The 115,092-nt window shown below is 60.8% G+C and carries 99 protein-coding genes (1 of these 99 only partly in view); 51 read left to right on the top strand and 48 right to left on the bottom strand.

The features are described from left to right. A protein-coding gene (locus AC0IXA_RS18090; protein ID WP_281119407.1) for a class I SAM-dependent methyltransferase crosses the window boundary here: on the bottom strand, positions 1-49 show its 5' end (the start). It extends 1,490 nt beyond the left edge of the window; only the first 49 of its 1,539 coding nucleotides appear in the window; the start codon lies at positions 47-49; its stop codon lies beyond the left edge, outside the window. 338 nt (positions 50-387) lie between these two features. On the opposite strand from AC0IXA_RS18090, the gene AC0IXA_RS18085 reads away from it, so the two are divergent. Then, positions 388-2,307 (top strand): tyrosine-protein phosphatase, encoded by a 1,920-nt coding sequence (locus tag AC0IXA_RS18085; protein WP_471814182.1) that lies wholly within the window; start codon positions 388-390, stop codon positions 2,305-2,307. A gap of 36 nt (positions 2,308-2,343) precedes the next feature. Here the strand turns inward: AC0IXA_RS18085 and AC0IXA_RS18080 are convergent, their stop codons facing one another. Both AC0IXA_RS18080 and AC0IXA_RS18075 read right to left on the bottom strand, forming a co-directional pair. Beyond that, positions 2,344-3,471 (bottom strand): mechanosensitive ion channel family protein, encoded by a 1,128-nt coding sequence (locus AC0IXA_RS18080; RefSeq protein WP_073475008.1) that lies wholly within the window; start codon positions 3,469-3,471, stop codon positions 2,344-2,346. Between the two features lie 165 nt (positions 3,472-3,636). After that, positions 3,637-4,620 (bottom strand): helix-turn-helix transcriptional regulator, encoded by a 984-nt coding sequence (locus tag AC0IXA_RS18075; RefSeq protein ID WP_471814180.1) that lies wholly within the window; start codon positions 4,618-4,620, stop codon positions 3,637-3,639. Positions 4,621-4,805: 185 nt separating this feature from the next. Between AC0IXA_RS18075 and AC0IXA_RS18070 the strand changes: the two genes are divergently transcribed. Next, positions 4,806-5,630 carry an AraC family transcriptional regulator gene (locus AC0IXA_RS18070; protein WP_471814178.1) on the top strand — a complete coding sequence of 275 codons (825 nt, stop codon included), beginning with the start codon at positions 4,806-4,808 and terminating at the stop codon, positions 5,628-5,630. 71 nt (positions 5,631-5,701) lie between these two features. Then, the gene (locus AC0IXA_RS18065) at positions 5,702-6,088 is read left to right on the top strand and encodes a cupin domain-containing protein (RefSeq protein ID WP_125926132.1); all 387 of its coding nucleotides are present in this window, start codon (positions 5,702-5,704) and stop codon (positions 6,086-6,088) included. Positions 6,089-6,407: 319 nt separating this feature from the next. On the opposite strand, the gene AC0IXA_RS18060 is transcribed toward AC0IXA_RS18065, so the two are convergent. Continuing rightward, positions 6,408-6,800 carry a helix-turn-helix domain-containing protein gene (locus AC0IXA_RS18060; RefSeq protein ID WP_039758866.1) on the bottom strand — a complete coding sequence of 131 codons (393 nt, stop codon included), beginning with the start codon at positions 6,798-6,800 and terminating at the stop codon, positions 6,408-6,410. Between the two features lie 214 nt (positions 6,801-7,014). Here AC0IXA_RS18060 and AC0IXA_RS18055 point away from each other — a divergent pair, with 214 nt between their 5' ends. After that, on the top strand, positions 7,015-7,476 hold the full coding sequence (locus AC0IXA_RS18055; RefSeq protein WP_039759017.1) for a Rid family hydrolase: 462 nt from the start codon (positions 7,015-7,017) through the stop codon (positions 7,474-7,476). Here the strand turns inward: AC0IXA_RS18055 and AC0IXA_RS18050 are convergent. Both AC0IXA_RS18050 and AC0IXA_RS18045 read right to left on the bottom strand, forming a co-directional pair. Then, positions 7,473-8,480, bottom strand: a complete 1,008-nt coding sequence (locus AC0IXA_RS18050; RefSeq protein WP_125926186.1) for a LysR family transcriptional regulator — start codon at positions 8,478-8,480, stop codon at positions 7,473-7,475. The two genes, AC0IXA_RS18055 and AC0IXA_RS18050, sit on opposite strands and share 4 nt — an antisense overlap. A 287-nt stretch (positions 8,481-8,767) precedes the next feature. Beyond that, a complete protein-coding gene (locus AC0IXA_RS18045; protein WP_471814175.1) occupies positions 8,768-9,379 on the bottom strand; it encodes an LbetaH domain-containing protein in 612 nt (203 codons plus the stop codon). Between the two features lie 110 nt (positions 9,380-9,489). Here AC0IXA_RS18045 and AC0IXA_RS18040 point away from each other — a divergent pair, with 110 nt between their 5' ends. Further along, the gene (locus AC0IXA_RS18040) at positions 9,490-9,789 is read left to right on the top strand and encodes a hypothetical protein (protein WP_471814173.1); all 300 of its coding nucleotides are present in this window, start codon (positions 9,490-9,492) and stop codon (positions 9,787-9,789) included. Between the two features lie 43 nt (positions 9,790-9,832). On the opposite strand, the gene AC0IXA_RS18035 is transcribed toward AC0IXA_RS18040, so the two are convergent. The 4 genes from AC0IXA_RS18035 to AC0IXA_RS18020 all read right to left on the bottom strand — a co-directional run bounded on the left by AC0IXA_RS18035 (position 9,833) and on the right by AC0IXA_RS18020 (position 13,866). Continuing rightward, positions 9,833-10,735: a bestrophin family protein gene (locus tag AC0IXA_RS18035; protein WP_056784990.1), complete on the bottom strand. Its 903-nt coding sequence runs from the start codon at positions 10,733-10,735 to the stop codon at positions 9,833-9,835. Between the two features lie 88 nt (positions 10,736-10,823). Beyond that, the gene (locus tag AC0IXA_RS18030; RefSeq protein ID WP_471814171.1) at positions 10,824-11,366 is read right to left on the bottom strand and encodes a P-loop NTPase family protein; all 543 of its coding nucleotides are present in this window, start codon (positions 11,364-11,366) and stop codon (positions 10,824-10,826) included. A gap of 84 nt (positions 11,367-11,450) precedes the next feature. Beyond that, positions 11,451-12,761: an NTP/NDP exchange transporter gene (locus AC0IXA_RS18025; protein ID WP_471814169.1), complete on the bottom strand. Its 1,311-nt coding sequence runs from the start codon at positions 12,759-12,761 to the stop codon at positions 11,451-11,453. 58 nt (positions 12,762-12,819) lie between these two features. Further along, the gene (locus AC0IXA_RS18020) at positions 12,820-13,866 is read right to left on the bottom strand and encodes an SDR family oxidoreductase (protein WP_471814167.1); all 1,047 of its coding nucleotides are present in this window, start codon (positions 13,864-13,866) and stop codon (positions 12,820-12,822) included. Positions 13,867-14,011: 145 nt separating this feature from the next. Between AC0IXA_RS18020 and AC0IXA_RS18015 the strand changes: the two genes are divergently transcribed. Beyond that, complete coding sequence (locus AC0IXA_RS18015) at positions 14,012-14,932, top strand: LysR family transcriptional regulator (protein ID WP_471814165.1); 921 nt, start codon at positions 14,012-14,014, stop codon at positions 14,930-14,932. A 307-nt stretch (positions 14,933-15,239) separates the two neighbouring features. After that, entirely contained in the window at positions 15,240-16,064 is an 825-nt protein-coding gene (locus AC0IXA_RS18010; protein ID WP_471814163.1) for a PDZ domain-containing protein, read from the top strand. Between the two features lie 603 nt (positions 16,065-16,667). Here the strand turns inward: AC0IXA_RS18010 and AC0IXA_RS18005 are convergent. After that, the gene (locus AC0IXA_RS18005) at positions 16,668-17,180 is read right to left on the bottom strand and encodes a nuclear transport factor 2 family protein (protein WP_471814161.1); all 513 of its coding nucleotides are present in this window, start codon (positions 17,178-17,180) and stop codon (positions 16,668-16,670) included. 272 nt (positions 17,181-17,452) lie between these two features. Between AC0IXA_RS18005 and AC0IXA_RS18000 the strand changes: the two genes are divergently transcribed. The 4 genes from AC0IXA_RS18000 (at position 17,453) to AC0IXA_RS17985 (ending at position 20,245) form a co-directional block, all read left to right on the top strand. After that, the gene (locus AC0IXA_RS18000; RefSeq protein WP_471814159.1) at positions 17,453-18,346 is read left to right on the top strand and encodes an AraC family transcriptional regulator; all 894 of its coding nucleotides are present in this window, start codon (positions 17,453-17,455) and stop codon (positions 18,344-18,346) included. A gap of 375 nt (positions 18,347-18,721) precedes the next feature. Next, positions 18,722-19,021, top strand: coding sequence for a metal-sensing transcriptional repressor (locus tag AC0IXA_RS17995; RefSeq protein WP_016774379.1), 300 nt, complete (start codon positions 18,722-18,724; stop codon positions 19,019-19,021). 7 nt (positions 19,022-19,028) lie between these two features. Continuing rightward, positions 19,029-20,165 (top strand): nickel/cobalt efflux protein RcnA, encoded by a 1,137-nt coding sequence (locus AC0IXA_RS17990; RefSeq protein ID WP_471814156.1) that lies wholly within the window; start codon positions 19,029-19,031, stop codon positions 20,163-20,165. Beyond that, complete coding sequence (locus AC0IXA_RS17985) at positions 20,144-20,245, top strand: YHYH domain-containing protein (protein WP_110599553.1); 102 nt, start codon at positions 20,144-20,146, stop codon at positions 20,243-20,245. The genes AC0IXA_RS17990 and AC0IXA_RS17985 overlap by 22 nt, the downstream gene beginning before the upstream one ends. An 84-nt stretch (positions 20,246-20,329) precedes the next feature. Here AC0IXA_RS17985 and AC0IXA_RS17980 read toward each other — a convergent pair whose 3' ends face one another. Continuing rightward, positions 20,330-20,692, bottom strand: a complete 363-nt coding sequence (locus tag AC0IXA_RS17980) for a DUF6124 family protein (protein ID WP_341637750.1) — start codon at positions 20,690-20,692, stop codon at positions 20,330-20,332. Between the two features lie 546 nt (positions 20,693-21,238). Between AC0IXA_RS17980 and AC0IXA_RS17975 the strand changes: the two genes are divergently transcribed. From AC0IXA_RS17975 to AC0IXA_RS17960, 4 genes are all read left to right on the top strand, one after another. Continuing rightward, positions 21,239-22,561: an APC family permease gene (locus AC0IXA_RS17975; protein WP_160768952.1), complete on the top strand. Its 1,323-nt coding sequence runs from the start codon at positions 21,239-21,241 to the stop codon at positions 22,559-22,561. Between the two features lie 134 nt (positions 22,562-22,695). Further along, on the top strand, positions 22,696-23,322 hold the full coding sequence (locus tag AC0IXA_RS17970; protein WP_160768953.1) for a TetR/AcrR family transcriptional regulator: 627 nt from the start codon (positions 22,696-22,698) through the stop codon (positions 23,320-23,322). Between the two features lie 324 nt (positions 23,323-23,646). Beyond that, complete coding sequence (locus tag AC0IXA_RS17965) at positions 23,647-24,756, top strand: efflux RND transporter periplasmic adaptor subunit (protein ID WP_471814153.1); 1,110 nt, start codon at positions 23,647-23,649, stop codon at positions 24,754-24,756. Then, positions 24,753-27,812, top strand: a complete 3,060-nt coding sequence (locus AC0IXA_RS17960) for an efflux RND transporter permease subunit (protein ID WP_471814151.1) — start codon at positions 24,753-24,755, stop codon at positions 27,810-27,812. Before AC0IXA_RS17965 ends, AC0IXA_RS17960 begins: the two co-directional genes overlap by 4 nt. Here AC0IXA_RS17960 and AC0IXA_RS17955 read toward each other — a convergent pair. Continuing rightward, positions 27,790-28,725, bottom strand: a complete 936-nt coding sequence (locus AC0IXA_RS17955; protein WP_471814149.1) for an NADP-dependent oxidoreductase — start codon at positions 28,723-28,725, stop codon at positions 27,790-27,792. The two genes, AC0IXA_RS17960 and AC0IXA_RS17955, sit on opposite strands and share 23 nt — an antisense overlap. A 60-nt stretch (positions 28,726-28,785) precedes the next feature. Then, entirely contained in the window at positions 28,786-29,217 is a 432-nt protein-coding gene (locus AC0IXA_RS17950) for a DoxX family protein (protein ID WP_471814147.1), read from the bottom strand. Between the two features lie 295 nt (positions 29,218-29,512). Between AC0IXA_RS17950 and AC0IXA_RS17945 the strand changes: the two genes are divergently transcribed. Continuing rightward, complete coding sequence (locus tag AC0IXA_RS17945) at positions 29,513-30,346, top strand: oxidoreductase (protein WP_471814145.1); 834 nt, start codon at positions 29,513-29,515, stop codon at positions 30,344-30,346. 150 nt (positions 30,347-30,496) lie between these two features. Next, complete coding sequence (locus tag AC0IXA_RS17940) at positions 30,497-31,687, top strand: MFS transporter (RefSeq protein ID WP_471814143.1); 1,191 nt, start codon at positions 30,497-30,499, stop codon at positions 31,685-31,687. On the opposite strand, the gene AC0IXA_RS17935 is transcribed toward AC0IXA_RS17940, so the two are convergent. Further along, a complete protein-coding gene (locus AC0IXA_RS17935) occupies positions 31,681-32,280 on the bottom strand; it encodes a LysR substrate-binding domain-containing protein (protein ID WP_471814141.1) in 600 nt (199 codons plus the stop codon). The genes AC0IXA_RS17940 and AC0IXA_RS17935 overlap by 7 nt on opposite strands. Between AC0IXA_RS17935 and AC0IXA_RS17930 the strand changes: the two genes are divergently transcribed. Further along, positions 32,224-32,682 carry a hypothetical protein gene (locus tag AC0IXA_RS17930; protein ID WP_471814139.1) on the top strand — a complete coding sequence of 153 codons (459 nt, stop codon included), beginning with the start codon at positions 32,224-32,226 and terminating at the stop codon, positions 32,680-32,682. The two genes, AC0IXA_RS17935 and AC0IXA_RS17930, sit on opposite strands and share 57 nt — an antisense overlap. 236 nt (positions 32,683-32,918) lie before the next feature. Further along, positions 32,919-33,134: an Atu4866 domain-containing protein gene (locus tag AC0IXA_RS17925; RefSeq protein ID WP_056786820.1), complete on the top strand. Its 216-nt coding sequence runs from the start codon at positions 32,919-32,921 to the stop codon at positions 33,132-33,134. A gap of 45 nt (positions 33,135-33,179) precedes the next feature. Here AC0IXA_RS17925 and AC0IXA_RS17920 read toward each other — a convergent pair whose 3' ends face one another. From AC0IXA_RS17920 to AC0IXA_RS17900, 5 genes are all read right to left on the bottom strand, one after another. After that, a complete protein-coding gene (locus AC0IXA_RS17920; RefSeq protein WP_056785061.1) occupies positions 33,180-33,737 on the bottom strand; it encodes a flavin reductase family protein in 558 nt (185 codons plus the stop codon). A 137-nt stretch (positions 33,738-33,874) separates the two neighbouring features. Further along, positions 33,875-34,780, bottom strand: coding sequence for a LysR family transcriptional regulator (locus AC0IXA_RS17915; protein ID WP_024012654.1), 906 nt, complete (start codon positions 34,778-34,780; stop codon positions 33,875-33,877). An 84-nt stretch (positions 34,781-34,864) separates the two neighbouring features. Beyond that, positions 34,865-35,431: a GNAT family N-acetyltransferase gene (locus AC0IXA_RS17910; RefSeq protein WP_471814136.1), complete on the bottom strand. Its 567-nt coding sequence runs from the start codon at positions 35,429-35,431 to the stop codon at positions 34,865-34,867. Positions 35,432-35,517: 86 nt separating this feature from the next. Next, the gene (locus tag AC0IXA_RS17905) at positions 35,518-36,522 is read right to left on the bottom strand and encodes an NAD(P)-dependent oxidoreductase (protein WP_471814134.1); all 1,005 of its coding nucleotides are present in this window, start codon (positions 36,520-36,522) and stop codon (positions 35,518-35,520) included. Positions 36,523-36,636: 114 nt separating this feature from the next. Further along, positions 36,637-38,460, bottom strand: a complete 1,824-nt coding sequence (locus AC0IXA_RS17900) for an NAD(P)-binding domain-containing protein (RefSeq protein WP_471814132.1) — start codon at positions 38,458-38,460, stop codon at positions 36,637-36,639. A gap of 246 nt (positions 38,461-38,706) precedes the next feature. On the opposite strand from AC0IXA_RS17900, the gene AC0IXA_RS17895 reads away from it, so the two are divergent. Then, on the top strand, positions 38,707-40,596 hold the full coding sequence (locus AC0IXA_RS17895) for a sigma-54-dependent Fis family transcriptional regulator (RefSeq protein WP_186569025.1): 1,890 nt from the start codon (positions 38,707-38,709) through the stop codon (positions 40,594-40,596). Positions 40,597-40,834: 238 nt separating this feature from the next. Next, complete coding sequence (locus tag AC0IXA_RS17890) at positions 40,835-41,431, top strand: trypsin-like peptidase domain-containing protein (RefSeq protein ID WP_122750270.1); 597 nt, start codon at positions 40,835-40,837, stop codon at positions 41,429-41,431. Here the strand turns inward: AC0IXA_RS17890 and AC0IXA_RS17885 are convergent, their stop codons facing one another. The 9 genes from AC0IXA_RS17885 to AC0IXA_RS17845 form a co-directional block, all read right to left on the bottom strand. Beyond that, positions 41,432-42,619, bottom strand: a complete 1,188-nt coding sequence (locus tag AC0IXA_RS17885) for an HlyD family type I secretion periplasmic adaptor subunit (RefSeq protein WP_445941205.1) — start codon at positions 42,617-42,619, stop codon at positions 41,432-41,434. Positions 42,620-42,624: 5 nt separating this feature from the next. Next, positions 42,625-44,787 carry a type I secretion system permease/ATPase gene (locus AC0IXA_RS17880; protein ID WP_341637739.1) on the bottom strand — a complete coding sequence of 721 codons (2,163 nt, stop codon included), beginning with the start codon at positions 44,785-44,787 and terminating at the stop codon, positions 42,625-42,627. Beyond that, positions 44,784-46,220, bottom strand: coding sequence for a TolC family outer membrane protein (locus AC0IXA_RS17875; RefSeq protein ID WP_341637738.1), 1,437 nt, complete (start codon positions 46,218-46,220; stop codon positions 44,784-44,786). The genes AC0IXA_RS17880 and AC0IXA_RS17875 overlap by 4 nt, the downstream gene beginning before the upstream one ends. Before the next feature lie 43 nt (positions 46,221-46,263). Further along, positions 46,264-57,987: a BapA/Bap/LapF family large adhesin gene (locus AC0IXA_RS17870; protein WP_471814129.1), complete on the bottom strand. Its 11,724-nt coding sequence runs from the start codon at positions 57,985-57,987 to the stop codon at positions 46,264-46,266. A gap of 407 nt (positions 57,988-58,394) precedes the next feature. Beyond that, complete coding sequence (locus AC0IXA_RS17865) at positions 58,395-59,354, bottom strand: alpha/beta hydrolase (RefSeq protein WP_341637736.1); 960 nt, start codon at positions 59,352-59,354, stop codon at positions 58,395-58,397. 61 nt (positions 59,355-59,415) lie between these two features. After that, complete coding sequence (locus AC0IXA_RS17860; protein WP_071171997.1) at positions 59,416-60,444, bottom strand: transketolase family protein; 1,029 nt, start codon at positions 60,442-60,444, stop codon at positions 59,416-59,418. Continuing rightward, complete coding sequence (locus AC0IXA_RS17855) at positions 60,441-61,289, bottom strand: transketolase (RefSeq protein ID WP_095179688.1); 849 nt, start codon at positions 61,287-61,289, stop codon at positions 60,441-60,443. Before AC0IXA_RS17855 ends, AC0IXA_RS17860 begins: the two co-directional genes overlap by 4 nt. Positions 61,290-61,306: 17 nt before the next feature. After that, complete coding sequence (locus AC0IXA_RS17850) at positions 61,307-62,605, bottom strand: MFS transporter (protein ID WP_073474915.1); 1,299 nt, start codon at positions 62,603-62,605, stop codon at positions 61,307-61,309. A 100-nt stretch (positions 62,606-62,705) separates the two neighbouring features. Further along, positions 62,706-63,455 carry an SDR family NAD(P)-dependent oxidoreductase gene (locus AC0IXA_RS17845; protein WP_341637735.1) on the bottom strand — a complete coding sequence of 250 codons (750 nt, stop codon included), beginning with the start codon at positions 63,453-63,455 and terminating at the stop codon, positions 62,706-62,708. 194 nt (positions 63,456-63,649) lie between these two features. Between AC0IXA_RS17845 and AC0IXA_RS17840 the strand changes: the two genes are divergently transcribed. The 4 genes from AC0IXA_RS17840 (at position 63,650) to AC0IXA_RS17825 (ending at position 65,696) form a co-directional block, all read left to right on the top strand. After that, positions 63,650-64,567, top strand: coding sequence for a LysR substrate-binding domain-containing protein (locus AC0IXA_RS17840; RefSeq protein ID WP_024012668.1), 918 nt, complete (start codon positions 63,650-63,652; stop codon positions 64,565-64,567). Between the two features lie 82 nt (positions 64,568-64,649). Continuing rightward, positions 64,650-64,874, top strand: coding sequence for a DUF2188 domain-containing protein (locus AC0IXA_RS17835; RefSeq protein WP_341637734.1), 225 nt, complete (start codon positions 64,650-64,652; stop codon positions 64,872-64,874). Between the two features lie 49 nt (positions 64,875-64,923). Further along, entirely contained in the window at positions 64,924-65,454 is a 531-nt protein-coding gene (locus AC0IXA_RS17830; RefSeq protein ID WP_341637733.1) for a hypothetical protein, read from the top strand. After that, positions 65,454-65,696 carry a hypothetical protein gene (locus AC0IXA_RS17825; protein WP_016774412.1) on the top strand — a complete coding sequence of 81 codons (243 nt, stop codon included), beginning with the start codon at positions 65,454-65,456 and terminating at the stop codon, positions 65,694-65,696. The genes AC0IXA_RS17830 and AC0IXA_RS17825 overlap by 1 nt, the downstream gene beginning before the upstream one ends. A gap of 201 nt (positions 65,697-65,897) precedes the next feature. On the opposite strand, the gene AC0IXA_RS17820 is transcribed toward AC0IXA_RS17825, so the two are convergent. Continuing rightward, a complete protein-coding gene (locus AC0IXA_RS17820) occupies positions 65,898-66,800 on the bottom strand; it encodes a LysR family transcriptional regulator (protein ID WP_471814124.1) in 903 nt (300 codons plus the stop codon). Positions 66,801-66,934: 134 nt separating this feature from the next. Between AC0IXA_RS17820 and AC0IXA_RS17815 the strand changes: the two genes are divergently transcribed. From AC0IXA_RS17815 to AC0IXA_RS17805, 3 genes are read left to right on the top strand one after another with little or no spacing between them, the layout of a single operon-like run. Beyond that, positions 66,935-67,963, top strand: a complete 1,029-nt coding sequence (locus tag AC0IXA_RS17815) for an alpha/beta hydrolase (RefSeq protein ID WP_471814122.1) — start codon at positions 66,935-66,937, stop codon at positions 67,961-67,963. Between the two features lie 24 nt (positions 67,964-67,987). Continuing rightward, a complete protein-coding gene (locus AC0IXA_RS17810) occupies positions 67,988-68,425 on the top strand; it encodes a cyclophilin-like fold protein (RefSeq protein WP_471814120.1) in 438 nt (145 codons plus the stop codon). A 12-nt stretch (positions 68,426-68,437) separates the two neighbouring features. Beyond that, entirely contained in the window at positions 68,438-69,199 is a 762-nt protein-coding gene (locus AC0IXA_RS17805; protein ID WP_471814118.1) for a carboxymuconolactone decarboxylase family protein, read from the top strand. A gap of 39 nt (positions 69,200-69,238) precedes the next feature. Here the strand turns inward: AC0IXA_RS17805 and AC0IXA_RS17800 are convergent, their stop codons facing one another. After that, a complete protein-coding gene (locus AC0IXA_RS17800) occupies positions 69,239-70,237 on the bottom strand; it encodes a cupin domain-containing protein (protein ID WP_460154546.1) in 999 nt (332 codons plus the stop codon). 62 nt (positions 70,238-70,299) lie between these two features. Between AC0IXA_RS17800 and AC0IXA_RS17795 the strand changes: the two genes are divergently transcribed. Next, a complete protein-coding gene (locus tag AC0IXA_RS17795; RefSeq protein ID WP_471814116.1) occupies positions 70,300-71,526 on the top strand; it encodes an MFS transporter in 1,227 nt (408 codons plus the stop codon). Positions 71,527-71,531: 5 nt separating this feature from the next. Here the strand turns inward: AC0IXA_RS17795 and AC0IXA_RS17790 are convergent, their stop codons facing one another. Next, a complete protein-coding gene (locus tag AC0IXA_RS17790) occupies positions 71,532-72,155 on the bottom strand; it encodes a TetR/AcrR family transcriptional regulator (protein ID WP_016774418.1) in 624 nt (207 codons plus the stop codon). Positions 72,156-72,284: 129 nt separating this feature from the next. On the opposite strand from AC0IXA_RS17790, the gene AC0IXA_RS17785 reads away from it, so the two are divergent. Beyond that, a complete protein-coding gene (locus tag AC0IXA_RS17785; protein ID WP_016774419.1) occupies positions 72,285-73,502 on the top strand; it encodes an MFS transporter in 1,218 nt (405 codons plus the stop codon). Positions 73,503-73,520: 18 nt separating this feature from the next. Here the strand turns inward: AC0IXA_RS17785 and msrA are convergent, their stop codons facing one another. The 4 genes from msrA to AC0IXA_RS17765 form a co-directional block, all read right to left on the bottom strand. Further along, positions 73,521-74,027 carry a peptide-methionine (S)-S-oxide reductase MsrA gene (gene msrA / locus AC0IXA_RS17780; RefSeq protein ID WP_016774420.1) on the bottom strand — a complete coding sequence of 169 codons (507 nt, stop codon included), beginning with the start codon at positions 74,025-74,027 and terminating at the stop codon, positions 73,521-73,523. Between the two features lie 123 nt (positions 74,028-74,150). Then, on the bottom strand, positions 74,151-74,936 hold the full coding sequence (gene sseB, locus AC0IXA_RS17775; RefSeq protein ID WP_471814113.1) for an enhanced serine sensitivity protein SseB: 786 nt from the start codon (positions 74,934-74,936) through the stop codon (positions 74,151-74,153). A 35-nt stretch (positions 74,937-74,971) separates the two neighbouring features. Continuing rightward, positions 74,972-75,433: an NUDIX hydrolase gene (locus tag AC0IXA_RS17770; protein ID WP_471814111.1), complete on the bottom strand. Its 462-nt coding sequence runs from the start codon at positions 75,431-75,433 to the stop codon at positions 74,972-74,974. 542 nt (positions 75,434-75,975) lie between these two features. Next, positions 75,976-78,102, bottom strand: coding sequence for a TonB-dependent receptor family protein (locus tag AC0IXA_RS17765; protein ID WP_471814109.1), 2,127 nt, complete (start codon positions 78,100-78,102; stop codon positions 75,976-75,978). 189 nt (positions 78,103-78,291) lie between these two features. On the opposite strand from AC0IXA_RS17765, the gene ppk2 reads away from it, so the two are divergent. The 5 genes from ppk2 (at position 78,292) to cydB (ending at position 82,842) form a co-directional block, all read left to right on the top strand. Then, on the top strand, positions 78,292-79,107 hold the full coding sequence (gene ppk2, locus AC0IXA_RS17760) for a polyphosphate kinase 2 (protein ID WP_471814107.1): 816 nt from the start codon (positions 78,292-78,294) through the stop codon (positions 79,105-79,107). A 715-nt stretch (positions 79,108-79,822) separates the two neighbouring features. Beyond that, complete coding sequence (locus AC0IXA_RS17755) at positions 79,823-80,038, top strand: hypothetical protein (RefSeq protein WP_016774424.1); 216 nt, start codon at positions 79,823-79,825, stop codon at positions 80,036-80,038. Between the two features lie 23 nt (positions 80,039-80,061). Next, on the top strand, positions 80,062-80,451 hold the full coding sequence (locus AC0IXA_RS17750) for a VOC family protein (protein WP_125927951.1): 390 nt from the start codon (positions 80,062-80,064) through the stop codon (positions 80,449-80,451). 3 nt (positions 80,452-80,454) lie between these two features. After that, on the top strand, positions 80,455-81,828 hold the full coding sequence (locus AC0IXA_RS17745; protein WP_471814104.1) for a cytochrome ubiquinol oxidase subunit I: 1,374 nt from the start codon (positions 80,455-80,457) through the stop codon (positions 81,826-81,828). 12 nt (positions 81,829-81,840) lie between these two features. Then, positions 81,841-82,842 carry a cytochrome d ubiquinol oxidase subunit II gene (cydB, locus tag AC0IXA_RS17740; RefSeq protein ID WP_471814102.1) on the top strand — a complete coding sequence of 334 codons (1,002 nt, stop codon included), beginning with the start codon at positions 81,841-81,843 and terminating at the stop codon, positions 82,840-82,842. A gap of 3 nt (positions 82,843-82,845) precedes the next feature. On the opposite strand, the gene AC0IXA_RS17735 is transcribed toward cydB, so the two are convergent. Next, on the bottom strand, positions 82,846-85,455 hold the full coding sequence (locus tag AC0IXA_RS17735) for a bifunctional diguanylate cyclase/phosphodiesterase (RefSeq protein WP_471814100.1): 2,610 nt from the start codon (positions 85,453-85,455) through the stop codon (positions 82,846-82,848). A 220-nt stretch (positions 85,456-85,675) separates the two neighbouring features. On the opposite strand from AC0IXA_RS17735, the gene AC0IXA_RS17730 reads away from it, so the two are divergent. Then, positions 85,676-87,880: an OsmC domain/YcaO domain-containing protein gene (locus AC0IXA_RS17730; RefSeq protein WP_341637720.1), complete on the top strand. Its 2,205-nt coding sequence runs from the start codon at positions 85,676-85,678 to the stop codon at positions 87,878-87,880. A 120-nt stretch (positions 87,881-88,000) separates the two neighbouring features. Here the strand turns inward: AC0IXA_RS17730 and AC0IXA_RS17725 are convergent, their stop codons facing one another. From AC0IXA_RS17725 to AC0IXA_RS17715, 3 genes are all read right to left on the bottom strand, one after another. Beyond that, the gene (locus AC0IXA_RS17725; RefSeq protein ID WP_122507051.1) at positions 88,001-88,495 is read right to left on the bottom strand and encodes a PaaI family thioesterase; all 495 of its coding nucleotides are present in this window, start codon (positions 88,493-88,495) and stop codon (positions 88,001-88,003) included. 8 nt (positions 88,496-88,503) lie between these two features. Continuing rightward, positions 88,504-89,661, bottom strand: a complete 1,158-nt coding sequence (locus AC0IXA_RS17720) for a GGDEF domain-containing protein (RefSeq protein WP_471814097.1) — start codon at positions 89,659-89,661, stop codon at positions 88,504-88,506. Positions 89,662-89,766: 105 nt separating this feature from the next. Further along, the gene (locus AC0IXA_RS17715) at positions 89,767-90,015 is read right to left on the bottom strand and encodes a hypothetical protein (RefSeq protein ID WP_400553888.1); all 249 of its coding nucleotides are present in this window, start codon (positions 90,013-90,015) and stop codon (positions 89,767-89,769) included. A 165-nt stretch (positions 90,016-90,180) separates the two neighbouring features. Between AC0IXA_RS17715 and AC0IXA_RS17710 the strand changes: the two genes are divergently transcribed. Together AC0IXA_RS17710 and AC0IXA_RS17705 are read left to right on the top strand one after the other, a co-directional pair. Beyond that, a complete protein-coding gene (locus tag AC0IXA_RS17710) occupies positions 90,181-90,822 on the top strand; it encodes an ATPase (RefSeq protein ID WP_471814245.1) in 642 nt (213 codons plus the stop codon). Between the two features lie 86 nt (positions 90,823-90,908). Beyond that, entirely contained in the window at positions 90,909-91,250 is a 342-nt protein-coding gene (locus AC0IXA_RS17705) for a hypothetical protein (RefSeq protein WP_024012691.1), read from the top strand. A gap of 817 nt (positions 91,251-92,067) precedes the next feature. Here AC0IXA_RS17705 and AC0IXA_RS17700 read toward each other — a convergent pair. The 4 genes from AC0IXA_RS17700 to AC0IXA_RS17685 form a co-directional block, all read right to left on the bottom strand. Further along, a complete protein-coding gene (locus AC0IXA_RS17700) occupies positions 92,068-93,024 on the bottom strand; it encodes a 2-hydroxyacid dehydrogenase (RefSeq protein WP_471814094.1) in 957 nt (318 codons plus the stop codon). A gap of 31 nt (positions 93,025-93,055) precedes the next feature. After that, positions 93,056-93,814 carry an SDR family oxidoreductase gene (locus AC0IXA_RS17695; RefSeq protein ID WP_471814092.1) on the bottom strand — a complete coding sequence of 253 codons (759 nt, stop codon included), beginning with the start codon at positions 93,812-93,814 and terminating at the stop codon, positions 93,056-93,058. Between the two features lie 34 nt (positions 93,815-93,848). After that, the gene (locus AC0IXA_RS17690; protein ID WP_471814090.1) at positions 93,849-94,541 is read right to left on the bottom strand and encodes a fumarylacetoacetate hydrolase family protein; all 693 of its coding nucleotides are present in this window, start codon (positions 94,539-94,541) and stop codon (positions 93,849-93,851) included. A gap of 99 nt (positions 94,542-94,640) precedes the next feature. Next, positions 94,641-95,990 carry an MFS transporter gene (locus AC0IXA_RS17685; protein WP_110645684.1) on the bottom strand — a complete coding sequence of 450 codons (1,350 nt, stop codon included), beginning with the start codon at positions 95,988-95,990 and terminating at the stop codon, positions 94,641-94,643. 542 nt (positions 95,991-96,532) lie between these two features. Between AC0IXA_RS17685 and AC0IXA_RS17680 the strand changes: the two genes are divergently transcribed. Beyond that, entirely contained in the window at positions 96,533-97,465 is a 933-nt protein-coding gene (locus tag AC0IXA_RS17680; protein ID WP_024012697.1) for a helix-turn-helix transcriptional regulator, read from the top strand. Positions 97,466-97,473: 8 nt separating this feature from the next. Here the strand turns inward: AC0IXA_RS17680 and AC0IXA_RS17675 are convergent, their stop codons facing one another. The 4 genes from AC0IXA_RS17675 to AC0IXA_RS17660 all read right to left on the bottom strand — a co-directional run bounded on the left by AC0IXA_RS17675 (position 97,474) and on the right by AC0IXA_RS17660 (position 102,809). Then, positions 97,474-98,667: a GAF domain-containing sensor histidine kinase gene (locus AC0IXA_RS17675; protein WP_122601807.1), complete on the bottom strand. Its 1,194-nt coding sequence runs from the start codon at positions 98,665-98,667 to the stop codon at positions 97,474-97,476. Positions 98,668-98,794: 127 nt separating this feature from the next. Further along, entirely contained in the window at positions 98,795-100,963 is a 2,169-nt protein-coding gene (locus tag AC0IXA_RS17670) for a TonB-dependent siderophore receptor (protein WP_471814087.1), read from the bottom strand. Between the two features lie 270 nt (positions 100,964-101,233). Next, complete coding sequence (yghU, locus tag AC0IXA_RS17665) at positions 101,234-102,073, bottom strand: glutathione-dependent disulfide-bond oxidoreductase (protein WP_341637711.1); 840 nt, start codon at positions 102,071-102,073, stop codon at positions 101,234-101,236. Between the two features lie 232 nt (positions 102,074-102,305). After that, the gene (locus tag AC0IXA_RS17660; RefSeq protein ID WP_341637710.1) at positions 102,306-102,809 is read right to left on the bottom strand and encodes a cupin; all 504 of its coding nucleotides are present in this window, start codon (positions 102,807-102,809) and stop codon (positions 102,306-102,308) included. Between the two features lie 179 nt (positions 102,810-102,988). Here AC0IXA_RS17660 and AC0IXA_RS17655 point away from each other — a divergent pair, with 179 nt between their 5' ends. The 12 genes from AC0IXA_RS17655 (at position 102,989) to AC0IXA_RS17600 (ending at position 114,977) form a co-directional block, all read left to right on the top strand. Further along, entirely contained in the window at positions 102,989-104,776 is a 1,788-nt protein-coding gene (locus AC0IXA_RS17655; protein ID WP_471814084.1) for a thiamine pyrophosphate-requiring protein, read from the top strand. Positions 104,777-104,786: 10 nt separating this feature from the next. Next, positions 104,787-105,524 carry a DUF72 domain-containing protein gene (locus AC0IXA_RS17650; RefSeq protein ID WP_471814082.1) on the top strand — a complete coding sequence of 246 codons (738 nt, stop codon included), beginning with the start codon at positions 104,787-104,789 and terminating at the stop codon, positions 105,522-105,524. A gap of 74 nt (positions 105,525-105,598) precedes the next feature. Then, positions 105,599-106,486: a Dyp-type peroxidase gene (locus AC0IXA_RS17645; protein ID WP_071172020.1), complete on the top strand. Its 888-nt coding sequence runs from the start codon at positions 105,599-105,601 to the stop codon at positions 106,484-106,486. A gap of 9 nt (positions 106,487-106,495) precedes the next feature. After that, positions 106,496-107,461 (top strand): Gfo/Idh/MocA family protein, encoded by a 966-nt coding sequence (locus tag AC0IXA_RS17640; RefSeq protein WP_460154544.1) that lies wholly within the window; start codon positions 106,496-106,498, stop codon positions 107,459-107,461. A 127-nt stretch (positions 107,462-107,588) separates the two neighbouring features. Next, complete coding sequence (locus AC0IXA_RS17635; protein ID WP_341637707.1) at positions 107,589-108,341, top strand: GntR family transcriptional regulator; 753 nt, start codon at positions 107,589-107,591, stop codon at positions 108,339-108,341. Continuing rightward, positions 108,338-110,068, top strand: a complete 1,731-nt coding sequence (locus tag AC0IXA_RS17630) for a fumarate reductase/succinate dehydrogenase flavoprotein subunit (RefSeq protein ID WP_341637706.1) — start codon at positions 108,338-108,340, stop codon at positions 110,066-110,068. Before AC0IXA_RS17635 ends, AC0IXA_RS17630 begins: the two co-directional genes overlap by 4 nt. 27 nt (positions 110,069-110,095) lie before the next feature. Further along, on the top strand, positions 110,096-110,341 hold the full coding sequence (locus tag AC0IXA_RS17625) for a 4Fe-4S dicluster domain-containing protein (RefSeq protein WP_003225615.1): 246 nt from the start codon (positions 110,096-110,098) through the stop codon (positions 110,339-110,341). A gap of 211 nt (positions 110,342-110,552) precedes the next feature. Further along, complete coding sequence (locus tag AC0IXA_RS17620) at positions 110,553-111,977, top strand: ABC transporter substrate-binding protein (RefSeq protein ID WP_341637705.1); 1,425 nt, start codon at positions 110,553-110,555, stop codon at positions 111,975-111,977. 135 nt (positions 111,978-112,112) lie between these two features. Then, entirely contained in the window at positions 112,113-112,895 is a 783-nt protein-coding gene (locus tag AC0IXA_RS17615; protein ID WP_471814243.1) for an ABC transporter permease, read from the top strand. After that, on the top strand, positions 112,895-113,743 hold the full coding sequence (locus tag AC0IXA_RS17610; protein WP_471814077.1) for an ABC transporter ATP-binding protein: 849 nt from the start codon (positions 112,895-112,897) through the stop codon (positions 113,741-113,743). The genes AC0IXA_RS17615 and AC0IXA_RS17610 overlap by 1 nt, the downstream gene beginning before the upstream one ends. Then, positions 113,740-114,702 (top strand): HEAT repeat domain-containing protein, encoded by a 963-nt coding sequence (locus tag AC0IXA_RS17605; RefSeq protein WP_341637702.1) that lies wholly within the window; start codon positions 113,740-113,742, stop codon positions 114,700-114,702. The genes AC0IXA_RS17610 and AC0IXA_RS17605 overlap by 4 nt, the downstream gene beginning before the upstream one ends. Next, positions 114,699-114,977, top strand: coding sequence for a DUF971 domain-containing protein (locus AC0IXA_RS17600; protein WP_341637701.1), 279 nt, complete (start codon positions 114,699-114,701; stop codon positions 114,975-114,977). The genes AC0IXA_RS17605 and AC0IXA_RS17600 overlap by 4 nt, the downstream gene beginning before the upstream one ends. Positions 114,978-115,092 lie beyond the last annotated feature (115 nt).

Here is a 115,092-nt window from a genome sequence, read left to right as displayed (position 1 = left end):
AGGTGTAGCCTTCGTCGGTGAAATAACCTTCGTTCCAGGCGTTGCTCATGGGTACAGCCTCTTGTTCTTGAAAGTGATGGCAGTCTTATAAGGGGTTGGCATTGCGCGCGACAAATTGAAAAAACGGATACTTCCCCAAACCCTGTGGGAGCGAGCCTGCTCGCGAAAGCTTTTTTTCAGTTTGAATATAATCGGCTGACACGCCGCTTTCATGAGCAGGCTCGCTGCCACAGGGATCTTCAACATATCCAAGCAGGATTGATGGACCGATCACGCACTCCACGGCCCATTCGCGCAGGCATTTTGTAGCCAGCCGAAACTGTCATATTCCCTCCCACTCGTCTGCCCATAGTGACCAGCCCAACGCTGATTTCATGAGGCTGCACTGTGTTCCAACGTCTTCTGTGTTCGCTGTCCGTTCTGAGCCTGTCCATCGCCGCTGCCCACGCGGCCGAGCCTGTCACCCTTGATACGCCGCGCTTGTCCGGCATCGACAACTTTCGCGACATCGCCGGCATCACCACCGCGTACTCCACCACCCACGACGGCGTGATGCGCAGCGGCGTGTTCTACCGCTCCAACGCATTGACGCCGTCGGCGACGGATCTGGCGACGCTCAATGGTCTCGGCATCAAAGCCATTTACGATTTGCGCACGCCCAGCGAAATTGCCGCCACGCCTGACACGATGATCAGCGGCGCGGCCTATCGCAATATCGACATCATCGGTAGCACCACCTCGGGTGCGGACATCACCAATATCTCGTTCCACAGCGCCGCCGAGGCCGTGGCGATGATGGAGGACACCAACCGCGCTTTCGTCAGCGATGCCGGCATGCGCGGGCAGTTCGGCCAGTTGTTCAATGAGCTGGCCAGTGTCGACGCCGCGCAGCTGTTCCACTGCACCGCCGGCAAGGACCGCACCGGCTGGACCGCCGCCGTGTTGCAGAGCATCGCTGGCGTCGATGAGGCGACGATCATGGCCAATTATCTGGCGACCAACGACTACACCGCCGCCCGTGTCGCCGCGACCGTGAAAGCGCTGCCGCCGAGCATGGCCGCTGTCTACGAGCCGCTGCTCGGGGTGCAGGCCAGTTACTTGCAGGCCGGTCTCGACCAGGTCGCCGCTGAGTACGGCAGCATGGACAACTACCTCAAGCAGGGCCTCGGTCTGTACCAGGAAACCATTTACGTACTGCGCGGCAAACTGGTCGAGTACAACAGCTTGCCGGGGCAGGCCGGGCTGGTCGGCAACGCCGCCGCTGGTGCCGAATTGCTGCGGCAGTTGCAGAACTCCGAGCTGTCCGGCACCTACAGCGCCTATAACTACTACCTGCAATCGGCGATCGACGCCGGCACTCTGGGCGGTGTCGAATCTCAAGTCGGCGGTCAGGTCCACGCCGATGCGGCCAGTTATCTATTGCGGCAGAACGCGATGATCGAACAAGCCGCTGCGCCGTTCGCCAGCGGCAGCGATTTGAAGGTCGGCCAATACCGCCTCTGGAGCACCGCGCTCGCCAGCTACGTCGGCACGGACGGCTCGGCCCACGCCGAGAGCAGCAACGAACACAGCCAGGGCCTGATGCTCGGCATCACCCAGCGCTTCAGCGAACAACTCAGCGCGCGCGGCAGCTTTGGCTACAGCAAGGGCAGCGTGGGCGGAGCGGGTGGCGAGGCCGATACGGACTTCACCTTCCTCAACCTCGGTGCGCGTTACGGCTTCATCAGCCTTGAGCGCGGCTTGTTTGTCGACGCCAACGCCAGCGCCGGTTACGTCGACTACGACAGCAAGCGCGAGCTTGGCGGTGGCCTCGGCACTGCCAAGGGCGACACTCACGGCAATCTCACTGGCGCGACCGTGGCGTTGGGTTATCGCCTGCCGCTGAGCAGCGTGATTGTCGAGCCGAGCCTGGGCTTTCGCGTCAGTCATCTCGACTTGCAAGGTTTCAAAGAGGAGGGCAGTGAGCTGGCGCTCGACGTCGATGGCATCGAGCAGACCCGCCGCAGCGCGGTGGCTAATCTCGACGTGTCATTTGCTCCGGTGACGATGGGTGCGTGGCAGTTGGTCCCGGGTGTTCGCGTGGGCTATGAACGTGCGCTCGGCAATCAGCAAGTCGACAGCGAAGGCCACCTGCTGGGGCTGGATATCGAGCAGCGCGCGGCGTTCGACAACCGCGACCAGTTCAGCGGCGGCGTTAGCTTGATGGCCAGCCTCGGCGCCCTGAGTGTGGGCGCTGAGGTCGGCGCCAACGGTGGCGGTGACAGCCATGGTTTCAATGGCGGACTCAAGGCCAGTTACGCGTTTTGAACACAGCGAGCCCGGCAAATTGCCGGGCTCTTGCGCTCAAGCATGCTGCGCACGCGAAGGTTGCTGTGTGCGTGCCGGCTGCGCGGTGGGTTCGGGCAGGGATGCGACATGCACGGTGCGCGCCGGGAAGGCGAACGTCGCGTCCAGCTCGGCCACCGCTTCCATGATTGCCAGATTGATGCGTTGCTGCACGTCCATGTAGACGTTGTAGCTGGCGTCCAGAACGATGTACACCGTTTCGAACTCCAGAGCGCTCTCACCAAAACTGCGGAAATGGCAACGGTCGAAGCGGGCCTGTTTTTCGTTCTTGATGATGCTTTCAACGCGTTGAGTGATCTGGCGGATCTGTTCGCTGGTGCACTCGTATGTCAGACGAAACTCGAACACCACTCGACGCTCCTGCAAGCGTTTGTAGTTCTGAATGGTGCTGCCGATCATGTCGGCGTTGGCCATGACAATCTGCTCACCGCCGAGACTGCGGATGCGCGTGGTCTTCAGGCCGACGTGCTCGACCGTACCGGCCAGCGTGCCGACGACGATGAAATCGCCCACCTCAAACGGCTTGTCGACGGCAATCGACAGCGAGGCGAACACGTCGCCGAGAATGTTCTGCACCGCCAGCGCCACCGCGATACCGCCGACACCGAGGCTGGCGACGAATGCAGTGATGTTGACGCCCAGGTTCGACAGCATCGCCAGCAGAATCACCGCCCACAGCAACACCTTGACGCCCCACAGGCTCAGGGTCGCCAGGGCGCTCGCCTGAAAAGTGCCGGTCGCGTTATGCCGCGAGAAATAACGATGCAACCCCAGCGCCAGCGCGCGGTTGGTCCACAGGCCGACCTGCAACGCCGCCACCACGAACCATAAACTGCTGACCCGCCCGAGCCAGCGCTCCGGCAAATCCAGCAAGCCGATGCCGACCAGAATCGATGCCAACAGCAGCAACGTGGTGCTGGTCGCCGCCAGCACTTCGCTGGCCATGTAAGTCAGATGCCCGTTGCCGGCGCTGGCCCGCGCCTGCACCTTGCGGAAAACGAAGCGGATCGCTGTGGTGGTCAGCAGATAACTGAGCGTCGCGGCGAGAAATGCCAGCACCCAGTTCGCCAGTGAAATTCCTAAAATCGTGTGAGCCGTGAAAAAGCCGATGAAATCCTCGGTCATGGAAACCCCCTTGCGAAGCCTGCACCGACGCGCGCAGAAACGCACCGTCGGTCGCAGCCAGGTAAACGCCGCTTGAATCGGCGGTGCCGTCAAACGACCTGTCTGGGTTAGTCGCCCTGAGATTCCTGCTGTTCAATCAAATGCAGGTTTCACCGGACCGAATGGTCAACGCCTGGCCTTCAACTCCGCTGGGCTTACGCCGTAAGCACTCTGAAAATACTGACAAAAGCGCCCGACATTGCTGAAGCCAAAACGCAACGCCACCTCCGTCACAGAGCCTGCATGCCCGCGCGCCAACGCCTCATAGGCGCGCTGCAAGCGCACCTGCCGCTGATACGCCACGATCGACATCCCGACAAAACGTCGAAAGCCTTCCTGCAACGCGCGCTGGCTGACATGGCTCAACCGCGCCAGATCCACGCCACTGACCAACTGCTGCGGATGCGCCTGAATAAACTCCATCGCCACCTTCACATGTCGCGGCGCCACACACGGCGCCGGCCCCCGTAATGCCTCGGTGAAGTTGTGCGGCCACGCCTCCAGCACCGCATCGATCAACATCTCGCGTAAGCGCGACGGCATCAGCGTGCCGCTGTTGATCAAGGCATCGAACTCAGTGCCCGTGGCCAGATCGATCAATGCCTTCAGGCCCTGAAATGCCGGGGTATTCAGATCCACGCTTGGCTCAAACACGATCTTCTGCACGACCGGTTTCTCCAGCAGCGCCGACAACCGCTCGGTGAGCTGCTGACGATTGATCGAAATCCCGTGGTGCGCGTGATCATCTACAAAGCGCATCGAACGGATATCCGCCTTGTCGATCGCCAGACCGACGTGCGCCATGCCAATGGATTCAGTGACGTGGTTAAAAACGATCTTGCCGGCGGTGGGGATGACGAAAGTGATTTCGTTCTGCGGGTCGGGGAGGGTGACGCTGAAATCGCCGTGGTAATGCATACGCCGAAAACTCACCCCGTCGTGCCGCCCGTAGACCCCGCCGATGATGATGTTGGAGGGCGGCGGCGGAGTATCGGCGTAGCGGTTTCCGAAGAGCCTGGAGAACAGGGCGCCGAAGTCGGAAGAGGTGAGGTTGTCGGAGCGCAGGATGATCTTTTGGCGGGGTGGGGAGGTGGCGGTGATGGGCGGCATTTTGGAATGCGGGCTCTTGGGGCGATGGCAGAGACTGGTAGAGCCTAGGGAACAGGCGTGACGGTTCAGTGACAGGACTGGAACCATGGACTGCTTTCAGGCAAAAGCAACAGCCAATACTTGCACTTGTATATTCTCGGCAGACGGATCACCACGACCGAACAGACTCGGGAACGTACGCATTCATGGATAGGAAAAAAGGCCAACCAGACAGCACTGACTGGGTCATCCGCAGTGTTCAACCAGGAGGAATCGAGCGTATTGAAGCGTGGTTCGGCAGCCACGGCTACGATCCTCATCGACATTACACCTACTCCATCGGCCGCACGTTGGCGGGCGTCCAGAGCTTTCACTATGTAGGCTCGTTGCGCCACGGTATCCCCGGCAATACGCTCGTGCTTCATCCAGACGAACTTCACGATGGTATGGCCGGGACTGATGCAGGCTTTCGTTATCGGATGGCTTACATTGATCCGGCAATGATTCAAAACATCCTGGGTGGCGAGCCCTTGCCTTTTATCACGGGGGGGCTTTCAAACGACCCACGGCTGTTCCATGCCAGTGAAACATTTGTGCAAGCAGTGGATCATCCGCTGGAAGCATTGGAGCAACAGGACGCGCTGTATGACTTGGCAATGGCGTTGCGTGCCGTCGCGGGCAAGCCGCGCGGGCGCAAGCGCCTGGATTACCGCGCAGCCGAGCGTGCCAGAGCGTTCATCCTGGAACACTTGGATTCATGCATCACGCTGGAGATGCTCGAGTGTGCCAGCGGGCGCGAACGCTGGAGCCTGTCACGCGACTTCAGAACGCTTTACGGTACGAGTCCTTACCGATTTGTCACCCTGCGCCGCCTGGACCGGTTCCGCTCATTGGTGGTTGAAGGTTTTACCCTGGTCGATGCAGCGCTCGTCGCGGGGTTTCACGATCAAAGTCATATGACGCGACATTTCACCCGCTGTTACGGCATCCCGCCCATGCGCTGGCTGGAACGATTGCGCGCCGCACGCTGAGTTGCAGGATCGTACAAGAGACCCTATTCCTTGCTCTATAGGCTGGCGACTTCAACCACAGAGGATTCGTCATGGCAGAGCTCCGTCATCAATATTCATCAGTTCCTGTAAACCTGGCACATAAGGCTTCGCTGATCGAACAACAATGGAGTCCCAGGGTTGTGGCAGAGATGAATGACTACCAGTTCAAGGTTGTGCGAATCGAAGGCGAATTCATCTGGCACTCGCATCCTGAGACCGATGAAGCATTTCTTGTTTTGGAAGGCACCTTGCGCATTGATCTGCTGGAAGGCTGTGTCTATGTGAATCCAGGTGAACTCTATGTGGTACCCCGCGGCGTGGAACATCGCACGGCTGCCCAAGGTGAAGCCAAGCTGATGATGATCGAGCCGCGAGGCATCTTGAACACGGGGCATGAAGATGGCGAAAGAACGGCTTTGAACGACGTCTGGATATAATCCAACGCACATCCTGTGCAATGTCTGCGCAGAGTTGCAATTGCTGACCTGACCAGCAGCTATGAGTTAAAAGCGGGTTCTGACTTCTCATGCAAAGATTGTTATGAGAAAGGACCATGGACTTGATTATCGATTTGATAGGTCATCGGATTGGCGTGTTCGTGTTGGACTTAATGAATGACGGCCGTTTCAAGGTAGAGAGTGGTTTAGCATGGGGTTGGGCAGTTGTCGTCGGCGGACTGATTCTGTTATCTCCATTCGCAGCATTCTGGGGTTAAATCTGCAAGTACGAATTAGCCCCGTTATGCAGCTCATCAAATCACAGCGCAGGCGATTGACTGTTCTGTTTCCAAGCCCTGGGAGTCACACCTTCGGTTTGCACAAATGTTCGACTGAAGTGAGACTGATCAAAGAAACCACATTCTAGTGCGATCTCTGCAACCAACAATCTTGACGTCTGAAGCAGCTGCTTGCCCCGTAGAATCCTTTGCTCTCGCATCCATTCTTTGGGTGAGACGAGAGTGCTTTTTTTGAACTGACGAGTGAAATGGCTGCGCGACAGCGCACACGCCTGTGCGATAGCTGCCACGGAGATATGTGCGTCCAGGTTATCGAGCATCAGCTGCTTGGCGCGCTGGATCTGCCAGGGTTTCAATTGTCCGGTTTGTTTAGCCGGATCCTTTTGTGAGGACGCGCATGTTTCCTTGTTCATCCTGATTCCTTTTTCCCATTAGCCGGTTGATCAGCTCAATCCAGCGGTCAGTCGATGGGAAAAATCTAACGGAAGGCGCGACGGGATGGGGGCGCAATTTTGCGCTACTGGAGGCGCAAAAATGCACATTCCCAGTCGCGTTCCCGATGCTAGCCTTTGCCTCCCGACAACTCGAATCGACATCATTCGATTCGTCATCTGCAAGGAGAAAGCAATGGCTGCCTCACAACCGCACGGCAAAAACACCGCTTACTGGGGAGTCTCATGGGAGGAGGGCTACGGCTATCCCCAGGCCAGAAAAGTCGGAAACGAGATCTATATCTCGGGTCAGTTCAACCACGATGAGGAGGGTAATCTCGTTGCTCCCGCGCCCCTGAATAGCGAGGGTAAACCCAGCGATTTCTCGTCGATAGGAGAGCAAATGCGCGCCTCCTACGACAATATCGCCAAGCTGCTCGCGCTCTATGGAGCAACCCTTGATGATGTCGTCGAAGAAACGCTGTACGTATTGGATATGGACGCGGCATTCGCCGTCGTAGGTGATGTGCGCAAAGCCGCATATCGCACTGAGCGGCCACAGTGCGCGAGCAATATCATCGGTGTATCCAGGTTGGCTCAACGTTCACAGCTGATTGAAATTGTCTGCAAAGCTGTCATCGGATCTCGCGCCGACTAAGAGACGCTCCCGGTTTCGCCCTGCGCAACCGGGAGATCCAATTGCCCTTCGATCAAAGGCTTTTGATGCGCTACGGCTGCTGCACAAAAAGTCATGAATGCTTTGACTCTCCATGACTTTCGAATGTCCTGATGCGTAAGCAGCCAGAGCTCGTCCTGTAGTTCGCGCACAACTGGCCCTACGCGTGTTAACCCAGGCGTAATGTCTCCCAGCATGCACGGAAGAAAGCCGTAACCAAGTCCTGCCGCAATGGCGACGCTCGCGGCCGCGACGGAGTCCGTACGATAAGAAATACAGTCGGCGCCGATTCTGTCTTCGACGTAGCTTTTGGCCTTCAGTCCACATAATCCTGCGGAATACGACACCCATCGCTGGCCTTCTGCGAAGGGGGTAGTAGTCGCGTGTTTTATGCTGCCATAAGGCGCCCATGCGATCGAAGCGAGCTTGCGCCCGACGAGACTTTCGGCAGGTTTTTTGGTCGCTCTTACCGCTACGTCAGATTCATCGCGGGCGAGACTTAACGTCTCGTTGCCGACCAGCACCTCGATGGCAATTCCTTCATTAAGCGCCTTGAAGTCGGCGATGATCGGCGTGAGGAAATACAAAAGCAGGGAGTCGCTGGTAGTGATCCGAAGCTTTCCCTGTGGCCCTTGACCTGCCCGAGAAACCCGACGTGTAACGCTGACGATATCAAGCTCGACGCGTTCGGCGAGCGCCCTTAACTCGATGCCTTCTGGCGTGAGCATGTACCCAGAGCGACGGTGGTCAAATAGGGCGACCCCAAGTGTCTTTTCCACTTGAGCCACGCGACGCGATACGGTGGATACATTGATCCCCAACCGTTTCGCTGTCGTGGCTCTATTACCGCATTCGCTTAGCGTTTTGATGATTCGCAAGTCGTCCCAAGAAAGCTGACTTACAGCATCGCTTAAATTCTGGGTGACGCCGGTTGGTACGGGCGGAGTGGTTGAAGCTTTTTTTGATGACGGTTTCACGCCAAGCATCCCAAACTTAGATTGCTCATCATACGAAATGGCTGGAGGTGAACCAAGAAATCGCGTACACAAGCAGACTTTGCCCAAGCATTCTGATTGAACAAGGTGTCAGTCGGTGGGGTGGCGAAGGTCGGATTTTTGCTATTGGCCGATTTCGGCCCAAAGCGGTCATCCTTTGTGCAAGAGGTGTTTGGGATCTGGGCCAGGAAAAATCGATGTTATGAAAGCGGGCATAACGGACGCGCCTATGAAGATGGATGCCATTGGCCGAAGACGTACTCTCGCCAAAATTGGTTTCACTCATAAGCAAACTGATCAATCAACCCCAGACGAGGAACACGTGTGTGGGGCCGCAACAAAGCGCCAGGAGCAATCACAGCGTTTGCGCCAATCTTGCAGCCATCACCCACTAGCGCTCCGAATTTGCTGACGCCTGTTTCGATCACCTGATTTTCGTGGCGGATCTGGATATCGGCTCCGTCCAGTTCGTTACGGTAGTTGGCGATGATCGCGCCGGCTTCAATATTTACCGCTTCGCCAATCAATGAGTCGCCGACGAAGTTGAAGTGGGCAAGCTTGCTGCCATCAAGCATGAAGGTACTTTTCAGCTCACAGCTGGGGCCAACGATGCAGTTTCTGCCGAGATACACACCACCGCGAAGATAAGCGCCCGCCGCCACGAAACAGCCCTCGCCGATGATGATTGCGCCTTTGAGAACGGCGCCTTGCTCAACGATGGCGGTTTCATGAATCGCACAATAGTCGTGGCGCCGGTATCCCGGGCCGAGCGTTTCAAGCAATTCCAGAATCCGGCTCTCGCAATCCTGAACCACCGCCCAAGGGGCAGCGGAGTTCACGCCCAGTAATGGCCATTGAGCGATGTAATCTTCGATTTTTGGCGATTTCATAAGAATCTTCCGAACAAGTGAGAGTGGGGCGTGGGTGGACTGTCGACGACTTGAACGACTCGCTATGCCTGCCAGTCGTACCTGTACAAGCATTTTCAAGGTACGGCGCAATGGATAAGACAATCACCGTGGATCAACTGGCAACCACTGATCTTGGATCAATCAACGAGATATGGCTCGGCGGGACCCATACTCAGTTATGCCTATGGCGTGCTGAACGAGTCTTCACCCACGAAATGCTCAGCGAGGGAACCCATGATCAGAATTTCCGACGCCTGTGTTTGCAGTTGGTTGACCCTGACGATCGAGACGCAGTGGCCCGTGTTGAGGCGATCGCGCGCGAACGACTGGAAGAAATGGGCAAGCAGGGCGAGTTTTACCCGGCCGAGGAGGCGGACACTCATCAATAATTGTTCTGCAACTGATGTAAAGCGCTGCTGCTAAAGCAGCGCCTCAAGCGTGCTCTTCAACCCTGCGTACATCCCCCAACGAATCACGCTGCATTGACTGCAAATTCTTTTCGATGGTTTCGCACAGCGCTTCCATTTGAATCTGATGTTCGCTGTGGCGAAACGGGCTTTGCAGATCGGTGCCGATGCGCTCGATGGCCAGCAGCATGAACCCGACCACAGTCGACGCCAGCGGCGTGAACCAGCCGAGGGATTCCACCAGACCTATCGGGACGATCAGGCAGAACAGCGAAATGAACAGCCGTGGGAAATACACATAAGGGTAGGGCAGCGGGGTATTGGCGATCCGCTCCATGCCGCCCTGACTGTTGGACAAGTCCACCAGGGTCGACTCGAGCCTCGCCAGGCGAATACTGTCCAGATGCCCGGCCTTGTATTCGCGAGCGAGCAGAGTCGCCGAGCCGGTGAGGATATCGTTGGCAAAGTTATTGGTTGTGCCACTGCGGGCGAATTCTTCGGCAGGAATAAACGCCCGCACCTCGTCGGGACATGGCTGGCCCTGTAGGTGCGCGGCGAGGCAATTCACGTAGGCGACGTGGCGGCGCAGCAGCGTGGATTTGACCGGATTAACCTCGCCACCTGCGTCGTCCAGCAGCGTCAGCACCTGCCGGGCGAAGCTGCGGGAATTGTTGATCATCGACCCCCACAGCGTCCGCGCTTCCCACCAGCGGTTGTAAGCGCTGCTGTTGCGAAAACTGATCAACACGATCAACGCTGAACCGAGCAAGGTCAGCGGCATCAACGGCAGGTTCAGCTTGGCGTTGAGAAACAGCATGAAGTCGACGGTGACGGCGATGTCCCAGAGCAGCAACCAGAACAAAGACCAGCCCACGTAACCCAGGGTCTTGATGATCAGACGGTATTTTTTGACGATGGCAGCTTTCAAACGGAAACCTCGTGGCGAGCAGTTTGCTTAAACGCTTAAGCTCGGACGATGCCTGGCACTGGCAGTTCCCTGGTGGAGCGGTCAGCCGTCAGTCAGTCTGCAAAGTCTGGCCCTGTGCAGGGCGAATGCTTTCAAGAAAAATCCTCGTCTCTCGATTGGACCGCAGATGAACTACCCGGCAAGCCGATGGCGCCGTTGACACGAATTGGCGCATTTTTGCTCGCGAGGTTTTTCTCGTCCGCCACATGAACTTTAGAAACTCCGGCAGGTTCGCCAGCTGTTCGGGGCAGTTTTCCGGCAAGTCAGGCCGAGACTGACCGTGGTTGAGCAGCGTTCTACGCAGGACGCGCAAGAATCGAAGCGGTGGCGATCGATCGATCCAGATCAGCAGATCTGCACGGGCGACGCGATTTTCCCAAGTGGTTGAATGGCCACCTTCGAATATCCAGCGCTCGCGCGCCTCGACCTCCAGGCAGAGTCGGGTCTTCTCATCCGGGCTTCGCTCGATCCAGCCTGGCTGCCAATGGATCGTGTCGATATGCACGACCGGCAACCCCGTGCGCTCACCAAGCCTGCGCGCCAACGTACTTTTGCCAGACCCAGGCTGACCAACAATCATCACCCGTTGCATCGAAGCTCCTTCTCGCTCTGCAAGCTGATTTTTTGGGCGGGCGATTCTACGGCAATGCCTGTCTCAGTCAATGACCCTTGAACGCTAGGCGGGGTTTTGCCGCGCCGCCGACAAACTGGCTCGGCGGTCCGCCCGTTCGCCGAGTCGCCATCCCAGCAGACCCCACAGCAGTGCACACAACGCGCCGACCAGCGCTGCCATGCCTGCACCCTGGCTGAGGGCGTCCAGCGCGCTTTTTGCCCAGGCACTGATGGCGTCGCCGGCGCGGTAGACCACGGTGTCGATGAAGTTCTTCGCCTTGTACTTGCTTTCGGCATCGAGCGGGGCAAACAGCATCTCTCGGCCTGGGCGCACGAAGGCGTATTCACCGATGCGGCGCACGATCATCAGCGCGGCGATCAGGCCAAAGCCGGGCGCGAAGATCAGTCCGATGAACCCGGCACACATGACCAGCGGCACCATGGCCAACAGCACGCCGACGCCGAGCCTTTGCGCGAGGCGTCCAGTGATGAACAGCTGACAGAGCAGGGCGCCCGCCTGCACGACAAAGTCGATGATGCCGAACACGCGCACCTGCGCCTCGCGGTCCGGGAAGTGTTCGGCGACGACGCGTGCCTGCTCGAAGTAAAGGAAGGTGGAGACTGTCGCCAGCAGCACCACAAAGCCGCAAATGCCGAGCAGATAGGGTGATTTCAAAACGGCCGTCATACCGCTGAACGGATTGCCCGGCAACGGCCTGCGAGGGCTTTCGCTCGGCGCGGCATCGGGGCGTCCTGCGCCACCCCGTTCACGCCAGCGCATCAGCTGGCGCTTGAACCACATCGCAGCGCCGAGCAGAACAGCGGCCAGCAGCATCAGGCCGGACTCACCCAGCGGACCGATCAGCAAGGCGCTCAGCGCAGGGCCACTCAGGCCGCCAACGCTGGCGCCCGCCGCGATGAACGCGAACAGACGTTTGGCCTGGGCACTGTCGAAGACATCGGCCATCAGGCTCCAGGCGACCGATACGACAAACAGGTTGTAGACCGATATCCACACGTAAAACACGCGCGCCAGCCACGGGCTTTCCTCGCCGAGGAACAAGGCGGCGAACAACAGCAGATTGGTGCAGAAGAACCCGTATACCCAGTCCACGAAATGCAGGCGCGGTACGTGTGCGCTGAGCCAGGCGAACAGCGGAACGGCCGCCAGCATGACCAGGAAGGTCGCGGTGAACAGCCACTGCAAGTTCTCGACGCCGGCAGAGATGCCCATCGATTCGCGGATCGGACGGAGCATGAAATAGCCGGCGAACAGGCAAACGAACAGCAGAAAACCGTTGAGCGCAGGGCGCAGCTCGTGAGCCTCGGCATTGATGATGGCGCCGGCGCGGTGGGCGAGAAGAGACGTATCCATGTTGCGCTCCTGTGGGAGTGGCGGGGCAATGGCACGGGGCCTGCCCCGTGCCGGGCGGTCAGCGGTAGGTGACGCCGGTCAGTCGCTCGGAGAGTTGCCACAGTGTGGCCGAATTCGAGCGATCGGCAGCGGCCGGCGGCATCTTGGCGAAGCCCAGCGGCCCGCGCTTCTCGTTATCACCGGTGGGGCCGTAGTAGGCGCCGCCGACCGCCTCCAGCGCCGTCGCCGCATACAGCGTGGGCAGCGCGCCCTGCGCTGCGGAATGATACAGGTCCCGCTCTACAGCCCATTGTTTGCCGAATTCACTGTCCAGGCCAGGCCCGCGGGCGATCAGTTCGGTCACGGCAACGCCGGGGTGCGCGGCGATGCTGCGTATCCCCCAACCGGCGGCATCGCTGCGCTGCTGCAGCTCAATACTCCACTTCAGAACCGCCAGTTTCGATTGGCTGTAGCTGGCAAAAGGGTCGTAACTGCGCTCAGCCTGCAGGTCATCGAAGTTCAGGTTTGCGCGCCCGGCGGCGATGCTCGACAGGCTGACCACCCGAGCATCGTCGCTTTTGCGTAGCAGGGGCATCAGCAGGCCGGTCAGGGCGAAATGCCCCAGATAATTGGTCGCCAGTTGCATCTCGTAGCCATCGGCGGAAACGCCTCGAACAGGCGGCGACATGATCGCGGCATTGTTGATCAGCACGTCGAGCCTCGGCAGGCGCCCTTGCAGACGGTTAGCGAGGTCGCGCACCGATTGCAGATTGGCAAGGTCCAGCGTTTCGAATTGCACGCGCGCCTCGGGCACGGCTTGCTTGATCTCCGTGATCGCTTCGCGGCCGCGCTCGGCGTTGCGTGCGGCGATGATCACCTCGGCACCGGCGCGCGTCAGGGCCAGCGCGTCTTCATAGCCCATGCCGCTGGTCCCTCCGGTCACCAGCACAATGCGGCCTTTCTGGCTGGGCATGTCGTGGGTTGACCAGTCCGGCTTCGGCTCCGTTCGGGGAGTCGCCTGCGCAGCCAGCGTGCCGGCCAGCGCGGAAATGGCGAACAGCATTCGGGTGGCCTTGAGGAGGCGTTGGGTCGCGGTATTGCTCGGCGTAGCGGGTGAATGGCTCATTGGGGAAATCTCATTCGCGGTACAGGTTCCCGGTTGGCGGGGCGAGTGAGCAGTATCGGTGTACGAATGCGCGAGGATAAGTCGGGCATTGGTGGATGGCCCGTACGGTATGGCGTACAGTCAGCCGCTTGCGGAGGAAGCGTTCATGCGTAAACCAAACCTTACCGATGTGTCGATATTTGCTGCGGTGGTCGAGGCGGGGGGATTTCGTGCTGCCGCGCAAAAACGCGGTTTGTCCGCCTCGTCGCTGAGCGATTGCATGCGCCGGCTGGAAAGCGACCTGGGCGTGCGCCTGCTCAATCGAACCACGCGCAGCGTCACGCCGACGGCAGCCGGCGAGCGTTTGCTCGAGCGCCTGCGCCCGGCCTTGCAGGAAATCGACGCCGCTTTCAACGATCTCGACGACGACGCTCAGCGCCCGGTCGGCACGCTCAAACTCAATGTGCCAGTGCCGGTGGCACGCTTTCTGTTACCCGACCTGCTGGCGCGTTTTCTGCGCCTTTATCCAGGGGTCAGTGTCGAAGTCGTCATGGACAACACCTTTGTCGACGTCAACGCTGGCGGGTATGACGCCGGCGTGCGCTATGAAGAGAGCCTGGCCAAGGACATGATCGTCGTGCCCATCGGCCCGCGTCGCCAACGCTTCGTTGCAGCCGCCGCCCCGGGCTATCTGGCTGAACGCGGTACGCCCACTCACCCTGAAGAACTGCCGGGCCATGACCTGCTTGGCCATCGCTTCGAGAGTGGCAAAGTCGGCGTATTCGAGTTCCATCGAGACGGCCGTATCGTGCGTATCCCGCCTCAGGGGCAACTGCTGACGTCGTCGCACGATCTGAAAATTCGCTCGGCCATCAACGGACTGGGCATCGTCTATACCTTCGAGGACTTCCTGCGCGAGCCACTCTCCGATGGTCGACTGGTGCCGATTCTCGAGGACTGGTGGCAGACATTCGACGGCCCGTTTCTTTACTACCACGGCCGCCGTCACATGCCTTCGCCGCTGAGGGCGTTTGTGGATTTTTTGCGGGCTGAGGGGCAGGTTGCGGATTTCGGCGCCGTTTCGTGAGGTTAATGCACGGTCTGCCAGCAGGGCGCCCGTGGCGACGGGCAGCAATCGGCCAAAAGCGGTCACTGGAACTTCCATGCCCGAGGGGATCGTGCTAGTGGGCCGTACGTCGCCAGTTTACTAACTACTGAGGAATCAGCGACGTTCAGGATGCCCGCTGTCTGCCTGGAAAGCTCTAGTAAATGTGATAGAAGTCCACCGCGTTGTCCACTTCGTCGCGGCCGCTCTATACGTTTCGCACTGAAATCATGTTAAATTGCCATTGCTAAGAATCTGGGATATCTAAACAAGTTTAGGGAAGAGAAAAGTGAAAAAACATGCAACCAAATTTATTGCGTTAGCTTTCTTTTATGTCGCACTATCTGGATGTGCAAACAACAACCCGTACACAAATTACTACTCCGTCCTGAACGGAGCCACTTCCGAAAATATAGCCAAAACTCGATCTGCCCCTCCACCAGAAACCCCACTGGTTGATAACGTTAGTCCTGAGCAAGGCCAAGAACGTCTGGACATGTGGGCTCGCAGAGGTTATATCGCTATTGGCAAGTCATCGTTCAACAGTCCCCAATCCATTCCTGAAAAATTTGCAGTCGATCAAGCAAGAGCCGTTAAGGCCGATCTGATTGTCATCAGGAGCCCTCAATACACGGGCAGTTATGCAACTTCGACAGCGGTCGTCAAGCCCACGATCAGTACAACAGAAGGATCGGCGCTACTGATGGGCGCTTCTGGCCACACCAATGCCATTGTCAAAGGGACGGGGACGACGCTCACTACAACCACCGATTACGTTCCGACAACAGAGCATCGGGCAGATTACGCCGCCGTTTACTTTATAAAGCAGACAGTCGTATTTGGAGTTCGCACAGCGGACCTGACGGACAAGGAACGCCAGGAGCGGCAGTCAAATCATGGCGTAAAAGCAACCATGGTCGCTGATGACTCTCCAGCTTACAATGCAGATATTCTCGTTGGGGATATACTGGAAACACTTGACAACGAAAAGATAAAAAACAGCAATCACTTGGGCGCCCTGATTGAAACAAAGGTAGGCAAGAAAGTTGTTGTCACCCTTAGTCGTAACGGAAAAATAATCACAAAGAGTATTCAGCTCAACAGTAAAACCTGAGGTATTGGGCTTACCTGTTCGGTGAATACGGGTCCGAAAAGCTTAGCCGCCACCACGTTATATATAACCAAGCCCTGATTACTCGGGGCTTTGCAGTTTTTATCGTTCACGAATATTCCGCGTCGCATTTACCTCGAGAGGAAGAGGTCCTCTGTATAAAACTTCTGATGCAGAAATGGGACCAAAAACCACAGAGCTGATCTCTCTGTGCTTGAGCAGCTTGCAAAAATGCCTGAAACGATGGAGATGCGCATTTGAGTCAATGGATGCGGAAGGCCAAACCCTCCTTGAAGATTCCGACTACTCCGGAATCACTTGCCTGCTGCCGAGCTATGGAGGCATGTGTTCGTTGAACGACCTGATTCTTGGACAGGCCTTTGCCGACGGTGTCTTTGCGTGAAGACCGGACCATCTCGAGTTGAACAACAGATTCAGCGAGTTGCGCAACCAGGCTGGCCAGCTCGCTGCCGAAATAAAGCGTTCACAGTAGCCATCGTGACAGGCAGCTTCTGGCCGAAAGCCGACATTCGACGACATGCCCACCTACGTAATATCTCGCAGCGTCTCGCGAGCAGATCCTCCAGTCGATCCTGGCGGGCTTATCTATTCAACATCGCCAGCTTCAAGCGGAATTCGCCTGATAACGTCGTCATAAGGCACCAGGTCGAGAAAGGCAGTGACCTCAACTGCCTGCAGATTTTGCATGCGCATGATCCATACGTAGCTGTTGCGATAAGGCGCGCCATCGGCTGCGGTGGCGGTGCCGTCCCAGTGCACGACGACGTCATCGCCTTCAGCCCAGATATCCGTCACCGTCGGGCGAACGGGCGAGGCGAGCCGTTTTGCGAAGGGTTGGACTGCGCGTTTCAGAAAGTCATCTCGGCCCCGATAAGTGCCTGCCGAGGGGCTCGTCCCCTTGATTGTCCAGATCACATCGGGAGCCAGCACATCTGTGAAGAACGTCCGGCCGCCTTGAGCCCACTGGTTGAACGCTTGCGCAATGAATTGGCGGTTGCGTTCCGTAGTCGGTTCGCTGGCCACGGCGGGCGCCGGCCCTGCGATGAGTGTAGTGAGGACCAGTGCTAGCGCTGTAGAGAGGCGTTGAACAAGCGTCATTTCCTGTGCTCCTTAATCTATCCGATGAGCCCCGTCGAGTTGGATGGGCCGTTGTTGTTATCTGTAAGCCGCTAGTTGCGTTTTCCCGCGCCGTCGCTCTATATGGGGCTTTGGCAAAGAATCGGCGCGGGTTTGGCCGGCAGTATCTCTGGGCTTCATTTGAAGTGTGACTTACGAGCGGAGGAGGGCTGTTGCAGGATCGTCCTGATTTCTTGCTTGATCATCCGATACCAGATGTCTAACCGCCGCATTCCGACGTTATGGAGTTGTGTTTGAATTCCCTTTCAAAGCTTGTCGATATCGTTGGTCGTCACGTCCGGGATGACGGCATTCACAGCACCGCGATTCCGGGTGTCAGCCTGATTCGTTCGGCTACGCCCACGATGCCTATGCCGGTGGTGTACGAGCCAACACTCTGCCTGGTCGCCCAAGGACGTAAACAAGCGATGCTGGGCACTACCGCCTATGTTTACGATCCGGCCAAGTACCTGATTGCATCGGTAGACCTTCCGGTGATGGGCTCGGTCATCGAGGCGAGTGAGGCTGTTCCTTATCTGTGCCTGGCGCTGGATCTCGATACCACTGTGTTGAGCGACCTTGCGCTGCGCCATCCGTTAAGAGAAGAGAGCGTCAGTGCACCGCCGGCAGGCATTACGCTCAACGATACGACTCCAGAACTGCTGGATGCTGCGGTTCGGCTGGCCGGGCTGCTCGACAGGCCTCGTGATATCGAAGCGCTCGCTCCGCTGGTGATTCGCGAAATGCTTTATCGCCTTCTAACCGAAAACGGCAACAGCATCATCAGGCAGATGGCGCAAGCAGACAGCCGCTTGAACCAGATCGCCAAGGCCATTGCCTGGCTGCGCAGCCACTACAACGAAGCGTGTCGGATAGATGAACTCGTCGAAATCGCCGGCATGAGCCGTTCTTCGTTTCACACGCATTTCAAGGCGATCACCTCGATGAGCCCGCTGGAGTTTCGCAACCAGTTGCGGCTACAGGAAGCACGTCGGCTGATGGTCACCGAAGCGGTCGACGCCGCAGAGGCCGGATATACAGTTGGTTACGAAAGTCCCTCGCAGTTCAGTCGGGACTACGCCCGCTTGTTCGGTATGCCGCCGGCGAAAGACGCCTGGCGGCTGCGCACGGACATGTGTGGAATTTGAATCCAGCGCTTTTCGTCGCGCAGAAAAAAACGAGGCCGCATTTGCGGCCTCGTTTTCAATGTGTTCCGGACTACTGTTTGACGCTCAGGTAATCGCCGGTCGTGGCTGGATGACGACTCTTCGCCGTGAGCATGATGGACGTCCTCAGCGCTCTCCCAGGCTGGCTGCCCCGAGGTGACTGACAACGAATAGGTATGCCCGGCCCAGGCCATGAACATGGCGAGAGCAAGCGCGATTACTACCGTCGTTGTCAGTGTTTTGCTGAACATGGCGTTAAAGGTTTCGACTCGTTGACAGGGCGTTCAAGCGATTTGCCTAATCCCCCCTGGGGGGATACGATGCCAGCGTAATTCATCGAGCCCTGAGACTCAACTCATGAGTGAGCACGAACACGACCACAGCCATCCCCACACCCACCAAAGTCATGAGGCGATCATCAAACGCCTCAAACGGGCGGACGGGCATTTGCGCGGCATCATCACCATGATCGAAGAAGGGCGTCAGTGCGTGGACATCGCTCAGCAGCTTCATGCAGTTGAGAAAGCGATCTGCCAGGCCAAACGAACACTCATCCAGGATCACATCGACCACTGCCTCGAAGATACCGTTTCGGCGCTAGGCAATGGCGAGCGCGCACCGCTGGAAGCCTTCAAACAAATCACCAAGTACCTTTAGGTCTGACATGCCCGATTTCGCTGAACTGTTGCAGCAAGGCGGGGCTCACGCCTGGCTGTATTTCCCGAGCGCGATTCTGCTCGGTGCCTTGCATGGCCTGGAGCCAGGTCATTCGAAAACCATGATGGCGGCCTTCATCGTGGCCATCCGTGGCTCGGTCAAACAAGCTGTTTTGTTGGGGGTGGCCGCAACGCTTTCGCACACCGCCGTGGTGTGGCTGGTCGCCATCGGCGGCATGTACCTGGGCAAAGGCCTGGATGCTGAAACCACTGAGCCGTATTTCCAGCTTGCGTCTGCTGCACTGATCATCATGATTGCCCTGTGGATGCTGTGGCGTACCTGGCGCGGTGAGCAGATGTTCAAGTTCGAGCAAAGCGATGCTCACCATCACGGCGAACACGACCATGGTCATCATGATGAAACGCACCGAATAGATACCGGCCATGGCCGTGTTGAACTGTCGATCTTCGAGGAAGGCCTGCCACCGCACTGGCGTCTGAAGACCCTGAGCGGACACGCCTGGGCAGCCTCGGATGTTCGCCTGACCACGACGCGTCCGGACGGCAGCAGCCAATCGTTCGCGTTCGTCGAGCGTGAAGGTTTTCTGCAGTCGACGGTGGATATTCCCGAACCGCACGAGTTCAGCGCTCGGTTGAGCCTTGGACATGCCGGGCATTCGCATGATTACGATCTGACGTTCCAGGAGCATGGTCACGGGCATGCGCATTCCGAACTCGAAGGCTTGGAGCTGTCGATTGATGGCTATCAGGATGCGCACGAACGTGCTCATGCCAACGACATCCGTAAACGCTTCACCAACCGCGAAGTGACCACGGGTCAGATCGTCATGTTCGGGCTGACTGGCGGCCTGATTCCTTGTCCGGCTGCCATCACTGTCCTGTTGCTGTGCCTGCAAGTCAAAGAAGTCGCGCTCGGCGGCATGCTCGTTCTGTGTTTCAGCATCGGCCTGGCGCTGACTCTGGTCACTGTCGGTGCCGCTGCGGCCATCGGTGCCAGACAGGCTTCCAATCGCTGGCCGTGGCTGGGAACCGTGGCGCGCCGCGCTCCTTATCTGTCCAGCGTGCTGATCATTGGCGTTGGCCTGTATGTCGGCTTTCATGGCTGGATCGGCCTGAGCGCATAAGACCCTTTGCGCACAGCGGTGGCACTGATGCAAAGGGTTGCCATCGCAACCATAAAACCAACGACTACCACTGCCACTGACGAGCAAAGAGCCCAGCGCAAGGCTCGGCTATCGAGGAGCGCGCGATGGGGGCAAGGCATTAGCGAACGCCTGCATCCTCAGAATTACTCCACCGGCACGACATTATCCAACGCCTGATTAACCGCGAGCTCGCCGAGCATCACTACCTGCGCGATACCTTGCAGTGTCTTGCGCGCAGATCCTTCAACCATTCCAATCACATCACTCAGCATTACCGAGGCAGAGCCTAGCGATTCGCTGGCGTTGACCAGCAGTTCTTCGGTGGCGATTTTCGGGTTGGCGAGGAACATGCTGCTGGTCTGGTAGGGCGTGGTTTTGAGGGTGTCGGTGGGTTTGAGGTAGTGGTCGAGGGCGCGGTCGGCGGCTTCGTGGAGTTTTTTTGAGTCGAGGGATTCGTAGGGGGAGGTTTCGTCTGACTGTGGCGGGTTTGGCGTGACTTTGAACATGGTGAAGCTCCATATGTGACCAAGGGAGCCATCACTCTCGCTACCAAACGAAGGGTGGTGGCCATACGAAGGTTGGTAGACCGGCCCACATGGAAAAACCGGCGCGCTCGAAAACGCCCTGCGCATGGCCACCATAAAACCGATGCGAAAGCATCTGCATAGGATGACGTTATGCGCCATGTGGAAAGCGGGCTACCAAACCCGATCACTGTTTTCAGTGACCGGCCAACGATAGAACCACGGCCCGAGGCGCACAAGCCGGCGGATTCTGGCGTAGTCGTAGGCAATGGCGCAAGGCGTTGTAGCTTGCTGGAATAGTCTGGATATCGGTTTTAAACGGGGTGTTTAGGGAATTGGTTTTGGCTGAGGTTTTGTGTTGATCGGGCTGGGGTCTTCGCGAGCAGGCTCGCTCCCACAGGTGTCGAGTTGGCAATGTTTATAGCGTCGTGCCGACAAGCCCCATCACACATTTTGAACTTTGCTTTCGGCGCCATTTCCATTGTTTGAGGTGACAACCCTCCAGCTCCTCCACACCTGAATCAAGGAATGACCGTGACGGCTCCCACTCATAAACCTGCTCTGCGCCGGGCAATCACTTTCCCGATGCTGTTTCTGTTTATTCTCGGCGATGTACTCGGCGCGGGTGTTTACGCCCTCGCCGGAACGATCGCGGGGGAGGTGGGCGGCGCGATTTGGGTTCCGCTGCTGATCGCGTTGTTCTTCGCCATGTTGACGGCAGGTTCCTACGCAGAGCTGGTGACCAAATATCCCCACGCCGGCGCGGCTTCGGTGTTCGCGGAAAAGGCCTTCAAGTCACCGCTCATTTCCTTCCTGGTCGGTTTCTGCATGCTGGCGGCTGCGGTCACCAGCGCTGCGGGTTTGTCGCTGGCGTTTGCCGGTGATTACCTCAACGCCTTCGTTGACGTATCGCCGCAGATTGCCGCCCTGGTGTTTCTCCTGGCGATCGGCCTGCTCAACGCGCGGGGGATCAAGGAGTCGCTTGGGGCGAATCTGGTGATGACCGTGATTGAACTGTCCGGGTTGATTCTGGTGATCGTGGCTGCAGTCTGGTATTTCCGCACAGGCGATGCGGATCTGGGACGGACGCTCACGTTCAAACCGGGCGTCAGTCCCGTGCTGGCGGTGCTGGGGGCGGCGTTGTTGGCGTTCTATTCCTTCGTCGGGTTCGAAACTTCGGCCAATCTGGCCGAGGAAATCAAAGACGTGCGCAAGGTTTACCCGCGCGCCTTGTTCGCCGCTTTGCTCACCGCTGGCGTGGTTTACATGGCGGTTGGCGTGGCAGCTTCTTCGGTGTTGCCTACCGAGAAGTTGGTGGCAACGTCGGCGCCTTTGCTCGAAGTTGTCCGCGCATCGACCCTCGCAATCCCGCCGGCGCTGTTCTCCTTTATTGCGCTGATCGCTGTGGCCAACGGTGCGTTGTTAACCATGATCATGGCCAGTCGATTGACTTATGGCATGGCCAACTTGGGGCTGTTGCCGGGTGTTTTGGGTGCGGTGCTGCCTCAACGCAAAACTCCGTGGGCTGCCATTGTCGCAACGACCTTGGTCGCTATTGCCCTGACACTCACAGGCACGCTGGCAACGCTGGCAGAGACGGTGGTGTTGCTGTTGCTGTTCGTTTTTCTGAGTACCAATGTGGCGGTGCTGGTTCTTCGTCGTGACAGGGTGGAGGAGGACCACTTTCGCGTGCCGACCTTTGTCCCGGTGCTTGCGATCGTGTCGTGTCTGGTGCTGCTCAGTCAGCAGGGGTGGGAAACGTGGTTGCGCGCGGGGGCGTTGATCATTGTCGGGATGTTGCTGCACGGCTTTTCTCGTATCAATTTTTCCGCGATCAGTAAGGCCGGGTAGTGCAGCAGCTTGGGGAATTGGTGTTGTTTGGGCGGGCGTATTCGCGAGCAGGCTCGCTCCCACAGTGGATGGGTGGTGGTTTTCAGAATGAGTCACACGTTGTCAGTCGGCGGGCGGGTGAGTAAGCTGCCGACATGAATCAGTCCTCAGTTTCCCCATCCTTCCCCGGCCCGCGTGGTCCCGTCGATCACGACATTCGTGATCAGATTGTCGCGGCGGCCAACGAGCATTTCAGCCAGTACGGCTACGCCAAGACCACGGTGTCCGATCTGGCCAAGGCCATCGGTTTCTCCAAGGCGTACATCTACAAATTCTTCGATTCCAAACAGGCGATTGGCGAAGCGATCTGCGCGAACTGTCTGGGGCAGATCGTTGCGGCGGTCGAGCAGGCGATCGACGAAGAAAACCTGACCCCTACCGAGCGTTTCCGTCGTTTGGTGAAAACCGTGATCGCTACGGGCGTGAACCTGTTCTTCAACGATCGCAAACTCTATGACATTGCCGCGTTTGCAGCGGGTGAGAACTGGCCAAGTGCGCAGCGTTACGATGCGCAGATCAAGCGCTTTATCACCGACATTGTCCGCGATGGTCGCGAGGCCGGTGAGTTCGAGCGCAGGACGCCGCTGGACGAGACGGTCGAGTCGATCCACTTGGCGCTGCGGCCCTTCGTCAATCCACTGATGCTGCAACACAATCTCGATTTCATCGAAGTGGCGCCCACGCTGACTTCGAACCTCATCTTGCGCAGCTTGATGCCTTGACCCTCTGCTGATCCGAATACTCGGATCAGTCGCCCCAACCCCATCCTGTTCCTGACGCAACGACATTTCCGCTGTTCTGTTTGTGACTCTTGACTGGTATGGTCACTAGGGCAACATGGCCGCCGCAGTTTGGTTATTTCAGTGCTGCGTACCAGGGTTCGTACGGCGCGAAATACAAGAATAGCGCCAGCGGGCTCGGTACTTCCGTCAGCTATCGCTTCTGATTCAGCGCTGAAAATCGGGCCGGCGATTTAGTGATTGTTGACGATATCGGTCACAAGACTGAGAATATGATGATCATCCTATTTTCAGTGAAGGAATTCCATGCGCCGGCTCCGACCTTTCCCCCTCGCGGTATGTTTGTTGCCCTTGGCCCTGACGGCGTGCGGGGATTCCTCCAGCGCAAAAGATCCACGCACCCTGGCGCCGATTGTCAGATCGGCGGCGGTGCAACCGGCAGAAAATGGGTCTCGATCATTCACCGGCGTCGTCGCTGCGCGCACCCAGGGCGATCTGGGCTTTCGCGTTTCGGGCAAGGTGCTCGAGCGTCTGGTTGATACCGGTCAGACGGTCAAGCGCGGCCAGCCACTGATGCGCCTCGACCCGATCGACCTCGGCCTGCAGGCGCGAGCCCAGCAAGAAGCGGTGAGCGCCGCTCGCGCCCGAGCCATACAGACTGCCGGTGACGAAGCGCGCAATCGCAAACTCGTCGCCGCCGGCGCTATTTCGGCATCGGCCTACGATCAGTTCAAAGCCGCCGCCGACACCGCCAGGGCGCAGCTCAATGCCGCTATGGCGCAAGCGGACGTCGCGCGCAACGCCTCGGGTTACGCGGTTTTGCTGGCGGACGCTGATGGCGTGTTGGTGGAAACCCTCGCCGAACCCGGGCAAGTCGTCAGCCCGGGACAACCGGTGGTGCGGCTGGCGCGGGCCGGTCAGCGGGAGGCCATCGTCCATCTGCCCGAGACCTTGCGCCCCGCGCCGGGCTCAACCGCTCAGGCAAAACTGTATGGCGATACGTCGGCTGCCGTGAGCGCAAAACTTCGTCTGCTTTCCGATTCGGCTGACAGTACCACTCGTACGTTTGAGGCGCGCTTTGTGCTCGAAGGCAGGTTGGCCAATGCGCCAATCGGCTCGACGGTCACCCTCGAAATTGACCAGGGTTCTTCGCCAGATCAGGCGCTGAAAGTGCCCGTCGCGGCGATCTACAACCCGGGCAAAGGCCCCGGCGTGTGGGTCATCGCCGGCACACCGGCGACAGTGAGCTGGCGCCCGGTCGAGGTCTTGGGCTTGAGCGATGACTCGGCCCGTGTCGCTGGCCAGCTCAACGTCGGTGAGCCGATTGTCGCGCTGGGCGCGCATCTGCTGCGCGATGGCGAAGAAGTGCGCTTGCTTGCCCGCGACGATGGCCAGATTGCCGGGAGTCGTCCATGAGCGAGGGCCGGTTCAACCTTTCTGCTATCGCCGTGCGCCAACGTGCGATCACGGTGTTTTTGATTTTTCTGATCGCCGTGGCCGGCGTCCTGTCGTTCTTCAAATTGGGCCGGGCGGAAGATCCGCCGTTCACGGTCAAGCAGCTGACCGTCATCACCGCGTGGCCGGGAGCGACCGCGCAAGAGATGCAGGATCAGGTCGCCGAACCCCTCGAAAAGCGTCTGCAGGAATTGAAGTGGTACGACCGCACGGAAACCTACACGCGTCCGGGACTGGCATTCACCATGGTTTCGTTGCTCGACAGCACACCACCATCGCAGGTGCAGGAAGAGTTTTACCAGGCACGCAAGAAGCTCGACGATGAAGCGATCAGGCTGCCGGCGGGTGTCATCGGGCCGATGGTCAACGACGAGTTCTCCGACGTGACCTTCGCGCTGTTCGCCTTGAAAGCCAAGGGCGAGCCGCAGCGCTTGCTGGTGCGCGACGCGGAAACTTTACGCCAGCGCCTGTTGCACGTGCCGGGGGTGAAAAAGGTCAACATCATCGGCGAGCAGGCCGAGCGGATATTCGTTTCGTTTTCCCATGATCGCTTGGCGACGCTGGGCTTGTCGCCGCAGGACATCTTCGCCGCGCTGAACAATCAGAACGTATTGACGCCGGCCGGGTCGGTCGAAACCAAAGGGCCGGAGGTTTTTCTGCGCGTCGATGGCGCGTTCGATACGTTGCAGAAAATCCGTGACACGCCTGTTGTCGCTCAGGGCCGAACACTCAAGCTGTCTGACGTGGCCACGGTCGAGCGCGGCTACGAAGACCCGGCAACTTTCCTGGTGCGCAACAACGGCGAAGAAGCGTTATTGCTCGGCGTGATCATGCGCGAGGGCTGGAACGGTCTCGATCTGGGCAAGGCGCTGGATGCCGAGACAGTCAGGATCAACGAAGAAATGCCTTTGGGCATGACGCTGTCGAAAGTCACCGATCAGGCGGTGAATATCGACTCGGCCGTCGGCGAGTTTATGGTCAAGTTCTTTGTCGCGCTGCTGGTGGTCATGCTGGTGTGCTTTCTCAGCATGGGCTGGCGTGTCGGCGTGGTGGTCGCAGCGGCGGTGCCCTTGACTCTGGCGATCGTGTTTGTGGTGATGGCGGCGACCGGCAAGAACTTTGACCGGATCACTCTCGGCTCGCTGATTCTGGCGCTCGGCTTGCTGGTCGATGACGCGATCATCGCCATTGAAATGATGGTGGTGAAGATGGAGGAGGGCTACGACCGCATCAAGGCCTCGGCCTATGCCTGGAGTCATACGGCAGCGCCGATGCTGGCCGGCACACTGGTCACGGCGATTGGCTTTCTGCCCAACGGATTCGCGCAATCAACGGCGGGCGAATACACCAGCAACATGTTCTGGATTGTCGGCATCGCGCTCATTGCTTCGTGGGTCGTCGCCGTGGCTTTCACGCCGTACCTGGGCGTGAAGCTGTTGCCCGACATCAAGAAAGTCGAAGGCGGGCACGCGGCGATCTACGACACGCCGCGCTACAACCGTTTCCGGCGTGTTCTGGCATGGGTGATCACGCGCAAATGGCTGGTGGCCGGTGCGGTGGTCGCGCTGTTTGCCGTTGCGATTCCGGGCATGGGGCTGGTGAAGAAGCAGTTCTTTCCGACCTCGGACCGCCCCGAAGTGATGATCGAAGTGCAGATGCCCTACGGCACGTCCATCGAGCAGACCAGCGCCGCGGCGGCCAAAGTCGAAGCCTGGCTGCACAAGCAGGAAGAGGCAAAAATCGTCACCGCCTATATCGGCCAAGGTGCACCACGGTTTTTCCTGGCAATGGCGCCGGAATTGCCGGACCCATCGTTCGCCAAAATCGTCGTGCTGACCGACAGCCAGGACGCCCGTGAAACTCTGAAGTTGCGTTTGCGCGAAGCGGTCGCCGAAGGGCTTGCTCCAGAGGCGCGGGTTCGGGCGACGCAAATTGTCTTCGGTCCATATTCGCCATTCCCGGTGGCCTATCGGGTGATGGGACCTGATCCGGCGAAATTGCGCGACATCGCCGAGCAGGTCAGGGCGGTGATGCAGAACAGCCCGATGATGAGAACCGTCAACACTGACTGGGGGCCGCTGACGCCGACCTTGCATTTCAACCTGGATCAGGACCGCTTGCAGGCGGTGGGGCTTACGTCCAGCGCGGTCGCCCAGCAGTTGCAATTTCTGCTCAGCGGCGTGCCGATCACGGCGGTGCGCGAGGACATCCGTTCCGTGCAGGTCGTTGGCCGTGCGGCGGGCAATATCCGCCTGGACCCGGCACAGATCGAAGGCTTCACCCTGGTCGGTGCGGCGGGGCAGCGCATCCCGCTGTCGCAGATCGGCCAGGTCGAAGTGCGCATGGAAGACCCGATCCTGCGCCGCCGCGATCGCACGCCGACCATCACCGTGCGTGGCGACATCGCCGAAGGTTTACAGCCACCGGACGTTTCCGGCGCAATCATCCAGCAGTTGCAGCCGATCATCGAAAACCTGCCTTCCGGCTTCCGGATCGAACAGGCGGGGGCCATCGAAGAATCCGGCAAGGCCGGCAAAGCGATTCTGCCGTTGCTGCCGATCATGATCGCCATGACGCTGCTCATCATCATCGTCCAGGTACGCTCGATCTCAGCGATGATCATGGTATTCCTCACCTCGCCGTTAGGCTTGATCGGCGTGGTGCCGACGCTGCTGATCTTCAACCAGCCGTTCGGCATCAATGCGCTGGTCGGGTTGATTGCGCTGTCGGGGATTCTGATGCGCAACACGCTGATTCTGATCGGGCAGATCCATCACAACGAGCAGGAAGGGCTGGCGCCGTTCCATGCCGTGGTCGAAGCGACAGTGCAACGGGCGCGGCCAGTGTTGTTGACCGCGCTGGCGGCGATTCTCGCGTTCATTCCGCTGACCCACTCGGTGTTCTGGGGCACGCTGGCGTACACGCTGATCGGCGGCACGTTTGTTGGCACCATCATCACGCTGGTGTTTCTGCCGGCGATGTATGCGATCTGGTTCAGGATTCGGCCTGAGCGCTGACATCGAGCACGATTTTTCCCCGGGTGTGCCCGGCCCAGCTTTGTTTAACCGCGTCGACAACTCCTGTCAGCGGTACCACTTGAGCCTCAAGGCTGAGCTTGCCGGATGTGAACAGCGCGGCAATCTCGGCCAATTGGCTGCCATCGGAGCGGGTGGCGAAATTTTTGCCACTCACACCGTGCTCGTTTGCCTTCTGTGCAGAGGGTGCGCTTACGGGGGAAACCAGAACGCCCCCGCGCTTGATGACACTCCATGAGCGGTTCTGAGTTTCGCCGCCGACCAGATCAATGACCGCATCGAGGTCAGCAACGCTGTCTTCGAATTTAGCCGTGGTGTAGTCAATCACCTCATCGGCGCCAAGTGAACGCAGATAGTCGTGGTTCTTCGCAGAGCTGGTCGCGATCACATATGCACCGGCAAGGCGGGCGAGCTGGATTGCGAAGCTGCCCACGCCACCTGAGCCGCCGTGAATGAGGACTTTTTGACCTGCCTGAATCCCGGCGTGTTCATGCAAGGCTTGCCAAGCAGTCAGTGCTGCCGCCGGCACGCCGCCGGCCTCTTGCAACGACAGGGTTGTCGGCGTGTGGGCCAGACGATCTGGCGTTGAGAGGGCCTGGGTCGCATATCCGCCGGTAATCCCGATAAACCCGAACACCTTGTCGCCAACGACAAAGTCTCTGACATTCCTGCCCACCGCGGCGACTGTGCCTGAGACTTCCACACCAGGCGTGTAGGGCAGTGGCAGAGGAATGAATTGCTGCATGGCACCGGAGAGGATTTTCCAATCGATTGGATTGATCCCACTACCGGCAACATTGATTAACACCTGATCGTCATTGGGTTTCAGATCCGCAAGTTCTTTGAGCTCCAGCGCTTCTGCCTGGCCGTACTGCGCGACTTGGATCGCTTTCATGATTCTCTCCGTTGTGATGGTCAAGGCTCGTCGGAAGAAATGGACGCGCCGGCGATTTGATCAGTGGCGACGTGCGTCGAGGCTGAAACGCCCTGCGCCGGAAGAAACGATCTGCAAGAGCCCACCGGCCATGGCGATATTCTTGAAGAAGTGAATGAACTGATTCTGGTCCGCCAGGGCGTTATGGAAAATCAGTGCGGTCAGTACGCTGAAAATCGCCAACAGCGCTGCGGTGGTACGTGTGCGATAACCGGCGATCAACGCTACGCCGCCGAGAACCTCGACAGCAATCGCCACGCCCAACGCCAGTGCGGGAAAAGGCAACCCGACAGAGCCGATGTAGCCAATCATCATGGCCGGTGCCGCGATTTTCGACAGGCCCGAAAGAATGAAGATCGCGCTCAGAAGAATCCGCCCGATCAAGGAAACGCTGCTGTTGAGGTTGGAAGACGTTGAAGCAGTGACGCTGGAAATTGTGGCTGCGTGGGTCATGACGTGGATTCCGCTGATTTCAGCGCTTCACCATGAAGCGCCGTTGTGGAGCAGATGATGTCACCGCGCAGCTTTGCGCAATAGCCGACAAGTTTCGATGATCAGGTTCGAAAAAATAGAAATGCAGCAGAAATCGAAGTGGACCTCCCTCTGTGGTCAGCGACGTGTGTTGGTGAGTAGGATCAGGCAAATGTCGCGGACTAATCGGATAACAACGGCGGGGCGGATTCGGTACGTTGGTCTCGAACGCGGTTCAGCCGAATCCTGAACCGCCGCTATCAAGAGGAGTACTGCCATGAACGAGACTAAGGTTTGGTTGGTTACAGGCTGTTCCACCGGGTTCGGTCGCCACATTGCCACGGCGCTGCTGAATGAGGGTGAGCGTGTGGTGGTCACGGCGCGCAACACACAGCAGATCGAGGATCTGGCCGCCCTCGGCGACGCTTTGATTCTGCCTCTGGACGTGACCGATCCGGCGCAGGCGATGCAGGTCGTACAGGCGGCCGAGCATCGCTTCGGGCGAGTGGACGTGCTGATCAATAACGCCGGCGTTGGCTATTTCTCATCGGTAGAAGACAGCGACGATGAAGCTGTTCGGCGGATGTTCGAGGTCAACTACTTCGGCACGGCCAATATGATTCGCGCAGTACTGCCAGGCATGCGCAAGCGGCGCACCGGCATGATCGTCAACCTCACATCGGTAGGCGGTCTGGTCGGGTTCGAAGCGGTCGGCCATTACTGCGCGACGAAGTTCGCCGTTGAGGGCCTGTCGGAAAGTCTGCGCGCCGAAGTAGCGCCACTGGGTATCGGCGTGATGACCGTTCAGCCCAGCGCCTTCAGAACCCAATGGGCGGGGTCTTCGGGCGCCGCGCAAACGGTGGCCGAGGATTATCAGGCAACCGCCGGCGCTGCGATGCGCGCGTACCAGCAATCTGTTGGCAATCAAGCTGGCGACCCAGACAGGGCGGCAGCGGCGATCTACGCCGCGGTTACCTGCGCAGCGCCGCCGGCGCGCCTGCTGTTGGGCAATGAAGCCTATGAGGCAGCGCAGGCGAAGCTTGCCGCCATGGGCCGCGAGTTCAGCGCATGGGAGTCTACCGCCCGTGGCGCGGACTTCCCGACGGCCTGACAGGCGAAGCCCGCACTGATGGCATGGACGCTACAGAATCAGGCAAACACCTGAGAGGAGTGAGTTAACGGGGACGACGCGGTGTGGGAAAAACTGGGCGAGTGAGTTGATTCGCCCAATTTTGAACGGCATTTACCGAGGAGTATTTGTATGAATTCGTCGTCCCCGTCCCGACCTTTCATGTGGCTCTGCGCATTCGCAGCGGGGGCCATGATCGCTAATCTCTATTATCTGCAGCCGATCCTGTCGTTGGTAACGGGGGCATTTGGTATTCCGCTTGCCACGTCCGGCCTGCTGGTGAGTTGCGCTCAACTTGGCTACACGCTGGGCATTGTGCTGGTCGTCCCGCTCGGTGACGTCCTCGAAAGAAGAGCGCTTCTGAGCCGGATGTTTACCATCAACGCATTAGCGCTGTTTGTGGCTGCGGCCAGCCCGAATTTCTTGTTGTTCTGCGCCGCAGTGTTGATCAGTGGAGTCACGGCATCGGCTGCCATGTTGATTGTGCCGTACGTAGCGTCCATCGCAGCTGAGCATCGGCGCGGTCAAGTGATCGGCGTGGTGATGACCGGGGCCTTGCTCGCGATACCGCTGTCGTGGCTGGTCTCCGGCGGTATCGGCAACGCGGCAGGGTGGCGCTTGGTGTACGCCAGCGCCGGGTGCGCGGCGTTGATCCTGCTCATGCTGCTCAGAATCACCTTGCCAACCGAGCCCGCGCGCCGAGGCCAGCCCGTGCGTTATGAGCAGTTGATGCGCTCGTTGTGGCAACTCATCCTCGAGTATCCAGCGCTTGCTCGCCGGGCGCTTTACGGTGCGCTGGGAATGGCCAGCTTCAGCATGTTGTGGACTGGATTACCAATACTGTTGTCGCAACCGCCGTTCAATTTTTCGACTTCGAGCATCGGACTGATCGGGCTCACGGGAGTGACTGGCGCGTTGATTCCCGGTGTGGTTGGCCGGCTCTGTGATCATGGCTACCGGCACGCGCTGGCATTCGGGTTGGCCTCGTTGATGATACTGGCCTGGGCGGTGCTGAGCTTTGCGGCGACAGGGCTCTGGATAATAATCGCTGCCGCAATGGCCTTGAACGTTGGCGTAATGGGCTTGCAGATCGCCCATCAATCGGTCATCTACAAACTGGCCCCCGCAGCCAACTCACGGATTACCGCGGTGTTTATCAGTATCAACTTTGTTGGCGGCGCTATTGGCTCCGCAGTTGCAAGTTTCGGTATTCGGTATGTCGGCTGGGAAGGGCTGTGCCTACTGGGCGCTGCTTTGCCCGCGGCTCTTGTGCTGGCCTATGCATTGAAGGAACGGCCCTTTGCCCGCGTTGCGGTTCAATGAACATGCAAATGGGCGGCGAGGAAATCCATCAGGGCTCTTACGCGTGCGGGCAGATGTCCGCCTTGGCCAACGTAAATCGCATGAATCTCCGTGACGCTTGCAGGCACGAATGGTTGCAGGACGCAAACCAATTTTCCGGCAGCCAGGTCATCTGCAACCTGGCAGAACCCCAGCCTGGATAGCCCTGCGCCCAGCACCGTCAATTCACGCAAGGCGTCGCCATCGCTGACGCGCAGATTGCCTTTTACCGGGTACATACGTTGCTCGCCGCTCTCGTCGAGCAAGGCCCACTCCATGGCGGGAGGCGAAAAGGTGAAACCCAGACAGTTGTGATCGGCAAGGTCTTGAGGCACCAGCGGAGTGCCCTTGGCCGCCAGGTAGTCAGGAGGTCCTACGATCAGCCCTCTGGATTGCCCGAGTCGTTTCGCCACAAGGTTGGAGTTCTTGAGCGCTCCGGTGCGTATGGCGATATCTGCACGTGCTTCGATGAGATCGACCACCTCATCGGTGAGTAAGAGTTCGACGCTGACCCCAGGATGTTGATTCATGAACAAGTTGATGATGGGAAGAAAAAGCTGGCGGCCGATACCCACATTACAGCTGATTCTGACCACGCCCTGCGGTGCAGAACTGCCAGATGCTTCGCGTTCCGCTTCGTCAAGATCGGCCAGTATGGCAACGCTGCGTTAGTCTTGATGGCGCGCTGGCCTGAACACCTCCAGGGACGACCTTGTTCATTTGTTGGTTATGGCACCACGACCGGCGGGGAGGATGAGGTCGACGAGCTTGGATGCGAGTTGTTGAAGCTGCAGGCCATGCCTGTTGGTGGTTATGTGAAGTTCGCTGAGATTGCCGAGCGTCTCGAACAAGGCTTCGGACTGGAGCACTTTGCGCAAGCACGGGTTTCGATGGCGCAGTTGTTGATCCAGCTGGCCTGGTGGGCACGGGCGCTGAAAGATGCGCGGGCCTTCTCTCCTTTGCAGAAGTTCGCGTAGTCCTTCGCTTAGCCGTTTCTGCGAGCGCCTGGAGCATTGGGCAAAACCTGTGCAGGAATTGCATAACGGCACCGCGTCGCGACTTTTTACTCTTGCTTCAAGTCCTGCTGAACGGCAGGAAACTCTGATCTGAAAACAGGAGTTCTAAAATGTCCGATGTCGAAATTCGCGTAGCCCCTGATGCGCAAGAACACGCCACGGCAAATTCAGCCGGCGATCAGGGCAAGTACGTTGGCATGTGGGTGACAGCCGACGGTCATATTCGCCATGAGTTGCTGCCAGGAGGGCGATATGACGAGGCTCGCGGTCGGCAAAAAAGCGCTTATCAAGGGCGCTACTGGCTGGAAGGCGACCACATCGAGTATGTGGACGATACTGGCTTTACCGCAGACGGAGAGTTTCGAGATAACGTGCTGTACCACGCGGGCATGGTGTTATATCCCGAGCGCTGACGCATAAGCCGGAATGAACATTCCGGCTTTTTTATTGGTGTCGTATTACAGATTCTGTGGGCGGAATTGATCGCGCAAATCCAGGGTTTCGCCCGCCACCATAAATTTCCCCTGCCCGCGGTAATGCAGGGTTTTGGGGTTTTTCACCGACGTAGCCACATGCGCCTTGACCACTTCCCACACGAACAGACCGTACTCGCCGATAAGATTGGAGTCGAACAGCTTGCACTCGAAATTGGCGTAGCACTCTTTGATCAACGGGGCCTTTACCCGTTCTGCGGGGGCGGCTGTGAGGTCAAATTGGGCAAACTTGTCGATGGCGCCACCGCTGCTGTTGCCGACGGCAACAACCTGGTCCACCAATTCGACGGTGGGCACGTTGATGACGCACTGCTGGCTGTTGTGGATCAGCTCGTAGCTGTGGTTTGCACTCCAGATGTAGCAGCCAAACAGGGCGGGGGAGAACTGCATCATCATGTGCCAACCCATGGTCATTATGTTGGTTTCACCTTGCCAGGCGGAGGTCACCAGGACGATGGGGCCGGTTTCCAGATGCTGGCGAACCTCGCTCAAAGGGAAGTCGGATTTTCGAAATGCGGTCATGGCGCCTCCGGGGATCAAAAGAGGATAAACAGTTGTTGTCAGTCGCTTTCGACAATTCAACTTTCCTGCTTTTTGACATGCATCTCTCCGGCAGCCTTGCTCAGGTTGTCGGATTTTTGCTCTTTTCCCTGAATTGCTTACGTCGGCAAGAGCTGTTCGCCGAACCGCTTGATCAGCCACTGCCCAGCCGGGCCGGGCGGCGAGTCGGTTCGATAAATCGCATCGAAGGCATAGGTGCCGCCTTTACAGTCGGGCATATCAAGCTCGACCAGGCGTCCTTCGTCCAGGTCAGACTGAACCATGGGCACCGGCATATTCCCCCATCCGATGCCCTCTTTGAGAAGCATGTGTTTGGCGCCCAGATCCGCCAGTCGCCAAGTGCGAGTGCTCACGACGGCAAAGTCCTTGTCACCCGTAAGCGTTGAACGATCCGATAGCACCAATTGAACAAACTCTCTGGCAGCGCCAGGGGATTTGGAACACTCGGTTGCAAGCGGGTGTGCAGGCGCGGCGACCGGTATCAATTGAACACTGCCCACGCCGATGCGCTCGATGCCGTCCAGGCCAATGTCCAGCGGACCGCTGATGCCGACTCCAGCTTTCTTCTCCATCACCAGTTGGGTCACTGCCCCCAAGGCTTCCATGTGCAAGTGCAGAGTGACGGTAGGAAATTCTTCCCTGAAGGTCCTTAACGCATCGACTACTCGCTCGGCAGGGAGCATTACATCGAGCGCGAGGTGAACTTCTGCTTCAAGCCCATGCAGCAAACCGGAGACTTTTGCGCGCAGCCCATTTACGCCGTTGGTAATAGTGCGTGCTTCAGCCAGGACCGTTCGACCTGCCTCCGTCAGTTGCGGTTTGCGCGTGGTTTTGCGGTCAAACAGTGAAACCCCGAGCTGCATCTCCAGATTGGAAATGGAGTAACTCACCACCGATGTCGCGCGATGCAGTTTTCTGGCCGCAGCGGCAAAACTGCCCACTTCTACAACCGTCAGAAATACTTTCAGTTGATCAAGCGTTGGTGTTCCTGGATCGGAGATCATTTCTACTGTCTCGAACGTTTGGGGAGTACTTGTCCTGATTTTGCAGACAGCAGCATATACGCAAGATTGAGCACTTGATCGGCTCTAACAATCAATTGACCGGTTTGTTTCTTCGGCAAGCCATTCGCTGCGCGTGATCTCCCACACCTCCACAGGCATCGACCCCGACACAAACTGGCCGTCCCGTCTGTCAACCATCCGCATGCCTTCATCTTCGGAAATCTTGCGCGAAGCGTGGTTGGCGGCGGCCTTGGGCACCTGCATCAATGGGCGCATCAAAGTTTCAAACCAGTAGGCATTGATCACCTTGCAGGCCTCGCGCATGTAGCCGTTGCCCTGAAACTGAGGGGCGAGCCAGAAGCCTCGATGGTTACCCGGTTGATCAAACAGGCTGATACTGCCGATGCAGCTCTCGGGCTGAACGCGGGTGCGGATCATCCAGTGCCATTCCTTTGCGGCAGCCGTCGCGGGCAGCGCGACATCGCGGACGTAAACAAGCGCGCCGTCGTCCGGATACGGCCACGGAACGCGGCTGTCGAGATAGCGCACGACCTCCCATTGCGGAAACAATTGTTGCACCGCCGCTGCATCACTCAGTTGCAGCGGGGTGAGGATCAGGCGGTGGGTGTAAAGCGTGGGGATGCGATCCATGGCAATCAATCCTTGCGAGCAGTGGCGGGCAGGACCGGTACTCTCTCAAACGAGCAGTTCAAGTGTCGAGCGACCTGTGCGCGGTCTCACTCAAGTAGTTCGATCAACTCCCCACCGTCCTCTTTCAACCGCTGCAAAAACACCTGTGCCTCCAGCAATTGATAGGGAAAATACAGCCCCGGCCTTACCTGCGCTTGCCCATCCAGCCCAACCAGCCGCTCCAGCAACATGGCCACGCTGAGCCCGGTCAACGCTGCTGCGCCTGATCGGTGAACTACGGCGTGGCGTGTGCGCAATGGCTGGCCCTCGTGATCCGTGCCTTCAAGTTCAATGAGTATTTCCGTCGACATCGGCTGACCCTGACGCCGGGTCGAGCTGACGCCGCTGGCGAGGTTGAACTCGACGTTCGGGGCGTCGGTGGCGGCCGCCAGGCCGGTGACGTCGATGGAGGAAAAGCCGGCGCCCTGCATGATTGTGCCGTCGACGGCGCGGAAGCTGACCTTGGCGTCGTCGCCTTCGCGCCAGATGAATTTGCCGTCGCGGCGGGTCAGCGCGGCGGGCAGCATTTTGTTCAGGTGCTCGAAATCGACGGCTACCGTCGGGCCGCCGCCGTCCTGTTCGTCGACCAGCGCATGAATGCGGATGTCGTGCACGCGGGCGAATGCCTTGGCGATGTGCAGCGTTGCCACGGTGGTGGCGCCGACCATCCATTCGTAGCCGAGGACAATGGGCGACGCGTCGGGCGAGTGGATGAAACTGGCGATCTGCGGGGCGATTTCGAACACGCCGGAAGAGATGCTCAGGTGCGGCACCTTGCGCTTTTGCGCAAAGCGCAGCCCGGCGAGGGCGTGGTCCATGTAGAACAGGACGATGGCGCTGATCGGGCGATCACCCAGTCCCAGATCATCTGCGCGAGCGTCGATGACCACACCTTGGGCATTGCCGATTTGCTCGGCGGTTTGCTGAGCCTTGGCGAGGTCGCGTCCGCCGATCAGCAAGGGGACGTCGGGATGCGCCGCGCGCAATGCGCGGGCCGTCTGATGGCCGATGGCGCCGGAGCCGCCCATGAACAGAATGGGATGAAGTGGCATGAATCCTCCGCATTTTTCCTGGATTGAAACGTGCTTGGGCTAGACACCCTAGCACGCACTTTCCAGTTCGCCGGTGCGCTTGGCCTGCGCACCGACGAACGACCACTGGAGGAATCAGCCCAGATGATGCCGCTGTGCAAGGCGATAGACATCGGTGTCGAGGCCTTCGAAACGGGCCTTCAACTGCAACGCCAGATACAGCGAATAGTGCCGTGACTGATGCAGGTTGCCGCCGTGGAACCAGAGGTTCTGCTGCTGGGTCGGCTTCCACATGTTGCGCAGTTCACCTTCATACGGGCCGGGGTCGTTGGTGGTACCGGAACCCAGGCCCCAGCAGCGCCCGACCTTGTCGGCGACTTGCTGAGAAATCAGCTTCGCGGCCCAGCCGTTCATCGAGCCATAACCCGTCGCATAAACGATGAGATCGGCCGGCAAGCGGCTGCCATCGGTGAGCACCACCGCATCCGCTTCGATGCGTTCGACACCGAGGCCCGGCGCGCTCTTGAGCTTGATCGTGCCGTTGGCGATCAGTTCCGAGGCGCCGACGTCGATGTAGTAACCCGAGCCACGGCGTACGTATTTCATGAACAAACCCGATTCGTCATCGCCGAAATCGAGCATGAAACCCGCCCGGCTCAGGCGTTCATAGAAGTCCTCGTCGCGCTCCTTGATCGCGTCGAAGATCGGCCGATGAAACTGTGGCATGACCTTGTACGGAATCGAGGCGAACAGCAGGTCGGCCTTATCCGTGGTCAGACCCGACTCGAGCGCCTCTTCGGAATAAAGCCCGCCGAAAACCAGTTCCATCAGGCTGTCTGAACGCACGATGTGCGTGCTCGAACGTTGCACCATGGTCACCTCGGTGCCGTTTTCCACCAGATCGGCGCAGATGTCGTGGGCTGAATTGTTCGCGCCGATGACCACTGCGCGCTTGCCTTTCCACGCATCGCCGCCGGGGTGACGGCTCGAGTGATGTTGCTGGCCCTGGAAGTTTTCGGCGCCGGGATACACCGGCACATTCGGTACGCCAGACATGCCGGTGGCGAGGATCAGTTGCGTCGGTTGCAGGGTGACGGGCTCGCCGTTGCGCAGGACCTCCACGGTCCAGCGGCCAGTCTCTTCGTCAAACGTAGCGCCGAGGCATTCAGTGCGCGGCCAGTAGTTGAGTTCCATGACCTTGGTGTACATCTCCAGCCAGTCGCCGATCTGGTCTTTCGGGGTGAACACCGGCCAGTGGTCGGGGAAGGGCAGGTAGGGCATGTGGTCGTACCAGACCGGGTCGTGCAGGCACAGTGACTTGTAGCGGCCGCGCCATTGATCGCCGGGGCGTTCGGCTTTGTCGATGATCAGCGTCGGTACGCCCATGCGTTTGAGCCTTGCGCCGAGGCCGAGCCCGCCCTGACCGCCGCCGACGATCAGGCAGTACGGTTGCGTGGTAATGCCCAGCGCCGCTTCTTCATCGCGGCGGCGCTCCAGCCAGTTGCGCTTGTCAGCGTGGGCATGGCCGTGGCTCGCGCCCATCGGCCGGCGGCGGCCGCTGGGTTCTTCGAAGCCCTTGAGTTCGCGCATGGTGGTCAACAAAGTCCAGCACAGACCGTCCTTCAGGCGCACGTAGCCTTTGCCACGCGCGGTGTCGGTTTCCAGACTCATCCAGCCTTCGAGCACGCCATCGGTGAGCGTGGCTTCACCTTCGAGTTGCCAGCGTTCGGGCCGGGTCTGCTCAAGGCGTGTTTCGAGCATGTCGCGAATCGCCGGTTTGCCTTCCAGGGTGACGAGGTTCCAGCTGAACAGCAGCAAGTCACGCCAGTGGCATTCTTCGGCAAACAGCTCCAGCGTGCCGTCCACATCTCGTTGCGCCAGACGTTCGCCGAGGCGTTCGACCCAAGCGGTGAGTTGCGCTGTTGGCGATTGCAAAGGGGTTTCAATAGCGATGTTCATGGGGCCACTCCCGATCTTGTTGTTTTGGTAAGCCATGGCATCAGAGCAAGGCTTGGGCCATCTCCTTGAAAGACGCGGGCCAGAGCGTTTGATGCAAAGGCCGACAAGGCTTGGCGCAGGCGACATGTCACAAATTCGAGAATCGCGGATGACACTGTGTCACTGGGCGCGAAATTCCCCCGTAACGAGCTTTTCATCTAAGCTGCGGACACACCCGTGTCTTCACCGAAGCGGAGAACAACAACAATGAAACCGGCCTCGATCAACGCCCACGCGCGCCAGGTACTGCAAGCCGTGCAGGGCTCTGTTGCCAGCCACAGCGCGGCGGCAGACCTGGCGATCACCCGTTCGTGGCGGCGCTGCCTGGATCAATACCAGCTTGATCCGGCCAGCCGCCGCGCGCCGGACGTGCTCGAACAGGCGCGTTTGCGCGAACACCGTGCGCCGCTGGAACACATCATTTCCGTGGCGCACTGGCAGATGAACAGCCTGCACCAGCAACTGGGACGTGACGGCCATGTCGTGCTGCTCACCGATGCGCGCGGCGTGGCGATCGACAGCGTGTTCAACGAAGCCGAACGCGGCGAGTTCCAGCGCTCCGGGCTGTGGCTCGGCTCGGTCTGGAGCGAGGAGCACGAGGGCACCAACGGTGTCGGCACCTGCCTGGTCGAGCGCCAGCACGTGACCATTCGCCGCGACGAGCATTTCCGTGGTCAGCACGTCGGCCTGACCTGTTCGGCCAGCCCGATATTCGACGCCAGCGGTGGGTTGCTCGCGGTGCTCAACCTTTCCTCCGTGCGCGAGGAAAGCAGCCTTGAGCAACGCTTCAAGGCCATGGCCCTGACCAATCTGTCGGCCAGGTTGATCGAGAGCTGTTTTTTCCTCGGCCACGATCCGCAACGCTATTTGCTGCGGTTTCATCCCGACGCCGGGTTTGTCGGGCTGCTGGGTGAAGGCCTGCTCAGCTTCGACGAGAGTGCGCGGATCTGTTCGGTGAATGCGGCGGCGCTGGATCTGTTGGGCCTGAGCCGCGAGCAAATGGTCGGGCAGTCGTTGACCATGTTGCTGGAAACGCCGATGGAGCAGTTGCTCGATCAGGCCAGTGCTCAGGCGCACGTCTGCTGGCCGATGCGCTTGGCCGACGGGCGCTTGTTCTACGGCCAGTTGCGCGAACCGATCCGCTCCGCGCCGTTGACCCTTGCGCCTGTCCCGCCAATCAAGGATGAGCGCGTGTGCCTGGAAGACCCGCGCCTGCAACGCGGATTCGCTCGCGCGTTGCGTGTACTGGAGCGTGACGTGCCGGTGTTTCTGCAGGGTGAAACCGGCACCGGCAAGGAGGCCTTTGCGGCAGCGCTGCATCGCGCCAGCTCGCGCGCCGGCCAGCCGTTTGTCGCGATCAACTGCGCGGCGATCCCAGAGACGCTGATTGAAAGCGAGCTGTTCGGCTATCGCGGCGGCAGCTTCACCGGCGCGCGCAAGGACGGCATGGTCGGCAAGCTTGAGCAGGCCCATGGCGGCATTCTGTTTCTCGACGAAATCGGCGACATGCCCCTCGCGCTACAGACCCGTCTGCTGCGCGTGCTCGAAGAGCGCCAGGTTGTGCCGCTGGGCAGCGCAACGCCGCGACCGCTTGATGTACGCCTGATCAGCGCCAGTCACCAGAATCTGCCAGCCTGCGTGGCCGACGGACGCCTGCGCGAGGACCTGTTCTATCGCATTGGCGGTTTCGCCGTGGAACTGCCGCCGCTGCGCGAGCGTTCCGACAAGGGCCGTCTGCTTGACCTGCTGCTGCGCGAAGAAGCGGCGGGCGCCACTGTGCGGCTGCAAGCGGGAGTTCGAGAACGCTTGCTGGCGCAGCCCTGGCCGGGCAACGTCCGGCAACTGCGCACCTGTTTGCGTACGTTAGTGGCGTTGGCAGTGGAAGGCCGGGTCACGCTGGAGGACGTGCACGAGTTACTGCCCGCAAGTGACGACCAACCTGTTGACGATCCACTGGGCGTATCCGAACGGCAAACTCTGCTCAGCATGATCGAAGCTGAACACTGGCATGTCGCGCGAGTTGCCCGTCGTCTGGGGATCAGCCGCAATACGCTGTACCGCAAGCTTCGTCAGCATGGGATCACCCGGCCTGGTTGAAGACAATCGCGATCATTTGCGTTCATTCGCTGTAGATTGCGTGCATTGCCTGGATATTGCTTGGATCCAATCATTAACTCACTATATCGCACGCCGACAAGCGGTAGGCTGAGCCTATTGCTTAAGGTGATGGCGCAATGACATATTGCAGCACCTTTCCTCACTTCAAGATGTACCGAAAATGCGCCCCCTCAAGTCACTTGTCGCAGCGTCGTTGCTGCTCAGCGGGTGCAATGGAATGCCAGTCGCTTTTGTTCAGGATCCTGTTTTAGACCAAGCCTTTGTCGTTCACTCCGGCGCGCCTTTGCCTTACGTGCTGATGGGTTCGGCTGTGCAATGGAATGAAGACTTCGCCGTGACGGTGAAGCACATTCCTTACTTGTCGGGCACGGTTTTCCAGGGGCAGGCAGATGTGCAGTTCTTCCGTCACAAGGCCAATAGCGTGCCGGCGTGGCGCGGCTACAAGCCGGGCGAGGAGCTGACTTCGGTGGGCTTCAATTCGCTGTACATGTCGGTCAAGGGCACCGGCCAGGCGCTGCCGGCGATGGTTCGCCTCGACGTCAAAGAGGGCAACGTGCTCTACGGCACCCATAATGGCGCGCTGGCCAAAGGCATGTCCGGCGGGCCGGTGTTTTCCGCCGATGGCAAAGTGGTTGGCATCAACGTGGCGTTTCTCACCCGTGACGATGTCAGCCGCCTCAAACGTAAAGACTTGCTCGATCAACCGCGCGTAAGCATTTTTTTGCCGTACGCGGAGATCAATCGCGAGTGGTCGCGCTATCAGGCCAGCATCACCCCGACAGCGCCACCGGCGACCAAACTGGCCAGCCGCTGATCAGCGTTCGCGCATCGCTTCGCGGGCGCGGTTGAGCGGTTTGATCAGGTAGTCGAGCACGGTTTTTTCGCCGGTACGGATGTCCACCGTGGCGATCATCCCGGGCACGATGGCGAAGCGTTTGCCGGCCTTGTTGCGCAGTTCATCCGAAGCGGTACGGATGAACACGCGGTAGTAGAAGATCTCCGGCTTGGCTTCGTCCTGAATCGTGTCCGGCGAGATCGTCACCACTTCGCCGTCGAGGCTGCCGTAGATCGAATAGTCATAGGCGGTGATTTTCACTTTCGCCGCCTGGCCCGGGTGAATGAAGGCGATGTCGCGCGGCGAGATGCGCGTCTCGATCAGCAGTTGTTCATCGAGCGGCACGATCTGCATGACCTGGCCGTTAGGCGCAATGACGCCGCCAATCGTGCTGACCTCGATATCCTTGACGATGCCGCGCACCGGCGAGCGCAGGGTCAGGCGCGACAGTGAATCGGTGCGACCACGGATCACCGCTTCGAGCATCTGCGCTTCGGCGTTGGCCTTGGCCAGGTCTTCGCGGGCGCGGACCATGTAATCGGAGCGGGCTTCGGTGGCTTTCAATTCCAGCTCCGAACGCTGACGGGTCAGGCGCAGCACTTCGACCCGGCTCGAGGCGCCGATCTTCGCCAGATTTTCAGTGATCGCGAGTTCGCTGCGCACCAGTTTCAGCGAGCTCTGAATACCGTCGAGGGTTTCCGCCAGACCTTTGCGCCGGGTCTGGTAGAGCTCGGTTTCGGCGCGGATCAGATCGGGAAACTCCTGCAGCGATGCTTCGAACGTCAGGGGCTTTTCGCTGACTTCGGCCTGCAAGCGGTTGACGCTGGCCAGCGCCGCGCGGTACTTGGCCGCGCTTTCGCCGACGTTGGACTGGTTCTTCACCGGGTCCAATTGCGCGAGGATCTGCCCGCGCTCGACCAAAGCACCTTCGCTGACATTGAGCTGCTCGAGAATGCCGCCCTCCATCGACTGAATCACCTGCTCGCGCGAGCTGGGCACCACTTTGCCGGTGCCGGTCGAGACTTCGACGATCTCGAACCACGCGGCCCAGGCAATGAAGCAGGCGAGCATCAGCGCGCAACCCCAGATCACCTTTGCGCCACCGGCAAGTGCGCGCTCATCGCGGCCATCGAGGTAGGACATCGGGTCCGGCACGTCGGTCATCATCGGCTTCATACCGCCACTCCTTTGCCCGGTGCGCGCAGCCGCGCCAATGCCGCGTCGCGATGGTCATCGATGACGATCCGTCCGTTGTCGAGCACGATGATCCGCTCGACCAGTTGCAACACACTGACCCGGTGCGTGGCGACCACCAGCGTTCGGCCCTGGGTCCAGGTCGCGAGTTTTTCCAGCAACAAACGCTCGGTGACGTCATCGAGCGCGGCCGTCGGTTCGTCGAGCAACAGCACTTGTGGCTGACGGATCAACAAGCGCGACAGCAACAGGCTCTGACGCTGACCGCCGGACAAACCCAGGCCGCCCTCAAGTACCAGATGATCCATGCCTTTGGGCAGCTGCCGAACGAAATCCAGCGCGCCAGTGACAGTCAGCGCGGCGATGATTTCCTGATCGCTGGCCTGACCGGCGCCGAGGGTGATGTTGTCGCGCAAGGTGCCATGAAACAGTCGCGCCTGTTGCGACAGCAGGCCGACATCGCGGCGCAGGTCGGCCGGATCCAGATGCGCCAGGGCGATGCCGTCCAGAGTGGTTTCACCGCTGCTCAGATCCATCGCGCCGCCCAGTGCTTGCAGCAACGTCGACTTGCCAGCGCCGTTGCGGCCGAGCAGGGCGATGCGTTCGCCGGGGCGGATGCTTAAATCGATGTTGTTGAGCGCCGGGGTCGATTCCTCGCTGTAGCGAAAACTGGCCTGACGCAGGCGGTAGTCGCCGCGAATTGCCGGCAGGTGCACGCGCTGACTGCCTTCGGGATGATCCACCGGCATCTGCATGATCCGGTTCAAACCTTCGAGCGCGACCTTGGCCTGCTGCCATCGGGTGAGCACGTGGGTCAGTTGCGCCATCGGCCCCATCATCCGCGACGACAGAATCGACGCCGCGACCAGACTGCCGGTGGTCAGGTCGCCGGCAATCACCATCGGCGCGCCGAACACGATGACCACTGCGAACACTCCGCCCTGCACGTTCTGCGTCCACGCCACCAGGCTGTTGGTCAAGGTGCGCAGGCGCAGGCTGCTGTCTGCGGAGGCGGCGTTGTACTGGTTCCACTGTTGCTGGAAACGCTGCTCGGCCTGCAATGCCTTGATGTCGTCGAGGCCCTGAATACTTTCTACCAGCATGGCGTTGCGCAGCGCCGCTTCACGCATCGAGGCATTGGCGAGTCGGGCCAGACGCGGTTGCGCAATGATCCCGGGCAGCAACATGAACACCAGCGCCACCAGCGGGATCAGCACCAGTGGCCCGCCGATCAAATAGAACACCAGCAGGAACAGCAGGAAAAACGGCATGTCCGCCAGTGCCGTGGCAGTGCTGGAGGTGATCAGGTCGCGGATCTGCTCCAGCTCGCGCAATTGCGAAATGAATGAACCGGTGGATTTCGGCCGCGCGGAATTGCGCAGACGCAAGGCGTGGCCAAAGACCAGATCGGAGACGCGCAAGTCGGCGCGCTTGCCCAGTACATCGGTGATGCGCAGACGCAGAATGCGCATGACGAAATCGAACAGCAGCGCCAGCATCACCCCGCCGAACAACACGTACAGGGTCGGCAGCGACTCGGCCGGAATCACCCGGTCGTACACTTGCATGGAAAACAGTACCCCGGCCATGCCCAGCAGGTTGGCCACCAGCGAGGCGATCATCACTTGGCTGTAAGGCCGCAGATCGGTGAGGACGATGCGGCGGAACCAGTGCTCGTCGTAGGGCTTGATGTAATCGTTGGTGCGCACGTCCGCCACTGGTTGCGTCGGACGCAGAATCACCGTGCGCAGCGCCTGCTCGGTGAGCCCGCCAGCCTCCATGCGACTCTGCAAACCTTGATCGCCACTGAAGCAGATGCCCAGCTCGCCGGTTTCGCCGATGCTTTCAAGCACGCCGACCTGACCGTCGCGCAGTTGCACCACCAGCGGCGTACGCCAGCGGCTCAGGCTCTTGTTGTCGAATACCGCGAATTTCACGCTCAAACCGGCCTGACGCGCCATGTGCCGAACCACTTCTTCGACGCGGCCTTCGCTGTGCACCGAGGCCAGGCGCACGCTTTCCGGCGAGACGTCGAGGCGATAGTGGCGGGCGACCTTGAGCACCGCTTCCAGCCACGGTGAATAATCTTCGCGAGCTTCGGCAGCAGCGGGTTCGGGAACAGTGATGCTGGCATCGGTCATGGCAGGATCTCGACATTCTGGATGGCGCTGTGGTCGATGCCGAAGACCCGGCGAATCGCACCGCTGTTGTAGAAGCAGTCGATCTGCAGGCGTTGCAGATCAGCCTGGGTGTTGACCAGATCGAAGCGCGACTGATGGATTTCCTGCTCGGCGTTAAGCAGGTCGAGCAGCGGTCGCGTGCCCAGTTCCAGGTACTGGCGGCCATACAACATGCGCGCCTCGGTGATGCTGGTCTGGCGAAATTCCAGCGAGCGCAGCCGCCGGTTCAGACCCGAGGTTTGCGCCTGGGCTTCGGCCAGACCCTGGCGCGCTTGCAGACGGGCGGAGTCTTCGGCCGAATCCGCTGCGGTCAGCGCATGCCCGGCGGCGCGGCTGCGCGCACTGATCGCGCCGCCCTGATAGATCGGCACTTCGAGGTTGAGGAAGATCCCCGCCTGGGTGCGATCAGCGCGCGAGTTCTGATCGTCGTAGTGGTCGTCCAGGTATTGGTTGACCGACGGTTGCAGCGACAGGGTCGGGTAGGCCTCGGCTTTGGCCTGGGCCAGCTCGGCCTGTGCCTGGGTGCGTTGCGCGGCGGCTTGGAGAACGGCGGGCAGGGTGTCGGAGATCTGCGAGGCGTCGCAGGCCTGGGTTAGCGTAGGCGCGGCGGCGTCGCTGACCGCCGGCGGCGTGCGCCGTCCAAGCAAGCTGGTCAGCGTCGCTTGCCAGCGTGCGTATTGCGCCTTGAATTCCTGCAACGTCGCCGTCGCGCCTTCTGCGCGGGACTGCGCCTGGACCATATCGGAGCGGGTGCTGGCGCCCATGTCGCTGCGTTGCTTGGCCAGGTCGACGATGCCGCCGATGCCCTGAATCTGCTCGCGGGCAACCTCGAGCAGACGCTGATAACGCTGCACCTCGATGTAGGCCCTGGCGGTGTCGCGGGCGATGTCGTCGATCGCCAGCAGAATCCCGGCCTGACTGCGCGCCACCCGGGCGCGGGCGGCGTCGACCGAACTGGAAACCTTGCCGAAGTCATACAGCATCTGTTTCAGGGAAATGTTCACCGACTGGCTGCCGGCATCGCTGCCGTAACCGCTGGTGTAACCACCCTTGATGCCGCCGGTGACTTGCGGGTAATAGCCGGATTCGGCGACGTTGACCCCTTCGCCTTGCTGGAACAGGGTGCCGATGGCCTCGCCGATGCGTGGGTGCCAGTCCACGGCGAGCCTGACCGCTTGTTCCAGCCCCAACGCGTCCGCATCGGCGGACGCTTTCAGAGCAGGGGCAGGGCGCTGACGGCTTTCATTGCCTGCCGGTTGTTGCAGTTGCGACGGGCTGATGCTGCGCAAGCTGCTGTCGAGGTTGTCGTCGGCGCGAACGCCGACGGTGAAAGCGGGGTAGAGGCCGATGGTCAACAGGACCACCGGCCATTTCTGGCGAAAAACTGACTCCACAGACTTCCCTTACTGTTGAGAGACCAACGTTTGATGTCTTGTTTCAAACCACTTGAATGCCGTTCTGTACCCACAAGTGGTGGCTCGGATCCTCCTGTGCCGTGTATTGAACATAGTCGATGCCGTCGGCCTGTTGCGTGCCATCGGCGACCCAGCCATCGGTCATGTGCACGCTGTCCCTGTCGTCACCCTTGATCAGCAGGGTGTTGTTGTCCGAGGACGTGATCGCCAGCAGATCGCTGAGATTCAGTGTCAGCGCAACCGCACTGGAATGGTTGAGATCGAGGATCTCGACGTTGTGGATCTTGCTCTGCAGATCGCCGAGGTTGATCGACACGTCGCCACCGGCCCAGAGCAGGGTGTCGGTGCCGCTGCCGCCGTCCACCGAGGTGAATTGCTGATCGGCGATGATCAGCGTGTCGTCGCCACCGCCACCTTGCAGGGTCACGGCGCCACCGTGCGAGCCGTCGAGGGTGTCGTTGCCCTCGGTGCCCTGGATCAAGTCGCTGCCAGTGGCATGGGCCAGACCGAGGTCATCACTGGCCAGGGCCGAGAACGCGGTGCTGGCAAATGCGCCGGCCTTGTTCAGGTCGATGGTCAGCGTCGCGGTATCCACGGTGCCGTTGGGGTGGGTAAGTTGGTAGGTGAAGGTGTCTTCCTGGCCGATCACCGCATCGGTCAGCCCGGCCTTGAGCGTGTAGGTGTAGTTGCCGTTGGCCTGGACCACCAGGGTGCCGTAGTTACCGACCAGCGAAACGCCGTTGTACCCCGGCGCTACGTAACTGCCGGCGACCAGCACGCTGAGCAAGGTGTACACCGAGCCCAACACATCGGCGCCGCCGCCAGCGGTGTCGGTGAGCAGATTGCCCGATACCGGCGTGTAGCTGCCGACCACAAACTGATTGTTGTAGGTCGCGACGTTGATCAGGCTGGTGTTGACGCTGGTCAGCAGGCCGAGGCCGCCCACTGCCACCCGCACCTGATAACTGCCGGCGGTCTGGTCGTCGAACTTGATCCCGTAGTTGCCGCCGCCGAGATTGACCAGCGCGTTGCCGCCGTAACTCTTGACCAGCACGTACTGGTTGGTCGCCGTGTTGAGTTTGTACAGGCCCACCGTCATCGAACCGAGCAGCGCCAACAGGTTGCTCGAATTGACCACCACGGTCAGGTCACTGACGGTATCGGCCGCGACCACGGTGTTGTAGTTACCGCTGCCGCCGCCCAGCAGCACATTGAAGGTGCCGAGGGCGGAGTTGGTGGTCACTTCGCGGTTGATCAGGGTGACGTCGGTCGAGGCGATGTCCGCTGTGGCATCCACCACCAGCGCCGGGCTGCCGAGGTTGGCGTCATTCCACACTTCGCTGGCTTGCGGGCTGTCGATGCGCACGTACAGATTGGCGGTGTCGCTCAAGCCGTTCGGGTGCACCAGTTGATAGTTGAACACGTCGACTTTGCCGACGCTGCCGACGCTGCCGTTCGGTTTGTAGCTGTAGTTGCCGTTGGCGTCGATGGTCAGCGTGCCGTACAACCCTTGCACCGTGGTGCCGGCACCGGCGCTGACCCAGGCGCCGTTCTTGAAGATCTGCAACTGCGCGCCGTTGTCCGGGCCGGTCTGATCGGCCGTGCCATCGACGCCGACGTTGGTGATGACGTTGCCAGTCACCGCTGGCCCGGCAATGCCGTTGAACTGGGTCAGGCTGCTGACGTCCAGTTGCAGCTGGGTATTGACCGTGGTCAGCACGCCGATGCCGGTGCTCGAAACCGTCAGTCGATAATCGCCTGACAGCAGGTTACCGATGTCGACCCGCACACCCTGACCGGTCAGGGCAATCAGATCCAGCAGGCCGCTGCTGCCGTTGACATCCAGAGTCACCCAGTTGCCGCTGGCATCCTTGACTTGCAGGGTATAGACCACGCCATCGATCAGCGAAATCAGACTGCTGATGGTCAGCGTCAGGGTCGGATCAAGACGCGTGCCGCCGGCGACGGTGAAAGTGAAGGTTTTCGAGAATCCGGCCAGCAGCGTGGTGAACGAGTCGTTGAAGGTCTGCGAGGCGGTGACCGGGGCCAGCGTGACGGTGCCGACGGCGAGGTTATCGCTGGCGATCACTGGCGCGTTGACGTCGACGTCCGGCGCAATGACGTTGGCGGCCACCGAAACGTTGCCGCGTGCGTCGCTGAGGTTGACGGTGAGGTTTTCACCGTTGATCTGCGCACTGCTCAGGGTGACGGTAAACACGCCGAGGTTGTTGACCGTGCCGGTGCCGAGAACGGCGCCGCTGGCCGACTTGATGGTCACGGTTGCGCCGACTTCGCCGGTACCGGTGACGGTCAGGCCGTCGGCGCCGACCAGCAGCGCCGTGGCGGCAGCGGGCGGTGTCAGGTCTGGCGCCGTCGCGGTCGCCGCAGCCGATACGTTGCCGCTCGGATCCGCCTGGGTGACGCTGAGCACCTGGCTGTTGATCTGCGCCGAGGCCAATGTCACCGAGAAACTGCCGTTAGCGGCGACCGTCGCGGTTCCGAGCACCACGCCGCCGACGCCTCGCACGCTGATGGTCGAACCGGGCACACCGACACCAGTGAGTACGGTGCCGCTGCCATTGACGCTGACGCCGGTCGGCGCGCCGGGAGCGGTAATGTCTGGCGCTGTCAGGCTGGCATTGGGCGACAGATTACCGGCCGGGTCGACCAGACGCACGGTCAACAGCTGCCCGTCGAGTTGTGCGGTGTTCAGGTTGAAGCTGAACGTGCCGCCACTGCCCACGGTGGTGGTGCCGATCAGCGCACCGCCCGGGCCGTAGACGTTGACCGTCGCACCGGCTTCGCCCGTACCGCTGAGGGTCAGACCGTTGGCAGCGAGCGTCAGACCGCTGGCCGCGATCGGCGCCTGCACGTCAGGGGCCGTCAGATTGAAGACCTGCGACAGATTGCCCGTCGGGTCGGTCTGTTGGACATTGAGCTGTTGGCCGTTCAGTTGCGCGCTGGACAGTTGCACGGTGAAGGTGCCGCCAGCATTGACCACGGCGGTGCCGAGGACGGTACCGGCTGCGTTGGTCACGCTGACGGTCGCGCCGGCTTCACCCGTGCCGCTGACAGCCAGGCCGGTGCCGTTCAGGCTGACATTGCTCAGCGGCGCTGGCGCAGTGGTATCGGCGACGCTGAGGTTGGTAACCGGCGAAACGTTGCCCGCCGCATCACTCTGCGTGACGCTCAGTTGCTGGCCGTTGAGTTGCGCCGATGACAAGGTCACCGAGAACGAGCCATTGCCCGCCACCGTCGCCGTGCCCAGCACCGTGCCACCCGCACCGCGAACAGTGACGGTGGCGCCGGCTTCACCGAGCCCGCCGAGCACCAGACCGGCACCGCTAATGACCAGCGCCGTCGGAGCGGTCGGGGGAGTGATATCGGGCGCCGTTACGTTAAGCCCGGATGAGGTGTTGTTGGCCGCATCGGTCTGTGTCGCATTGAGCACCTGACCGTTGACCTGCGGCGTATTGAGCTGTGCGCTGAAGGTGCCATTGGCGCCAATCGTCGCATTGCCCAGCACGACGCCGCCAGCGCCGGTGATGGTCACCGATGCGCCGACTTCGCCGCGACCGGTGACCAATGTGCCGCTGGCATTGACTGCAAGATCGCTGAGTGCCGCCGGCGCCGAGGTGTCGCCTGCGGTGATTTCAGTCGGCAGCGAGGCGCCACCCAGCGCAGTGTTGGCGGTGACCTCAAGACTTTCTCCGTTGGTTTGCGCAGGCGTCAGCAACACGCTGAACGTGCCATCCGGGCCAGTGACGCCGGTGCCGATCAGGCTGTTGTCCGGCGCGTAGACATTGATGGTGGTGCCGATCGCCGCCGTGCCGGTCAGCGTCACGCCGTCGGCTGTCAGTACAAGATTGTCCGGCGCAGCCGGGGCTGGCACTGCCGGAACAGTCAGGTCGGCGTCTGCGGACACATTAGTCGCGACGTCTGTTTGATTCACTGTCAGCACCTGGCCGGCGGTGATGCCGGGGTCCAGATCGATCAGGAACGTGCCGTTGGCGGTCACTGTGCCGGTGCCGACGATATTGCCTAGCGCATCGGTTACTTCGACACTCGCACCGGCTTCGCCACGACCGGCGAGCTGGCTCAGATCGCCGCTGATGGTCAGACCGGTGACGGCATCCGGAGCCGTGGTATCTGCCGCCGGGTAGAGCAGCACTGGCGATGCGTTCTGCGCTTCGTCCGTCGCGATCACCGACAACAACTGACCGTTGGCCTGGGCCGGATTCAGCGTGACGGTGTAGGTGCCGTCGCCCAATGCCACCGCTGTGCCGAGCACGGTGCCGGTGGCGGACAGCACAGTCACGGTGCTGCCGGCTTCGGCGGTCCCGGCGAGCAAGGTGCCAGCGCCGGTCAGCGATGTCACCGTTGGTGCGATAGGTGCAGTGCTGTCCGGCGCGTCGACCAGAACGGGCTGGGACTCGTTGTTTTGTGCGTCGGCTTGCACTACCGAGAGCGCGCGACCATCGAGTTGCGCAGCCGACAACGTGACGCTGAAACTGCCATCTGCCGCCACCGTCGCCGTGCCGAGCACCACCGCGCCGTCTCGCACGGTGACGGTCGCTCCGGGCTCGCCAGTACCGGTCACGGTCAAGCCGTCCTGGCTGACATTGAGGTCGGCCACCTCCAGTGGATCGGTGATATCGCCCGCTTGCACGGGCGCTGTCGGCGATGTGTTGGACGCCAGATCGGTCTGATTGACGCTCAACAGCTCGCCATTCACCTGCGGCGGATTGAGGGTCACGCTGAACGAGCCATTGTCGGTCACGGTTGCCGAGCCCAGTACCGTGCCAGTCGCGCTGAGCACGCGCACCGTGGCGCCGGCTTCACCGCTGCCGGTCAGTGTCAGGCCATCAGGCGTAAGAACGAGGTCGGTGGGCGCAGCGGGCAGGGTGATGTCCGGCGCAGTGACGGGCACGATCGGCGAAGGGTTGCCCGCCGCATCACGCTGGATCACCGATAAGGCTTCACCGTTGAGCAGAGGCTGGTCGAGGGTGACGCTGAAACTGCCATCGGCCGCGACGGTGCCGGTGCCAACGATGGTGCCCACTGCGTTGGTGACGACTACCTGCGAGCCCGCCGCACCGGAGCCGGTGATGAGGCTGCCGCTGGCGTCGATCTCGACATCGGTCAGTGCGGCAGGAGGCGTGCTGTCCGGTGCGCTCAGCGTGCCGGCAGGCGAGGCATTGCCGGCTGCATCCGCCAACACCACGAACAGCGCTTGGCCATTGGTCTGCACCGGAGTCACGGTGATCTGGAAACGGCCATCGCTGCCCACGGTGCCGGTGCCCAGCTCGGTACCGTCTGCGGATGTCACGCGGACAATGGCGCCGACTTCGCCGGTCCCGGTGAGGGTGTCGCCATCGGCATTCAGTTGCAGATCGGCCGGCGTCGCTGGCGGGGTCAGATCCGGTGCGGTGACCGTCACCGGGGCGCTGACGTTGCCGGGTGGATCGGCCTGCTGCACGCTGAGGATCTGTTCATTGATCTGCGGAGGATTGAGGGTGACGCTGAAGGTGCCGTCGCCGAGTACCACGCTGGTGCCGAGCAAAGTACCGTTGGCATCGCGCACGGTCACGGTCGCGCCGGGTTCGCCTGTACCGATGACCAGCGCGCCGGACGAGTTGATATCGACGTTGTCCAGTGGATCAGGCGGGGTGAAGTCCGGTGTCGTCAGGCTCACCGCAGGCGAGTCGTTGCCCGCCGCGTCGGCCTGGACCACGGTGATCACTTCGGCGTTGGTCAACGCCGGGTTCAGTGGCAGGGTGAAGGTACCGGTCGCGCTGACCACGGCGGTGCCAAGCACGTTGCCGTCGCTGTCGATGACCCGGACTTGCGCGCCGGGTTCGCCGCGCCCGGTCAGGCTTGCGCCGTCGCCGCCAATGCTCAGTTGCGAAACGGCCGCTGGCGGTGTGCTGTCGACCGAAGTGAACGGCGTGGCTGCCGAGGTGTTGCCCGCCGCATCCGTCAGCGACACGGTCAGCGTCTGGCCATTGGCTTGCGGCGTGGTCAGGGTGATCGCAAACGTGCCGTCGATGCTCACGGTGCCGGTCCCGACCAGCGCTCCGGCGGCGTTGTACACGTTGGCCGTGGTGCCGGCCTCACCGGTACCCGACAGCAGGGTGCCGTCAGCACTTGCCACCAGCGCCGCCGGCGCATTGGGCGCGATCAGATCCGGGGCGATCAGGTTGACGCTGTTGGATTCGTTGCCGGCGGCGTCGGCCTGGCTCAGGCTCAGGGTCTGCCCCGAAGTCTGCGCCGGACTGAGGGTGACGCTGAACGTGCCATTGGCCGCCACCACGGCGCTGCCGAGAACCACTCCGCCGGTGCCGAGCACGGTCACTGTGGCGCCGGCTTCACCGCGCCCGGTCAGGGCCGTGCCGTTCGGTGCCAGACTCAGTTCGCTGAGCGGCGTTGGCGCGGCGATATCGGCAGCGGTGTAATCGGTCGGCGACGAATTAATGCCGGTGCTCGAGGTTGCCACGGCAGACAGCTGTTCGCCGTTGAGTTGCGCGGCGTTGAGGGTAACGCTGAAAGTGCCATTGGCCGCCACCAGCGCGCTGCCGAGTAACACGCCCGAGGCATTGCGAATGCTCACGGTGCTGCCGGCGGTGGCCGAGCCGGTGAGGGTCAGACCGTCGGCGCTGAGGGCCAGATTGGTCGGTGCACTTTCCGCCAGATTGCCCGGTGCAGTCACCGGCGCTGCCGGTCCGGTGTTGCCGGCAGCATCGATCTGCACCACGGAAAGATTCGATCCAGCCACCGCCGCCGGGGACAACGTGACGCTGAAATTGCCGTTGCTGGCAACGGTCGCAGTACCCAGCAAAACACCGCCGGCATCGCGAACTTCCACGCTGGCGCCGATCTCGCCGATGCCGGTCAGGGTGGCACCATTGGCGCTGACCGCCAGATCGCTCGCTACCAACGGCGCCGTGCTATCGACCGCATTGACGATTGCCGGGGCTGACGGATTGCCTGCCGCGTCGATGGCTGTCACGTTCAGCGACTGGCCATTGGTTTGCGGGCTGTTGAGGGTAATCTGGAAAGTGCCGTTCGCGGCCGCCGTGGTGGTGCCGAGGAGGTTGCCCTGGCTGTCGCGCACGGTCACGGTACTGCCGGCCTCGGCGTTACCGGCCAGTTGCACGCCAGCAGCATTGAGGGTCAATGCGCTCGGAATCGCCGGCGCGGTCAAATCCGCGGCGATGACTTCAACCGCCGTCGATACGTTGCCCGGCGGATCTTCCTGAGTGACGGTCAGCACTTCGGCATTCAGTTGTGCTGCGTTGAGGGTGACCGTGAACGCGCCGCCACTGCCGACCTGCGCGGTGCCGAGCAAGGTGCCGTCGGCGCTGCGTACAGACACGGTGGCGCCGGGTTCGCCGTGGCCGGTAACGATGACGCCGTCGGCATTCACCGCGACTTGGGTCAGTGCCGCCGGCGGGCTGATGTCGGGTGCGGTGACGCTGGTCGACGGTGAAACATTGCCGGCAGGGTCGGTCTGATTGATCGCGAGCGCTTCACCATTGGTCGGCGCTGGCGCCAGGGTGACGCTGAACGAGCCGTCCGCGCCCACCACGGCGCTGCCCAGCAGGGTGCCGTTGGCGGTGGTGACATTGACTGTTGCGCCAGCCTCACCTGTGCCGCTGAGGGTGCTGCCATCGGCGCTGATCAGTGGGTTTTGCACAGCGGCGGGCGGGGTGCCGTCGACGGTGATCACACCAGTGGACGTCGAAGTGTTGCCGTTGGCGTCGGTCAGAGTGACCTCCAGGGTTTCGCCGGTGTTCTGCGCGTTGGGCAGGGTGACCTGGAAGTTACCGCTCTGATCGACTACGCCGGTGGCCAGAACATTGCCGGCGGCATCGCGCACGGTCACGGTGCTGCCGGCTTCGCCCTGGCCTTTGACCACGGTGCCGACGTCATTGATCGTAACGCCAGTCGCTGCGGCTGGCGGTTGCAGATCGCTGGCAATGATGCCGGCGGGTTGCGAAAGGTTGCCGGCGGCGTCGCTCTGGATCGCGGTAAGCGCCTGGCCATTAAGTTGTGCCGGCGTCAGCGTCAGGCTGAACGTGCCATTGCTGGCGACCAGTGCAGTACCGAGCACGGTACCTGTGGCGTCGGTGACAGTGACCGTCGCCCCGGCCTCTCCGCGTCCAGTGAGTGTCGTGCCGTTGGCACTCAGCGCCAGATCGGTCACAGCGTCCGGCGCCGTGCCATCGACCGCCGTCACCGTGCCCGGAATCGACACGTCACCGTCGGGACTGGTGGCCGTCACCTGGAGAACTTGCGCGTTGATCTGTTTGCTATTGAGCAACAGGGTGAAGCGGCCGAAGCTGTTGATCAGCCCGGAGCCGAGCACAGCGCCGCTGCTGCTGGTCACCGTCACGGTGCAACCGGGCGTTCCGGCGCCGGTCAGGGTGAATCCGTCGGCACTCAAGGCCAGATCGGTCGGTGTCGCGACCTGGGTACCGTCCAGTCCTGCCAGCGGCACGACGGGCGAATCATTACCGCCGCCATCCGTGCTGATGACTTCCAGATTGCCGCCAGGCTCGGCCGGTGGGCTGAGGGTCACGACAAAGCGGCCATCCGCATCAGCCGTCGCGGTGCCCAGCACAGCGCCACCGCCGGCAATGCTGACGGTGACCGTGGTGCCCGGTTCGGCAAGTCCGGACACCTGCGTGCCGGCCGGGTTGAGCGCGAGATCGCTGACCGGCGTCGGCGGCGTGCTGTCCGGCGCGGCAACGGTGCCTGGCAACGAACTGTTGGCGCCGTCCGACACCACGACTTGCAAGGCTTCGCCATTGGTCTGCGCCGTATCGAGGTTGACCGTGAAGGCGCCCGTGCCGTCAGCGGTCGCGGTGCCGATGACGTTGCCGTCGGCATCCAGCACCTGCACCGTGTTATTGGGCTGCGTGGTGCCGGTGACGGTGGCACCTGAAGGATCGACGATCAGCCCGGTCGGTGCAGGCGGTGCGGTGATGTCCGGTGCGGTGACCGGCGTGGCCGGCGAGGGCAGGGCGCTCGCATCGGTCTGGATCACGCTCAAAACCTGACCGTCGAGCTGAGCAGGACTCAGGTTGACGCTGAAATTGCCGTCGCTGGCGACCACCGTAGTGCCGAGCACCGTGCCGTCCGGTGCGCTGACGGTTACGGTGCTGCCGGCTTGCCCGGTGCCGGTCAATGTCACGCCATTGTTGGCCAGAACGACGTTGTCTGGTGCCAGCGGCGCGGTGGTGTCCGCTGCGGTCAGCGGCGTGTTGGGCGAAACGTTCACGCCATCCGATTGGCTGACTTGCAGTTGCTGGCCTTCGATCTGCGGGCTGTTCAGCGGCACTGTAAAGGCGCCGGTGCCGTCGACGATCGCGGTGCCCAACACATTGCCCGCCGAATCCTTGACCGACACCGTGGCACCGGGTTCGCCGGTGCCGCTCAGTTCAGTGCCGCCTGTATTCAGCGACAGATTGGAAGGGGCAGTGGGGGCCTGGATATCCGGCGCTTCAACTGGAACTGCCGGCGAGCCTGAAGGCGAGCCATCGGTCTGCACAACGCTGAGGTTCTGGCCATTGGTTTGTGGCGAGGACAAGGTGACTTCGAACCGGCCGTTGCTGCCGACGACAGCTGTTCCCAGCACGGTCCCATTGGTGTCAGTGACAGTAACGGTGGCGCCGATCTGACCCGCGCCGGAGACCACGGCACCATTGGCGGAAATGCTTACATCGGTCACGGCAACCGGCGTGGTCAGATCGGGTGCGATCACGTTGACCGGCGCCGAAGGATTGCCGTCCGCGTCGGTCTGGATCACTTGCAGCTGTTGCGCATCGGTCTGTGGAGTCGAGAGGTTTACCGTGAAGTTGCCATCGGCACCCACGGTACCGGTGCCGATGATGTTGCCGGCCGGATCGCGCACGGTAATCGAAGCGCCGATTTCGCCTGTGCCGGTCAGCGTCTGCCCTTGGCCGTCGAGCGTAACGCCCGTCAGCGGCGCCGGGCCTTGCGTGTCAGGCGTTACATAGCTTAATGGGGCAGAGGTATTGCCAGCCGCATCGCTGGCACTGATCTGCAACGCTTCGCCATTGTTTTGCGGGCTGCTCAATTGCACCGTGAACGTGCCATCCGCAGCAACGACTGCCGAGCCGAGTACATTGCCGTTCGCATCGCGAACCGTGATCGTTGAACCGACCTGGCCGCGTCCTTTCATCAGCAGGCCGTCCACACTCAGGACAACGTCGCTTGGCTGAGTCAGGCCATCGAGGTCCAGGGCGATAACGGTCGTTGCTGGCGACGGGTTGCCGGCGGCGTCGGTGACCAGCACGCTCAGCGCCTCACCATCGATTTGCGCGGCGTTGAGTTGGACGGTGAACGAGCCATCGGCTGCCACCTGCGCTGTCCCCAGCAGCGTACCTTGCGCATTGGTGACGCTGACTGTGCTGCCGGGTTCGCCACGGCCGGTCACCGAGAGGCCATCGCTGCTCACGGCTAGATCTGTTGCAGCGGCGGGGCCAGTGATGTCCGGCGCATTGAAGGTGACGGCCGGCGATTGCGCACCGGCGCTGTTGACTGCCACGACACTGAGGGTTTCACCGTTGGCCTGCGCACGAATCAGCGTCAGCAGGAAAGTGCCGTCAGCGGCCACCGCCGCGCGCCCGAGCAATTCGCCATTGGCGGCGCGGACTTCGATCGTGGTGCCGGCCCGGGCGGTGCCGGTCAGTTGGCTGCCGTCGCTGCTCAAACCAAGATTGCCTGGCGTCGTCGGTTCGACGATCTCCGGCGCGCTGATCGTTGCGCCGGTCGAGGTGTTGCCTGCGGCATCGGTGGCATTCACTGTCAGCGGCTGACCGCCGGTTTGCGCGGGGCTGAGGGCGACGCTGAAGGTGCCATCGGCTGCAACCACGGCGCTGCCGAGCAGGCTGCCATCGGCGGCGCGCACCTGGATGGTCGAGCCGACTTCACCGGTGCCGCCGAGTTGCGTGCCATCGGCGCTCACGCTGAGATTGCCTGGCGCGGTGGGCGCGGTGGTATCCGGCGCAGTGACCGTACCCGGCGTCGAAACGTTGCCCGCAGGGTCGGTGAGCGTGACGTCGAGCGGCTGGCCATTGTTCTGTGGCGTACCCAGGTCGACCTGGAAACTGCCATCGGCGCCAACGGTTCCGGAACCCAAAATGTTGCCGGCTGCATCGCGTACCTGAACGACACTGCCAGCTTCGCCAAAACCACTCAGCACCCGGCCATCGGCCGACAAGGTTAATCCGGTCGCGGGCGCAGGAGGCGTCGCGTCTCCACCGCCACCACCTCCGCCGCCGCCGCCGCCACTTCCGCCCGCAGCGGCCGCCGCACCACCCGCGCCCAACAGGCCAAGCCCGGCAATCGCCCAGGCCGGCGTTGCGCCATCCACCACACCGACGCCAGCGATCAGCTCGTCCAGCGAATTGATTTCGTCAAAGGTAAAGCCGTTGAACGGCTCGGCGCTGTAGCGCGCCTGCCACAGCGTCGCGTCGTCACCCTGAAAGACAATGTCATTGGGCACGCCGTCAGGGCTGGTGACAAAGAAATTGGAGATTTTGATTTGCTCGCCAGACTTCAGATTGACGATCAAATCCTGACCGCTGCGACTGGTCGACGCCAGTTGATCGGGCCGAACCGGCATTTGTACAACTGAAGGCTGACTGAGCTGAACATTGCCCCAGTTCTGGGCAGTGAGCTGAGAATTGGCTTTGTCGGCAATGACGATGTTGTCCATTACTACTCCCTGTAAATGGATGGGGCGGACGTCCACGGATGGTTTTAAAACCATAGATAGGGAGTGTCAGATGGGGCTGCCTGATTTTTGACGAGTGTATGAATGGGCCATTTGCCCACGTTTATCTCTTTGAAAAGCTGTTCTAATCAGGTCGTTACCGTTTGTCGGGACGTTGGATCCAAGCGCTTTTTGGGTGCAACAAAATGTGTCGTTTTCGACATTATCCAAAGGAACGCTGGAAAAGGTCCGGGCGGAATCGCCGAGGGTGATGGCTAAGCGATATTGAATTTCTCAAAGCGCAGGCCATCCTCCGCAGCTGCCTGTCTGCGAAGGTGTTAATCAAAAAGCGTAGAAGGGGAGAAAGGCTTTGTATAAGAAATCCTGTTGTACCGTTTCAGCGGTTCTTTCTACCCCTCAGCAGTTAATGCGCTAGCTATCGATCGCCGAAGTGATCGGACGATATCCAGTGCAGACTGATCGCTAACGCTACCGGGGCATTGATCAAACATATGTGGCGCCCCAGGGTAGACATGCAGTTCGACGGCAACCCCGGCGCGGGACAGGCGCAGGGCAAATGCAACGTCCTCTTCCAGAAACAGATCCAGCGCCCCGACGGCCAGAAACGTCGGGGGCAAGTCACGCAGATCGTCTTGCAGGGCCGGCGAAAACCAGCCGATTGGCAGATCATCCAGCGCTTGGTCAGTGCGCAGGCACTCCCAACAGAATTGGTTGGCTTGCGCCGGCCAGCCAATCACTCCGGTCGTGCTGTTCTGCTGAGGCGAGGCTGCGCTGCCCGAACGGTAATCGAGCATCGGATAAACCAGCACCTGGCTGGCGATGGAATACTCGCCGCGATCCCGCGCCACAATGGCCAGCGCTGCTGCCAGCCCGGCGCCGGCACTGTGGCCCATGACGATCACGTTGTCGGCGTCGATGTTGAGCGTTTGCCGGTGGGCGAAAACCCAGCCGAGGGCGGTGTAGCAATCTTCCAGGGGAATAGGGAAGGGGTGCTCTGGCGCGAGACGGTAATCGACAGCGACGATGATCGCCTGAAGTGCTTCGGCGAGGTTAGCCAGATAGTCATCGGCCATTTCGGGGCAACCAAGGACGAAGCCTCCACCGTGGATGTACAGGATCACCGCAAAATTACCGTCCGGTGCTGCGGCGGCGGGCCGGTAAAGACACAGGCGCAAATCCTCACCGTCGTGGGACTTTATCCATAGGCTTTCACCGCGCGCTTGTTCTCGGGATTTGAATGTCGCATGGACACGCTCCCTGATCGCGGGCAGCGTTTCCAATGTCCAGTCTTCAGCGCCGGGGGTTAAAAAGCTTTTGAAGTCGGGATCCAGCAGTTCATGTGCTTTCACGTTCTGCCTCCTGGTTGCGAATGAACGAGCGCCTCGGATGGAGGCGCCGCCCTCGGTGAAGTTACAGCCAGGCTTTGATCTGCGCGCACACAGCCGGCGTCGAGATGCCGTAGCGATCATGCAGCGTCGGCAGGGCGCCGGCGTCGAGGAAGGCGTCGGGCAACGCGATCTGTCTGAAGGTGGGCGTCACGCCATTGCGCAACAACAACCCGGCAACCGCCTCACCCAAACCGCCGATGATCGAGCTGTTCTCGGCTGTGACCACCAGACGCCCGGATTTGCGCGCTTCGGCGAGAATGGTTTGTTCATCCAGCGGCTTGATGGTCGGCACGTGCAGCACGGCCACATCAATGCCGTCGGCCTGCAATTGCTTGGCCGCTTCCAGCGAGCGCATGGTCATCAGCCCGGTGGAGATGATCAGCACGTCGTTGCCCGTGCGCAGGGTCTTGGCCTTGCCGATCTCGAATTTATAACCGTACTCGTCCAGCACCAACGGCACATTGCCGCGCAGCAAACGCATATAGACCGGGCCTTGGTGAGCGGCGATGGCGGGCACGGCCTGTTCGATTTCCAGCGCATCGCAAGGGTCGACGATCATCAGATTGGGCATGGCGCGGAAAATAGCCAGATCATCGGTGGCCTGATGGCTCGGCCCGTAACCCGTGGTGAGGCCGGGCAAACCGCAGACGATTTTGACGTTGAGGTTTTCCTCGGCGATGGCCATGCAGATGAAGTCGTAAGCACGCCGCGATGCGAACACCGCGTAGGTGGTGGCGAAGGGCACGAAACCCTCACGCGCCATGCCGGCGGCCGCGCTCATCAGCAACTGTTCGGCCATGCCCATCTGATAGAAACGCTCCGGGTGCGCCTTGGCGAAAATGTGCAGGTCGGTGTACTTGGACAGGTCAGCCGAGAGACCGACGATGTCCGCGCGCTGGTCTGCCAGCGCTGCGAGCGCATGGCCGAACGGTGCCGAGCGGGTCGCCTGGCCCTCGGAGGCAATCGAGGCAATCATCGCCGAGGTGGTCAGGCGCTTTTTCACCGGCGCGCCAGTAGCAGTCGAAGGCGCAGTGTTGGCGGCGTTGCTCATTGGTCTTTTCCTTCTTCAAGGTTGCTCAGTGCCAGGTCCCATTCGTGCTCTTCGACGCGAATGAAGTGGGTCTTTTCCCGGTTCTCCAGAAACGGCACGCCTTTGCCCATTTTCGTGTCGCAGATGATCACGCGCGGTTGCCCGCCGGGGTGATTGCGCGCGGCATCGAATGCAGCGACCAGGGCGTCGAGGTCATTGCCGTCGACGCGCTGGGTGAACCAGCCAAAGGCTTGCCAGCGATCGACGATGGGTTCGAACGAGAGAATCTCGCTGGAGTAACCGTCGGCCTGCTGGTTGTTGACGTCGACGATGGCGATCAGATTGTCGAGCTGCCAGTGCGAAGCCGACATCACCGCTTCCCAGGTCGAGCCTTCATTGAGTTCGCCATCGGACAGCAGGTTGTAAACGAACGAGGCCGAGCCTTTGCGCTTGAGGCCCAGGCAGGCACCGACCGCGATACCCAGGCCCTGACCCAGCGAGCCGCCGGTGATTTCCATCCCCGGGGTATAGGCGGCCATGCCCGACATCGGCAGGCGGCTGTCATCCGAACCGTAGGTTTCCAGCTCGTCGAGCGGAATGATCTCGGCTTCGATCAGCGCTGCGTACAGCGCGATGGCGTAGTGGCCGATGGAGAGATAGAAGCGATCGCGCTGCTCCCATTCGGGATCTGTCGGGCGATGGTTCATCGCATGAAAGTAAGACACCGCCAGCAGGTCAGCCGCGCCGAGGGCCTGGCCCACATAGCCCTGGCCCTGAACCTGGCCCATGCGCAGTGCATGGCGGCGAATGTTGTGCGCGCGCTGGGTCAGGCTCAGCGATGCAGCGTGTGCAAGATTAGTCGTCATGATGAAACTCCGTTGACTCAACGATTGACCAAAGCGGCGGGAATACGCAGGACCAGGCTCGCGCCGAGGAACAGCACGCCGGTGATGAGGTACATGCCGATGGCACTGGAACCGGTCAGGGTGGTGATCCAGCCGATCAGATAAGGCGAGCAGAACCCGGCAAGGTTGGCGAAGCTGTTGACCGCGGCGATGCCGGCCGCCGCAGACACCCCGCCAAGCAGCGTGGTGGGCAGCATCCAGAACAACGAGGTGGCGGAGAGAATGCCGGAGGCGGCCAGGCACAGGCTGAGGATCGACAAGGTCGGATTGCCGCCCATCAGCGCTGCCAGGCTCAAGCCGATCGCACCGGCGATCATCGGCACGATCAGGTGCCAGCGGCGCTCGCGATGTTTGTCGCCACTGCGGCCGACCAGCAGCATCGCGGCGATGGCGCACAGATAGGGCAGGCTGGTCAGGAAACCGATGTGCAGCGGGTCGGAAACCCCTGCATTACGCACCAGTGTCGGCAGCCAGAAGGTGATCGCGTATTGGCCCATGACCACACAGAAGTAGATCGCCGCCAGCAACCACAAGCGCCGATCACGGATGAACTCGCCGATCGAGGCATGGGTGACCTTTTGCTGGTCGTCTTCGGCCAGCTCGCGAGTGATCAAGGCTTTTTCCTCGTCATTGAGCCAGGTTGCCTGATGCACGCCGTCCTTCAGATAACTCAGCACCAGCAGGCCGACGACCACGGTGGGCACCGCCTCGAGAACGAACATCCACTGCCAGCCGGCCCAGCCGTGCACACCGGCAAAGTGGTTCATGATCCAGCCCGACAGCGGGCCACCGACCATGCCTGACAGCGGAATGGCGATAAACCACAACACGGTCATGCGCGCCCGCCGATAGGACGGAAACCAGTAGGTGAGGTAGAGCAGCAGACCCGGCGCCAGACCGGCTTCGGCGATCCCCAGCAGAAAGCGCAGCGCGTAGAACTGCCAGGCGGTTTCGACGAAGGCGAACAGGGCCGAGACGATGCCCCAAGTGATCATGATCCGCGCAATCCACACTCGCGCGCCGACCTTGTGCAGGATGATGTTGCTGGGCACTTCGCAAAGGAAATAGCCGATGAAAAACACCCCGGCGCCCAGTCCGTAGACCGTTTCGCTGAGGGCCAGATCGTTCATCATTTGCAGCTTGGCGAAACCGACGTTGACCCGGTCCAGATAGGCGCACAGGTAGCACAGCATCAGGAACGGCATCAGCCGCCATGCCGTTTTGCGATAGGCAGAAGAACGCACGGTCGAAACCGCTTCGAGCGACAGGGTAGTCATGATGGTCTGATCTCTTGTTTTTATTGACCGCCAGGCCATCAGGCCCGGCTGCGTCATCGATCCAGAACCGCACGGGCCACGCAGGCCCGCCCAGAGTTACTCAGTGAATCAGCATGCCGCCGTTCACATCGAGGGTGATGCCGGTCAGATAAGCGGACAGGTCGCTGGCCAGAAACAGCGCGGCGTTGGCGACGTCCTGCGCTTGACCCAGGCGCCCCAGCGGAATGCCTTCGATGATGGCGTGGCGGCGTTCATCCTGCATCAGGCCGCCGGTGATGTCGGTGTGAATCAGGCCGGGAGCGATGGAGTTGACGCGGATATTGTCCGGCCCCAATTCCCGCGCCATGGCCTTGCCCAACCCCAGCACACCGGCCTTGGCCGCGCTGTAATGCGGGCCGCCGAAGATGCCGCCGCCGCGCTGGGCCGACACAGACGACATGCAGACGATGCTGCCGGAAGACTGTTGGCGCATCAGCGGAATCACCGCCTGGGACATGAGCAAAGTGCCGCGCAGGCTGACGTCCAGCACCTTGTCGTAGTCCGAAGGGCGAATATCCAGAGTCTTCAGTGGCTGGGTGATGCCGGCGTTGTTGACGAGAATATCGATGCGCCCGAAGTGCCCGATGATGGCGGCGACGGCTTGCTGAACCTGCGCTTCGTCGGCCACGTTGGCCGCCAGGCCCAGATGACCTTCGCCCAGTGCTGCGGCGGCGTCACGTGCTGCGGATGCATCCAGATCGAGGATGACCACGCGAGCGCCGTGTTGCGCAAATGTGCTGGCGGTAGCGCGGCCAATGCCACGGGCAGATGCGGCACCGGTAATGATTGCGACTTTGCCTTGAAGAAGCATGGAGGATTCCCTCGAATTGTTTTTATTGGGTCGGTGTGTAAGTAACCGATGACTCAGCTTGTCCTTCGGGGCGAGCGTGAGCAATAACGCGGAAGTCACTCAATGCTGAAAAAAATTCAGCACTCGTCAGGCCGTTTCGCAAATGCTTGAATGAAACCGGTCCGTACATCACAAGAAATCACCACGGAGTCCCCATGCGCTCTGACACTGAGGCATCGATCATCCTGCCACCGCTGAAAGCAATTCAGGCCTTCGAACAAACCGCGCGCTTCGGCAACGTCGCCAGGGCAGCAGAAGTGCTGGACCTGACCCCCTCGGCAGTCAGCCATCAACTGGCGAAACTGGAAGGGATGATCGGCCGGCAATTATTCGTTCGCGCTGCTCGGGGCGTCTCGCTGACGCCGGTCGGCGAGCAGTACCTCAAGGAAGTCTCCGGGATTTTGCACAGTCTCGCCGTCGCCACCGAGCGTGCGGCCAGCGATGTCAGCCTCGATTGCCTGCGCTTGCACTCGTCGCCAAGCTTCGGTCTGCTCTGGCTGATGCCGCGCCTGGAAGCGTTTCGCGCCAGTCACCCTGACATACAGATCAACCTGTCGTGCTCCTATGAATCGCTGCACTTCAGTCGCGACAAGATCGACGTCGATATCCGCCACGGTCTGCCGAACTGGCCCAGTTATGAGGTGCGCACGGTCAGGAACGAGACGTTCGCGGTGCTGACCTCACCGAAACTGCTCGCGCAACGCCCGGTACGCGGCGCGGCGGATCTGCTGGAGTGCGATCTGATTTTGTCGGAAGCCACCCTGCTCAAATGGCCGCAATGGTTTGCCCAGCATGGTCTGGCGCGTCCGGAACGGCCTTATGCATTGAGCTTCGATCGTTCATACATGTCGCTGGAAGCCGCGAGTCATGGCTTGGGTTTCGCCCTGGAAAGCACATTGCTGGCGCAGAAGTATCTGGCGGCGGGCACGCTGGTTGAAGTAGCGCCTGAATCTCTGAGTGCTGCGGTGGCTGCGCACCATCTGGTATTCCCCAAAGCGCATTCGAGCTTCCCACGGGTCAGGCGTTTTCTGGCGTGGATGGAGAGCGAGTTGGGGCATGAGTTCGCGTATTGAGTCGGGCTCAATTCTTTCAAACTCTCTGAACCGGCCAAGGTCAATCCATTACCGGTCACATATTCACGTCAGAGGTGAAGGAATGGATAACTACCACATCAACAAAAACCAGCAGCGCTGGGAACTGGTCAAAGAGGGCGCGCAGCGTGCGTCGAAAACGGCGTCGACCAAAGCCGAGATCACGCAGATTGCCAGCGACTATCTGCAGGACAAAACCGCCTCGCTGAAAATCCATAAAGAGGACGGGACGATCCAGGAAGAACGCACCTTTCCGCGCGCAGCCGACCCGCGAAAAACCAAAGGCTGAGCAGGCTGTTCTTTTCTGTGTTCATCGTTTCTTCAGAAGGGTCTGATTTATGGTCATTGCATGTCTGGGATGGGGCTCACTGATCTGGAAACCGGACGGCTTGCCGCTGGCCAGCGAGTGGTTTGCCGACGGGCCGCAGGTACCGATCGACTTCGTTCGCGTCAGTGACACTGGCGAGTTGACTACAGCCATAAGCGCGAACGCGCCGCCGTGCAAAGTGCTGTGGTCGGTCCTGGACGTGACCGATCTCGATCAGGCCCGCGAACTCCTGCGTGTTCGAGAAGGCGTGCCGGAGGGCAGGGAGGATGGCATCGGCAGTTTCACCGTCGGTACCTCGGCGATGGGCGTGCTTGCTGAATGGGCAATTCCTCGGCAACTCGATGCGGTGATCTGGACGGCGCTGCCCGGCAGATTCAAGAACATTGAAGGCCTGGTGCCGAATGTCGACGACGCAGTTTCTTATCTGGCCGGGTTGAGCGGCGCGGCGCACGAACAAGCGCGCGACTATATCGAACAGGTGCCGGCGCAGATCGACACGCCGTATCGCCGTGAAATCATTGCCAGGCTCGGGTGGAAATAATGAGCACCCGCAGCCAGGCGCAGATTGCCGCTATCTTCGATCAGCTGTTGGCACTGCGAGAAAGTGTCGACATTCTCCAGCACGTGGAGAGCGCTAGCGTCGAGTCGCTGCGTGGCCATCAGACCGTGGACGCCCCCGAGTCGTTGGATCTGGTGTTTCAAAAGCTGCAAGAAGACATCGCCAGCATGGAGGAAACGTTGGCGACGATTGCCGAGGCGACCGGGGACGTGTCGAAGTTGTGAGGGGGTCGCGGGGCTGGCATGCAGAGATGATGTGCCTGGTCTGACGCCTTCGCGAGCAGGCTCGCTCCCACAATGGATTTGTGAATCGATGATTTCCGGGAGCTGACGCAAAAACCTGTGGGAGCGAGCCTGCTCGCGAAAGCGCTGGATCAGGCACTTACCCTGTTGGATGTGCCGACGCTATCGCGAGCAGGCCCGCTCCTACCACGGGGCTGGATCCACGCGCAACGCATCCACCACCAGTGAAAACGCCGGCGATGGTTGGCGGCGGCTGGGGTAGTAGAGGTGGAAGCCACCGAACGGTTCGCACCAGTCCTCCAGCACTCTGACCAAACGCCCTTCAGCCAGATGCGCACCGAACTCGTCTTCAGGCAGGTAGGCAATCCCTAGACCGTTCACAGCGGCGTCGGCGATGTGCACGGTGGAGTTGAACACCAGTTGGCCGTCGACCCGCACTTTCAGCTTTTTGCCCTGCCGCTCGAATTCCCAGGCATCGACACCGTCGTAGGTCGGAAATCGAATGTCGATGCAGCGGTGCGCCGCCAGATCGCGCGGATGTTGCGGGGCGGGGTGCCGGGCAAAGTAGTCGGGCGAGGCGACGACGGCCATGCGCAGCGGCGGGCCGATCGGTACGGCGATCATGTCTTGGGCGACGGTATCGCTGAAACGCACGCCGGCATCGAAGCGGTCGGCAACGATGTCGCGGAAACCGTAGTTGATATCGAACTCGAGCTTGATGTCCGGGTATTGCAGCAATAGTGGCGTCAGCTTGGGCAGCAGAGTGGTCTTGATGATGTTGTCGCCGCAGGTGATGCGCACCGTACCGGCAGGCTTGTCGCGCAACTCGGTCAGCGCGTCCAGCTCGGCTTCGATTTCATCGAAACGATGACCCACGGTGTGCAGCAAACGTTCGCCGGCCGCCGTCAGTGACACGCTGCGTGTGGTGCGGGTCAGCAGGCGAATTTTCAGACGCGCTTCCAGCGCCGAGACTACCTGGCTCACCGCCGATTGCGTCACGCCCAGTTGCACCGCCGCGCGGGTGAAGCTGCCGCTGCGGGCAACCGTGACGAAGGCGAGCAGGTCGTTGAAGTTGGGTTTGGCCATGGGCGCGCGCTCGGGTTTATTGATTAGCAGTGTTTATAACCGCATTAAGCACTCATTAGCTAATCAAAACCTCGAGCCTGCGCAACAATACCTCCATCCCGGCCTCGCCTGGTTTCTCGATCAAGGACGCCCCCATGAAACGACTGTTCATACTGCTCGGGTTTCTCCTGAGTTCATTTACTGCATTCGGAGCTGACATGTCCCACGATGCTGACAATTTCTTCAAGAGCGACAAGGTGACCGTGCAGAAGGTCAGCTTCAAAAATCAATATCAACTCACCGTGGTCGGCAACCTGTTTGTCCCTAAAGGACTCGACCCGGCAGCGCGCAGCGCGGCGATTATCGTTGGTCATCCGATGGGCGCGGTAAAGGAGCAGAGCTCCAATCTGTACGCACAGAAACTGGCGGAGCAGGGCTTTGTCACCCTGTCGCTGGATCTGTCGTTCTGGGGCGAAAGCGAGGGCGCGCCGCGTAACGCGGTGTTGCCGGACATGTATGCCGAAGACTTCAGCGCGGCCGTCGATTACCTCGGCACACGGCCATTCATCGACCGCGAGCGCATCGGCGTGTTGGGCATCTGCGGCAGCGGCAGCTTCGTGATCAGCGCGGCGAAAATCGACCCACGCATGAAAGCCATCGCCACGGTCAGCATGTACGACATGGGCGCAGCCAACCGTGATGGCCTCAAGCACTCGCAAAGCCTTGCGCAGCGCAAGCAGATCATTGCGCAAGCGGCCGAGCAGCGTTACGCCGAGTTTACTGGCGGCAAGGTCGAATACACCGGCGGCACCGTGCTCGAACTGAAGGCCGACACCCATCCGATCCAGCGTGAATTCTTCGATTTCTACCGCACCCCACGCGGCGAATTCACCCCGGCCAGCTCGACGCCGCAACAGACCACGCGGCCGACGCTGAGCAGCAACACCAAGTTCATGAACTTCTATCCGTTCGTCGATATCGAGAGCATCTCGCCGCGCCCGATGTTGTTTATTGCCGGTGCCGACGCGCACTCCCGTGAGTTCAGCGAAGAGGCGTTCCGGTTGGCGGGGCAGCCGAAAGAACTGGTGATCGTGCCGAATGCCGGCCATGTCGATCTGTACGACCGGGTCGAGCTGATTCCTTTTGCCAAGCTGACGCAGTTCTTCAAGAGCAACCTGAAGTAACTTTCAACGCGACGGAGCAAAGCGATGCGGTTTTTTGCCAACGGCTGGAAGGGATTCGTACTGATGGCATGGCTGCCCGTTGCTCTGTCTGCACCGACCGCTATGGAGGCCAGCAGGATGTGGATGACCGTCGGAGAACAGCGTTTTGCCATTGCTCTGGATGACAACCCGAGTACGCGGCAATTGCTCACGCGATTGCCGCTGAGCCTGGAAATGACCGACCTGCACGGCAATGAAAAATACGCCACCGTGCAGCCGCCATTGCCCACCCAGCCCTTCCGGCCGGGCACGATCCACAACGGCGATTTCCTTTTGTATGGCGACGATACGTTGGTGGTCTTCTACAAAACCTTCGATTCGTCCTACCGCTATTCGCGTCTTGGCCGCATCGAACGCCCGCAGGACTTGGCCGAAGTCTTGGGGCGCGGCGATGTGCGGGTGACGTTCACTCTGCATGAGTGAGGAGAGTCATTGATGAACCAGAGATCGTTATATCAAGGGCGCCTTCTGCGCATCCTGGCCCTCGGCTGCGCGGTCCTCGCCAGTGCAGCCTGCGTCAATCCTCTCTGCGCCAATCCTTCCCGATCACCGGAGAAACCGATCATGAAAGAACAGCCTCTGACCCCTAAGCAACTGGCCATCGCCCCGATTGCCGCCAACGCTGCAATCGGCGACATGCCGCGTTTGCACGACGCACTCAATCGTGGTCTTGATGCCGGGCTGAGCATCAGCGAGACCAAGGAAATTCTGGTGCAGCTGTACGCCTACGCCGGATTCCCGCGCAGCCTCAACGCCTTGTCATTGCTGATGAAGGTTTTGCAGGAACGCGCCGCGCGGGGCATCGAAGACGTGCCGGGACGCGAGCCGGGTCCGGTTCCGTCGGGATATGCGCTCACTGAACTCGGCACCGACAATCAGACTCGTCTGGTCGGTGCGCCAGTGTCCGGCCCCCTTTTCGAATTCGCCCCGGCGATCGATCAGTTCCTGAAAGTGCACTTGTTCGGTGACATCTTCGCCCGCGACAACCTGGCATGGACGGATCGGGAACTGGCGACTGTCGGTGCGCTGGCGGCAATGGCTGGGGTGGAGTCGCAACTGGAGTCGCATTTGAAGATCAGTCTGAATGTGGGATTGACGGTTGAGCAGTTGCGGCGAGTGGCGCAGGAGTTGGAGGCGCGTGGGGATTTTCAGGCTGCTGAGCGGGTGGGCGCGGGGCTGGACAAAATCCAGCGGTGAGGGCGGCTCGGATTCATTGCCGCTCTGTTAATGCAATTCTTATAGTGCGCGCTGGCGCCGACTCGCTCCCGGTGAGCTTCCTGTTATCCGCTTGAACGCACGACTGAACGCCGCTTGGGAGGTGTAGCCCAGGCGCTGCGCCACTTCTTCGATTGGCAGTCTTTCCAGGGTCAGCCACTGACTGGCCAGGCGCATGCGCAGTTCGGTGGCGTAGCGCAGCGGCGGGGTGCCGAGGGTGGTCTGGAAGCGTTCGGCGAAGACCGAGCGTGAGGTGTTGCACAGCGTTGCGAGTTCGGCGACGCTCCAGTCGCGCCCCGGTTGTTGGTGCAGGGCCAGCAAGGCCTGCGCCAGGCGAGGGTCGCGCAGGGCGGCGACGAGACCGGAGGCATTGCCGCAAGCGCATTCGACCCAGCCGCGAACAATCATTGCCGCCACTACGTCGGCAAGGCGCGCGAGAATGCCGGCAAAGCCAATGCGCGCTGCGCTGACTTCGCGTTCCATGGTCGCGAGAATCGGCATGAGTCCCGGATAGCGCTGGCCACCGGCGTCGATCAGCATAAGACCCGGCATCAGCCGACCGAGGCCTTGCAGGCTGCCGAGTTCGAACTCCATACAGCCACTAAAGAGCAGGGCGCTATCGGGCAAATCGGCGCTGTGTCCGACCTGCACCGCGCAGACCGTGTCGCCGAGCGGTGCGGCGACGGCGCTGTCAATGTCCTGCACCTCGGCGCCTGCATGAGACAGCAACTGGTGCGCAGCACCATGGGCAATGAATACCGCATTGCCTGCCGACAATTCGTACAAGCTGCCGTCCTCCAGCCGCAACACTGTCGATCCGGCGGCAACGAAATGGAAATACGCATGGCCGGGCTTGTCGGTGAAACCCAGGCCATACGGCGGACCAGCGTGGATCCGCCGATATTGCACGCCACGCAGACGCATGCTGCGCAGCAATTCAGTGATCAGGTCTGATGACAGTGCAAAGGGATCGGTGCTGCTCATGTTCGGGGTTTCGATCAAAAGTTCAAGACTGCGCATCATAGATCATCCGGTTTGCCGCCAATAGACTGCCCTCTCGAAATGTCCGAGGGAGTCTTGAAATGAATGAACGTGTAGGTGATGGGCGAACTGACGGGGAGCCGCTGGTGCCTGCGTGGATGGCGGTGTTTTCACTGGCGATGGGTGTGTTTGGTCTGCTCACGGCGGAATATCTGCCGGCCAGCCTGCTGACGCCGATGGCGCTCGATTTTGGCGTCAGCGAAGCGCTGGCCGGGCAAGCGGTGACGGTGACCGCGGTGGTCGCGCTGTTTGCAGGATTGCTCGTACCTGGGTTGACGCGCAGCCTTGATCGGCGGCTGGTATTACTCGGCTTTTCGGCACTGATGATCGCCTCGAATCTGCTGGTGGCGTTGTCGTCCAGCCTCGCAGTGTTGCTGATCATGCGCATCCTTTTGGGCATAGCTCTGGGCGGATTCTGGAGCATGGCGGCGGCCGTGGCCATGCGCCTGGTGCCGGCGGCGCTGCTGCCCCGCGCGTTGTCGATCATCTTCAGCGGGATCGCCGTGGGTACCGTGGTGGCGGTGCCGTTGGGCAGCTATCTCGGCGGCCAGTTTGGCTGGCGCAGTGCGTTTTTCGCAGCAGCAGCGGTGGGCGTGGTGACGCTGGTCTTTCAGATGTTCACGCTACCCAGTCTGGCGCCGCATCGTCCGTCACGCCTGCGTACGGTGCTTGAGGTGTTGCTGCGACCGGGCATTGCCGTCGGCATGTTCGGCTGTGTATTGGTGCATACCGGCCATTTCGCGTTGTTCACCTATATCAGGCCATTTCTGGAAAGCACCACCGGCGTCAGCCCGCAGATGCTGGCACTGATGCTCCTTGGTTTCGGCGTGGCGAACTTTGCCGGCACGCTGTTCGCCGGCTGGCTGTTGCAGCGCAATCCAAGGGCAACGTTGGTGCTGATGCCAGTGTTGGTGGGCGTTGCTGCTCTGGCGTTGGTCGGGTTACCGGCGTCGGTCACCGGGCAGGCGTTGCTCTTGGCGCTGTGGGGGATGGCCTTCGGTGGCGTGCCGGTCGCATGGTCGAACTGGGTGGCGCGCTCGATACCCGATCAGGCCGAAAGCGCAGGCGGCATGGTTGTGGCGTCCGTGCAGTCGGCGATTGCCGCAGGCGCCGCCGCCGGCGGTTCGGTGTTCAGTTTCAGCGGTATCCATGGTGTGTTTGTAGCGGCTGGAATTCTGATGTTGCTGGCCGCGCTGCTGATTGCACTGAAGGTCAATGTCGATGTGCCGGAGCCGGGTTCGGCGCCGGTGGCACCGGTGCATTTGTGATTTGATCAATCCGCCTTACGCGTGACGGCAATGTCCCAGGTTTGCATGACCTGAGTGATAGCAGCATCAATGTTATCCAGCGCGGTGTTGTCTCTGGCGAGGATGGATATGCCCTGCAGGAAACTGTCGAATACCGTCGCCATCGCCGCCGCACTTGTGCCGCTGGCCAGCTCGTCGGCATTCACAGCGCGTTCGACGCAGGCTTGAATGCCGGCACGGGTGCGCTGCCTTGAGTGGGTCAGGGCTTGCGCCACATGGGCGGTTTCCGGGCTCGGTGCGCTCATGACGCCGAGGGTAACCATGCAGCCCTTGGGGTGTGTGTCGTCGCACTGCATGCGTGCCGACTGGCGCAAAGCGGTCTCGATCGCCTGGCGTGGTGGCAGGCTGTCGTCCCACAGGCACTCGGTGACTTGCGCATAGGTGGTTAAATAACGCTGCACGCATTCATCGAACAACGCTTCCTTGGAACCGAACGCGGCGTAGAAGCTAGGTGCAGAGATACCGCCACCCAGGCCTGCCTTCAATTGGGCCAGCGATGTCGCGTCGTAGCCGTGTTGCCAGAACAGTTGCAAAGCCTGATCGACGGCGTCGTCGCGATCAAACTGACGGGGGCGACCGGTTCTCGCCATGACCTGACTCCTCATTGATTTAATATAAAGACTAGTCGATACAGAAATTGTTGACAACGCTGCGCATGCACCCTCAGGATCTAGATCGATCGGTATTTAAATCTGAGTCGGTTTTTCGAGGAGCTTCCAGTGACACCTTCAATCACGTTAACGGCTACGCCAAAAGGTCTGCCCATCGGCGCTTTGCTGGCGCTGGCCATGACTGGCTTCATCTGCATCGTCACCGAAACCCTGCCGGCGGGCCTGTTGCCGTTGATCAGTGAAGGCCTGGCGATTTCGCCGTCCATGGCCGGGCAAATGGTTACCGCGTACGCATTGGGTTCCGTACTGGCGGTGATCCCGATGACCATCGCCACCCGGGGCTGGCGGCGCCGCAACGTGCTGCTGCTGACGATTGTCGGTTTCCTGCTGTTCAATTCGATTACCGCGCTGTCGTCGCACTACGGCGTTACGCTGGTCGCGCGGTTCTTCGCCGGGGTTGCAGCGGGTTTGGCATGGAGTCTGTTGGCCGGCTATGCGCGACGCATGGTTGAGCCCGAACAGCAGGGCAAGGCGTTGGCACTGGCGATGGTCGGCACACCGATTGCGCTGTCGCTGGGCGTGCCTCTGGGTACGTGGCTCGGTGGGCTGGTCGGTTGGCGCACTACATTCGGCCTGATGTCGGCGCTGACCTTGGTACTGATCGTCTGGGTGCTGGTGAAAGTGCCCGACTACCCGCCGCAGCCGGCCCATCAACGCCTATCGCTGAGCAAAGTCTTGACTACCCCGGGCGTGCGTCCTGTGCTTGCAGTGGTGATCAGCTGGATGCTGGCGCACAACATTCTCTACACCTATATCGCTCCGTTCGTTGCGCCGGCGGGCATGGCCGAGCGGGTGGATGTGGTGTTGTTGATCTTCGGCATCGCCGCGCTGGTCGGGATATGGCTGACGGCGAAGCTGGTCGAGCCGCTGCTGCGCTCGACTGTTCTGCTGAGTTTGGCGACCTTTGCCGCGGTCTGCGTGGCGCTGGGTTTTGGCGGACGCAACCCAGAGGTGATTTATCTCGGCGTGGCGGTATGGGGTTTGACGTTCGGCGGCGCGGCGACGCTGTTGCAAACGGCGCTGGCTGACGCGGCGGGCAACGGAGCGGATGTCGCCTTGTCGTTGAATGTAGTGGCGTGGAACAGCGCGATCGCTGGCAGCGGTGTCGTCGGCGGCGTGCTGCTCGATCAGTGGGGCGTTGCCTCATTTCCGTGGGCCATGCTGGCACTGGTCGCTATCGCCTTCGCCATTGCCTGGGGTGCCCGGGCCCACGGTTTCAAGTCGGGCCCGCGCTCTGTAGAAGCTTCGGTGGTGGCGGGGCATTGAACCCCGCCAGCAGTTTCTTCAACCGCGCTTCGGCAGTTTCCAGTTAGGCCGGATGAAATGGCAAGTGTAGCCATTCGGAATCCGCTCCAGGTAATCCTGATGCTCGGGTTCCGCTTCCCAGAACGGCCCGGCCGGTTCGATTTCGGTTACCACACGGCCCGGCCACAGCTTCGAGGCGTCGACATCGGCAGCGGTGTCTTCGGCGACGGCACGCTGCTCGTCGTTGAGGTAGTAGATCGCCGACCGGTAGCTCGGGCCAAGATCGTTGCCTTGACGGTTGGGCGTGCTCGGGTCGTGGATCTGGAAGAAGAACTCGAGGATCTGCCGGTAGCTGATTACCGCCGGATCGAATTCAATCTCGATGGCTTCGGCGTGGTTGCCGTGGTTGCGATAGGTCGCATTCGGCACATCGCCGCCGGTATAGCCGACGCGGGTTTTCAGCACACCCGGATAGCGGCGCAACAGATCCTGCATGCCCCAGAAGCAGCCGCCGGCGAGAATGGCAGTTTCGGTTTGAGTGGTCATGGTGTGTGCTTCCTCTCGAGACGATGGGGGATACCCACTGTTATGAGGGCGGGTTGAGAGAATCCAAGGTCACGCTTATCAGAATCGATCACTGGCCTGCTGATCAAGCGGCATGCAGGCGTGTCAACCAAAGCCAAAGAACGAACGCAGCTTGCTCGGTGCCTTGCGTTCGTAGAATGGCTTGGTCTCCCTGAGGAAGTAATCACTCAGCCCGGCTTGTCCCGTCAGCACGCGGCAAAAATCAACTGGTCCGCCATCGGGGGCTGTGTCCCCAGCGACATTGCCGGCTTCGCGCATGACCTGTTCGATATCGCCATCCGCTTCGATGCCGACGATCAAGTGCGGTTTTTCATCAATCGAGGGGTCGTGCATCAGCGCCAGGAATGCGCGTTTCACATTGGCGTGTTTGGCCAGCAATTGCGAGAGCGAATGGACCATCGTCGATGGGTAGTCCGAAGGCTGTCCAAGCAACACGTTGGTTTCTTTTTCAACGGTACGCTGCGTGGCGGGCCGGCCGATTTCGCCTGAGAGCAGGCGTTGCACTTCCTCCGGAAGGAATTCCTTGCCGTACGGCGACTTCGGATTCAGAAAAAGCAGCGCGCCCAGCGTGATTTCGAACAATGATCGGGCGGGTATCTCCACATAGCTCTGCTCGCTGTCGATGGATTGTTGCAGCGTTGGCAGTGAGGAGAAGAACGGAATGACCGGCGTGCCATCGGGCTTCTGCCAATGAGCGATGCTGATATTGCTGCCGGCTTCGAGATTGACATGGCCTTGCGCCGCACCGGCGGTGCCGAGGATGTAGACGGTCGAGTCCAGCAGGGTGCGATAGAACTCAGGGCGATGCGCGGGTTCGTCCGCGGCCAGCCGGAGTGATGTTTCCAATGGGTTTTCTTGGGAAGTATCCATGAGGTCAGTCCGTTATTTTCAGTGGAGAGCGATGATTACCTGACCGACTCGAAGATGCCTGCATTCACCAGCATTTCATCCAGCCTCTCGGGCCATATCTGATCGTCGGTGCCTCGTAGCGATTCAGCGGACCACCAACGATGATCGGCCATGACCTCGGTTTCTTCCTGAGTCCAGCCAGCTCTGGATAGCCGCTCGCTTGGCGTATGCGCGACGAAATATTGTTCGACCGCGAGTACAGTTTCGCCGCTGGGTAATAGCATGGAAAAATCACGGTGCGCTACAGGTCCCTCAACGCCGCTGGCCTCTATGCCGGTTTCCTCAAGCAACTCACGTATTGCAGCGTCATGGAACGTTTCGTCGCTTTCAAGGCCGCCGCCTGGGGTTGCCCAGTAATTTCTGCCGGCCAAGGCGCCGTTCTCATGGATAAATCTGAAAAGCAGAACTTCTTGCGAGGGACTTATGACCAGTAATCGTGCTGCTTTGCGTTCGCGCATCTACATCTTCCTTGAAGGGCTTGCCACTGCTTGTTGTGTTTCGGATTCGTATTGCAAGAGGACGTCGGGCTGGAAAGAGCTCCTTATTGCACAGCCATTAAAGACCACCCAACCCGCTGAACCATGGAAAAACAACGCCAGATTCATGGCCTTTATATGCTGACCTCGCCCGCAATTGTCTGCGACAACGAAGCCAGCTTATGATCGCCGGTATCGCCAATAGCGTCAGAAACCACTGGAAAGCATTGCTGGACTGAAGCGCGAGGGCCAGAAGCACATTGATCAGCAATGCCCCAAGAATCGCGACGTTGTACTTGATGTGCCGACGTTTGATCGCAGCAAATTCTTCCCAGTCGTAAATCAACCAATCGTGGGAAAACTCTCCGCACTCAGGGCATTTATGCGTGGGCGGTAGGTTATCCGTGGTGAACCCACAATCAGGGCAGCAGACTGTCATTGAGCGAACCTTCCGCAAGCTGTCTCATATCGCTAGCCAGCGTAGTGCAGATTGGCTGGAGTTGTCCGTCTACAGCCAACAGGCCTCACAACAAACTCCACGAAACCCCAACATAAACCCCCATCCCTTCACCCGGGGTCGACCGCGCGGCATCCAGACCTTTGTCGTCATACCCCGGCGTGACCGTTGCCGCATAACGCTTGCCGGTCAGGTTGCGCATGTCGACCCAGCCTTGCCAGTCGCCCTTCGGCGCGTTGTAGCCCAGGGTGGCGCCGAACAGGGCGTACGGATCGGCGTAGTAGCTGTTGGCGTAGTCCACGGCAACTTTGGACACCAGTTGCGTGTTCACGGCGGCGAAGAAGCCCTGCGGCCAGTCGTAACGCAGTTCGCCCTGGTAATAATGCATCGGCAGGCCCGGCAGGCGGTTGTCGCCGAAGCGTTCGTCGTCGCGGTAGTGGAAGTCGCTGAAGGTGTAGGCCTGGCGCAAGCTCAGCTGGCGGCCGTTGGCGGCGGTCCAGAGTTTGCTGTTGAGACTGGCCTCGATGCCCTGGTGCACGGTCGGGCTGGCGTTGAGTTCGTAGGGCGTGACGGCGTTGGCGTCCGGCAGTACCGAGAGCAGTTCGTGACGAACTTGCGCGTAGTACCAGGCCAGGCTCCATTCGTCCAGTTTGCTGTCGCCACGGCCACCGATTTCCAGAGTGGTTGCAGTCTGGTTTTGCAGTTCGACCGGGTCGCGCTGGGTGCCACTGGCGGCGCCGTTGCCGGCAGGGAAGCGCACGTTGGAGCTGTAGATCAGCGACCACGGGTGCGGTGCTTCGACGGAGCGGCTGAGGTTACCGAACACTTGCACGTCCGGGGTGATCTGGTAGCGCAGGCCGATGCGCGGAGCATAGTCCCAATCACTGAGGCTGGTCTTGCCGCCACCCTGCGGATAGGTCACGGCGCTTTCGCGGCGGGTGTAGATGGCGGCAAGGCCGGTGGTCAGCCAGAGGTCGTCGGCAATTTCCAGGTCATTGCCGAAATGCAGCACGGTGTCCGAACCCTGATAAGTGAAATTGCGCATCCGCGTGCCCGGGGCATAGCTGGCGGTGTTGCCACTCGGGATGCGCACGAACTCACTGGCGCCGTCGTTGGGCAGGTGCTTGGTCACGCGCAGGCCGACGTTGCTGCGGCTTTCCATGCCGAACAAAGTGTCGCGGCGCTTGTAGTCGAAGGTGCCGCTGACGTCGGTGTAAGCCACCTTCAGCCGGTTCGGGCCTTCGCGCAGATCCATCGGGTAGTCGTGGTAGGCGAGGCCGGTCTGGATGCTCGAATCGTCATCGAGATAGAACGTGGTCTTGTTGCCGATGAAGGTACTGCCGGGCTGCTTGCGGCTGTCATCGCGAGCCACATACGCCGGGTTGGCTGCCCGTGGGCTGTGTTCGATGGAATGCTTGGTCACGCGACCGGCGAGGTCGTTGTCGGTTTCGCGATAGCGGAAGTAGAAGCGGGTTTCCAGATTCGGGTTGAAGCGATAGCCGAAGTTGGCGATCAGGCCTTTGCTCTCGCTGGCGGTGTGGTCCTGATAGCCGTCGGCGTTGGCATCGGTCAGGGACACGTAATAATCGAAATCTCCCAGCACTTGCCCGGAGCTGACCTGGCGCTGCTGATAGCCATGGCTGCCAGTGGCGTAGCGCACTTGCAGCTTTGGCGCGGTGTAACCGGTGTGGCTGACGTAATCGATAGCGCCGCCCAGTGCCAGCGCGCCGCGATCGAAGCCGTTGGCGCCGCGCAGCACTTCGACATGGTCGACCCACAACGGCTCGAGCAATTCATACGGTGTGCCGCCGGGGCCGGTGAGGGGCAAGCCATCCAGCATCGTGTACAGCCCCGACGCATGGGCGCCGGGTGCGCGGTTGATGCCTGAACCACGGATGGAAATCTTTACGCCTTCGTTGCCCGCCGACTGCGCATACACCCCCGGCTGATAGGCCAGCACATCCTGATTGCTGGCAACACGGCCCTGCAACGGCTGGCGCATGTCGACCACATTGGCGCCGCCGGGAACCTGCTCAAGGCGTTGCCGCGCTTCTTCGACCGCTGCATCGCTGCCACTGCGCTGATCTGCCGAAATCAGCACTTGCCCCAGCTCCAGACCTTGGGTCTCGGCCATCACCGGGCAGGCCAGGGCCAGACCGAGCAGGGCAGTGGGCAATGATTTGGACGACGGCATCGAAAAAACTCCAGCAAACAGGGATCGGGCAATGAACAGTGCGACGTCTGAACAACCTCAGGAAACACATGGCGACAGGGCTTTTTTGCCCGGCAATGGCAAACAACCGGGCGTGAACTAACCTCACGGATCAGGCCCTTCGGGTCAATAAACAAATTCAGCGGGCTGTTGAAGCGCGAGGACAGGTTCATGGCGAAAGACAAGAAGAAACCTGCAAAGGCAATCGAACGTCCGCGCTTGAAAAACAAGGACTATCTGCAACAGCTGCGCAAGCTGCATATTGAACTGGTCAAGCTGCAGGAGTGGGTCATCGCCAAAGGTGTCAAGGTGTGCATTGTTTTCGAAGGGCGCGACGGTGCGGGCAAGGGCGGGGTGATCAAGGCGATCACCGAACGCGTCAGCCCACGGGTGTTCCGCGTGATGGCATTACCGGCGCCAACCGATCGAGAAAAGAGCCAGATGCATGTACAGCGCTATCTGCCGCATCTGCCGGCGGGCGGCGAGGTGGTGATTTTCGACCGCAGTTGGTACAACCGCGCCGGCGTCGAACGGGTCATGGGCTTTTGCACGGAAGAACAGGCTGACAAGTTTCTCAAATCGATCCCTTGGGTGGAGAACGCTATCGTCGATTCGGGGGTGATCCTGCTCAAGTACTGGCTTGAGGTCAGTCCGGAGGAACAGACCCGCCGGCTCGAAGCGCGAATCAATGACGGGCGCAAGATCTGGAAACTGACACCAATGGATCTGAAATCCTACAGTCGCTGGTATGACTACTCACGGGCGCGGGACGAGATGTTCAAGCATACCGACACCGATTGGGCGCCGTGGATGGTGGCCGATTCCAACGACAAACGTCGTGCGCGGCTGAACATCATCACTGATCTGCTCAGTCGCATCCCCTATGAGGAGGTCAAGCGCGACAAGGTCGAGTTGCCGAAACGGCAGAAGCCGGGCAAGTACCGCGAGCCGGATTATCCGTATAAGCGGGTGGCTGAGCGGTTTTGACATTTGCGGGTTTTTTGGGGCTTGGCGGCCTTTGGGCCGACCAGGCTTTGGTTGGTTTGGGTGAATATCCGTTTTTTGCGGTGTTACGGCTGGCGGTTTCGCCCTTACGGCGAGTCACCTTTTTCAGACGCCAAAAAGGTAACCCAAAAGGCTTGCTCCTACGTTCGGCCCTCACAGGCTCGGGTTCCTTCGCTACGGGACTGATCCGGGCGCAGCGGCTACGGTTTGCTTCGCTGCACCTCCTTCCGCTGTGTTCGACTTCGTCGAACGGTCGCTGCGCTCCCACGCCCGGATCAATCCCTCCACTCAGCCTTCCGACGTCGCCGGTGGATCAAAAGCAAGATCAAACGCACTCGAGCTTGCGCTCATTGTTGAGTGGGGCGGCTGCGCCGCGGGCAGCTGCGCTGCTTTGCTTTTGCTTTTGTGGGAGCGAGCCTGCTCGCGAAGGCGGCCTGACAGCCGACCTGTTCTTGAGGTGGTACGCGATCCAACTGTAGGAGCTGCCGAAGGCTGCGATCTTTTGATTTTGCTTTTCTGTGGGAGCGAGCCTGCTCGCGATGACGGAGGCACATTCAAATGTTTTGAAAGATATACCGCTATCGCGAGCAGGCTCACTCCTACAAAAGAATTCCGCTTAAACCGTCCATCCGTCGTCTGCCCTGAACCTCTGTCGCGCTGTTTTTTCTACCGGGTAAGTCCCTCAGGAGATACCCGTATGTTCGATCAGCAAAAGAAGGCATCACTGGCGGCATGGCGCAGGATGGCGGAGCAGGCCGAGGGCGATCTGGATCCGGAACAGCAATATGACGAATTGCTCAAGGCTGCGGATCAGATGGAGGAGCAAGGCCTGATCACCAGTGCCGAATGGCGCCAATTGGTGCGTGACGCCGGCAATGTTTTTACCCTGAACGAGGAACAGCCACAGCGCTGACAGCTGCCATCGGAGGACATCCCATGCTCAGTTATCTGTTTATCGGCGCCAACGATGTCGAGCGTTCGGCGGCTTTTTACAAGGCGATCCTGACGCCGCTTGGCTACCAGCATGACCGTGAAGAACATTACTGTTTCTACTTGCCCGATTGCGCCGACAAGTCCAACGGCCCAGGCAGTGTGCACATCTCGCAACCGTTCAATGGTGAGCCGGCGACACCCGGCAACGGCATGATGCCGGCGTTTCGCGCCGACTCGCGGCACCAGGTCGATCAGGTGCACAAGGCCGGGCTCGACAGTGGCGGCAGCAATGAAGGACCTCCGGGCACGCGCGAAGCCTATACGCCGGACTTTTACGTGGCCTATCTGCGCGATCCTGAAGGCAACAAGCTGGCTGTGTTCTACAGCGGCTGATGGATGGAGCCTGTTGATTCGGCCCTGATGGCCGCCCGCGCCCAGTTTGCGATCACGATCAGTTTCCACATCGTGCTGGCGGCGTTCAGCATCGGTCTGGCGAATTTCCTCATGGTGCTGGAGGCGTTGTGGTTGAGGACCGGGCGCCAGGTTTATCTGGATGTCTATCGCTACTGGCTCAAAGTGTTTGCGCTAAATATCGCAGTGGGCACGGCGTCGGGATTGATTCTGGAGTATCAGTTCGGCCTCAACTGGTCGCGGCTGTCGGTGCAGGCCGGCGATGTCCTTGGTCCGCTGATGTTCTATGAGGTGATGGCGGCGTTTTTCATTGAAGCCGGATTTCTCGGCATCATGCTGTTCGGCCTGAAAAAGGTCGGCCCGCGTCTGCACTTTTTTGCCACATGTGCGGTGGCGGTGGGCTCGCTGATCAGCGCGTTCTGGATTCTTTCCGCCAACTCATGGATGCAAACCCCCGCCGGCTATTCGATTGGCGCGGACGGGCGTTTCCTCGCCGAGGACTGGTGGGCAATCATCTTCAATCCTTCGTTTCCCTATCGCTTGGCGCACATGCTGCTCGCCGTGTTCATCGGCAGCGCGACGCTGATTGCCGGGATCAGCGCCTGGCAATTGCGCAAGGCCCGGGAAAACCCGCGTGCTCGCCTGCAATTCTCCATGGCGCTGTGGGTGATTGCGCTGCTGATGCCGGTGCAGATTGTTGTCGGCGATCTGCATGGCCGGCACAGTGTGCACGCCCAGCCGCAGAAAGTGGCGGCGATCGAAGGCTCATGGACGCGCCCGCCAGAGGGCGCGGGGGAGCCACTGCGCCTGTTCGCATGGCCGGATATGCAAGAGCGCCGCAACCACTGGGAGGTGGCGATTCCGCGCATTGGTTCCCTGTACCTGCAGCATGACCTGACCAGCACCATCGCCGCGCTTGATGAGTTCCCGGCTGAGGACATCCCGCCCGTGGCGCCGGTGTTTTTCGCGTTCCGGCTGATGGTCGGGCTGGGGCTGTTGATGCTTGGGCAGGGTGTGGTCAGCCTGATCCTGCGTCGACGTAATCGCCTGTACACGGCGCGGCGCTGGCTGGCCGCGTGCGTGCTGCTGGCGCCGGCCGGATTTCTGGCGATGCTCAGCGGCTGGGTCGTCACCGAAGTGGGGCGACAGCCGTTTACCGTTTACGGATTAATGCGCACGGCGGACAGCCTGTCATCGGTGTCCAGGGCTCAAGTCGTCGGGTCGACCTGGTTGATTCTGCTGTTTTATCTGCTGATCTTCGGCATCGGTCTGTGGGTGTTGCTGCGCCTGTTGCGCGAGCCGCCACAGCAGGATCAACCCGGGCCGCAGCCCACCCTTGCCGACGAAACCGGGCACTGAGGAGTCGCAGACATGGACACCGACTGGCTGACGCTGTTGTGCGCTGCCGCATTGGCGTTCTCGGTGATGAACTACGTGGTGCTCGACGGCACCGATCTGGGCGTCGGCATGCTCATGGGCCTGACCGGTTGCAGTCATCAGCGGCGAGCCATGGCGGTGTCGATTCTGCCGGTATGGGACGCCAACGAAACCTGGCTGGTGCTCGGCGGCGGCGGGCTGCTGGCGTTGTTTCCGCTGGCGTACGCGATCTTGCTGCCGGCCTTGTACGTGCCTTTTATCGTGATGTTCCTCGCCTTGATCGCGCGGGCCATGGCGCTGGAGTTTCGCGATTACGCACCGAACGAGCGACGCAAGCGCATCGTCGACGGCGTGTTGGCGCTGGCTTCGCTGCTGACCGGGTTTGTCCAGGGCATGGTGCTCGGCACTCTCGTGCAAGGCGTTGCGCATCAGGGCGGTCAGTACATTGGCGATGGGCGCGACTGGCTGAATCCGTTCCCTGTGTTTTGCGGTTTGGTGCTGGTGCTCGGTTACGTCTGGCTGGGGACGTGCTGGCTGTACTGGCGCACCCTTGATGAATTGCAGCAGCACTCGGCCCGCCAGGCCCGCGTGCTGTCCCTTGTCACCGTGGCGTTATTGCTGGTGCTGATCGCATGGACGTCGACATTGCAGCCGCAATATGCCCGGCGGCTCGCCGATATTCGGCTGTGGTTGCCGGCAGGGCTGATCGTCAGCGCTCTAGGATGGGTGTTCAGCAAAGGTTTTCACGGGCGCTTTGACTGTGTGCCGTTGTTCGCCGCATTGGGCGTTTTCGTCCTGGCTTTCGCGGTGATGCTGGTCGCGCTATTTCCCTTCATCATTCCGCCGAATCTGACCTTGAGCGAAGCAGCCTCTAGCCCCACCAGCCAGATCTTCATGCTGATCGGATTCGCCGTACTCATACCGATAACCCTGGCCTACAACACCTTCGGTTTCCGCGTGTTCAGCGGCAAAGTGCGCGTTGCCAGCGATGGCTGAGATTCACGTCACCCGACCTTTTTTGCTCACCAGCGACAGGCGCGAAGCCCGTAGCAGATCAGCAAAAGCCGCCTTGTCGATCGGCCGACTCATGAAATAACCCTGCACCTCGTTGCATTGATCCTTGCCGAGAATCGCCAGTTGCTCCTCGGTCTCGACGCCTTCGGCCGTCACCGTCAGCCCCATGGCTTTGCCCAGACCGATGATCGCTTGCACCACGGCACGGTCGTTGGTGCCGCTGCTGATCGAGGCGATAAAGCGTTTGTCGATCTTGATCCCGTCGAATGGATAGGCGCGTAGGTAACCGAGCGACGAATAACCGGTGCCGAAGTCGTCCATGTTCAGACGCACGCCGAGCTCCTTGAGCTGATTCATGGTGGTCAGCGCGCCGTCGGTGTCATTGAGCATCACGTTCTCGGTGATCTCCAGCTCCAGACGGCTGGCCGGGAAACGCGTATCCACCAGCACTTCACGAACATCCTCGACGACATCGCTGAGGGCGAACTGCGCAGGCGAAAGGTTGACCGACAGCAGAATGTCATGGGGCCATTCCAGCGCGGTTTCGCAGGCTTCGCGCAGCACCCAGCGGCCCAGCGGTACGATCAGGTCGGTCTGCTCGGCCAGCGGAATGAACACGTCCGGCCCGAGCAGGCCCTGGGTCGGATGCTGCCAGCGCACCAGCGCCTCCACCGAGACGATGTGTTTGCCGTCGACCTTGTAGCGCGGCTGATAGTGCAAGACGAATTCGTTGTGTTTTAGCGCATGGCGCAGGTCATCTTCCATTTGCCGGCGCGTCTGGATCTGGTCGCTCATGTGCGCTTCGAAATAGCACCAGGTGTTCTTGCCGTCGGATTTGGCTTGATACAGCGCGATGTCGGCGTAGCGGATCAGATCGCTGGCGACGAAACCGTGTCGACGACTCAGGGCGATGCCGACACTGGCGCCGATATGCAGCGGATGCTGTTCGTAGAGGATCGGCTGATGCAGGCTGCCGATCAGCCGTGTGCAGAATTTGTCGATCTCGTTATGGCTGTCCATGCCATTGAGCACCACGACGAATTCATCACCACCGAGGCGGGCGACGAGGTCGTGCTCGCGGGTGCATTCGCGCAGACGCGTGGCGACTTCCTGGAGTACCGCGTCACCGGCAGGATGGCCGAGGGAATCGTTGATCGGTTTGAAGTTGTCCAGATCGATCATCAGCAGCGACAGCGGTGGCGAGTGTTCTTTCAATATCAGCACTTCATCCAGATAACGCGCCAGTTTGTTGCGGTTGGGCAGACCGGTCAGGGCGTCATGCATCGACAGGTGCTGGATCTGCGCATGGGCGGCGACTTCGTCGGTGATATCGCTGGCAGTGCCGCGATAGCCGACGACGCTGTCCTTGTCGAAAATCGGCCGCGCCGAGAGCCGGCAGTGGCGTGGCTGCCCGGAGTGATCGCGATAAGTGCAGCGCAAATCGCCGGCGCTGTTTTCTTCGCTGAGTTTGCGCAGCCACAGCTCCAGTGGCGTGGTGTCGCAAGTCAGTAATTCGCCGATGTCCTGGCCCAGCCACAGGGCTTGCGGGTAGCCGGTGACTTCGCTGAAGCGCGCCGACAGATAGGTCAGCGCCAACTGATCATCAACTTCCCAGATCCAGTCCGACGCCGCTTCGGCCACGGCGCGAAAGCGTTCTTCACTGGCTTCGAGGGCATGATTGGCGGCTTCAAGGGCCTGATTCGACGCCTGCATCGCATGGATACTGTTGTCGACGTATTGCGAAGAGCGCAGGGCGTGGCGGAAAAAGTATGCCGTCAGCAGCATCAGCACCAGAAACGTCGCGCCGAGCGGCGGCGCCAGCGTCCACAACAATTGCTGACCGGGCCGTTGCAGGTCGGCGACCAGGCTGTACCCGGTGCTGTCGAGCGGCACGCTTGGATGGCCTTTTTCAATGGTGTCGTCCGGGACCAGGGTCAGGTTCGTCAGGCCATAACCGCTGCCGATTTTGCGCAGTTTGGTCGGGGTCAGCTTGTCGACGAACACCAGCACCGAGGTGTTTCTCAGTTCATCCAGCGGGCGCTCGTCGTTGGGAATGATCGCGGCAGCGGTGATCAACGCCGGCCAGCCTTCGAACAATGAATAGCGGCTGATCGGCTTGGTCAGATCAGGCTGACTCAGCACCTGCTCGACCAGCGCCGAGGCGGGCGCTTGCAGTACGCTGGATACGTCGGTTTCAACCATCTGCCCGCGAATCACCGCGTACTTGGTGCGATTGCGATCAAGGACGAACACGCCGTCGTAGCCGTCGCTGGTGAACAGGGTCTTGCCCATGTTCTGTTCGGTGTAGGCCCAGTTGACGTCGATCGGCCCGCTCAAGGCCTCATAGGCGCGGGTCCAGTAGGCATAACTGGTGATGTAGTTTTTCGACGCGGTGATGCGGTTTTCCACGGCGCGCACGGAATAGAACTGGTTCTGTTCCAGATCCTTCGCGTCAAGGGTATTGGCGATGCCAAGCAAGGTGCTGATCGCGGCGATGACACCCGCAACAAACAGTGCGCCAACGGCGATGGCCAGGCGCCGGGTCACGGCGCGTTGCGGGGTCGGGATTGGCTGCGCAGGGAGAGTAACGGCCATGTGCTCGTCCTTGATCCGGTGTCTTCTGAATCTAGAACAATGGCGAGCGCACAATGTTCAGATTGTTGTTATTGGTATCGCCTGGATTTTTTCAAAGTGTAGCGAATCCGTTGGAATTTCCAGAACCGCCGGCCAGCGGCGAATCCCGAAAGGGCGAGACTTCCCGCACAAAAACCGGATAATGGCCGCCATTCGTTTAGCCGTAGTCTGGTAATCCCGCATGGAAATCAAGGTCAACTTTCTCGACAACCTTCGACTTGAAGCCAAGTTCGACGACTTCACGGTGATCGCCGATCAGCCCATTCGCTACAAGGGCGATGGCTCGGCACCGGGGCCGTTCGACTACTTCCTGGCGTCGTCGGCCTTGTGCGCGGCTTACTTCGTCAAGCTGTACTGCGACACGCGCAACATCCCGACAGAGAACATTCGCCTGTCGCAGAACAACATCGTCGACCCGGAAAACCGCTACAACCAGATCTTCAAGATTCAGGTCGAATTGCCCGCCGATATTTCGGAGAAGGATCGCCAGGGCATCCTGCGTTCCATCGACCGCTGCACCGTGAAGAAAGTGGTGCAGACCGGCCCCGAGTTCATCATCGAAGAAGTCGACAACCTCGACGCCGATGCCCAGGCCTTGTTGATGCCGCAGTCCGACTCCCAGGCGGGCACTTACATTGCCGGCAAGGACCTGCCGCTGGAACAGACCATCGCCAACATGTCGAAGATCCTCGCCGACCTCGGCATGAAGATCGAAATCGCTTCGTGGCGCAACATCGTGCCCAACGTCTGGTCGCTGCACATTCGCGATGCGCATTCGCCGATGTGCTTCACCAACGGCAAGGGCGCGACCAAGGAAGGCGCACTCGCCTCGGCGCTGGGCGAGTTCATCGAGCGCCTGAACTGCAACTTCTTCTACAACGATCAGTTCTGGGGCGAAGACATCGCCAACGCCGAATTCGTCCATTATCCGGACGAGAAATGGTTCAAGCCGGGTCCGCAGGACGAGTTGCCAAGCGAGATTCTCGACGACTACACCCTCGGCATTTACAACCGCGACGGCGAGCTGCGCGGTTCGCACCTGTACGACACCAACTCCGGCAACACCCAGCGCGGCATCTGCTCGCTGCCGTTCGTGCGTCAGTCGGACGGTGAAGTGGTGTACTTCCCGTCCAACCTGATCGAAAACCTCTACCTGAGCAACGGCATGAGCGCTGGCAACACCTTGGCCGAAGCGCAGGTGCAGTGCCTGTCGGAAATTTTCGAGCGCGCAGTCAAACGCGAAATTCTCGAAGGCGAAATGGCCCTGCCGGACGTACCGCAAGAGGTACTGGAGAAATACCCGAGCATCCTCGCCGGCATCAAGGGCCTGGAAGAGCAGGGCTTCCCGGTGCTGGTCAAGGACGCCTCGCTGGGCGGTGAATTCCCGGTGATGTGCGTGACCCTGATGAACCCGCGCACTGGCGGCGTCTTCGCCTCGTTCGGCGCGCACCCGAGCCTGGAAGTCGCGCTGGAACGCAGCCTGACCGAACTGCTCCAGGGCCGCAGCTTTGAAGGCCTCAACGACTTGCCGCAGCCGACGTTCTCGGGACAGGCAGTGACCGAACCGAACAACTTCGTCGAGCACTTCATCGATTCCAGCGGTGTGGTGTCGTGGCGCTTCTTCAGCGCCAAGCCAGATTTCGAATTCGTCGAGTGGGACTTTTCAGGCCAAGGCGAAAACTCCAACGCCGAAGAAGCCGCGACCCTGTTCGGCATCCTCGAAGACATGGGCAAGGAAGTCTACATGGCGGTCTACGAGCACATCGGCGCCAACGCCTGCCGCATCCTCGTGCCGGATTACTCGGAGATCTACCCGGTCGAAGACCTGATCTGGGACAACACCAACAAAGCCCTGCAATTTCGCGCCGACATCCTCAATCTGCACAACCTCAGTAAGGTTGGCTTGCGCAATCTGGTCCAGGGCCTGGAACGCAGCGAGCAGGACGACTACACCGATATCACCACGCTGATCGGCATCGAGTTCGATGACAACACACCATGGGGCAAGCTGACGATTCTGGAACTGCGCCTGCTGATCTACCTCGCGCTGCAGAAGTTTGACGAGGCCAAGGATCTGGTTGAGGCATTCCTGCAATACAACGACAACACCGTTGAGCGTGGCTTGTTCTATCAAGCGGTCAATGTGGTGCTGGAGATGGAGCTGGATGAGGACCTGGAGCTTGAGGATTACGAAGCCAATTTCCGCCGGATGTTTGGTGACGAGCGTATGGATGCGGCGATTGGTTCGGTGAATGGCAGTGTGCGTTTTTACGGTTTGACGCCAACGAGCATGAAGCTGGAAGGGCTGGACCGGCATTTGCGCTTGATCGAAAGCTATAAAAAGCTGCATGCGGCGCGGGCGAATGGGACAACCTTGTCGCATTGAGAGCAGGCGATCCAAATGTAGGAGCTGCCGAAGGCTGCGATCTTTTGACTTTGTTTTTTTTTGACCAAAGCAAGATCAAAAGATCGCAGCCTTCGGCAGCTCCTACAGATCGAGCCAAGCTCAGCGGCCATGCGCTGCATCCGCCAACTGCCCCGTATCCACACGCACAAACACCGAATCACCCACCGCTGTCAGCACTTCCCCTGCATACACCTCGCAAATCACCCGAGTCTTGCGCCCGACTTCACCTTCGACCCGTGCACGCAAGAGCAGCGGTACGCCCATCGGCGTTGGCTTGATGAACTTGATCCCAAGGTTACCGGTGACGCAGTCGATGCGCGGCAGGCTGCCGGCTTCGCGGTTTTCTGCGCGGTAGTGCCAGGCCATGGCGGTCCAGTTGGAGTGACAGTCGACGAGCATGGCAATCAGCCCGCCGTAAACCAGATCCGGCCAGCCGCAATATTGAGCTTCGGGCAGATGCTCGGCGATGACGTGATTGCCGTCCTCATCCCACCGACTTTTCACGTGCAGGCCTTGCGGATTGCGCCCGCCGCAGCCGTAACAAACGCCTTCGGGGGCGGCGAGGTCTTGCAGCGGGGTGGCGTGGCTGGACATGGCTGGGGTCATCCTGGAGTGGCGAGGCCGGACAGGCGCAAGCGGTTGCGTCCGCCGCGTTTGGACTCGTAGAGCGCGGCGTCGCCAAGTTCGATCAGCGCCGCCAGACTGGCCGGCGGTTTGTCGAACAGGGTGGCGCCGATGCTCAAAGTCACCGCGGCGGACGTGGGATAGGTGTGCGACGCCAAGGCCAGAAATTGTTCGCGCAAGGCATTGCCCCGTTCAAGGATAGCTTCGGCTGAGGCGTTGTTGAGCAGCATCAGAAACTCATCGCCACCCAGCCGCGCCGTCAGCGCATGGGGCGGCAGCTGGGCGCGGATCATCTCGCTCAGGGCAATCAGCAAGCGATCACCGGCGATATGCCCGTACTGGTCGTTGACCAGTTTGAAGTTGTCGATATCGATCAACAGCAATGCACCCGGTCTTTGCGCGGAGACACCGGCCAGCAGGCGTGGCGTGCGCTTTTCCAGCGCGCGGCGGTTGTAGAGGGCGGTGAGCGGATCGCGCTCGGCGAGGCGGGCGATCTGTTTTTCCCGGCGATAACGCTCGGTGCCGGTCATCGACAAGGCGATCAACATGATCGCCATCGCGCCTTCGACCAGCGAGATCTGAATGATCTCGCCGCGAAACGCCGCCAGATCGATCAGCGTGCCGGGGATCACCACGGTCAGGGCCTTGGCCACATAAAAGATGCCGTGGCCGAGCAGCACATAACGCAGTTGCACCGCGCCAACGCTCAACGACTTGCCGTGTGGACGCAACAGCGAACTGGCCTTGAGTGTCGGGATCGCCACCAGCAGCGAGTTGGCCACCAGCATGGCCTTGGACCACAGCGGGCCGTCCGGCATCATCAACATGATCAGCCACGTCGCGAAAATCAGGTACCACGCCGGCGACAGTCGGGTCTGGGTGAAGCGCGCCACACCGAGGAGGAAGAAGAAGTGCGCGGTCACCAGCAGGCCGTTGGCGAACCAGATGCCCAGCAGCAGAAAACCGCTGCTGCGCAGCAGAGCCAGGGTGGAACCGATGGTGATGGTGGCGAAACCGGCGCTCCAGAACAGTAGCGAAGGCTCACGGATGCTGCGCCACTCGACCGCCAGGTACAGCGCGGCAGCGGCTGCGAGGGCGATCGTGATGGTCAGCATCGTTGGCGGGTCGAGCGGCATTTCCGGGCAAGCCTGTCTGTATGGCAATAGGCCTGCGATTGTAAGCGTTTGGTCAGGTTTTTCGCAGGGGGCGCGTTGCCGGGCAGACCACTGGCGCTCCAGCGGTCACTCTTGCGGGCTTAGCCAGGTGTCTACCACGCGGCGATCGAGCTCTTCCCAATAGGCCATGCCCAGCACCCGCGTGGTGTTGAGCCCGCGCAGATAACCGCGCAGTTGCTGGGCAGTGTCGCGGATCAGTTGCGCATCGCGGCTGTTTTTGTCCAGCAGGACGCTTTCGTATTGCATCAGGTATTCGGCCACGCGCTCGCGATATTCGGGCAGTACGGCGTCACGGATCAGATCAAACGTTCTCAAGGCGAGACCCTCATCATTTTGTTGGCAGGTCCAGTGTGCATCAGTCTGCGTGGCACGCAACTATTGCTGGAAGTAATAGTGACCATCAAGAAACGCAAGTTCTGCTTTGCCAGCGATCGGCGGAAAATCGCCTCCATCGAAGACGCAGCTCAAGGAAATTGCGCGATGAACATTCTGACTCGACTGGCAATGATCGCCCTGCTGATGGGCGGGGTGGTTGCTGCACCGGCTTACGCAGACGACGCTCGGTCGTGTCACCTGCAACCCATCGCCGCCAGCGCCTCGGCGTTGCAGCACACGCAGACCGTGGGTGTGTTGTTGAGCGAAAACACTTTGCAGAACCTGCAATACCTGGAGCGTTACCACGACATGGCGCTGAACGGTGCGAAAGACGCACTGGATTCGCGTATCCGCGACGCGTTTGTCGGCAGCTCCGACCCGGAACTGGCCCTCGACTGGCTGGTGAGTTCGCTGCAACAGCAGTTCGTCTCGGTGACCGTCTACGACAACCTCGATGCGCTGGTTCAGGCCCATCCGGACGTGGTGGTCAAGCTCGACACCTTCAACCGCTTGCTGACTCAGCGCAACAGTCTGGTCGAAGCGCGTTTTTCCGCACGGTTCTACGACGCCGATCTGCAGTACATCGGCAAGGCCGAGGGGGCGATCGAGCAAGAATTGCCTTCGGTCTGGGTGCACAACCAGGCGGCGCCGCAGATCGCCGCGCAGATCAATCAGCAGCGTGACCTGCAACTCAATGCGCTGAAGCAATTCGATGTGTCGCTCAAGGCCCTGGTGGCGTCGAGCTGATTCTTAAAACGTAAATGGCAACGGCGGCGCCGTGAAGTCGAACCGTTGCCGGTTGAACCGGACCTTTATTTTTCAGGATTTACTCCATGCGTACTTTATTCGTGCCAGCCATGGCTTTTGTTTCCCTGTTGCTCGCCGGTTGCGCTTCGGCGCCGAACGATCCGACCCTGACCTTGCAGACCAGCAAGACGCCGGCGCAGTACGCCGATTGCGTGGTGCCGAAGTTGCAGGACAGTGCGTTGAATCCGACGGTTTCGCAGAGTCAGCGCAGTTATCGGATCGTGGTGCCGAGCAAGGTGTCGGCGGATAACGTGCTGGAGGCGTACAAGGCGGGGAAGGGCGGCAAGGTGTTCATTTATGAGCGGCATTTGCTGGCGTCGAATTTGTTGCCTTCGAGTTTTGAGCGGGCGGCTCAGGAGTGTATTTGATCTGAGCGCTTGACGGGTTTTGACAGAGCTCCTTTGGTTGGCCGCAACCAACCAATTTTTTCGCCCCACACTGGTTTTCGGTTGTGGGGCTTTTTTTTGGGGACTTGGCGGCCTTTGGGCCGACCATGCTTTGGGGTTTTTGGGTGTATATCCTTTTTTGGTGGTGTTGCGGCTGGCAGTTTCGCCCTTACGGCGAGTCCCTTTTGGCAAACGCCCCAAAAGGAACCAAAAGGTCTTCGCCCTGACGTTCGGCCCGCTCGCTGGGGCTCGGGGTTCCTTCGCTCCGGGATCGATCCGGGCGCAGCGGCTCCGGTTTGCTCCGCTGCACCTCCTTCCGCTGTGTCTGGCTGCGCCAGACGGTCGCTGCGCTCCCACCCCCGGATCAATCCCTCCACTCAGCCTGCCGACGGGCTCCAGGATCAAAAGCTACTCGAGCTTGCGCTCATCGTGTTGGGTGGCGGGACGGCCTGCGTGGTTTGCTTTTGCTTTTCTGTGGGAGCGAGCCTGCTCGCGAAGGCGGCCTGACAGTCGACCTGTTCTTGAGCGGAACGCGATCCAGTTGTAGGAGCTGCCGAAGGCTGCGATCTTTTGATCTGGCCTTCGCTTTTGCTTTTCCGTTGAGAGCAAGCCTGCATTGGACGTTGGGTGTTGACCAATTCATGTCCACGCCACAAAAACTGTGGGAGCTGGCTTGCCAGCGAAGGCAGCCTGACAGACGCCCCATTTCTCACTGAATGTACGCAATCAAACCTGTGGGAGCGAGCCTGCTCGCGAAGGCGGTGTGCGCCGCGATCACGAACAGCGCTCCGGAACCCGTTCACCCCGTCACACACCCAACCGGCACTTTCCCCGCAAACGTATCAACCAGACTCGCCACCACCATTTCCCCCATCCGCGTGCGAGTCTGCAAGGTGGCGCTGGCCCGATGCGGTTGCAGCACCACTTGTTCATTAGCAAAAAACGCTTCAGGCACATTCGGTTCATCGACAAACACATCCAGCCCAGCCCCGGCGATTTCCCCAGCCGAAAGCGCGGCAACCAGATCCGTCTCGTTCACCAGTTTGCCCCGGGCGACGTTGATCAGATAACCGTCCTTGCCCAGCGCTTGCAGCACTGGCGCGTCGATGATCGCTTCTCCCTTGTCCGCCGCGGCGGCGAGGATCAGGGCGTCGCTGTCGCGGGCCAGTTGTTTGAGGTCGGCGACGAAGGTGTGGGGGACGTCGCTCATCGGTTGCAAGTCGGTGTAGCTGATCGGGCAGCCGAAGGCGGCGGCGCGGGTGGCGATGGCGCGGCCGACGCGGCCCATGCCGACGATGCCGATGCGCATGCCGGAGACTTGTCGGGCCAAGGGCAGCGGGGCGAGTGGGGTCGGGCTTTGTGGCCATTGGCCGGAGCGCACGTAGCGGTCGCTGGTGCACAGGCCGCGACAGACCGAGATGAGCAGGCCGATGGCGAGGTCGGCGACGTCTTCGGTGAGGGCGCCGATGGTGGCGGTGACGCGGATGCCGCGGTCGCGGGCGTAGGCCAGATCGACGGCATCGGTGCCGACGCCGTTGACCGCGACGACTTCCAGGTTCGGCAGTTGCGCCATCAGCGCCTGGCTGATGCCGGTGTGGCCGCCGGTGATCACGCCACGAATGTTGGCGCCGTGGTCGTTTATGTAGGCGGGTTTGTCCGCTTGCTGGAAGTAACGCCGTACGGTGAACAGTTGGTCCAGACGCGCGTTGATTTGCGGGATCAGGATCGGGCTCAGTTGCAGGATTTCTGGCTTCATGGCTACCTCGTTACGCAATAAAAAGGCCGGCTCAACCGCGGCCGGCAAACGGCATGGCGCTGGCCATGACGGTCATGTTCAGGACGTTGGCTGACAGCGGCAGGCCGGCGATGTAGCGCACTGCATCGGCGACGTGTTTGACGTCGACCATCGGCTCGACGGCGATGCTGCCGTTGGCCTGGCGTACGCCTTTGGTCATGCGCACCGACATTTCCGTCAGGGCATTGCCGATGTCGATCTGGCTGCAGGCGATGTTGAATTCACGGCCGTCCAGCGCCAGGGATTTGGTCAGGCCGAGCACGGCGTGTTTGCTCGCGGTGTAGGCGCTGCTGAACGGGCGCGGTGTGTGTGCGGAAATCGAACCGTTGTTGATGATTCGTCCGCCCTGCGGCTGTTGTTTGCGCATCAGCCCGAACGCGCCGCGAGCGCAGAGAAAGACACCGTTGAGGTTGGTGTCGATCACGTTGCGCCACTGCTCGAAGGTCAGTTCATCCAGCGGCACGGCGGGGGCGTTGACGCCGGCGTTGTTGAAGACCACATCGAGGCGCCCGTAGACCTCGGCAATGGTCGCGAACAGCACGTCGACACTGGCCGGATCACGCACGTCGGTGGGTACCGCCAGCGCTGGGTGACCCTGGCTCTGCGCCAGTTCGACCAGCGCTTGCAAGGGCTCGGGCCGGCGTCCGGCGAGCACAAGGGTGAAACCGTCAGCCATCAGGCCCAGCGCCACGGCGCGGCCGATGCCACTGCCGGCGCCGGTCACCAGCGCAACTTTCGAAGGGGTCGTCATAGTGTTGTTCTCCTTTTTTCTCAATGCGCTGGAATCAGGGCCGTGGGCCGACGCGCATTTCCAGGTGGCCGATGCCGTCGATGCCGGCGCTGATCACATCGCCCGGTTGCAGGCTGTCAACGCCGGCGGGGCTGCCGGTCATGATCAGGTCGCCGGCGCGCAGGGGCACGGATTGCGAGATGCGCGCGATGACTTCACTGACCGACCAGATCTGGCTGTCGAGATTGTCGCGCTGGCGTTCTTCGCCGTTGACGTTCAGCCACAACTCGCCCTCGGGATGGCCGCTGCGGCTCACCGGGACGACGGCAGTCATCGGCGCGGCGCCGTCGAACACCTTGGCGCCTTCCCACGGCAGGCCGTTGCTCTTGGCTGCGCGTTGCACATCGCGGCGGGTCAGGTCGAGGCCGGCGGCGTAGCCCCAGACGTAGGCGAGCGCTTGATCCTCGGGGATATTGGCGCCGCCTTCACCGATGGCGACGACCAGTTCGATTTCGTGAACGAAGTCCTCGCACACTGTCGGGAAGGCGATGTCGCCGACGGCATCGACCACGCAGCTCGGCGGTTTCATGAAAAACACTGGCGGCTGGCGCGACTGGCCTTGAGTGTCCGGCCATGGGTAGTTGCGGCCGACACAGAACACCCGGCCAACGGGGAAGCGCTGCTCGGTGCCGAGGACCGGCAAGGTCACGGGCAGATCCGGGGTAAAGACGTATTCGGTCATGTTCATCCTGCGGGTCATCCTGTTTGAAAGGGCAGCGTACGGCGGCTGGCGTCGGCGAAGTTGGACGAAAGCCGCCTGCGTTTGGACAAATCCGGGTATTTCGCCTCAGCGCACCTTCAGCTCGATGCGATACAGGCGCCCGAGCAGTAACGAATAGGAGAGGGTGCCGATCAGCGCCACGCCGCCGATAAACCAGAAGGCATAGGCGAAGGTGCCGGTGGCGTGGACGATGGCGCCGATCACGATCGGCGTGACGATGCCGCCGATGTTCGCCGCCAGGCTGGTAATGCCGCCGGTGAGGCCGATCAGCTCTTTCGGCGCTACTTCCGATACCGCCGCCCACGACGAGGACGCGATGCCTTGGGCGAAGAACGCGATGGTCAGCACGGCGATGCAGATCAGGTTGGAGTCGGTGAAATTCACCAGCACGATCGACATGCCCAGCATCGAACCGACCACCAGCGGCAACTTGCGCGCAAACGACATCGAGTAGCCGCGACGGATCAGCAGGTCGGAAACGATGCCGGCCAGCAGAATCCCCACCGTGGCACCGACGAAGGGCAGCACGGCGAAGATCCCGGCCTTGATCATGGTCAGTTTGCGTTCTTCGATCAGGTAGGTCGGGAACCAGGTGAGGAAGAAGTACAGCGCCGAGGTGCTGGCGAACTTGCCGATGCAGATCGCCCAGATCTGCCGATAGCTGAACAGCTCGGCAATCTGCCGCCAGTTGAAGCGGGTGCGCTCCTGGCTGCTCTTGACCAGACCGCCGCCGGTTTCGATGTACTTCAATTCTTCCTGGCTGACCTTCTTGCAGTTCAGCGGATCGCGATACAGGTACAGCCACAGCACACCGAAGACGATGCCGAGTGCGCCGGTGCTGTAGAACACGTGGCGCCAGTCAAAGGTGGTCGCCAGCCACAGCAGCGCGCCGGTGAACAGCGCCGTGCCGAGGTACTGGCCGCACACGTAAATGCTGCTGGCCATCCCGCGTTCCCGCGCCGGGAACCACACCGTCACCGCGCGGCTGTTGGCCGGAAAAGCCGGGGCTTCCATGGCGCCGACCGCCAGGCGCAGGCCGAACAGCGAGGCAAACCCCGTGGCGAAACCCTGGCAAACGGTGACGGTCGACCAGCTGATCAGCGAAACGCCGTAGGTGAAGCGCGAGCCAAACCGGTCGGCAATGAAGCCGGCCGGCACCAGGGCCAAGGCATAGGTCCAGGCGAACGCGGAAAAAATCAGGCCCATCTCGATCTTGTCCAGGCCCAGGTCCTTGGCCATGAACGGCGCGGCGATCGAGATGTTCACCCGGTCGATGTAATTGATGATCGTCGCGATCAGCAGCAGCGACAGCATGAACCAGCGCCGCCGGGTAGGCAGACGCTGCGCCTTAACGGCATCGCGTGCACCGGCAATCACCGGCGGCACCGTGGCACTGGAAGAATGGGAGTTGGACATGCGGAGACCTCGTTATTGTTAGAAGAGTCGAGATTTTTCGAGCAGCCGATGCCGTTGCCCGCAACGTGTGGGGCAAGGCAATCGGACGGGTTGCAGCGCGGGTTTCAGACGTGCAGGAACGTCTTTGTGCGATTGATTTTCAATGGGAGGTCGGGCGGGGCGGCGAGGGGAAATAGCAGGATCATGACGTGCGCACCTTTGATTGTTTTTGAAAGAGGTTGGGCTGCGTTGGTCATTACAGTGGTCGTACAACGGGTCTAAATCAACCGATAGGTTAGAACGTTTTTTCTTGAAAAACGTGGATTTGGCGAACGTGTCCAAAAAGATAAATACGATTTGTCTTGAGAATAAAGATCAGATTTAAATCCCAAGTTGCTGAAAAATAACAACTATCCGTATTTTTATAGTAATGCGGTTTTTGGACAGGCACATGGGGAGGCTTCATTCAAAAAAGACAATGTCATCGTATGACTCATTGCCGCCCACCTCCCAACCCTGCAAGATGACAGGCGTCACCTCACTGCCCGGAGGACCTTCTGCCCATGTCTTCACCCAGCCGTATCCCGACCTACGTCATGCAGCAACGCAGCGAATTGACCGATTTCTACATTCGCGACAAAAAGGGGCGGCGCGCCGAAACCGCGCCTCACCGGCACGAGTACTTCCAGATTCAGATCAATCTCGGTGGCGACACCGTGCAGCACATCGGCAGCGTCCAGCGGCCATTCCCGCGCAACACCCTGGCGTTCATCCTGCCGCACCGCGTGCATGTGATTCCGCATCCCGCAGACAGCAATTTCATCGTCATCAATTTTTCCCAGACGTTTCTCTTGCCGCATCTGCAATGCGACCCGATGGATCTGGAAGAGGTGTCAATCCTGCTCGCGCCGGAGCTGTCGCCGTTCCGCTTTCAGGAACATCTGGATTTCATTTTGGGTGATGAGGATTTCGCTCAGGTCTGCGGCCTGATCGAACAGATGCGCGCACTCGATGAGAACCGTCAGTTCGGCACGCGGGAAATGCTCAAGGGCTTGTTGCTGCAGATGATCGGCAGCGTGTGTTTTCTCTACGCCGAGCCGCTCAAGCGCCTGGCGGAAGAGAATGCCGCCGAGAACAGTCGTCGCGACGCCTTGAGCCGCATGTTCGAGTATTTGCGGAAGAACATCGCCGATCCTGATCTCAACCTGATCAAAGTCGCCGCTGCGACCTATCTGTCACCGACCTACCTGACGCACTGGTTGCGCAAAGAGATCGGCAAGACCTTCACCGAGCTGGTGCTGGAGCGGCGCATGCACGCGGCGCGCAACTTCCTCCTCAACAGTACGCGCTCGGTGGGCGAGGTGGCGCGGTTGTGCGGGTTCGCCGATGAGGCCTATTTTTCCCGGCGGTTTCGCCAGATTCATGGCCAGCCACCGGGGCAGTTCCGCCGCCGCCAGCTCAACCCCGACACGCCGCAGACGCCACTGAATACTTAGAACGGCGCTCAGACCCACTTGAAGCGGGCAGGGAAGCGCGCGACAAAACAGGTGCCCGTTTCACGGTCGGACGTCACGCTCAAGGTGCCGTTGTGCGCATTGGCAATCTGCCCGGCGATGTACAAGCCCAGTCCCAACCCTTCATGACGCTGGCCTGCTTCGGAACGGGAAAACGGTTCGAACAGCAGCGGCATCAGCGCAGGCGGGATCGGCGTGCCCTGATTGGTCAACGAAATAACGATTTCGTCGCCCTCGGCAAAGGCTTTGAGCACGATCGGTTCGGCGGTGGAGCCGTGGGTCACGGCGTTGCCCAGCAGATTCGACAACAACTGGCTGATCCGCAGCGGGTCGCAATAGACCCCGGCCGGCACCTCCAGCGAATCGATAAACTTCGCCTGCGGGTAGGCCACCTGGATTTCTTCAAGGGTCTGGCGCAGCGTTTGCTGCAAGTCATCGACCAGTTTGCGCTGCACCGGGATGCCACTGCCGAGCCGACCCCGGGCGAAGTCGAGGATGTTTTCGATCAGCACGCCCATGCGCACCGAGCTGGTGCGAATCGCCGACAGTAGCGTGCGCGAGCGCTTGTCCTCGACTTTGCTTTCCAGCAGATCTGCACTCATGCGGATGGCACTGAGTGGCGTGCGCAAGTCATGGCCCAGTACGGCGATGAACTGCTCGCGCAGACGGCCCATTTCGTTGGCATCGGCCAGCGCGGTTTTGGTCGCGTGCAAATGGCCTTGGGTATCCAGGCTCATCGCAATCAGTTGGGCGAAGAGGGTGAGGGTCTTTTCGATGGCCGGGTCGTCGAGGTTCGCCGGCACCGAATCAATGGCGCACAGCGTGCCGAAGAACTCGCCATCGGCCTTGATGATCGGAATGGAAATGTAGCTTTCCAGACCGTAGGTTTTCGGCGTGTGATGCGTGGAGAACAGCGGGTGCTGGCTGGCATGGCCGAAGATCACCGGCTGATGGTGCTGACGGATCTCATGACAAATCGTCGATTCGAGCACCAGTTCGCCGCCGGGCAACAGGCCGAAGTCAATCGAATCATCCACGGCGCAGGCGATCCACTTGCTCTCGGTGACCCGCGCTACGGCGGCGAAGCGCATACCGGTGATGTGCTTGACCATGCTCAGGATCACCGGCACCGCGTCAATGCTGCCGATGGCCTGGAGGTCGGAGGAGAAATCTGTCTGGGGCATGGCCGGTGCTTCGCGAAAGTGTCGCCAGAGACTATCGGTAATTGCCGGCCTTGCCTAATGAACCTGCAAAAAAGGGCACCGGGAAAACTCCCGGCGCCCTGTGTGGTGCTTGCTGAGCGCTATCGCCTCAGAACTTGTACTTGGCGGTCATCATGTAGCTGCGCGGGGTGCCGTAGTTATCGGTCGAGCCCCAGGTCACGTCGGTGCCGATGGAGGAATAGTACTTGCGGTCGAAAATGTTGTTGGCGTTGACCTGCAGGTCGAGGTGCTTGTTGACTTCATAACCGGCCATCAGGTCGGTGACCGCGTAGCCGCCCTGTTCGAGGCGATAGCTGCCGCCGTTGGCCAGAGCGATGTCGTTGTACATGCGGCTCTGCCAGTACACGTTGCCGCCCACGCGCAGTTTTTCCAGCGGGCCTTTGAAGCGGTACACGGTGGAGACCTTGAACAGGTGCTCGGGCATGTCGGTGTCGAATTTCTGGTTATTGTTGGCCGGGTTTTCGTCCTTGATGTAGTGGGCGCGGGTGTAGGTGTAGCCGGCGCCGACTTGCCATTGCTCGGTCAGCGCACCTTGCAGTTCCATGTCCACGCCTTGGGCGCGAACCTTGCCGGAGGTTTCGTAGCAGGTCAGTTCCGGGCAGCCGAGCTGGGTCGCCGCCTGGGTGGCGCGGTTGGTCTGGTCCATCTGGAACACCGCCACGCTGCCGTTCAGCGCGCCGTCGAAATATTCGCCCTTGATACCGATTTCGTAGTTTTCACCGACGATCGGCTCAAGCACTTTGCCGCCGAGGTCCTTCTGGGTTTGCGGGGTGAAGATGTCGGTGTAGCTCGCGTAGACCGAGTGATGGTCGTCGAGTTTGTAGATCAGGCCGGCGTAACGGGTCAGGTTGCGCGTGACCTTGAAGTCACCGTCGGCACTGCGATCGTCGTAGTCATACCAGTCCAGACGACTGCCGAGGATCAGCGTCAGCGGATCGGCCAGGCTCAAGCGCGTGGTCAGGTAAACCGCATCCTGGGTGGTGACGTTGCGCGACTTGCCGCTACGGACGAAGTCAGGCTTGGGCGCGGCGATCGGCAGGCCGGTGTCGTAGGGCGCGTATTGCTTGGTGGTGGCGTCGTACACGCGATTGCTCGCGCCGACTACCAACTCGTGGGTACGGCCGAACGCTTCGAACGGGCCGCTGGCGAAACCGTCGAAGGCGCGTTGCTTGTCGGTGTGGTGCGATTGGTAGGCGGTGGTTTCCAGCGGGCCGTCGTAGCGCGACAAATACGTGCCGGAGAATTCGCCCTCGGTTGTCGAAGTCGAGCCGCCAACATGCAGTTTCCAGTCGTTGTCGAAACGGTGTTCGACTTCACCGAATACGGTGTCGACTTGCAGCTTGCGGTTTTCCCAGTCGGTGCCCGGGTAAGTGGAGCGGGGCAGATCAAGGTGGTGGCCGTCTTCGCCGATCGGCAGGCCGCCCCAGAAATAATTGGTCTGATCGTTCTGCCGGGAGAAACCGAGGGTCGCCGTGGTGCTGTCGCTCAGGTCGGCTTCACCGATGGCGTAGAACAGGCCGTGATCGTTTTCTTCCTTGTCGCGAAAACTGTCGGCGCCCTGATACGACGTCACCACCCGGCCACGCAGGGTGCCGCTGTCGTTCAGCGGGCTGGAGGCGTCGACTTCGCCACGGTAGTCATCCCAGCTGCCGGCGGCGCCGGTGAGGGTCACGCGCTGATCAGCGGTCGGGCGCTTGCGCACCATGTTGATCGCCGCCGACGGGTTGCCGGCACCGGTGACCAGGCCGGTCGCGCCACGGACGATTTCCACCCGGTCGAACATCGCCAGGTTCGGTTGCACCGCCAGGGTGTACGGCGAATACGAACTGGGCAGGCCGTCGTACATGATGTTGTCGATGTCGAAACCGCGCGCCTTGTAAGTCTGCCGGCCCGGGCCGCTGGCCTCGCTGAGGAACAGCCCCGGCGTGCCGCGCACCACGTCGTTGACGCTGGTCATGTTCTGGTCGTCCATGCGCTGGCGAGTGATCACCGTCACCGCCTGCGGCGTTTCGCGCATGGTCAGCGACAGCTTGGTCGCGGTCTGCATCGGGCCGGTGGTGTAGGACTGCGTGTCTTCGGTGGTGCTGCTCATCTGCGTGGCGCCGATTTCGGTCGCTTGCAGTTCCAGCGGGCCATTGGCGGGCGCAGTGGCTGCGGTTTCTTCAGCCAACGCAGGAGCGATGCTGGCCATGCCGATGGCGATTGCGAGGAGGTTAGGTGAAAGGTTCGAGCGGCGGTGAATGGTGTGAAACGACATCTATCTGCTTCCCCAAGATTTACCCAAACGAAACTAATGCGAGTGCATGTAAGAATTATTCGCATTAGTATGTCGGAAGTTTCCGGGGGAATAAACCCGTACGAGTCAGTTAGTTAATGATTTTTTCACAATTGGATTTGAGCGCTTGCGCAAACAAATGTGGGAGCGAGCCTGCTCGCGAAGGCGGTGTGTCATTCCACAGATGCGTTGTCTGACACGACGCTTTCGCGAGCAGGCTCGCTCCCACAGGGTTATGCGGTTTTTTTGAAATCAGTCCAGATCCTTCGCCCCATGCCGCTCCGGCACCTGACTGTCTTCATCACCCCAGGTGCGATTCACTCGCTGCCCACGCATGACCGCTGGCCGCTTGGCGATTTCTTCGGCCCAGCGCTGCACATGGCTGTACTCGTGTGCCGCGAGAAACTCCGCCGCCGAGTAAACGTTGTTGCGCACCAGTTGCCCGTACCAGGGCCACACGGCAATGTCGGCGATGGTGTAATCGTCGCCGGCCAGATAGGCGTTATCAGCGAGACGGCGGTTGAGCACATCCAGCTGCCGTTTGGCTTCCATGGTGAAGCGGTTGATCGGGTATTCGAGCTTCTCCGGCGCATACGCGTAGAAGTGCCCGAAACCGCCGCCCAGGTACGGCGCCGAGCCCATTTGCCAGAACAGCCAGTTGAGGGTTTCGGTGCGACCAGCCGGATCCTTGGGCAGCAAGGCGCCGAACTTTTCCGCGAGATACAGCAGGATCGAGCCGGACTCGAACACCCGGATCGGCGGCTCGACGCTGCGATCCAGCAGCGCCGGGATTTTCGAGTTCGGGTTGACCTCTACAAAGCCGCTGGAGAACTGATCGCCCTCGCCAATGCGGATCAGCCACGCGTCGTATTCAGCCTCGCTGTGGCCGAGTGCAAGCAACTCTTCGAGCATGATGGTGACTTTGACACCGTTGGGCGTGGCCAGCGAATACAGTTGCAGCGGATGCTTGCCGACCGGCAGTTCCTTATCGTGGGTCGGCCCGGCGATCGGCCGGTTGATGCTGGCGAAATGGCCGCCGGAAGGAGCTTCGTGTTTCCAGACCTTGGGCGGAACGTAAGACGCATTGCTCATGAAACGGACCTCGTCGATGCTGGGAGAGAACAGGTAGACACCGTATCTCGAAAGGATTGAGAACACTACCTTGTGGGAGCTGGCTTGCCAGCGATGACGGCGGCACATCCAGCATCAATATTGGCTGACCCACCTTAATCGCTGGCAAGCCAGCTCCAACAGGTTCGGAGTCAGGCACAAATCTCCCGTGGGAGCGAACCTGCTCGCGAAAGCGTCGGCAGTGTCGCCGCGCCTAACGGCTCCAATACTGCCCAACCGCACCCCCGACTCCCTGCACCGGATCTGTCTCAGGAAACGCCAGCCCCGCAATCCGCGCCAACTGCGCATCACTCGGCGCGGCCCGGCAAATATCCGCCTGCTGCCCCGGCGGATAAGCACCGACCACCAGAAAATCCGAGCTCGATTCGAGATTACAGTGCCCGGTTCCCGCCGGCAGCAACAGCACATCCCCGGCGTAGACGTCGACGACTTGCCCATCAGGCCCGCCCAACATCAACCGCGCCTGACCGGCCGCCACGCCAAGCACTTCGTGGCCTTCAGTGTGATAGTGGTGATAGTCATAAATGCCGTAGCGCCACTGCGCCGGCCAGCCATTGGCGCCGAAGGTCTGCTCGAAGCGCGCCGCCGGATCGTCGCCTTCAACGGCAATCGCGCTGCGGTAGATCAGCACCGGCAGACGCGGATTGTTCGGCACCCAGTCATTGCGTTGAAGCAGCAGGGTTTGCACATCAGTCATGGCCCATCCTCCTTCGATCATTTCTCAATCGACCACAGAGCAGGGCGCACGCCTCAAAAAATCATTGCCGCGCAAACACGGCGCCTGAGCCATGCCCGGACAATCCAGCGAAACTTCATCGCGCAGCGAGCTGTCCAGACCCTTACATGTCCATGCAGCGGTAAATGGCGAGGGTCAAGATGACGATGACAGTAGGTGATTTTCTGGTTGAGCGGCTCAGCGAATGGGGCGTCACGCGAATTTTTGGTTATCCGGGGGATGGCATCAACGGCGTGTTCGGCGCCATGAGCCGGGCCAAGGGCAAGATCGAATTTGTCCAGGCGCGGCACGAGGAAATGGCCGCGTTCATGGCCTCGGCCCACGCCAAGTTCACCGGCGAGCTGGGCGTGTGCATCGCCACCTCCGGCCCTGGCGCTTCGCACCTGATCACCGGCCTCTACGATGCGCGCATGGACCACATGCCGGTGCTGGCCATTGTCGGTCAGCAGGCGTGCACGGCGCTGGGCAGTCACTACCAGCAGGAACTGGATCTGGTGTCGATGTTCAAGGATGTCGCCGGTGCATTTGTGCAGCAGGCTTCGGCGCCGTCGCAAGTGCGCCATCTGCTTGATCGTGCGGTGCGCACTGCGGTCGGCGAGCGCCGCGTCACCGCGCTGATTCTGCCCAATGACTTGCAGGACCTGCCTTACGAACAACCCGCGCGCGCCCATGGCACCGCGCATTCCGGCGTCGGCTACAGCAAGCCGAAAGTCGTTCCTTATGCCGCCGATCTGCAACGCGCCGCCGAGGTACTGAACAGCGGCGAGAAAGTCGCGATTCTGGTCGGTGCCGGCGCGCTGGAGGCGACCGATCTGGTCGTCGCCGTGGCGGAAAAGCTCGGCGCGGGCGTCGCCAAGGCGCTGTTGGGCAAAGCAGCGTTGCCAGACGATTTGCAGTGGGTCACCGGCAGCATCGGCCTGCTCGGCACCGAGCCCAGCTACAAGCTGATGAGCGAGTGCGACACCTTGCTGATGATCGGTTCGGGCTTCCCGTATTCCGAGTTTCTGCCCAAGGAAGGCCAGGCGCGCGGCGTGCAGATCGACTTGCAGCCGGACATGCTCAGCCTGCGTTATCCGATGGAGGTCAATCTGGTCGGCGATTCAGCGGAAACCCTCGCTGCGTTGCTGCCCTTGCTGGAACAGAAAACCTCGAACAAATGGCGCAAGAAGATCGAAGGCTGGCGCAGCAGCTGGGAGAAAAGCCTGGAAAAACGCGCCATGGCCAAAGCCGATCCGGTCAATCCGCAACGAGTGGTCTACGAGTTGTCACCGCGTTTGCCCGAGCAGGCGATTATCACCAGCGACTCTGGCTCCTGCGCCAACTGGTTCGCCCGTGACCTGAAAATCCGTCGCGGCATGAAATGCTCACTGTCCGGTGGCCTGGCCTCGATGGGCGCGGCGGTGCCGTATGCGATCGCGGCGAAGTTTGCTTACCCGGAACGCCCGGTCATTGCCCTGGTCGGCGACGGCGCGATGCAGATGAACAACATGGCCGAGCTGATCACCGTCGCCAAATACTGGCGGCAATGGCAGAGCCCGAAATGGATCTGCGCGGTGTTCAATAACGAAGACCTCAACCAGGTCACCTGGGAGCAGCGGGTGATGGAGGGCGATCCAAAGTTCGAAGCGTCGCAAAGCATTCCGGACGTGCCGTATCACCTGTTCGCGATCTCCATCGGTCTGAAGGGCATTTTCGTTGATCGCGAGGAGGAGGTCGCAGCTGCATGGGAGCAAGCGCTCGCCTCGGAAGTGCCGGTGCTGATCGAGTTCAAGACCGACCCGAACGTGCCGCCGTTGCCGCCGCACATCAAGCTTGAGCAAGCGAAGAAATTCGCCACGACCCTGGTCAAGGGCGACCCGGACGAAGCCGGGGTGATCGTGCAGACCGCCAAGCAGGTACTGGGCGCCGTGTTGCCGGGCAAGAAATGACGGTGGGCGCTTGAACGAGCCAGCGATATTCATCGGCTGCGCCGGCTGGAGTCTCGGGCGCGAGCATTGGCCGGTATTCCCCGCCGAAGGCACGCACCTGCAACGCTACGCCGCGCGCTTCAACTGTGTGGAAATCAATAGCTCGTTCTATCGCCCGCATCGGCGTCAGACCTACGAACGCTGGGCCGACTCGGTAGCGCCGGACTTTCGCTTCGCAGTGAAAGTGCCGAAGCTCATCACCCATGAACAGCGGCTGGCGGACAGCGCGGCCGCGCTCGATGAGTTTCTCGGCCAGTGCCAGGGCTTGGGTGATCGACTCGGCTGCCTGCTGGTGCAACTGCCACCGAAACTTGCCTTCGATGCGCCGGTGCCCGAGGCGTTTTTTCATGCCCTGCGCGAGCGGTTCACGGGCAGTGTAGTGCTGGAGCCGCGACACGAATCGTGGACTGAGGCTGAGGCAATGCTGATGGAGCTGCAGATTGCCCAGGCGGTGGTCGATCCCTCGCGGATCAGCAGCGACACCGCGCCGGGTGGCTGGCAAGGCCTGCAGTATTGGCGCCTGCACGGCTCGCCACGGATTTATCACAGCGCTTATGAAGCGGCCTATCTGCAACAGCTTGCTCAGAACCTGCGGCGCGCGAAGGCTGACGGCAGAGACATCTGGTGCATCTTCGACAACACCGCCAGCGGCGCCGCCACGGCCAATGCGCTGGCTTTGAAGGCATTGATCGAAGGCGGTGAACTCTGAACGACGACGCTCTCGCCACCCACACAAACGATCCGGCTACAGGTAAACTCCGCGCACTTTTTCAAGGAGTTCACATGAGTTACTACCAGCCGGGCATTCTCGCTACCCCTGTTCCTGCGCAAGCACGTCATCTGTTTTTCGCCCTGGCGTCGGTTGAAGCCTTGCCGCAAGCGATCGACAGCCTGCTGATGCTGGTGGATGGCAAGTCGGCGGTGGTTGGCTTTGGTGAGTCGTTGACCAAGGCGCTGAATGTCGAAATCGCTGGCCTGCGCAGCTTCCCGGCGCTGACCGGCGTTGGCGTGAATAACCCGTCGACTCAGCATGCCCTGTGGATCTGGTTGCACGGTGTCGACCGGGGTGAGCTGCTCAACCGCTGCAACGCTATCGAAGCCGCGCTGGCCCCGGCCTTGCGTCTGGTCGAGATGCAGGAAGCCTTCCGTCATATGGACGGCCACGACCTTACCGGGTACGAGGACGGCACGGAAAACCCCCACGATGACGCCGCTGTCGCCGCCGCGCTGCTGAGCAGTGGCGCGGACGGGCTGGTCGGTGGCAGCTTCGCCGCGATCCAGCAGTGGCAGCACGACCTCAAGGGTTTTCATCGCCTGTCTGCAGGGGCCAAGGACGACATCATGGGACGGCGCTTGAGCGATAACGAAGAAATCGACGACGCGCCGATCTCCGCCCACGTCAAACGCACCGCGCAAGAGAGCTTCGCGCCGGAAGCGTTCGTCGTGCGCCGCTCGATGCCGTGGATTGAAGGCGATCGCGCCGGTTTGATGTTCCTCGCTTTCGGTTTTTCGCTGGATGCTTTCGAAGCACAGCTGCGGCGCATGAGCGGCCTGGAGGACGGTATTGCCGATGGCTTGTACCAGATCAGCCGGCCAATCACCGGCGGCTACTACTGGTGCCCGCCGCTCAAGGACGGACGCCTTGATCTGCGCGCGCTGCGCATCGGCTGAGGACTGCATATGAACGTGGTGCGCTGGGGCATGATCGGTTGCGGCAGTGTCGCTGAACGCAAGAGCGGACCGGCCTTTTACAAGGCGCCCGGTTCGGCACTGGTCGCAGTGATGGGCCGACGCCTCGAAGCGGTGACCGACTACGCCGCGCGCCACGGCATCAGCCGCGTCTATACCGATGTCGATGCGCTGATCAACGATCCCGAAGTGGACGCGGTGTACATCGCCACACCGCCCGACAGCCACCACGCCTACAGCCTGAAAGTCGCCGCCGCCGGCAAGCATTGCTGCGTGGAAAAGCCCATGGCACTCAACGCCGGGCAAAGCCGCGAGATGCAGCAAGCGTTTGCCGCTGCCGGTCTGCACTTGTTCGTCTCCTATTACCGCCGCTCGCTGCCGCGCTTCGCTCAGGTGCGGCAATGGCTGGAGGAGGGTCGCATCGGCGATGTCCGCCATCTGAGCTGGACGCTGACCAAAGCGCCGTCGCCGGCTGATCTTGAGGGTCGCGATAATTGGCGCACCGACCCGGCGGTGGCGGGCGGCGGCTACTTTGCCGACCTGGCCAGCCATGGCCTGGACCTGTTTCAGTATCTGCTTGGCGACATCGTTGAAGTCGCCGGTTTCACCGCGCGTCAGGCGGGTCTGTATGCGGCGGAAGATGCGGTCAGCGCCACCTGGCGGTTCGCTTCCGGAGCGCTGGGCATGGGCTGCTGGAACTTTGTTGCGGACCGGCGTGAAGATCGGGTCGAGATTATCGGCAGCACAGGGCGCATCGGGTTTTCGGTGTTTGACGAGCATCCGGTGCAGCTGGATGCCGATGAGCAGATCAGCCTGGAGATCGCTCATCACGAGCATATTCAGTGGCATCACGTGCTGGGGATGAATGCGCATATTCGGGGTGATTCACAGCATCCCGCCGTGGCCGAGCAGGCCGTCAAGACCGACTGGGTAATGGACGAGATCCTCAAACGCTGAATAGCTCATGATCCCACAGGTCTCCCGGCGCAACACGCATCTAAGGTTATGCCCAAACGATATTTCTCAACCTCGTCATAACGTCTCTAAGATCACGTCATAACTCGTTATAACAAGTGATCCCACGATGCCCGACAACGTTCTCTCCCTCAGTAGCGTTCCGCTGCACACCCAACTGCGCGACGTGCTCCGTGCGCGGATTCTCGACGGTGAATACCCGCAAGACAGTCAGATGCCTTCCGAAAGCGAACTGGGTGCGCTGTTCAAAGTCAGCCGCATCACCGTGCGCCAAGCCTTGGGCGATCTACAAAAGGAAGGTCTGATCTTCAAGATCCATGGCAAGGGCACCTTCGTCGCCAAGCCGAAAACCTTTCAGAACGTCAGTAGCCTGCAAGGCCTCGCCGAGTCGATGACCGGGCGCGGCTACGAGGTGATCAACCGCCTGCGCAGTTTCAAATTCATTCCGGCCGACAAGCGCGTGGCCGAGCGTCTGCAGGTGGCCGAAGGTGAAATCGTCGCGCAGATCAAACGCGTGCGCCTGATCAACCGCGAGCCGATCTCGCTGGAAATCACCTACCTGCCCAAAGCGGTCGGCGAACGGCTGGAGAAGGCCGACCTGGTCACTCGTGACATCTTTCTCATTCTGGAAAACGACTGCGGCATCGCCCTCGGCCACGCCGATCTGGCCATCGACGCGGTGCTGGCCGACAGCGACCTGACCCAGGCACTCAGCGTCGAAGCGGGCTCGCCGATCATGCGCATCGAGCGCCTGACCCATGACGCCCAAGGCCAGCCGCTGGACTTCGAACACCTTTATTACCGTGGCGATGCGTTCCAGTACCGCCTGCGGATCGACCGGCAAAAAGGGGAGCAGGCATGACCCGCAACGTTCTAGAACAGGAATACGACATCGTCGTGATTGGCGGCGGTACGGCCGGGCCGATGGCAGCGATCAAGGCCAAGGAGAAGAACCGCGATTTGCGCGTGTTGCTGGTCGACAAGGCCAACGTCAAACGCAGCGGCGCGATCAGCATGGGCATGGACGGCCTGAACAACGCGATCATCCCCGGCCACTCGACGCCAGAGCAGTACACCAAGGAAATCACCATCGCCAACGACGGCATCGTCAATCAGGCGGCGGTCTACGCCTATGCGACGCACAGTTTTGAAACCATCGAACAACTCGACCGCTGGGGCGTGAAGTTCGAGAAGGACGAAACCGGTGACTACGCGGTGAAAAAGGTCCACCACATGGGCGCCTATGTGCTGCCGATGCCAGAAGGGCACGACATCAAGAAAGTCCTGTATCGGCAGTTGAAACGTGCGCGGGTGAGCATCACCAATCGCCTGGTCTGCACGCGTTTGCTGACCGACGAGGAGGGCGCGGTCAACGGCGTGATGGGCTTCGATTGTCGCACCGCCGACTTCCATGTGATCAAGGCCAAAGCGGTGATTCTCGCCTGCGGCGCGGCCGGGCGCCTCGGTCTGCCGTCGTCGGGCTACCTGATGGGCACCTACGAAAACCCGACCAATGCGGGCGACGGCTACGCGATGGCCTATCACGCAGGCGCCGAACTGGCCAACCTTGAGTGCTTTCAGATCAACCCGCTGATCAAGGATTACAACGGCCCGGCTTGCGCGTACGTCACCGGCCCGCTGGGTGGCTACACCGCCAACAACAAGGGCGAACGCTTCATCGAGTGCGACTACTGGAGCGGGCAGATGATGTGGGAATTTCACCAGGAACTGGAAAGCGGCAACGGCCCGGTGTTCCTCAAACTCGATCACCTGGCCGAGGAAACCATCCAGAACATCGAGGAAATCCTGCACAGCAACGAGCGCCCGAGCCGTGGCCAGTTCCACGCCAATCGCGGCACTGACTACCGCACGCAGATGGTTGAAATGCACATTTCGGAAATCGGTTTTTGCAGCGGCCACTCGGCGTCAGGCGTGTGGGTCAACGAGCGTGCCGAGACTTCGGTCAAGGGCTTGTACTCGGCCGGCGACATGGCTGCGGTGCCGCACAATTACATGCTTGGCGCGTTCACTTACGGCTGGTTCGCCGGGCACAACGCCGCGGACTTTGTTGCCGGCCGCGAGTTTTCCGCACTGGACAGCGAGCAGATCGCCAAGGAGAAAGCCCGGGTCTACGCGCCGCTCGATCGCCAGGACGGTCTGCCGCCGGCGCAGGTCGAATACAAGCTGCGGCGCTTCGTCAACGACTACCTGCAACCGCCGAAAGTGACCAAAAAAATGCAGATCGGCCTGCAACGCTTCAGCGACATCGAGCGCGATCTCGAGCAGATGAAAGCCAACAACGCTCACGAACTGATGCGAGCGATGGAAACCAGCGTGATCCGCGACTGTGCCGAAATGGCCGCCCGCGCTTCGTTGTTCCGCGCTGAAAGCCGCTGGGGCCTGTACCACTATCGCGTCGATCATCCGCAACGCAACGACGTCGATTGGTTCTGCCACTGCCATCTGAAGAAGGGCGAGGACGGCAAGATGAGCAGTTTCAAGAAGGCCGTCGAGCCCTACATCATCCCGCTCGACGCCGAGGAAATGCAGGCTTACGACCGCCTGCGGGTCGGCGCCTTCGCCGCTTGAGACATCATTTTTCAGAGAGTCCGAACCATGGCTTACCAAGCTCAGGAAATCTTCTTCCGCTCCAACGCGCCGGTCACGGTCGACGAGGACAAATGCATCGCCGAAAAGGGCTGCACCGTGTGTGTCGACGTCTGCCCGATGGACCTGCTGGCGATCAATCCGGCCACGCAAAAGGCCTACATGGCTTTCGATGAATGCTGGTACTGCATGCCGTGCGAGAAGGATTGCCCGACGGGGGCGGTGAAGGTCGACATCCCCTATTTGTTGCGTTGACCCCAAATCCATTGTGGGAGCGAGCCTGCTCGCGAAAGCAATCGTTCATTCAACAATGATGGTGACTGACCCGCCGCCTTCGCGAGCAGGCTCGCTCCCACGTTGCAATTGTGATTATCCAATAGCCATCCGGTGAACCCCGGACGCTGAATGCAAAACACCCCTCGTTTCCCACCGCGCCCCGATCGCGGCGGAGACGAACTTCAAACCAATGATTCGAGGGGAAACACTCATGTTGCGTGCAGCACTCGCTGGGCTGGTCCTGGCTTCATTCACCTTGTCGGCCTCGGCCGAAACCATCCGCATCGCCATCGGCACTCAGGACACCACCATCAACTGCGCCGCCGGTGGCCTGTTGATCCGTGAACTCGGTCTGCTGGAAAAATACCTGCCCCACGATGGCGCCTACAAAGACGCCAAGTACGACGTGCAGTGGAAGAATTTCACCAGTGGCGCGCCGCTGACCAATGAGATGGTCGCCGGCAAGCTCGATTTCGGTGCCATGGCCGATTTCCCCGGTGCGTTCAACGGTGTGGCGTTCGAAACGGCGGGCAAGCACAGCCTGTTCATCAGCGTGCTGTCGGGCAGCATCAAGGGCAGCGGCAACGGCATTGTCGTGCCGAGCGCTTCGTCGGTGCAGAGCCTCAGCGAACTCAAGGGCAAGACCATTTCGGTGCCGTTCGCCTCGACGGCTCACGGCATGTTGCTGCGCGCCGTGGCAGAGCAGGGCTGGGACCCGCTCAAGGATGTCAACATCATCGCCCAGCCACCGGAAGTCGCCGGCTCGGCATTGCAGGCCGGCAAGATCGACGCCCACGCCGATTTCGTGCCCTTCGCCGAGCTGTTCCCGAGCCGTGGTTTCGCCCGCAAGATCTACGACGGCGCTCAGGCCAACGCGCCGACTTTCCATGGCGCACTGGTGGATCAGGCCTACGCCAAAAAGTATCCGGAAATCGTCGTCGCCTACCTGCGCGCCAGCATCGAAGCCAACCAACTGCTCGCCACCGAACCGGAGAAGTACAGCGAACTGATCGCCAAAGTCACCGGCGTCGATGCCGAGGTCAACTACCTGTTCCATGGCCCGCTCGGCGTACAGACCCGTGACCTGAGCTGGAAGCCTGAATATCGCCAGGCCGTCGGTACCGCCATCGATACCCTGAAGCTGCTGAAAAAAGCCGATCGCGGGCTCGACCTGAACAGCTTCATCGACGACCAGTACATCCGCGCCGCGTTCAAGGCTTCGAACCTCGATTACACCGCGCAACTGGCCAACTACGCGCAGACGCCATTGCCGGGTGTGGATGCGGCGACGGGCAAAGCCATCACCGACGTCAGCCATGTCGCGGAAATCTGGGTGCGTGGCGAGGAAAAAGTCCGCCGTTATGGCTCGGCTGAAGCGGCGTTCACCGCGCTGGCAGGGTTGAAGCAGGAGGGCAAGAACATTCGTGCGGTTTATGCGCAGGCCAGTGACAGCGGGATCAAGTTGCTCGCTGAACAGGCGTGGTTTGCCAGCGACGCCAAGGGCCGCCTCAGCGCATTTCTGCTCAAGGGCCAGGCCCAGCAATACGCTGCGGGGCAGGGTGGCAAGGTGTTCGACTTCAGCGATGCCACTGCGCAGGTTGTTGCTGCGCGCTAACCCTGAACACCTCAATCATAAATGTGGGAGCGAGCCTGCTCGCGAAGGCGTCAGGCCAGTGACTGATACAGGTCTGGCCCACCGCTTTCGCGAGCAGGCTCGCTCCCACAAGGGACTCGGTTTATGGAAATTAATGTGTATCGATCCTGTTTGCGCTGGATTCCGAGGACCAGCTCCCTGCTGCTCTGCCTGCTCTTCTGGCAACTCGCCGCCAGCCATCACTGGAACCTCGGCCTGGTCACCTTTGCCAACGTGCCGACGCCACTGGCGGTGATCGAAGCCGCGCTGGGCCTGGGCGACTCGGGCAAGCTCTGGCAGCACCTGAGCAGCAGCCTCGGCCGCGTCTTCGCCGGTTACGTGGCGGCGTTGATCATTGGCATCGCCCTGGGCCTGGCCATCGGCCGGTCGAAATGGGCCGAAGACATTCTGCTGCCACCACTGGAGGTCCTGCGCCCGATCCCCGCCGTGGCGTGGATTCCGCTGGCGATTCTGATGTTTCCGTCCTCGGAATTGTCGATGGTCTTCATTACCTTCACCGGCGCGCTGTTCCCGATTCTGCTCAACACCGTGCACGGCGTCGAAGGCGTCGATCCACGCCTGATCGCCTCGGCAAAAAGCCTCGGGGCAGGGCGCCGGGCGATTCTGCTGGAGGTGATTCTGCAGGGCGCTGCGCCGAGCATCATTACCGGCCTGGCGATCGGCATGGGCACGTCGTGGTTCTGTCTGGTGACGGCGGAAATGATCTCCGGGCAGTTCGGCATCGGTTACTACACCTGGGAGTCCTACACCATTCAGAACTACGCCGACATTGTCGTCGGCATGCTCCTGATCGGCGTGTTGGGCATGGGCAGCAGTTGGCTGATCAAACGCCTGGGCGGCTTGTTCACGCCTTGGCATCGACCGCGAGGCAAAGCCTGATGAGCGTGATGCAAACCCCGGAAGGGCGGATCGACATTCGCCAGTTGTCCATCGTCCTCGGCCAGGGCCGCGAGGCTTTCGAAGCGGTGCAGGGTCTCGATTGCCAGATTGAACCCGGCCAGTTCGTGTGCATTCTCGGCCCGTCCGGATGCGGCAAGTCGACCTTGCTCGGCGCTCTGGCCGGGCACTTGAATGGGAGTACCGGCAGCTTGAAAGTCGACGGCAGCGCGGTAAACGGCCCGTCGCCGCAGCGCGGCATGGTGTTCCAGCACCACACGCTGTTCCCGTGGCGTACGGTGCGCGACAACGTCGCCTTCGGCCTGAAGATGCGCGGCGTCGGCAAGGCTGAGCGGCATCGCGCGGCTGATGAAATCCTCAAACTGGTCGGCCTCGAAGGCTTTGCCGAGCGCTGGCCTGATCAGCTTTCCGGTGGCATGCAGCAGCGGGTGGAGATCGCCCGGGTGCTGGTCAATCGCCCGCGCCTGTTGCTGATGGACGAGCCGTTCGGCGCGCTGGATGCGCTGACCCGCTTGAACATGCAGGAACTGCTGCTGGACATCTGGACGCGCATCCGCACCACGGTGGTTTTCGTCACCCACGACATTGACGAGGCGCTGTTTCTCGCCGACCGCTTGCTGGTGATGAGCGCGCGACCGGGGCGAATCATCGAAGACTTGCCTCTGGACTTTCCGCGTCCGCGCACCAGCGAGCTGGTGACCAGCCCGGAATTCGCTCGCCTCAAGCGCCACTGCCTCGACCTGCTGCGCCACGACAACGACCGACCGCTGCCGCGCCTCAATCCGCTCGGCCTGCCTCCTGAAAACCCTTTGCCGCGATTTGCCCTATGACCTCTATTTTTGCTGTGACCGACAACGAAGACATCCTCGCCCTGCAACCGCGCCTGACGGCTGAAGACGCTGGCGTGCGGCGCATTGCCCTGATTGATCTGGCTGATCTGGAGGAACCGGATGGTTTGCTCTGGCTGGTTGATCGACTTCGTCAGGATCCCGCCGAGGACGTCCGCGCTGAAGCCGCACGATTGCTCGAAGCGTGGGAGGATGAAGTGGTCGTGCAAGCCTTGTGCGAAGCGCTGACGGATCCGGCGCCCGCCGTGCAATCGGCGGCTGCGCAAAGCCTGAGTCTGCTCAAGACTGCGCAAGCGGGAGGGGTAATTCTGCCGTGGACCGCCCATGCCGATGTCAGTGTGCGCATCGCCGCATTTCGGGCGTTACGCGAATTGCGCTTCGGCGAGGCCGCGCCGGCCGCCGTCGCAGCGCTGGAGGATGCCGATGCCAATGTCCGTCGCGAAGCGGTTGGCGTGCTCGGCTGGCTCAAACAGCTCGACGCGCTGCCAGCCCTGGCGCGCCTGGCAAGCGAAGACCCGGACACCGAAGTGCGCCGCGCCGCGACCGGTGCGCTCGGTCTGGCCAGCGACGCCGAAGTGCTGCCGGCGTTGCGCCAGGCGTTGCGCGACCCTGCCTGGCAAGTGCGCGAAGAAGCTGCGACCACGCTGGGCAAGGTTGGCCACAGCGACGCCGGCCCGGCCTTGGTCGAAGCGCTGAGCGATGACTATTGGCAAGTGCGCCTGCGCGCCACCCGCAGCCTCGGCCGCCTGCGCTTCGTCCCGGCGCTGGATGCGCTGATCGACACCCTCGGCCACCGCATCAGCAATCTGCGCAAGGAAGCCGCGCTGGCCCTCGGTGAATTGAACGATCGCGGCGCCGTGGCCGCGTTGCAGGCAGCGCAGGACGACGGCGACCCGGAAGTGCGCAAAGCCGTGCGCATCGCTCTGAGTCAATTGCAATGAATCCGCTGGCGGTGGGCAACTCGCAGAGTGCGCGCACGTTGCGCCTGAGCTGGCCGGGCGGGCGCGAATCGCTGCTCAGGCATGCCGATCTGCGCCGGCAATGCCCGTGCTCGCAATGCCGCGCGTTTCGCCTGCGCGGCGTGACGCCGCTGGTAGATGATCGCGTGCGCCTGATCGAGGTCAATCCGCAGGGTTATGGTGTGCAACTGGTGTTCAGCGACGGGCATCAACGCGGGATTTACCCGTGGGAGTACCTGGCGCAACTGGATTCCTGACCTTATCCGATGATCGTTCCCACGCTCAGCGTGGGAATGCAGCCCGTGACGCTCCGCGTCACTGGACGCGGAGCGTCCCTTGAGGCATTCCCACGCAGAGCGTGGGAACGATCAG

Source organism: Pseudomonas sp. AC083, assembly GCF_979253165.1.
Note: the sequence above shows the minus strand (reverse complement) of the source record. Positions and strands in the feature narration are given on the sequence as shown.

What these genes read in the sequence shown, in the direction of transcription:
- AC0IXA_RS17705 (WP_024012691.1), top strand. Translation starts at nt 90,909, where the DNA reads ATGCGTACTTTATTCGTGCCAGCCATGGCTTTTGTTTCCCTGTTGCTC.
- AC0IXA_RS17725 (WP_122507051.1), bottom strand. Translation starts at nt 88,495, where the DNA reads ATGTCCAGCCACGCCACCCCGCTGCAAGACCTCGCCGCCCCCGAAGGC.
- AC0IXA_RS18015 (WP_471814165.1), top strand. Translation starts at nt 14,012, where the DNA reads ATGCGTAAACCAAACCTTACCGATGTGTCGATATTTGCTGCGGTGGTC.
- AC0IXA_RS17655 (WP_471814084.1), top strand. Translation starts at nt 102,989, where the DNA reads ATGACGATGACAGTAGGTGATTTTCTGGTTGAGCGGCTCAGCGAATGG.
- AC0IXA_RS17840 (WP_024012668.1), top strand. Translation starts at nt 63,650, where the DNA reads ATGCGCTCTGACACTGAGGCATCGATCATCCTGCCACCGCTGAAAGCA.
- AC0IXA_RS18065 (WP_125926132.1), top strand. Translation starts at nt 5,702, where the DNA reads ATGGCAGAGCTCCGTCATCAATATTCATCAGTTCCTGTAAACCTGGCA.
- AC0IXA_RS18075 (WP_471814180.1), bottom strand. Translation starts at nt 4,620, where the DNA reads ATGCCGCCCATCACCGCCACCTCCCCACCCCGCCAAAAGATCATCCTG.
- AC0IXA_RS17870 (WP_471814129.1), bottom strand. Translation starts at nt 57,987, where the DNA reads ATGGACAACATCGTCATTGCCGACAAAGCCAATTCTCAGCTCACTGCC.
- AC0IXA_RS17930 (WP_471814139.1), top strand. Translation starts at nt 32,224, where the DNA reads ATGTTGATTCATGAACAAGTTGATGATGGGAAGAAAAAGCTGGCGGCC.
- AC0IXA_RS17830 (WP_341637733.1), top strand. Translation starts at nt 64,924, where the DNA reads ATGGTCATTGCATGTCTGGGATGGGGCTCACTGATCTGGAAACCGGAC.
- AC0IXA_RS17900 (WP_471814132.1), bottom strand. Translation starts at nt 38,460, where the DNA reads ATGAACATCGCTATTGAAACCCCTTTGCAATCGCCAACAGCGCAACTC.
- yghU (WP_341637711.1), bottom strand. Translation starts at nt 102,073, where the DNA reads ATGAGCAATGCGTCTTACGTTCCGCCCAAGGTCTGGAAACACGAAGCT.
- AC0IXA_RS17965 (WP_471814153.1), top strand. Translation starts at nt 23,647, where the DNA reads ATGCGCCGGCTCCGACCTTTCCCCCTCGCGGTATGTTTGTTGCCCTTG.
- AC0IXA_RS17980 (WP_341637750.1), bottom strand. Translation starts at nt 20,692, where the DNA reads ATGTTCAAAGTCACGCCAAACCCGCCACAGTCAGACGAAACCTCCCCC.
- AC0IXA_RS17765 (WP_471814109.1), bottom strand. Translation starts at nt 78,102, where the DNA reads ATGCCGTCGTCCAAATCATTGCCCACTGCCCTGCTCGGTCTGGCCCTG.
- AC0IXA_RS17825 (WP_016774412.1), top strand. Translation starts at nt 65,454, where the DNA reads ATGAGCACCCGCAGCCAGGCGCAGATTGCCGCTATCTTCGATCAGCTG.
- AC0IXA_RS18060 (WP_039758866.1), bottom strand. Translation starts at nt 6,800, where the DNA reads ATGAACAAGGAAACATGCGCGTCCTCACAAAAGGATCCGGCTAAACAA.
- AC0IXA_RS17920 (WP_056785061.1), bottom strand. Translation starts at nt 33,737, where the DNA reads ATGACCGCATTTCGAAAATCCGACTTCCCTTTGAGCGAGGTTCGCCAG.
- AC0IXA_RS17800 (WP_460154546.1), bottom strand. Translation starts at nt 70,237, where the DNA reads ATGCGCAGTCTTGAACTTTTGATCGAAACCCCGAACATGAGCAGCACC.
- AC0IXA_RS17750 (WP_125927951.1), top strand. Translation starts at nt 80,062, where the DNA reads ATGCTCAGTTATCTGTTTATCGGCGCCAACGATGTCGAGCGTTCGGCG.
- AC0IXA_RS17645 (WP_071172020.1), top strand. Translation starts at nt 105,599, where the DNA reads ATGAGTTACTACCAGCCGGGCATTCTCGCTACCCCTGTTCCTGCGCAA.
- AC0IXA_RS17835 (WP_341637734.1), top strand. Translation starts at nt 64,650, where the DNA reads ATGGATAACTACCACATCAACAAAAACCAGCAGCGCTGGGAACTGGTC.
- AC0IXA_RS17905 (WP_471814134.1), bottom strand. Translation starts at nt 36,522, where the DNA reads ATGCCACTTCATCCCATTCTGTTCATGGGCGGCTCCGGCGCCATCGGC.
- AC0IXA_RS17680 (WP_024012697.1), top strand. Translation starts at nt 96,533, where the DNA reads ATGTCTTCACCCAGCCGTATCCCGACCTACGTCATGCAGCAACGCAGC.
- AC0IXA_RS17995 (WP_016774379.1), top strand. Translation starts at nt 18,722, where the DNA reads ATGAGTGAGCACGAACACGACCACAGCCATCCCCACACCCACCAAAGT.
- AC0IXA_RS18080 (WP_073475008.1), bottom strand. Translation starts at nt 3,471, where the DNA reads ATGACCGAGGATTTCATCGGCTTTTTCACGGCTCACACGATTTTAGGA.
- AC0IXA_RS18005 (WP_471814161.1), bottom strand. Translation starts at nt 17,180, where the DNA reads ATGACGCTTGTTCAACGCCTCTCTACAGCGCTAGCACTGGTCCTCACT.
- AC0IXA_RS17790 (WP_016774418.1), bottom strand. Translation starts at nt 72,155, where the DNA reads ATGGCGAGAACCGGTCGCCCCCGTCAGTTTGATCGCGACGACGCCGTC.
- AC0IXA_RS17820 (WP_471814124.1), bottom strand. Translation starts at nt 66,800, where the DNA reads ATGGCCAAACCCAACTTCAACGACCTGCTCGCCTTCGTCACGGTTGCC.
- AC0IXA_RS17925 (WP_056786820.1), top strand. Translation starts at nt 32,919, where the DNA reads ATGTGGGTGACAGCCGACGGTCATATTCGCCATGAGTTGCTGCCAGGA.
- AC0IXA_RS18020 (WP_471814167.1), bottom strand. Translation starts at nt 13,866, where the DNA reads ATGAGCCATTCACCCGCTACGCCGAGCAATACCGCGACCCAACGCCTC.
- AC0IXA_RS17770 (WP_471814111.1), bottom strand. Translation starts at nt 75,433, where the DNA reads ATGCGCGAACGCAAAGCAGCACGATTACTGGTCATAAGTCCCTCGCAA.
- AC0IXA_RS17810 (WP_471814120.1), top strand. Translation starts at nt 67,988, where the DNA reads ATGCGGTTTTTTGCCAACGGCTGGAAGGGATTCGTACTGATGGCATGG.
- AC0IXA_RS17605 (WP_341637702.1), top strand. Translation starts at nt 113,740, where the DNA reads ATGACCTCTATTTTTGCTGTGACCGACAACGAAGACATCCTCGCCCTG.
- AC0IXA_RS17850 (WP_073474915.1), bottom strand. Translation starts at nt 62,605, where the DNA reads ATGACTACCCTGTCGCTCGAAGCGGTTTCGACCGTGCGTTCTTCTGCC.
- AC0IXA_RS18030 (WP_471814171.1), bottom strand. Translation starts at nt 11,366, where the DNA reads ATGCAACGGGTGATGATTGTTGGTCAGCCTGGGTCTGGCAAAAGTACG.
- AC0IXA_RS17600 (WP_341637701.1), top strand. Translation starts at nt 114,699, where the DNA reads ATGAATCCGCTGGCGGTGGGCAACTCGCAGAGTGCGCGCACGTTGCGC.
- AC0IXA_RS18025 (WP_471814169.1), bottom strand. Translation starts at nt 12,761, where the DNA reads ATGGATACGTCTCTTCTCGCCCACCGCGCCGGCGCCATCATCAATGCC.
- cydB (WP_471814102.1), top strand. Translation starts at nt 81,841, where the DNA reads ATGGACACCGACTGGCTGACGCTGTTGTGCGCTGCCGCATTGGCGTTC.
- AC0IXA_RS17955 (WP_471814149.1), bottom strand. Translation starts at nt 28,725, where the DNA reads ATGAAAGCGATCCAAGTCGCGCAGTACGGCCAGGCAGAAGCGCTGGAG.
- AC0IXA_RS17690 (WP_471814090.1), bottom strand. Translation starts at nt 94,541, where the DNA reads ATGAACATGACCGAATACGTCTTTACCCCGGATCTGCCCGTGACCTTG.
- AC0IXA_RS17695 (WP_471814092.1), bottom strand. Translation starts at nt 93,814, where the DNA reads ATGACGACCCCTTCGAAAGTTGCGCTGGTGACCGGCGCCGGCAGTGGC.
- AC0IXA_RS17990 (WP_471814156.1), top strand. Translation starts at nt 19,029, where the DNA reads ATGCCCGATTTCGCTGAACTGTTGCAGCAAGGCGGGGCTCACGCCTGG.
- AC0IXA_RS18040 (WP_471814173.1), top strand. Translation starts at nt 9,490, where the DNA reads ATGGATAAGACAATCACCGTGGATCAACTGGCAACCACTGATCTTGGA.
- AC0IXA_RS17710 (WP_471814245.1), top strand. Translation starts at nt 90,181, where the DNA reads ATGAACATTCTGACTCGACTGGCAATGATCGCCCTGCTGATGGGCGGG.
- AC0IXA_RS17885 (WP_445941205.1), bottom strand. Translation starts at nt 42,619, where the DNA reads ATGATGACCGACGTGCCGGACCCGATGTCCTACCTCGATGGCCGCGAT.
- AC0IXA_RS17915 (WP_024012654.1), bottom strand. Translation starts at nt 34,780, where the DNA reads ATGATCTCCGATCCAGGAACACCAACGCTTGATCAACTGAAAGTATTT.
- AC0IXA_RS17895 (WP_186569025.1), top strand. Translation starts at nt 38,707, where the DNA reads ATGAAACCGGCCTCGATCAACGCCCACGCGCGCCAGGTACTGCAAGCC.
- AC0IXA_RS17805 (WP_471814118.1), top strand. Translation starts at nt 68,438, where the DNA reads ATGAACCAGAGATCGTTATATCAAGGGCGCCTTCTGCGCATCCTGGCC.
- AC0IXA_RS17685 (WP_110645684.1), bottom strand. Translation starts at nt 95,990, where the DNA reads ATGTCCAACTCCCATTCTTCCAGTGCCACGGTGCCGCCGGTGATTGCC.
- AC0IXA_RS17620 (WP_341637705.1), top strand. Translation starts at nt 110,553, where the DNA reads ATGATTCGAGGGGAAACACTCATGTTGCGTGCAGCACTCGCTGGGCTG.
- AC0IXA_RS18050 (WP_125926186.1), bottom strand. Translation starts at nt 8,480, where the DNA reads ATGCTTGGCGTGAAACCGTCATCAAAAAAAGCTTCAACCACTCCGCCC.
- AC0IXA_RS17625 (WP_003225615.1), top strand. Translation starts at nt 110,096, where the DNA reads ATGGCTTACCAAGCTCAGGAAATCTTCTTCCGCTCCAACGCGCCGGTC.
- AC0IXA_RS17890 (WP_122750270.1), top strand. Translation starts at nt 40,835, where the DNA reads ATGCCAGTCGCTTTTGTTCAGGATCCTGTTTTAGACCAAGCCTTTGTC.
- AC0IXA_RS17660 (WP_341637710.1), bottom strand. Translation starts at nt 102,809, where the DNA reads ATGACTGATGTGCAAACCCTGCTGCTTCAACGCAATGACTGGGTGCCG.
- sseB (WP_471814113.1), bottom strand. Translation starts at nt 74,936, where the DNA reads ATGGATACTTCCCAAGAAAACCCATTGGAAACATCACTCCGGCTGGCC.
- AC0IXA_RS17950 (WP_471814147.1), bottom strand. Translation starts at nt 29,217, where the DNA reads ATGACCCACGCAGCCACAATTTCCAGCGTCACTGCTTCAACGTCTTCC.
- AC0IXA_RS17610 (WP_471814077.1), top strand. Translation starts at nt 112,895, where the DNA reads ATGAGCGTGATGCAAACCCCGGAAGGGCGGATCGACATTCGCCAGTTG.
- AC0IXA_RS17880 (WP_341637739.1), bottom strand. Translation starts at nt 44,787, where the DNA reads ATGACCGATGCCAGCATCACTGTTCCCGAACCCGCTGCTGCCGAAGCT.
- AC0IXA_RS17945 (WP_471814145.1), top strand. Translation starts at nt 29,513, where the DNA reads ATGAACGAGACTAAGGTTTGGTTGGTTACAGGCTGTTCCACCGGGTTC.
- AC0IXA_RS17975 (WP_160768952.1), top strand. Translation starts at nt 21,239, where the DNA reads ATGACCGTGACGGCTCCCACTCATAAACCTGCTCTGCGCCGGGCAATC.
- AC0IXA_RS17630 (WP_341637706.1), top strand. Translation starts at nt 108,338, where the DNA reads ATGACCCGCAACGTTCTAGAACAGGAATACGACATCGTCGTGATTGGC.
- AC0IXA_RS17640 (WP_460154544.1), top strand. Translation starts at nt 106,496, where the DNA reads ATGAACGTGGTGCGCTGGGGCATGATCGGTTGCGGCAGTGTCGCTGAA.
- AC0IXA_RS17815 (WP_471814122.1), top strand. Translation starts at nt 66,935, where the DNA reads ATGAAACGACTGTTCATACTGCTCGGGTTTCTCCTGAGTTCATTTACT.
- AC0IXA_RS17940 (WP_471814143.1), top strand. Translation starts at nt 30,497, where the DNA reads ATGAATTCGTCGTCCCCGTCCCGACCTTTCATGTGGCTCTGCGCATTC.
- AC0IXA_RS17910 (WP_471814136.1), bottom strand. Translation starts at nt 35,431, where the DNA reads ATGGATCGCATCCCCACGCTTTACACCCACCGCCTGATCCTCACCCCG.
- AC0IXA_RS17700 (WP_471814094.1), bottom strand. Translation starts at nt 93,024, where the DNA reads ATGAAGCCAGAAATCCTGCAACTGAGCCCGATCCTGATCCCGCAAATC.
- AC0IXA_RS17970 (WP_160768953.1), top strand. Translation starts at nt 22,696, where the DNA reads ATGAATCAGTCCTCAGTTTCCCCATCCTTCCCCGGCCCGCGTGGTCCC.
- AC0IXA_RS17860 (WP_071171997.1), bottom strand. Translation starts at nt 60,444, where the DNA reads ATGAGCAACGCCGCCAACACTGCGCCTTCGACTGCTACTGGCGCGCCG.
- AC0IXA_RS17670 (WP_471814087.1), bottom strand. Translation starts at nt 100,963, where the DNA reads ATGTCGTTTCACACCATTCACCGCCGCTCGAACCTTTCACCTAACCTC.
- AC0IXA_RS17730 (WP_341637720.1), top strand. Translation starts at nt 85,676, where the DNA reads ATGGAAATCAAGGTCAACTTTCTCGACAACCTTCGACTTGAAGCCAAG.
- AC0IXA_RS17755 (WP_016774424.1), top strand. Translation starts at nt 79,823, where the DNA reads ATGTTCGATCAGCAAAAGAAGGCATCACTGGCGGCATGGCGCAGGATG.
- AC0IXA_RS18055 (WP_039759017.1), top strand. Translation starts at nt 7,015, where the DNA reads ATGGCTGCCTCACAACCGCACGGCAAAAACACCGCTTACTGGGGAGTC.
- AC0IXA_RS18045 (WP_471814175.1), bottom strand. Translation starts at nt 9,379, where the DNA reads ATGAAATCGCCAAAAATCGAAGATTACATCGCTCAATGGCCATTACTG.
- AC0IXA_RS17745 (WP_471814104.1), top strand. Translation starts at nt 80,455, where the DNA reads ATGGAGCCTGTTGATTCGGCCCTGATGGCCGCCCGCGCCCAGTTTGCG.
- AC0IXA_RS17845 (WP_341637735.1), bottom strand. Translation starts at nt 63,455, where the DNA reads ATGCTTCTTCAAGGCAAAGTCGCAATCATTACCGGTGCCGCATCTGCC.
- AC0IXA_RS18070 (WP_471814178.1), top strand. Translation starts at nt 4,806, where the DNA reads ATGGATAGGAAAAAAGGCCAACCAGACAGCACTGACTGGGTCATCCGC.
- AC0IXA_RS17855 (WP_095179688.1), bottom strand. Translation starts at nt 61,289, where the DNA reads ATGACGACTAATCTTGCACACGCTGCATCGCTGAGCCTGACCCAGCGC.
- ppk2 (WP_471814107.1), top strand. Translation starts at nt 78,292, where the DNA reads ATGGCGAAAGACAAGAAGAAACCTGCAAAGGCAATCGAACGTCCGCGC.
- AC0IXA_RS17675 (WP_122601807.1), bottom strand. Translation starts at nt 98,667, where the DNA reads ATGCCCCAGACAGATTTCTCCTCCGACCTCCAGGCCATCGGCAGCATT.
- AC0IXA_RS17795 (WP_471814116.1), top strand. Translation starts at nt 70,300, where the DNA reads ATGAATGAACGTGTAGGTGATGGGCGAACTGACGGGGAGCCGCTGGTG.
- AC0IXA_RS17720 (WP_471814097.1), bottom strand. Translation starts at nt 89,661, where the DNA reads ATGCCGCTCGACCCGCCAACGATGCTGACCATCACGATCGCCCTCGCA.
- AC0IXA_RS17635 (WP_341637707.1), top strand. Translation starts at nt 107,589, where the DNA reads ATGCCCGACAACGTTCTCTCCCTCAGTAGCGTTCCGCTGCACACCCAA.
- AC0IXA_RS17960 (WP_471814151.1), top strand. Translation starts at nt 24,753, where the DNA reads ATGAGCGAGGGCCGGTTCAACCTTTCTGCTATCGCCGTGCGCCAACGT.
- msrA (WP_016774420.1), bottom strand. Translation starts at nt 74,027, where the DNA reads ATGACCACTCAAACCGAAACTGCCATTCTCGCCGGCGGCTGCTTCTGG.
- AC0IXA_RS17735 (WP_471814100.1), bottom strand. Translation starts at nt 85,455, where the DNA reads ATGGCCGTTACTCTCCCTGCGCAGCCAATCCCGACCCCGCAACGCGCC.